112 protein-coding genes and 1 pseudogene (1 of these 113 only partly in view) are annotated in these 109,869 nt (G+C 70.3%); 45 read left to right on the forward strand and 68 right to left on the reverse strand.

Annotated elements, in window-relative coordinates:
• Positions 1-702 (forward strand): septum formation family protein (locus Q0D75_RS00980; protein WP_291048320.1); only part of this gene is annotated, 702 nt, incomplete at its 5' end.
• A 45-nt stretch (positions 703-747) separates the two neighbouring features.
• Here the strand turns inward: Q0D75_RS00980 and Q0D75_RS00985 are convergent.
• The 4 genes from Q0D75_RS00985 to Q0D75_RS01000 form a co-directional block, all read right to left on the reverse strand.
• On the reverse strand, positions 748-1,623 hold the full coding sequence (locus Q0D75_RS00985; protein ID WP_291048323.1) for an ABC transporter permease subunit: 876 nt from the start codon (positions 1,621-1,623) through the stop codon (positions 748-750).
• Positions 1,610-2,683, reverse strand: a complete 1,074-nt coding sequence (locus tag Q0D75_RS00990) for an ATP-binding cassette domain-containing protein (RefSeq protein ID WP_291048651.1) — start codon at positions 2,681-2,683, stop codon at positions 1,610-1,612. The genes Q0D75_RS00985 and Q0D75_RS00990 overlap by 14 nt, the downstream gene beginning before the upstream one ends.
• Before the next feature lie 107 nt (positions 2,684-2,790).
• Entirely contained in the window at positions 2,791-3,951 is a 1,161-nt protein-coding gene (locus Q0D75_RS00995; protein ID WP_291048325.1) for a DUF2092 domain-containing protein, read from the reverse strand.
• A gap of 83 nt (positions 3,952-4,034) precedes the next feature.
• Positions 4,035-4,445 (reverse strand): PPOX class F420-dependent oxidoreductase, encoded by a 411-nt coding sequence (locus Q0D75_RS01000; protein ID WP_291048328.1) that lies wholly within the window; start codon positions 4,443-4,445, stop codon positions 4,035-4,037.
• 159 nt (positions 4,446-4,604) lie between these two features.
• Between Q0D75_RS01000 and purL the strand changes: the two genes are divergently transcribed.
• Complete coding sequence (gene purL, locus Q0D75_RS01005; RefSeq protein ID WP_291048331.1) at positions 4,605-6,899, forward strand: phosphoribosylformylglycinamidine synthase subunit PurL; 2,295 nt, start codon at positions 4,605-4,607, stop codon at positions 6,897-6,899.
• Between the two features lie 33 nt (positions 6,900-6,932).
• Here purL and Q0D75_RS01010 read toward each other — a convergent pair whose 3' ends face one another.
• From Q0D75_RS01010 to Q0D75_RS01025, 4 genes are all read right to left on the reverse strand, one after another.
• A complete protein-coding gene (locus Q0D75_RS01010) occupies positions 6,933-7,268 on the reverse strand; it encodes a chorismate mutase (RefSeq protein ID WP_291048333.1) in 336 nt (111 codons plus the stop codon).
• Between the two features lie 9 nt (positions 7,269-7,277).
• The gene (locus tag Q0D75_RS01015; RefSeq protein WP_291048336.1) at positions 7,278-8,249 is read right to left on the reverse strand and encodes a DMT family transporter; all 972 of its coding nucleotides are present in this window, start codon (positions 8,247-8,249) and stop codon (positions 7,278-7,280) included.
• A gap of 88 nt (positions 8,250-8,337) precedes the next feature.
• Positions 8,338-8,757 carry an organic hydroperoxide resistance protein gene (locus Q0D75_RS01020; protein WP_291048338.1) on the reverse strand — a complete coding sequence of 140 codons (420 nt, stop codon included), beginning with the start codon at positions 8,755-8,757 and terminating at the stop codon, positions 8,338-8,340.
• A 74-nt stretch (positions 8,758-8,831) separates the two neighbouring features.
• Positions 8,832-9,473 carry a GNAT family protein gene (locus tag Q0D75_RS01025; RefSeq protein ID WP_291048341.1) on the reverse strand — a complete coding sequence of 214 codons (642 nt, stop codon included), beginning with the start codon at positions 9,471-9,473 and terminating at the stop codon, positions 8,832-8,834.
• A gap of 108 nt (positions 9,474-9,581) precedes the next feature.
• On the opposite strand from Q0D75_RS01025, the gene Q0D75_RS01030 reads away from it, so the two are divergent.
• Positions 9,582-10,190: a maleylpyruvate isomerase family mycothiol-dependent enzyme gene (locus Q0D75_RS01030; protein ID WP_291048344.1), complete on the forward strand. Its 609-nt coding sequence runs from the start codon at positions 9,582-9,584 to the stop codon at positions 10,188-10,190.
• Between the two features lie 79 nt (positions 10,191-10,269).
• Here Q0D75_RS01030 and Q0D75_RS01035 read toward each other — a convergent pair whose 3' ends face one another.
• Entirely contained in the window at positions 10,270-10,830 is a 561-nt protein-coding gene (locus Q0D75_RS01035) for a MarR family winged helix-turn-helix transcriptional regulator (RefSeq protein ID WP_291048346.1), read from the reverse strand.
• 82 nt (positions 10,831-10,912) lie between these two features.
• Between Q0D75_RS01035 and Q0D75_RS01040 the strand changes: the two genes are divergently transcribed.
• Positions 10,913-12,061 carry an FUSC family protein gene (locus Q0D75_RS01040; RefSeq protein WP_291048349.1) on the forward strand — a complete coding sequence of 383 codons (1,149 nt, stop codon included), beginning with the start codon at positions 10,913-10,915 and terminating at the stop codon, positions 12,059-12,061.
• A 67-nt stretch (positions 12,062-12,128) separates the two neighbouring features.
• Here Q0D75_RS01040 and Q0D75_RS01045 read toward each other — a convergent pair whose 3' ends face one another.
• The 10 genes from Q0D75_RS01045 to Q0D75_RS01090 all read right to left on the reverse strand — a co-directional run bounded on the left by Q0D75_RS01045 (position 12,129) and on the right by Q0D75_RS01090 (position 23,271).
• The gene (locus tag Q0D75_RS01045; protein WP_291048351.1) at positions 12,129-13,013 is read right to left on the reverse strand and encodes a LamG-like jellyroll fold domain-containing protein; all 885 of its coding nucleotides are present in this window, start codon (positions 13,011-13,013) and stop codon (positions 12,129-12,131) included.
• Positions 13,014-13,090: 77 nt separating this feature from the next.
• On the reverse strand, positions 13,091-14,320 hold the full coding sequence (gene manD / locus Q0D75_RS01050; protein ID WP_291048353.1) for a D-mannonate dehydratase ManD: 1,230 nt from the start codon (positions 14,318-14,320) through the stop codon (positions 13,091-13,093).
• A gap of 55 nt (positions 14,321-14,375) precedes the next feature.
• Positions 14,376-15,722, reverse strand: coding sequence for a mannitol dehydrogenase family protein (locus Q0D75_RS01055; protein WP_291048355.1), 1,347 nt, complete (start codon positions 15,720-15,722; stop codon positions 14,376-14,378).
• Complete coding sequence (locus Q0D75_RS01060; protein WP_291048357.1) at positions 15,710-16,747, reverse strand: dihydrodipicolinate synthase family protein; 1,038 nt, start codon at positions 16,745-16,747, stop codon at positions 15,710-15,712. Before Q0D75_RS01060 ends, Q0D75_RS01055 begins: the two co-directional genes overlap by 13 nt.
• Entirely contained in the window at positions 16,747-17,802 is a 1,056-nt protein-coding gene (locus tag Q0D75_RS01065) for an NAD-dependent epimerase/dehydratase family protein (RefSeq protein WP_291048359.1), read from the reverse strand. Before Q0D75_RS01065 ends, Q0D75_RS01060 begins: the two co-directional genes overlap by 1 nt.
• Positions 17,803-17,896: 94 nt before the next feature.
• Entirely contained in the window at positions 17,897-18,889 is a 993-nt protein-coding gene (locus tag Q0D75_RS01070) for a LacI family DNA-binding transcriptional regulator (RefSeq protein WP_291048362.1), read from the reverse strand.
• Positions 18,886-20,112, reverse strand: a complete 1,227-nt coding sequence (locus Q0D75_RS01075) for a Gfo/Idh/MocA family oxidoreductase (protein ID WP_291048365.1) — start codon at positions 20,110-20,112, stop codon at positions 18,886-18,888. The genes Q0D75_RS01070 and Q0D75_RS01075 overlap by 4 nt, the downstream gene beginning before the upstream one ends.
• A gap of 11 nt (positions 20,113-20,123) precedes the next feature.
• Positions 20,124-21,047 (reverse strand): carbohydrate ABC transporter permease, encoded by a 924-nt coding sequence (locus tag Q0D75_RS01080; RefSeq protein WP_291048368.1) that lies wholly within the window; start codon positions 21,045-21,047, stop codon positions 20,124-20,126.
• Positions 21,044-21,976, reverse strand: coding sequence for a sugar ABC transporter permease (locus tag Q0D75_RS01085; protein WP_291048371.1), 933 nt, complete (start codon positions 21,974-21,976; stop codon positions 21,044-21,046). Before Q0D75_RS01085 ends, Q0D75_RS01080 begins: the two co-directional genes overlap by 4 nt.
• The gene (locus Q0D75_RS01090) at positions 21,973-23,271 is read right to left on the reverse strand and encodes a sugar ABC transporter substrate-binding protein (RefSeq protein ID WP_291048374.1); all 1,299 of its coding nucleotides are present in this window, start codon (positions 23,269-23,271) and stop codon (positions 21,973-21,975) included. The genes Q0D75_RS01085 and Q0D75_RS01090 overlap by 4 nt, the downstream gene beginning before the upstream one ends.
• A gap of 86 nt (positions 23,272-23,357) precedes the next feature.
• Here Q0D75_RS01090 and Q0D75_RS01095 point away from each other — a divergent pair, with 86 nt between their 5' ends.
• On the forward strand, positions 23,358-24,935 hold the full coding sequence (locus Q0D75_RS01095) for a glycoside hydrolase family 3 N-terminal domain-containing protein (protein WP_291048377.1): 1,578 nt from the start codon (positions 23,358-23,360) through the stop codon (positions 24,933-24,935).
• Here Q0D75_RS01095 and Q0D75_RS01100 read toward each other — a convergent pair.
• A complete protein-coding gene (locus tag Q0D75_RS01100) occupies positions 24,907-25,749 on the reverse strand; it encodes a hypothetical protein (RefSeq protein WP_291048379.1) in 843 nt (280 codons plus the stop codon). The genes Q0D75_RS01095 and Q0D75_RS01100 overlap by 29 nt on opposite strands.
• 78 nt (positions 25,750-25,827) lie before the next feature.
• On the opposite strand from Q0D75_RS01100, the gene Q0D75_RS01105 reads away from it, so the two are divergent.
• The 5 genes from Q0D75_RS01105 to Q0D75_RS01125 are packed head-to-tail and all read left to right on the forward strand — an operon-like array spanning position 25,828 to position 30,435.
• The gene (locus Q0D75_RS01105) at positions 25,828-26,577 is read left to right on the forward strand and encodes a 6-phosphogluconolactonase (RefSeq protein ID WP_291048382.1); all 750 of its coding nucleotides are present in this window, start codon (positions 25,828-25,830) and stop codon (positions 26,575-26,577) included.
• The gene (locus tag Q0D75_RS01110; protein WP_291048385.1) at positions 26,574-27,341 is read left to right on the forward strand and encodes an SIS domain-containing protein; all 768 of its coding nucleotides are present in this window, start codon (positions 26,574-26,576) and stop codon (positions 27,339-27,341) included. The genes Q0D75_RS01105 and Q0D75_RS01110 overlap by 4 nt, the downstream gene beginning before the upstream one ends.
• Complete coding sequence (locus Q0D75_RS01115; protein WP_291048388.1) at positions 27,338-28,486, forward strand: amidohydrolase family protein; 1,149 nt, start codon at positions 27,338-27,340, stop codon at positions 28,484-28,486. Before Q0D75_RS01110 ends, Q0D75_RS01115 begins: the two co-directional genes overlap by 4 nt.
• Before the next feature lies 1 nt (position 28,487).
• The gene (locus Q0D75_RS01120) at positions 28,488-29,840 is read left to right on the forward strand and encodes an L-serine ammonia-lyase (RefSeq protein ID WP_291048391.1); all 1,353 of its coding nucleotides are present in this window, start codon (positions 28,488-28,490) and stop codon (positions 29,838-29,840) included.
• Positions 29,824-30,435 (forward strand): gluconokinase, GntK/IdnK-type, encoded by a 612-nt coding sequence (locus Q0D75_RS01125; protein WP_291048393.1) that lies wholly within the window; start codon positions 29,824-29,826, stop codon positions 30,433-30,435. The genes Q0D75_RS01120 and Q0D75_RS01125 overlap by 17 nt, the downstream gene beginning before the upstream one ends.
• Before the next feature lie 127 nt (positions 30,436-30,562).
• Here Q0D75_RS01125 and Q0D75_RS01130 read toward each other — a convergent pair whose 3' ends face one another.
• Positions 30,563-31,849 carry an adenylosuccinate synthase gene (locus Q0D75_RS01130; RefSeq protein ID WP_291048396.1) on the reverse strand — a complete coding sequence of 429 codons (1,287 nt, stop codon included), beginning with the start codon at positions 31,847-31,849 and terminating at the stop codon, positions 30,563-30,565.
• Between the two features lie 168 nt (positions 31,850-32,017).
• Here Q0D75_RS01130 and Q0D75_RS01135 point away from each other — a divergent pair, with 168 nt between their 5' ends.
• Positions 32,018-32,293 (forward strand): thioredoxin domain-containing protein, encoded by a 276-nt coding sequence (locus tag Q0D75_RS01135; protein ID WP_291048398.1) that lies wholly within the window; start codon positions 32,018-32,020, stop codon positions 32,291-32,293.
• A gap of 14 nt (positions 32,294-32,307) precedes the next feature.
• On the opposite strand, the gene Q0D75_RS01140 is transcribed toward Q0D75_RS01135, so the two are convergent.
• Positions 32,308-33,264, reverse strand: coding sequence for a virginiamycin B lyase (locus Q0D75_RS01140; RefSeq protein WP_291048399.1), 957 nt, complete (start codon positions 33,262-33,264; stop codon positions 32,308-32,310).
• Between the two features lie 285 nt (positions 33,265-33,549).
• On the opposite strand from Q0D75_RS01140, the gene Q0D75_RS01145 reads away from it, so the two are divergent.
• Positions 33,550-34,626, forward strand: a complete 1,077-nt coding sequence (locus Q0D75_RS01145; RefSeq protein ID WP_291048401.1) for an alkene reductase — start codon at positions 33,550-33,552, stop codon at positions 34,624-34,626.
• A gap of 167 nt (positions 34,627-34,793) precedes the next feature.
• Here Q0D75_RS01145 and Q0D75_RS01150 read toward each other — a convergent pair whose 3' ends face one another.
• The 3 genes from Q0D75_RS01150 to Q0D75_RS01160 are packed head-to-tail and all read right to left on the reverse strand — an operon-like array spanning position 34,794 to position 36,990.
• On the reverse strand, positions 34,794-35,168 hold the full coding sequence (locus Q0D75_RS01150) for a hypothetical protein (RefSeq protein ID WP_291048403.1): 375 nt from the start codon (positions 35,166-35,168) through the stop codon (positions 34,794-34,796).
• 38 nt (positions 35,169-35,206) lie between these two features.
• Positions 35,207-36,208, reverse strand: coding sequence for a 3-hydroxyacyl-CoA dehydrogenase (locus tag Q0D75_RS01155; protein ID WP_291048404.1), 1,002 nt, complete (start codon positions 36,206-36,208; stop codon positions 35,207-35,209).
• A complete protein-coding gene (locus tag Q0D75_RS01160) occupies positions 36,205-36,990 on the reverse strand; it encodes an SDR family oxidoreductase (protein WP_291048406.1) in 786 nt (261 codons plus the stop codon). The genes Q0D75_RS01155 and Q0D75_RS01160 overlap by 4 nt, the downstream gene beginning before the upstream one ends.
• A 128-nt stretch (positions 36,991-37,118) precedes the next feature.
• Here Q0D75_RS01160 and Q0D75_RS01165 point away from each other — a divergent pair, with 128 nt between their 5' ends.
• A complete protein-coding gene (locus Q0D75_RS01165; RefSeq protein WP_291048409.1) occupies positions 37,119-37,445 on the forward strand; it encodes an L-rhamnose mutarotase in 327 nt (108 codons plus the stop codon).
• Positions 37,446-37,451: 6 nt separating this feature from the next.
• Here Q0D75_RS01165 and Q0D75_RS01170 read toward each other — a convergent pair whose 3' ends face one another.
• Complete coding sequence (locus tag Q0D75_RS01170; RefSeq protein ID WP_291048411.1) at positions 37,452-37,607, reverse strand: hypothetical protein; 156 nt, start codon at positions 37,605-37,607, stop codon at positions 37,452-37,454.
• On the opposite strand from Q0D75_RS01170, the pseudogene Q0D75_RS01175 reads away from it, so the two are divergent.
• The 9 genes and pseudogenes from Q0D75_RS01175 to mnhG all read left to right on the forward strand — a co-directional run.
• Positions 37,530-38,006: pseudogene (locus tag Q0D75_RS01175) on the forward strand (SDR family oxidoreductase); the annotation flags it as partial. The gene Q0D75_RS01170 and the pseudogene Q0D75_RS01175 overlap by 78 nt on opposite strands.
• Positions 38,006-38,881, forward strand: coding sequence for an amidohydrolase family protein (locus Q0D75_RS01180; RefSeq protein ID WP_291048413.1), 876 nt, complete (start codon positions 38,006-38,008; stop codon positions 38,879-38,881). The pseudogene Q0D75_RS01175 and the gene Q0D75_RS01180, both read left to right, overlap by 1 nt.
• A complete protein-coding gene (locus tag Q0D75_RS01185; protein ID WP_291048415.1) occupies positions 38,878-39,903 on the forward strand; it encodes an aldo/keto reductase in 1,026 nt (341 codons plus the stop codon). Before Q0D75_RS01180 ends, Q0D75_RS01185 begins: the two co-directional genes overlap by 4 nt.
• A 201-nt stretch (positions 39,904-40,104) precedes the next feature.
• Positions 40,105-43,260 carry a Na+/H+ antiporter subunit A gene (locus tag Q0D75_RS01190; RefSeq protein WP_291048417.1) on the forward strand — a complete coding sequence of 1,052 codons (3,156 nt, stop codon included), beginning with the start codon at positions 40,105-40,107 and terminating at the stop codon, positions 43,258-43,260.
• Positions 43,257-43,787 (forward strand): NADH-quinone oxidoreductase subunit K, encoded by a 531-nt coding sequence (locus Q0D75_RS01195; protein WP_291048420.1) that lies wholly within the window; start codon positions 43,257-43,259, stop codon positions 43,785-43,787. Before Q0D75_RS01190 ends, Q0D75_RS01195 begins: the two co-directional genes overlap by 4 nt.
• Positions 43,787-45,418 (forward strand): Na+/H+ antiporter subunit D, encoded by a 1,632-nt coding sequence (locus Q0D75_RS01200; RefSeq protein WP_291048654.1) that lies wholly within the window; start codon positions 43,787-43,789, stop codon positions 45,416-45,418. The genes Q0D75_RS01195 and Q0D75_RS01200 overlap by 1 nt, the downstream gene beginning before the upstream one ends.
• An 11-nt stretch (positions 45,419-45,429) precedes the next feature.
• A complete protein-coding gene (locus Q0D75_RS01205; protein WP_291048423.1) occupies positions 45,430-46,017 on the forward strand; it encodes a Na+/H+ antiporter subunit E in 588 nt (195 codons plus the stop codon).
• Positions 46,014-46,277 carry a monovalent cation/H+ antiporter complex subunit F gene (locus Q0D75_RS01210; protein ID WP_291048425.1) on the forward strand — a complete coding sequence of 88 codons (264 nt, stop codon included), beginning with the start codon at positions 46,014-46,016 and terminating at the stop codon, positions 46,275-46,277. The genes Q0D75_RS01205 and Q0D75_RS01210 overlap by 4 nt, the downstream gene beginning before the upstream one ends.
• Positions 46,274-46,666 (forward strand): monovalent cation/H(+) antiporter subunit G, encoded by a 393-nt coding sequence (gene mnhG / locus Q0D75_RS01215; RefSeq protein ID WP_291048428.1) that lies wholly within the window; start codon positions 46,274-46,276, stop codon positions 46,664-46,666. The genes Q0D75_RS01210 and mnhG overlap by 4 nt, the downstream gene beginning before the upstream one ends.
• Positions 46,667-47,198: 532 nt before the next feature.
• On the opposite strand, the gene Q0D75_RS01220 is transcribed toward mnhG, so the two are convergent.
• Complete coding sequence (locus tag Q0D75_RS01220; RefSeq protein WP_291048430.1) at positions 47,199-47,978, reverse strand: class I SAM-dependent methyltransferase; 780 nt, start codon at positions 47,976-47,978, stop codon at positions 47,199-47,201.
• Between the two features lie 91 nt (positions 47,979-48,069).
• On the opposite strand from Q0D75_RS01220, the gene Q0D75_RS01225 reads away from it, so the two are divergent.
• Positions 48,070-48,813: a DUF429 domain-containing protein gene (locus Q0D75_RS01225; RefSeq protein WP_291048432.1), complete on the forward strand. Its 744-nt coding sequence runs from the start codon at positions 48,070-48,072 to the stop codon at positions 48,811-48,813.
• Between the two features lie 86 nt (positions 48,814-48,899).
• On the opposite strand, the gene Q0D75_RS01230 is transcribed toward Q0D75_RS01225, so the two are convergent.
• From Q0D75_RS01230 to Q0D75_RS01280, 11 genes are all read right to left on the reverse strand, one after another.
• Positions 48,900-50,201, reverse strand: a complete 1,302-nt coding sequence (locus Q0D75_RS01230) for a helix-turn-helix transcriptional regulator (RefSeq protein ID WP_291048434.1) — start codon at positions 50,199-50,201, stop codon at positions 48,900-48,902.
• Between the two features lie 157 nt (positions 50,202-50,358).
• Positions 50,359-51,870 carry an aldehyde dehydrogenase (NADP(+)) gene (locus tag Q0D75_RS01235; RefSeq protein ID WP_291048436.1) on the reverse strand — a complete coding sequence of 504 codons (1,512 nt, stop codon included), beginning with the start codon at positions 51,868-51,870 and terminating at the stop codon, positions 50,359-50,361.
• A gap of 51 nt (positions 51,871-51,921) precedes the next feature.
• A complete protein-coding gene (locus Q0D75_RS01240; protein ID WP_291048438.1) occupies positions 51,922-53,010 on the reverse strand; it encodes a LacI family DNA-binding transcriptional regulator in 1,089 nt (362 codons plus the stop codon).
• A complete protein-coding gene (locus Q0D75_RS01245; RefSeq protein WP_291048440.1) occupies positions 53,007-54,209 on the reverse strand; it encodes a fumarylacetoacetate hydrolase family protein in 1,203 nt (400 codons plus the stop codon). Before Q0D75_RS01245 ends, Q0D75_RS01240 begins: the two co-directional genes overlap by 4 nt.
• Positions 54,210-54,250: 41 nt before the next feature.
• Positions 54,251-55,054 (reverse strand): enoyl-CoA hydratase/isomerase family protein, encoded by an 804-nt coding sequence (locus Q0D75_RS01250; RefSeq protein ID WP_291048442.1) that lies wholly within the window; start codon positions 55,052-55,054, stop codon positions 54,251-54,253.
• 1 nt (position 55,055) lies between these two features.
• Positions 55,056-56,225, reverse strand: a complete 1,170-nt coding sequence (locus Q0D75_RS01255; protein ID WP_291048445.1) for an extracellular solute-binding protein — start codon at positions 56,223-56,225, stop codon at positions 55,056-55,058.
• Complete coding sequence (locus Q0D75_RS01260) at positions 56,222-57,484, reverse strand: CoA transferase (protein ID WP_291048448.1); 1,263 nt, start codon at positions 57,482-57,484, stop codon at positions 56,222-56,224. The genes Q0D75_RS01255 and Q0D75_RS01260 overlap by 4 nt, the downstream gene beginning before the upstream one ends.
• A gap of 110 nt (positions 57,485-57,594) precedes the next feature.
• Positions 57,595-58,722: an aldose 1-epimerase family protein gene (locus Q0D75_RS01265; RefSeq protein WP_291048450.1), complete on the reverse strand. Its 1,128-nt coding sequence runs from the start codon at positions 58,720-58,722 to the stop codon at positions 57,595-57,597.
• A gap of 28 nt (positions 58,723-58,750) precedes the next feature.
• Positions 58,751-59,494: an SDR family oxidoreductase gene (locus tag Q0D75_RS01270; RefSeq protein ID WP_291048453.1), complete on the reverse strand. Its 744-nt coding sequence runs from the start codon at positions 59,492-59,494 to the stop codon at positions 58,751-58,753.
• Positions 59,495-59,543: 49 nt separating this feature from the next.
• Entirely contained in the window at positions 59,544-60,458 is a 915-nt protein-coding gene (locus tag Q0D75_RS01275) for a sugar phosphate isomerase/epimerase (protein WP_291048456.1), read from the reverse strand.
• Between the two features lie 105 nt (positions 60,459-60,563).
• A complete protein-coding gene (locus Q0D75_RS01280) occupies positions 60,564-61,670 on the reverse strand; it encodes a Gfo/Idh/MocA family oxidoreductase (protein ID WP_291048459.1) in 1,107 nt (368 codons plus the stop codon).
• Positions 61,671-61,807: 137 nt separating this feature from the next.
• On the opposite strand from Q0D75_RS01280, the gene Q0D75_RS01285 reads away from it, so the two are divergent.
• From Q0D75_RS01285 to Q0D75_RS01305, 5 genes are all read left to right on the forward strand, one after another.
• Positions 61,808-62,941 carry a sugar-binding protein gene (locus tag Q0D75_RS01285; protein ID WP_291048461.1) on the forward strand — a complete coding sequence of 378 codons (1,134 nt, stop codon included), beginning with the start codon at positions 61,808-61,810 and terminating at the stop codon, positions 62,939-62,941.
• 188 nt (positions 62,942-63,129) lie between these two features.
• The gene (locus Q0D75_RS01290) at positions 63,130-64,218 is read left to right on the forward strand and encodes a substrate-binding domain-containing protein (protein WP_291048464.1); all 1,089 of its coding nucleotides are present in this window, start codon (positions 63,130-63,132) and stop codon (positions 64,216-64,218) included.
• 96 nt (positions 64,219-64,314) lie between these two features.
• Positions 64,315-65,934, forward strand: a complete 1,620-nt coding sequence (locus tag Q0D75_RS01295; protein WP_291048467.1) for a sugar ABC transporter ATP-binding protein — start codon at positions 64,315-64,317, stop codon at positions 65,932-65,934.
• Positions 65,931-66,941 (forward strand): ABC transporter permease, encoded by a 1,011-nt coding sequence (locus tag Q0D75_RS01300; RefSeq protein ID WP_291048469.1) that lies wholly within the window; start codon positions 65,931-65,933, stop codon positions 66,939-66,941. The genes Q0D75_RS01295 and Q0D75_RS01300 overlap by 4 nt, the downstream gene beginning before the upstream one ends.
• Positions 66,938-68,050: an ABC transporter permease gene (locus Q0D75_RS01305; RefSeq protein WP_291048472.1), complete on the forward strand. Its 1,113-nt coding sequence runs from the start codon at positions 66,938-66,940 to the stop codon at positions 68,048-68,050. Before Q0D75_RS01300 ends, Q0D75_RS01305 begins: the two co-directional genes overlap by 4 nt.
• Before the next feature lie 99 nt (positions 68,051-68,149).
• Here the strand turns inward: Q0D75_RS01305 and adhP are convergent, their stop codons facing one another.
• Positions 68,150-69,160: an alcohol dehydrogenase AdhP gene (gene adhP, locus Q0D75_RS01310; RefSeq protein ID WP_291048474.1), complete on the reverse strand. Its 1,011-nt coding sequence runs from the start codon at positions 69,158-69,160 to the stop codon at positions 68,150-68,152.
• Between the two features lie 288 nt (positions 69,161-69,448).
• Here adhP and Q0D75_RS01315 point away from each other — a divergent pair, with 288 nt between their 5' ends.
• Both Q0D75_RS01315 and Q0D75_RS01320 read left to right on the forward strand, forming a co-directional pair.
• Positions 69,449-70,585, forward strand: a complete 1,137-nt coding sequence (locus Q0D75_RS01315) for a polymer-forming cytoskeletal protein (RefSeq protein ID WP_291048476.1) — start codon at positions 69,449-69,451, stop codon at positions 70,583-70,585.
• 55 nt (positions 70,586-70,640) lie between these two features.
• Entirely contained in the window at positions 70,641-71,066 is a 426-nt protein-coding gene (locus tag Q0D75_RS01320; RefSeq protein WP_291048478.1) for a hypothetical protein, read from the forward strand.
• Positions 71,067-71,498: 432 nt separating this feature from the next.
• Here the strand turns inward: Q0D75_RS01320 and Q0D75_RS01325 are convergent, their stop codons facing one another.
• Positions 71,499-71,699: a hypothetical protein gene (locus tag Q0D75_RS01325; RefSeq protein ID WP_291048481.1), complete on the reverse strand. Its 201-nt coding sequence runs from the start codon at positions 71,697-71,699 to the stop codon at positions 71,499-71,501.
• A 149-nt stretch (positions 71,700-71,848) separates the two neighbouring features.
• Between Q0D75_RS01325 and Q0D75_RS01330 the strand changes: the two genes are divergently transcribed.
• From Q0D75_RS01330 to Q0D75_RS01340, 3 genes are read left to right on the forward strand one after another with little or no spacing between them, the layout of a single operon-like run.
• The gene (locus Q0D75_RS01330; protein WP_291048657.1) at positions 71,849-72,760 is read left to right on the forward strand and encodes a universal stress protein; all 912 of its coding nucleotides are present in this window, start codon (positions 71,849-71,851) and stop codon (positions 72,758-72,760) included.
• A gap of 15 nt (positions 72,761-72,775) precedes the next feature.
• Positions 72,776-72,886, forward strand: coding sequence for a DUF805 domain-containing protein (locus Q0D75_RS01335; RefSeq protein WP_291048660.1), 111 nt, complete (start codon positions 72,776-72,778; stop codon positions 72,884-72,886).
• A gap of 60 nt (positions 72,887-72,946) precedes the next feature.
• On the forward strand, positions 72,947-73,342 hold the full coding sequence (locus tag Q0D75_RS01340) for a DUF1345 domain-containing protein (protein ID WP_291048483.1): 396 nt from the start codon (positions 72,947-72,949) through the stop codon (positions 73,340-73,342).
• A gap of 131 nt (positions 73,343-73,473) precedes the next feature.
• Here Q0D75_RS01340 and Q0D75_RS01345 read toward each other — a convergent pair whose 3' ends face one another.
• Together Q0D75_RS01345 and Q0D75_RS01350 are read right to left on the reverse strand one after the other, a co-directional pair.
• Positions 73,474-73,941, reverse strand: a complete 468-nt coding sequence (locus Q0D75_RS01345) for a DUF2269 family protein (protein ID WP_291048485.1) — start codon at positions 73,939-73,941, stop codon at positions 73,474-73,476.
• A 157-nt stretch (positions 73,942-74,098) separates the two neighbouring features.
• A complete protein-coding gene (locus Q0D75_RS01350; RefSeq protein WP_291048487.1) occupies positions 74,099-74,782 on the reverse strand; it encodes a BON domain-containing protein in 684 nt (227 codons plus the stop codon).
• Positions 74,783-74,897: 115 nt separating this feature from the next.
• On the opposite strand from Q0D75_RS01350, the gene Q0D75_RS01355 reads away from it, so the two are divergent.
• The gene (locus Q0D75_RS01355) at positions 74,898-76,799 is read left to right on the forward strand and encodes a heavy metal translocating P-type ATPase (protein WP_291048488.1); all 1,902 of its coding nucleotides are present in this window, start codon (positions 74,898-74,900) and stop codon (positions 76,797-76,799) included.
• Here Q0D75_RS01355 and Q0D75_RS01360 read toward each other — a convergent pair.
• The 8 genes from Q0D75_RS01360 to Q0D75_RS01395 all read right to left on the reverse strand — a co-directional run bounded on the left by Q0D75_RS01360 (position 76,756) and on the right by Q0D75_RS01395 (position 81,519).
• Complete coding sequence (locus tag Q0D75_RS01360; protein WP_291048489.1) at positions 76,756-77,445, reverse strand: BON domain-containing protein; 690 nt, start codon at positions 77,443-77,445, stop codon at positions 76,756-76,758. The genes Q0D75_RS01355 and Q0D75_RS01360 overlap by 44 nt on opposite strands.
• Positions 77,442-78,134, reverse strand: coding sequence for a BON domain-containing protein (locus Q0D75_RS01365; RefSeq protein ID WP_291048491.1), 693 nt, complete (start codon positions 78,132-78,134; stop codon positions 77,442-77,444). The genes Q0D75_RS01360 and Q0D75_RS01365 overlap by 4 nt, the downstream gene beginning before the upstream one ends.
• Complete coding sequence (locus Q0D75_RS01370) at positions 78,134-78,589, reverse strand: pyridoxamine 5'-phosphate oxidase family protein (RefSeq protein WP_291048493.1); 456 nt, start codon at positions 78,587-78,589, stop codon at positions 78,134-78,136. Before Q0D75_RS01370 ends, Q0D75_RS01365 begins: the two co-directional genes overlap by 1 nt.
• Positions 78,586-79,068, reverse strand: a complete 483-nt coding sequence (locus tag Q0D75_RS01375; RefSeq protein ID WP_291048495.1) for a BON domain-containing protein — start codon at positions 79,066-79,068, stop codon at positions 78,586-78,588. Before Q0D75_RS01375 ends, Q0D75_RS01370 begins: the two co-directional genes overlap by 4 nt.
• A 20-nt stretch (positions 79,069-79,088) precedes the next feature.
• Complete coding sequence (locus Q0D75_RS01380) at positions 79,089-79,511, reverse strand: pyridoxamine 5'-phosphate oxidase family protein (protein WP_291048497.1); 423 nt, start codon at positions 79,509-79,511, stop codon at positions 79,089-79,091.
• A gap of 156 nt (positions 79,512-79,667) precedes the next feature.
• Positions 79,668-80,249 (reverse strand): flavodoxin domain-containing protein, encoded by a 582-nt coding sequence (locus Q0D75_RS01385; RefSeq protein ID WP_291048499.1) that lies wholly within the window; start codon positions 80,247-80,249, stop codon positions 79,668-79,670.
• The gene (locus Q0D75_RS01390; RefSeq protein WP_291048501.1) at positions 80,246-80,794 is read right to left on the reverse strand and encodes a hypothetical protein; all 549 of its coding nucleotides are present in this window, start codon (positions 80,792-80,794) and stop codon (positions 80,246-80,248) included. Before Q0D75_RS01390 ends, Q0D75_RS01385 begins: the two co-directional genes overlap by 4 nt.
• A 38-nt stretch (positions 80,795-80,832) precedes the next feature.
• Entirely contained in the window at positions 80,833-81,519 is a 687-nt protein-coding gene (locus Q0D75_RS01395) for a BON domain-containing protein (RefSeq protein WP_291048503.1), read from the reverse strand.
• Positions 81,520-81,687: 168 nt separating this feature from the next.
• Between Q0D75_RS01395 and Q0D75_RS01400 the strand changes: the two genes are divergently transcribed.
• Together Q0D75_RS01400 and Q0D75_RS01405 are read left to right on the forward strand one after the other, a co-directional pair.
• A complete protein-coding gene (locus Q0D75_RS01400) occupies positions 81,688-82,587 on the forward strand; it encodes a universal stress protein (RefSeq protein WP_291048505.1) in 900 nt (299 codons plus the stop codon).
• Positions 82,584-83,045, forward strand: a complete 462-nt coding sequence (locus tag Q0D75_RS01405; protein ID WP_291048507.1) for a hypothetical protein — start codon at positions 82,584-82,586, stop codon at positions 83,043-83,045. The genes Q0D75_RS01400 and Q0D75_RS01405 overlap by 4 nt, the downstream gene beginning before the upstream one ends.
• On the opposite strand, the gene Q0D75_RS01410 is transcribed toward Q0D75_RS01405, so the two are convergent.
• Both Q0D75_RS01410 and Q0D75_RS01415 read right to left on the reverse strand, forming a co-directional pair.
• Positions 83,042-83,677, reverse strand: coding sequence for a response regulator transcription factor (locus Q0D75_RS01410; RefSeq protein ID WP_291048509.1), 636 nt, complete (start codon positions 83,675-83,677; stop codon positions 83,042-83,044). The genes Q0D75_RS01405 and Q0D75_RS01410 overlap by 4 nt on opposite strands.
• Positions 83,674-85,650, reverse strand: coding sequence for a GAF domain-containing protein (locus Q0D75_RS01415; protein ID WP_291048510.1), 1,977 nt, complete (start codon positions 85,648-85,650; stop codon positions 83,674-83,676). The genes Q0D75_RS01410 and Q0D75_RS01415 overlap by 4 nt, the downstream gene beginning before the upstream one ends.
• Here Q0D75_RS01415 and Q0D75_RS01420 point away from each other — a divergent pair.
• On the forward strand, positions 85,619-85,978 hold the full coding sequence (locus Q0D75_RS01420; RefSeq protein ID WP_366513393.1) for a DUF1003 domain-containing protein: 360 nt from the start codon (positions 85,619-85,621) through the stop codon (positions 85,976-85,978). The genes Q0D75_RS01415 and Q0D75_RS01420 overlap by 32 nt on opposite strands.
• A gap of 13 nt (positions 85,979-85,991) precedes the next feature.
• On the opposite strand, the gene Q0D75_RS01425 is transcribed toward Q0D75_RS01420, so the two are convergent.
• Both Q0D75_RS01425 and Q0D75_RS01430 read right to left on the reverse strand, forming a co-directional pair.
• Complete coding sequence (locus Q0D75_RS01425) at positions 85,992-86,519, reverse strand: universal stress protein (RefSeq protein WP_291048514.1); 528 nt, start codon at positions 86,517-86,519, stop codon at positions 85,992-85,994.
• Positions 86,520-86,629: 110 nt separating this feature from the next.
• Positions 86,630-89,683, reverse strand: coding sequence for a DUF2207 domain-containing protein (locus Q0D75_RS01430; protein ID WP_291048516.1), 3,054 nt, complete (start codon positions 89,681-89,683; stop codon positions 86,630-86,632).
• A gap of 115 nt (positions 89,684-89,798) precedes the next feature.
• On the opposite strand from Q0D75_RS01430, the gene Q0D75_RS01435 reads away from it, so the two are divergent.
• Positions 89,799-90,509 carry an SDR family oxidoreductase gene (locus tag Q0D75_RS01435; RefSeq protein WP_291048519.1) on the forward strand — a complete coding sequence of 237 codons (711 nt, stop codon included), beginning with the start codon at positions 89,799-89,801 and terminating at the stop codon, positions 90,507-90,509.
• 185 nt (positions 90,510-90,694) lie between these two features.
• On the opposite strand, the gene Q0D75_RS01440 is transcribed toward Q0D75_RS01435, so the two are convergent.
• Both Q0D75_RS01440 and Q0D75_RS01445 read right to left on the reverse strand, forming a co-directional pair.
• Positions 90,695-90,958 carry a GlsB/YeaQ/YmgE family stress response membrane protein gene (locus Q0D75_RS01440; protein ID WP_291048522.1) on the reverse strand — a complete coding sequence of 88 codons (264 nt, stop codon included), beginning with the start codon at positions 90,956-90,958 and terminating at the stop codon, positions 90,695-90,697.
• Positions 90,959-91,104: 146 nt separating this feature from the next.
• Positions 91,105-91,278: a CsbD family protein gene (locus Q0D75_RS01445; RefSeq protein ID WP_291048524.1), complete on the reverse strand. Its 174-nt coding sequence runs from the start codon at positions 91,276-91,278 to the stop codon at positions 91,105-91,107.
• Between the two features lie 176 nt (positions 91,279-91,454).
• On the opposite strand from Q0D75_RS01445, the gene Q0D75_RS01450 reads away from it, so the two are divergent.
• From Q0D75_RS01450 to Q0D75_RS01460, 3 genes are read left to right on the forward strand one after another with little or no spacing between them, the layout of a single operon-like run.
• A complete protein-coding gene (locus Q0D75_RS01450; RefSeq protein WP_291048526.1) occupies positions 91,455-92,114 on the forward strand; it encodes a TetR/AcrR family transcriptional regulator in 660 nt (219 codons plus the stop codon).
• Positions 92,111-92,755: a hypothetical protein gene (locus Q0D75_RS01455; RefSeq protein WP_291048528.1), complete on the forward strand. Its 645-nt coding sequence runs from the start codon at positions 92,111-92,113 to the stop codon at positions 92,753-92,755. The genes Q0D75_RS01450 and Q0D75_RS01455 overlap by 4 nt, the downstream gene beginning before the upstream one ends.
• Positions 92,752-94,647 carry a YhgE/Pip domain-containing protein gene (locus Q0D75_RS01460; RefSeq protein WP_291048530.1) on the forward strand — a complete coding sequence of 632 codons (1,896 nt, stop codon included), beginning with the start codon at positions 92,752-92,754 and terminating at the stop codon, positions 94,645-94,647. The genes Q0D75_RS01455 and Q0D75_RS01460 overlap by 4 nt, the downstream gene beginning before the upstream one ends.
• A gap of 47 nt (positions 94,648-94,694) precedes the next feature.
• On the opposite strand, the gene Q0D75_RS01465 is transcribed toward Q0D75_RS01460, so the two are convergent.
• Positions 94,695-96,299, reverse strand: coding sequence for a molybdopterin-dependent oxidoreductase (locus Q0D75_RS01465; RefSeq protein ID WP_291048533.1), 1,605 nt, complete (start codon positions 96,297-96,299; stop codon positions 94,695-94,697).
• Between the two features lie 265 nt (positions 96,300-96,564).
• Positions 96,565-96,969 carry a DUF3054 domain-containing protein gene (locus Q0D75_RS01470; RefSeq protein WP_291048536.1) on the reverse strand — a complete coding sequence of 135 codons (405 nt, stop codon included), beginning with the start codon at positions 96,967-96,969 and terminating at the stop codon, positions 96,565-96,567.
• Between the two features lie 101 nt (positions 96,970-97,070).
• Between Q0D75_RS01470 and Q0D75_RS01475 the strand changes: the two genes are divergently transcribed.
• Positions 97,071-97,982, forward strand: coding sequence for an EamA family transporter (locus Q0D75_RS01475; protein WP_291048539.1), 912 nt, complete (start codon positions 97,071-97,073; stop codon positions 97,980-97,982).
• Between the two features lie 8 nt (positions 97,983-97,990).
• Here Q0D75_RS01475 and Q0D75_RS01480 read toward each other — a convergent pair whose 3' ends face one another.
• From Q0D75_RS01480 to Q0D75_RS01500, 5 genes are all read right to left on the reverse strand, one after another.
• Complete coding sequence (locus Q0D75_RS01480) at positions 97,991-99,535, reverse strand: alpha-amylase family glycosyl hydrolase (RefSeq protein WP_291048541.1); 1,545 nt, start codon at positions 99,533-99,535, stop codon at positions 97,991-97,993.
• A gap of 23 nt (positions 99,536-99,558) precedes the next feature.
• Positions 99,559-100,467 carry a carbohydrate ABC transporter permease gene (locus Q0D75_RS01485; protein WP_291048542.1) on the reverse strand — a complete coding sequence of 303 codons (909 nt, stop codon included), beginning with the start codon at positions 100,465-100,467 and terminating at the stop codon, positions 99,559-99,561.
• Positions 100,464-101,486 carry a sugar ABC transporter permease gene (locus tag Q0D75_RS01490; protein WP_291048544.1) on the reverse strand — a complete coding sequence of 341 codons (1,023 nt, stop codon included), beginning with the start codon at positions 101,484-101,486 and terminating at the stop codon, positions 100,464-100,466. Before Q0D75_RS01490 ends, Q0D75_RS01485 begins: the two co-directional genes overlap by 4 nt.
• Before the next feature lie 109 nt (positions 101,487-101,595).
• Positions 101,596-102,912, reverse strand: coding sequence for an ABC transporter substrate-binding protein (locus Q0D75_RS01495; protein ID WP_291048547.1), 1,317 nt, complete (start codon positions 102,910-102,912; stop codon positions 101,596-101,598).
• Entirely contained in the window at positions 102,909-103,934 is a 1,026-nt protein-coding gene (locus Q0D75_RS01500) for a LacI family DNA-binding transcriptional regulator (RefSeq protein WP_291048549.1), read from the reverse strand. The genes Q0D75_RS01495 and Q0D75_RS01500 overlap by 4 nt, the downstream gene beginning before the upstream one ends.
• 145 nt (positions 103,935-104,079) lie before the next feature.
• Between Q0D75_RS01500 and Q0D75_RS01505 the strand changes: the two genes are divergently transcribed.
• Positions 104,080-104,634, forward strand: coding sequence for a gluconokinase (locus Q0D75_RS01505; protein WP_291048552.1), 555 nt, complete (start codon positions 104,080-104,082; stop codon positions 104,632-104,634).
• Here the strand turns inward: Q0D75_RS01505 and Q0D75_RS01510 are convergent.
• Entirely contained in the window at positions 104,619-105,515 is an 897-nt protein-coding gene (locus tag Q0D75_RS01510) for an SDR family oxidoreductase (protein ID WP_291048555.1), read from the reverse strand. The two genes, Q0D75_RS01505 and Q0D75_RS01510, sit on opposite strands and share 16 nt — an antisense overlap.
• A gap of 101 nt (positions 105,516-105,616) precedes the next feature.
• Here Q0D75_RS01510 and Q0D75_RS01515 point away from each other — a divergent pair, with 101 nt between their 5' ends.
• Positions 105,617-106,186, forward strand: a complete 570-nt coding sequence (locus Q0D75_RS01515; protein WP_291048558.1) for a TetR family transcriptional regulator — start codon at positions 105,617-105,619, stop codon at positions 106,184-106,186.
• 55 nt (positions 106,187-106,241) lie between these two features.
• On the opposite strand, the gene Q0D75_RS01520 is transcribed toward Q0D75_RS01515, so the two are convergent.
• Both Q0D75_RS01520 and Q0D75_RS01525 read right to left on the reverse strand, forming a co-directional pair.
• Positions 106,242-106,829: a TrmH family RNA methyltransferase gene (locus Q0D75_RS01520; RefSeq protein ID WP_291048663.1), complete on the reverse strand. Its 588-nt coding sequence runs from the start codon at positions 106,827-106,829 to the stop codon at positions 106,242-106,244.
• A 119-nt stretch (positions 106,830-106,948) separates the two neighbouring features.
• The gene (locus Q0D75_RS01525; RefSeq protein WP_291048560.1) at positions 106,949-107,554 is read right to left on the reverse strand and encodes a TetR/AcrR family transcriptional regulator; all 606 of its coding nucleotides are present in this window, start codon (positions 107,552-107,554) and stop codon (positions 106,949-106,951) included.
• A gap of 90 nt (positions 107,555-107,644) precedes the next feature.
• On the opposite strand from Q0D75_RS01525, the gene Q0D75_RS01530 reads away from it, so the two are divergent.
• The gene (locus Q0D75_RS01530; RefSeq protein ID WP_291048561.1) at positions 107,645-108,700 is read left to right on the forward strand and encodes a hypothetical protein; all 1,056 of its coding nucleotides are present in this window, start codon (positions 107,645-107,647) and stop codon (positions 108,698-108,700) included.
• A gap of 25 nt (positions 108,701-108,725) precedes the next feature.
• Here Q0D75_RS01530 and Q0D75_RS01535 read toward each other — a convergent pair whose 3' ends face one another.
• Together Q0D75_RS01535 and Q0D75_RS01540 are read right to left on the reverse strand one after the other, a co-directional pair.
• Positions 108,726-109,784 (reverse strand): magnesium and cobalt transport protein CorA, encoded by a 1,059-nt coding sequence (locus Q0D75_RS01535; RefSeq protein WP_291048563.1) that lies wholly within the window; start codon positions 109,782-109,784, stop codon positions 108,726-108,728.
• 61 nt (positions 109,785-109,845) lie between these two features.
• Positions 109,846-109,869, reverse strand: the final stretch of a protein-coding gene (locus tag Q0D75_RS01540; RefSeq protein ID WP_291048565.1) for an Nramp family divalent metal transporter. 1,437 nt of this gene lie beyond the right edge of the window; 24 of the gene's 1,461 nt are visible here — the last part of the coding sequence; its start codon lies beyond the right edge, outside the window; its stop codon occupies positions 109,846-109,848.

A 109,869-nucleotide genomic window follows, 5' to 3' on the forward strand; every position in this document is an offset into this window, starting at 1 on the left:
CCCGGCGCCGACTTCCCCGGCCGCACCCTGGGCATCATCGGCCTCATCCTCGCCTTCGTGGCGACCATCGTAGGCATCATCGTCTCGGCGATCGCGCTCAGCCAGTCCCGAGCGGCAGGACTGCGCAACACCCCCGCGCTGATCGGCGTGATCGCCGGATCGGCCCTCACGGCCGTCGGCCTGGTGATCGGCCTGGTGGCCGTCATCCTGGGCATCACCGGCGGGCTTACCGCGATCGGCCTGGCAGCGGGTGCAGGATCCGGCACCTCGCAGGGTCCCGTCGACCCCGAGCCCGTACCGGGAGATCCGCTGCCCGGTGCCGAGGGCACCCCCACCGACGTGTTCGACCTGCGGATCGGCGACTGCTTCCAGGAGGTCGGCGAAGGCGACGATCCGCTCTTCGAGGTCGACGTGGTCGACTGCGCCGAGCCGCACTACTACGAGGTCTTCGACGAGGCCACGCTGCCCGACACCGCCGACAGCGCCTACCCGGGCGACGACAAGATGCAGGTCGCGGCCGATGCCGCCTGCTACGACGGCTTCGCCGACTTCGTGGGGATCGAGTACGAGGAGTCGTTCCTCGACTACTGGTACCTCTCGCCCACCGAGAGCTCGTGGGAGTCGGGCGACCGCTCCGTGCTGTGCTCGGTGTTCGACCCCGACCACGTCACGACGGGCACGCTGGAGGGCTCGGCCGAGTAGCGCTCGCCCAGGCTGCTCGGATCGCCCGGCCTCGTCCGCGTCGCGTCAGGACAGGATGTCCTTCGTCGAGAACCGCGCGTACGCCAGCGCCCCGAACACGGCCACGTAGGCCAGCTGCAGCAGCGCGTTCTCACCGAACGACGACCACTCGATCGGCTGCCGCAGCAGGTCGGCGAAGTCGAGCCAGTGGTAGCTGAAGAGCCACGGATGCAGCCACTCGGTCTGCGAGAGCTGCCCGAGCACCTGCGCCACGATCGAGAGCACCACGGTGGCGGCCATGGCCCCGACCGGCGCATCCGTCAGTGTCGAGATGAACAGTCCGATCGCGCTCAGGCCGAGCAGCCCCACGGTCACGTAGACGGCGATCAGCAGCGAGCGGCCGAGCGACTCGGCCACGCTCACGGTGTCGCCCGAGAGCAGGGTCACCGGCCCCACGGGGAACAGCGCGACGCCGATCAGGATGCCGGCCAGCGACACCGTCACGGTCGCGGCCAGGCAGAACACGGCTGCGGCGGCGAACTTCACCAGCAGCAGGCGGATGCGCCCCACCGGCGCCACGAGCAGGTAGCGCAATGTGCTCGCACTCGCCTCGCCCGCGATCGAGTCGCCGGCCACCACGCCCACCGTGAGCGGCAGGAACAGCGGGATCGACACCACCAGCGCGGTCATGGCCACGAACAGGCCGTTCTGCGTGATGCGGTCGAGGAAGGCGGGCCCGCGCCCGTCGCCCCCGTCGGTGAGACGGATGGCGACGGCGATCAGGATGGGCACCGCCGCGAGCGCGCCCAGCATCGCCCAGGTGCGCCGCCGCCGGAACAGCAGCCCGAGTTCGGAGAGGAAGAAGCCGAAGCCGACCGAGCGCCGAGCCCGCCGCTGCTCGAGGTCGCCCTGGGCGCGCGGTGTGGTCTCACTGAGCGACATCGAAACCCTCCCCCGTCAGCGACACGAAGAGGTCTTCGAGCGAGGGCTGCTCCACGGTGAATCCGCGGACGGGGACTCCGGCGGCCACCAGTGAGGCCACCACCTGCTCGGGAGCAATCCCCTGCGCGAGCTCGGCCTCCAGCACAGTGTCGCCACCTTCGTTCGGTCGCATTTTTGTGTCCATCCCCGCCTCTTCAGGCACATTTTTGCGACCGATCGCGGGGGCTGTGCCCCCTGCGTCACCTGTGCCCGATGTGGGGGCGAGCGGATCGGGGCGGAGGCCGAGCGTGCGCAGCACCTCGGCCGCCGGCGCGAGCGCGGCGGCGGTGGTTCGCACGGTCAGACGGGGCGGGCCGGATGCGGCGCGCAGCTCGTCGAGGCGCCCTTGGGCGACGAGACGGCCCGCGCTCATCACGGCGGCGTGCGTGCACATCTGCTCGATCTCGGCGAGCAGATGGCTGCTCACGAAGACCGTGGCGCCGTCGGCCGCGAGCGAACGGATGAGGCTGCGCACCTCGCGCGTGCCCTGCGGGTCGAGGCCGTTGGTGGGTTCGTCGAGCACGATCAGCTCGCGCGGGGCGAGCAGCGCGTTCGCGATGCCGAGCCGCTGCTTCATGCCGAGCGAATAGGCGCGCACGGGCTTGCGGGCGGCATGGCTGAGACCGACGCGGGCGAGGGCCCGCTCGACGCGCGCCCGCCGGGTGGCCGAGGGGGCGAAGCCGTCGGCGGCATCCAGTCGGCGCAGGTTGGCGGTTCCGGAGAGGAAGGGGTGGAAGCCGGGGCCCTCGATGAGGGCGCCCACGCGCGGCAGCACCGACCCGAGCGAGCGTGGCATCGATTCGCCCAGCACCGCGATGTCGCCGGAGGTCGCGGTGGCGAGGCCGAGGAGCATCCGGATCGTGGTGGTCTTGCCCGATCCGTTGGGCCCGAGGAAGCCGAACACCGCACCGTGGGGCACGGCCAGGTCGATGCCGTCGACCACGGTCTGCCGCCCGAAGCGCTTGGTCAGCCCCCGTGTGCGGATGGCGAAGTCACCGGTGGCGAACGGATCGCCGTCCATGTCGCTGCCGGCCCGTGCGTCGAAGTCGCGGCCCGGCTCCTCGCCGGGTGCGTCGCTCCCCTCAGCGCGGGGAACCGACGGGGCCTCGGTGCCCGCCGCGGAACCGGTCACTGCCCGGCTGCCGCCGACTGCAGCGCCTCGGCCGGCACGGCGCCGGCCAGCACGCGGCCGTCGTCGGTGAGCAGCACCGACACGAGCGCGGTCTGCAGCACCTGGCCGCCGTCGACCGGCGTGAGCAGCTGCGCGATCAGCGGCGACGACGTGAGGTCGGCCGAGTCGGCTCCCACGGGGAGCGCGACGATCGTGTTCCAGCCCTCGCCGGTCACGACGGGTTCCGGATGCGCATCCGCGCCCTGGGGGGCCGCGGCGTGGTCGCCCGAGCCGTCTCCGGCATCCGTCGGCAGTGCCTTCTCGGTCACCGCGGCGCCCTCGGGCGGGGTGAAGTCGAACAGGTCGGCCGATGGCGTGTCGAGCGAGAGCGAGCTGAAAGCGACGGAGAAGGCCGGCGTGGACGCCCCGCGGGCGAGCACCTCGACGCTCAACGGCAGGCCGGTCTCGGAGTCGACGGCGATCGAGACCGAGCCGACGAGGGTTTCGGATCCGCGCGGAGTCAGCACGAGGTCGTAGGCGCTGCGGCCTGCCACCTCGGTGTCTGCGCCGAGCGAGACGTCGGTGGAGGGGTCGACCGCGTCGAGGAAGCCCTGGGCGAGTTCGGCCGGTGTCTGCACGGTGCCGGATGCCTCGGGGGCGCCCGCGCCGTCGCCGTCGCCGGAGCCGGCGTCGGCCGGGATGCTCGAGTGCACCACGGTGTTGTCGCTGGAGTCGTAGAGCCACAGCTCGGAGCCGTTGCGGATGGCGTCGCGCTCGGCCAGCTGGTCGAGCACCTGCACGCGGGCCTTCGTGGGCCCGTCGGCATAGACGCGGGCGGAGTGGCTGCCGGTGAGCAGCTCGAGAGCGGCCGACACGGTGGAGTCGGTGCTCGCGTCGCCCGATCCGGAGCCGTCCGATGAGCCACCGGATGCACCGGACGACGAGCCGCCCGGCACCGAGGAGAGGTCGGGCAGCCCGAGGTCGGCCGTCTGCTCGACGGTGCCCGAGAAGGTCTGCACGTCGGCCTGAGCGGCCAGCTCGAGAACCTGCTGCGCGGTCTTCTCGGGGAGGTCTGCGGATGCTCCGGCCGCGAACGCGCCGCCGGTCACCACCACGGCCACCACGGCGGGCACCGCCACTGCCGGAACCCATCGCTGCCACTTCGCCGTCGCTGCCATGCCGATCACATCTCCTGCTCGTGCGGGCCCGCTCGATGCGGCTCGCGTGCTGTGGCGGCGACGATACGCCGCGAAGCCGGGAGTCAGCTTCGGATGCGCAGGATGACCCGTGTCTTCTGGCCGCGGGCGACCAGGCGCTCGATGAAGAGGAAGATGCGGTATTCGGCCCGGTACTTGCGGGCGAACACCTCGCCGGCGGCGGCCACCTCGGCCGGGTCGTCGTGGATGGTGGCGACGGCCTCGACCGGCGGCACCGACTCGTCGACCTTGCCCGAGCGGCTGCAGGGGCGAAGCTCTACCCGTCCGCTGTTGCGCAGGCGCTTGACCTTGCCGCTGCCGGCGGGCGTCGTGACGAGCAGTTCGTCGCCCTCGCGCGCGATCCAGACCGGCGTCGACACCGCCTCGCCCGTGCGGCGGAACGTACTGAGCGAGACGAAGCGCTCGTCGCCGAGGGCGAGCAGGGCGCCGGATGCGGGCGCAGCGGATGAGGTCATGCGCGCGAGCCTACGCCCCCATGCCTCCGCAGAATCCCTCCACAATCGCGGCTCTCTCCACAGGTCGCCGTCGCGGGCCGCCGCCGAGCGCCGGGCCGGTAGAATCGAGGCGCATCCCTCCCCTGCACAACACCCCGCAACTCAAGGAGTCCTGGCCGCGTGAGCAATGCCGATACCGTCTCGAACGCCCTCGCGACCCCCGAGCGGGAGCAGCCCTACGAAGCGCTGGGCCTGAAGGCCGACGAATACGCGAAGATCCGCGAGATCCTGGGCCGCCGCCCCACCAGCGGCGAGCTGGCCATGTACTCGGTGATGTGGAGCGAGCACTGCTCGTACAAGTCGTCGAAGATCTACCTGCGCCAGTTCGGCCAGAAGGTCAGCCCCGCTATGCAGAAGAACCTCATGGTGGGCATGGGTGAGAACGCCGGCGTGGTCGACGTGGGCGAGGGCTGGGCCGTCACCTTCAAGGTCGAGTCGCACAACCACCCCTCGTACATCGAGCCGTTCCAGGGCGCCGCGACCGGCGTGGGCGGCATCGTGCGCGACATCATCTCGATGGGCGCCCGCCCCGTGGCCGTCATGGACCAGCTGCGCTTCGGCGCCATCGACAACCCCGACACCGCGCGCGTGGTGCACGGTGTCACGAGCGGCATCTCCTTCTACGGCAACTGCCTGGGCCTTCCGAACATCGGCGGCGAGACCTACTTCGACAAGGTGTACCAGGGCAACCCGCTGGTCAACGCGCTCTCGGTGGGCGTGCTCCGCCACGAAGACCTGCACCTGGCCAACGCCCGGGGCGTGGGCAACAAGGTCGTGCTGTTCGGGGCCCGCACCGGCGGCGACGGCATCGGCGGGGCATCCATCCTCGCCTCCGACACCTTCTCGGCCGGTGGGCCCACCAAGCGCCCCGCCGTGCAGGTGGGCGACCCCTTCGCCGAGAAAGTGCTGATCGAGTGCTGCCTCGAGCTCTTCCGCGGCGAACTGGTCGAGGGCATCCAAGACCTCGGCGCCGCCGGCATCTCCTGCGCTACCTCCGAGCTCGCCTCCAACGGCGACGGCGGCATGTTCATCGAGCTCGAGAAGGTGCTGCTGCGCGATCCCTCGCTCACCGCCGAAGAGATCCTGATGAGCGAGAGCCAGGAGCGGATGATGGCGGTCGTCACGCCCGAGAAGCTCGAGGGCTTCCTCGCGGTCACCGCGAAGTGGGACGTCGAGACCAGCGTGCTCGGCGAGGTCACCGACACCGGCCGTCTCGTCATCAACTGGCACGGCGAGGAGATCGTCAACGTCGAGCCGCGCACGGTCGCGGTCGACGGGCCGGTCTACGAGCGCCCCGTGGCCTACCCCGCGTGGATCGACGCCCTGCAGGCCGACTCCGCCGCGCGCCTGCCGCGCGCGACGTCGGGCGAGGAGCTCCGTGAGCAGTTCCTGCGCCTGCTCGGCTCGCCGAACATGGCGTCGAAGGAGTGGATCACCAACCAGTACGACCGCTACGTGCTCGGCAACACGGCACTCTCGTTCCCCGACGACGGCGGCATGATCCGCGTCGACGAGGAGTCGGGTCTCGGCTTCGCCCTGGCCTCCGACGCCAACGGTCGCTACTGCCAGCTCGACCCCTACCGTGGTGCGCAGCTCGCGCTGGCCGAGGCCTACCGCAACGTCGCCGTCACGGGCGCGACGCCCGTCGCGGTCTCCGACTGCCTCAACTTCGGCTCCCCCGAGAACCCCGAGGTGATGTGGCAGTTCTCGCAGGCCGTCGAGGGCCTGGCCGACGGATGCCTCGAACTCGAGATCCCCGTCACCGGCGGCAACGTCTCCTTCTACAACCAGACCGGCTCGCAGCCGATCCACCCCACGCCGGTCGTCGCCGTGCTCGGCGTGATCGACGACGTGGCCCGCCGCATCCCGTCCGGCTGGCAGGACGAGGGCGACAACCTCTACCTGCTCGGCACCACCCGCGCCGAGCTCGACGGATCGGCCTGGGCCGGCGTCATCCACGACCACCTCGGCGGCCGCCCGCCGCAGGTGTCGCTCGCCGACGAGGAGAACCTGGCGGGCCTGCTGCGCGCCGGCGCCGTCGAGGCGCTGATCGACTCGGCACACGACCTCTCCGACGGCGGACTCGGCCAGGCACTGGCCGAGTCGGTGCTGCGGTTCGGCATCGGCGCCCGGGTGTGGCTCGACGAGATCATCGAGCGCGACGGGGTGTCGGCATCCGACGCCCTGTTCAGCGAGTCGACCGCCCGCGTGCTGGTGGCCGTGCCGCGTGAAGACGACGTGAAGTTCAAGGGCCTGTGTGCGGGCCGCGGCTACCCCGTGCTGCGCATCGGCGTCACCGACGCCGAGAGCGACACCCTCGAGGTGCAGGGCCTGTTCTCCGTCTCGCTCGCCGAACTCGGCGGCGCCCACCGAGCCACCCTCCCCGCAGCCTTCGGTCCGGTCGTCGGCGGCTGACCCGCCTCCCCCCGCGGGGCGTGAGCGAAGGGCTCAGGAGGGGTCGGCGGCGGCGATCTTCTCGTGGTGGTGGATGACCTCGGCCACGATGAAGTTGAGGAACTTCTCGGCGAAGGCCGGGTCGAGGTGCGACTCCTCGGCGAGACCGCGCAGGCGCTTGATCTGGCGGGCCTCACGCTCGAGGTCGGCGGGCGGCAGGCCGAACTCGGCCTTTAGGCGCCCCACGCCCTGCGTGAACTTGAACCGCTCGGCGAGCAGGTGGATGAGGGCCGCATCGATGTTGTCGATCGACTCGCGGATGCTCTCCAACCGCGCGTAGACATCCGCGTCGCCGTCGTAGCCGCCGTTCGGGTGCACCTGAGAATCCATACGAGAACTCTAGCCAGCTTCGCCGGAGCCCTCACGCGCCGAGGCCGTGGCGGCCGCGCGGGGACGCGAGGGCAGGTGCAGCCGCCCCTGCGCCAGCAGGATGCCGAGGAACACCAGTAGCGCACCGAGCGGTGCGTTCCAGCTCAGCGTCTCGCCGAGCAGCACGATGCCGAGGAACACCCCCACCACAGGAGTGACGTAGGTGACCGTCGAGGTGGCCGTCGGACCCCAGGCGTTCAGGATGTTCATGTACCAGAGGTAGGCCACTCCGGTGCCGAGCACCCCGAGCAGCACCAGGCTGAGCACGATCGGCAGGTTCAGCGTGATCGGCCCCAGCGCCACCACGGGCGTGAGCACGAGGAGGATGAGCGCGCCCATCCCCACCTGGAGGAATGCCGCCGTCAGCCCCGAGACCGGATGCCGGCTCGACACGAAACGCCGGATGTAGCCGAAGGTGAAGCCGTAGCAGACAGCGGCCCCCAGGCAGGCGAGCTGCCCCGCGAGTTCGAGCGCGAGATCGCCGTGCGCCGCCTGGTTCGTGGCGAACGACCACGGCCCGATGATCACGACCACACCGACAATGCCGGCAACCACGCCGAACACCCGCGAACGGTTGAGCTTCTCGACCCGGAACGCCAGGGTCACCATCAGCGCTGTGGTGATGGGCGTGACCGCGTTGTAGATGCTGGCCAGGCCCGACGAGACGTATTGCTCCGCCCAGGCGAACAGCAAGTAGGGGGCGGCGCATCCGGTGAGGCCGATCACCACGAAATGCAGGTAGACGGCCGGCGTGCGCGGCATGCGGGTTCGCGTGACCAGGATGAGCACACCGAGCGTGAGCCCGCCGAGCACGAGCCGAGTCCACGCGACCTGCCCGAACGAGATGCCCTCGAGGGCGACCTTCATGAAGAGGAAGCTCGCTCCCCACAGCAGTCCGAGCGCGGAGAACTGGAGGACTACGGAGAGGCGGTTCGGTGTCACTCAGCGAGGCTACCGCGTGGGTGCGACACCGCACCCACGCGAGCATCCATGCATCCGGAATTGGCTCTCCCGGATGCCAGAACGGCAGTTATTCGACGACGTTGACCGTGACCTCGATGTTGCCGCGGGTCGCGTTGGAGTACGGGCAGATCGTGTGCGCCTTGTCGGCGACGGCCTTGGCCTCGTCGGGGCTCACGTTCGGCACGTAGACATCGAGCTCCACGGCCAGGCCGAAGCCGCCCTCGCCGTTGCTGCCGATGGAGACGCTGGCCGAGACGGCGGCGTCTTTCGTGTCGAGCTTCAGCTCGCGCCCGGCGGCGTGCACCGCGCCGAGGAAGCAGGCCGAGTAGCCGGCGGCGAAGAGCTGCTCGGGGTTGGTGCCCTCGCCCGATCCGCCCATCTCCTGGGGCGGGCGGGTGTCGAAGTCGAGGCGGTCGTCTTCGCTGCGCACGTGGCCGTCGCGGCCTCCACCGGAGGCGTGGGCGATTGCGGTGTAGATAGCTTCCATACTGCTAGTTGACCACCACGAGCGCCGACGGCCAAACGCGTATCGGGCGCGCCGCGCATCCGTTCAGCACTTGTTCAGCGGTTGCTCAGAACGACGGGTCGCCCGCCGCCCTGGGCCCGCACCCGCTCGAGCAGACCCTCGCGCACGGCGGGCCAGTCGTCGACGATCACCGAGAAGACGGCCGAGTCACGCCAGGATCCGTCGGCCCGCAGCACATCGCGGCGCACGATGCCCTCGAAGGTGGCCCCGAGCTTGGCGATGGCCGCCCGCGAACGCTCGTTGCGCACGTCGGCCTGGATCTTGACCCGCCCGATCCCGTGGTCGAACGCCTCGCCCAGGATGAGCAGCTTCGCCTCGGGGTTGACCACCGTTCCCCACACCCGGGGGTCGTACGCCGTCCAGCCGAGGTGAGCGGCCTCGCGCGCGAGCTCGAAGTCGCCGAGCGTCGAGGTGCCCACCAGCACGCTGTCGTCGGGACCGCCCTTCAGACGGATGCCGTAGGGGTTGCCGGACTCCCAGGCGTAGTAGTCCTCGGCCCAGTCGGCGAAGCCGGCCTCGCTGCCGCGGTACCCCTTCGGGCCGCCCCCGTACCCGCCGGCGAAGACCTCCGGATGCCCGATCGCCCGGTACAGCTCGGGCAGGTGCGCCCGGGTGAGCGGCTCGAGGCGGATGGACCCGCCCTCCAGGACGGCGGGAGCGGGGCGCTGGGCGGTCATGCACCGATTCTGCCACCCGCCTCCGTCACGGGCGCCGCACCCGCGCTGCGGTCGCGTCTACTACCGCCATGGACGCCCACCACCCTCGGGCTGTGCCACGATGAACCCATGAGCAGCGCAGCCATGTTCTTCCACTCCGCCTCGGCCTTCCACGACCTCGTGACGCGGATCCCCGCCGCGAGCTGGGACGAGCCGGCCCTCGGTGAATGGACTCTCCGCTCGCTCGTGGGCCACACCACCCGGGCCATCCTCACCGTCGAGAGCTACCTCGCGCTGGACGACCCCGGCTTTCCCAACGTGGCGAACGCCGAGGCCTACTACGCCCGGGTCTACCGCGACCTGACCGACCCGGCGTCGGTCGCCGCCCGCGGGGTCGAGGCCGGCATCTGGCTGGGCGCCGATCCGGCCCAGGCCGTGGCCGACGCGCTCGCCCGCGCGATGGCGCTGGTGGACACCGCGGGCCCCGAGCGCATCGTCTCGATCGGCGGGCTCGGCATCGAGCTCGGCGAATATCTGCGCACCCGCGTGTTCGAGCTCGTGGTGCACTCGATCGACATCGCGGATGCCGCCGGCGTGCCCCACGGCCAGCCGGCCGACGCGGTGGCCGCCACCCTGCACCTCGCTGCCGGCGTCGCCGCGGCGCGAGGCGACGGCGAGGCACTGCTGCGCAGCCTCACCGGCCGCGCGACCATGCCCGAGGGCTACTCCGTGGTCTGACTGGCCCCGGGCACACCCAGGTCGCTCGATCGCGTGCAAGATGCGTGGTTTGCACGCGATCGAGCGACCCGGCACGTGCTTACGGCGCCACCGCCGTGCCCAGAGAGGCAGGCGCCGGACCCGACGGGGCAGACTCGATGCTCGCGAGCGCGGCGCGCAGGGCGTGCACGACGGCCGCGCGTTCGCCGGCGGGCACTCCGGCCAGGAGGGTGCGCTCGAGTTCGAGCAGGCGGGGGAAGACGCGGTCGATGAGGTCTTCACCCGCGGGCGTGAGGGCGATCAGGGCGCCGCGGCCGTCGGCCGGGTTCGGCGCCCGGCCGACGAGCCGGCGCTCCTCGAGACCGCGGAGTCGTTTCGTGACGGCGGGGCCCGAGGCCAGCGACACCGTGCGCAGCGTGCCGGGCGACTGCGGAGCATCCGCTCTCCGCAGGGCCGAGAGGATGTCGAACTCGCCGCGGGTGAGCCCGAAGCCGGCCAGGAACTCGTCGCCCCGGCGGGTCAGCAGTGCGGCGGCGCGCAGGATGCGGCCGACCATGTCGATCACCTCGGTGTCGAGGTGCGGCGCCAGCCGCTGCCAGTCCGCGCGGATGGCGTCGACGTCGTCGAGGGACGGCGCGAGACCCTCGGATGCTGTTCCCATGAACCCAGAGTACGATAGTTCACGAGTAAACTAGTTCTGTTCCCGGTCGACGGCGCCCGCACCCCGACCACAGAGAGACCTCTTGAGCACCGCATCCATTCCCCTCACCACTGGAACCCGTTCTCCGCGCACGCACGCACCGGCTGGGGCCGGGCTGCGCGGCACGCTGCCGCATCCGCGACGCCTGATCGAGTTCGGACCGCACGAGGGTGCCCACCGGGTCGCGCTGCGTGCCGGCATCGCGATGGCTGTGCCACTCGGGCTGCTCTTCGCCGCGGGCCGGCTCGACCTCTCGCTCTACGCCGTGTTCGGTGCCTTCACGGTGCTCTACGGTCGCTCGCACAGCCACGTGCCCCGGCTGCGGATGCAGGCCACCGCCGCCGTGGCGCTCGTGGCCGCCGTGGTGGCCGGCACCGCGATCTGCACGCTGCCCGGCCGGGAGTGGATCGTCGTCCCGGCCGTGGCCGTGGTGGCGGTCGGCACGACGTTCCTCTCCGACGCGCTCGCCTGGCATCCGCCCGGATCGCTGTTCTTCGTGTTCGCCCTCGCCGCCTGCGCCTCGGTGCCGGCGACGGCCGCGGCCATCCCGCTCGCCCTGGTTCTGGCCTCAGCGAGCGCCGCCTTCGGCATGCTGGTGTCGGTGGTGGGGCTCGCCCGGCCGGCGGCACGCCGGGTCGCGCCCACCTCGTGGCGGGTGTCGTTCGCGGAGGCCGCTGCACGCCTCGGCTCCGGACTCGGGCGGCGGATGCTGCTAGTGGGCGTCGCCGTGCTGGTCGCCGGAATCGTGCCGACCGTCTCGGGCCTCGGCCATCCGTATTGGGCGATGGTGGCCGCGGTCGCGGCCCTCGGAGCCGCCGACACCGCGGGTCACCTGCTGCGGGCCGGCCACCGCGTTCTCGGCACCGTGCTGGGAGTCGCCTTGGCCGCGGTGCTGCTGGCCGTGGCGGGCGGCGCTCCGGTGCTGCTGGTGGCGCTGGTCGTGCTGCTGCAGATGGCCGCGGAGCTGTTCGTGCTGCGCAACTACGGGCTCACGGTGGTGTTCGTCACGCCGCTCGCGCTGATCATGGCGCAGCTCGCGCATCCGGTCGACGAGTGGGGCATGCTGCGCGACCGCACCGTCGAGACGCTGCTGGGCGCCGCGGTGGCGGTCGCCGCGAGCCTCGCCGCCACCGCGCTCGCCGCCCGCCGCCGCCGCGTGACGACGGAGCTTCGGCCCACCTGCGGATCCTGACTCCGTCGAAACGGTGCCGCCGGCCGAAACTCCGTCGTTGCTCTCGCCCCCTGGGTTCGGTGGCGCCTCAGTCGTCCATCGCGGCGGTGTGCGCGGCGATCTGTGCGGCGGTGAGCTCGGAGTCCCACACGGCGATCTTGCCGATCGCACCGTCGAACCAGGAGCCGAAGTCACGCGTGCCGGCCCGGAATGGCGCCGATCCCCGCTCCGGCACGATGACCTGACCCCGGATGCTCAAGTCGTCCTGATCGCGCAGCACCCCATCGCGGTAGACCTTCGTGTACCCGTTCGGGTACGCCGTGCTCTTCGCATTCGCATTGATCACGAGCACGTAGTGGATCCACTGGCCCGGCTCGATCGCGTCTTGGAAGTAGGAGCCCGCCCCGAGCCCTCCGGAGGTGTTGAACGAGTAGCCGGAGATGCGGTTGGGGCGCGTCTCGGTGTTGTCGAGCGAGTACATCCGCGAGACGTACTCGTGCTGCCCGGCCTCGCCCTTGCCCATCCAGTGCACGTACCCCGAGCCTTCGTCGTTCGGGAACTGCAGCACGTCGGGGCGCATCCAGGCCTCGATGGTGATCACCCCGGCGGTGGCAGGGCTCAGCGCGTCGGCGTCCGGCGCCTCGAAGTACTGGGTCGCGCCGTCGAAGTCGACCGCGACATCGCCGTTGGGCAGGGTGGTCGCGGTGGGTGAGCCCGTGTAGGCGCCGTCGACGCCGGCCGAGCCGAGATCGGCCTCGGCTCCGCTCCCGGCGCCGCTCATCGTCCAGTAGACCGCCGGATCGTCGGCGAGCACGGCGGTGTCGTAGCCGGAGAGCGTGGTGGTACCGGCGACGGCAGCCGGCTCGGCGGCCGCAGCGGGCAGCGCGGGAGCCAGGCAGGTCAGGGCGAGGCCGAGAGCCAGGGCCAGCAGGGGGGCCGGCCTGCGGGTGCGGGTGAGGGTCGTGTGCTTCATGATCGTTCCTTTCGTGTACTGCGTCGAATCGAGCGGGATGGAGCCGATGGAGCGTGTCGAGGGTGGAACCGTGATGATCACCAGTCGTGCATGGTGCCGTCGGGCAGGCGGTTGAAGGGCAGGTAGGCCCGCTGATACGGGAACTCGGCCGCCGCCTGCTCGTCGACGTCGACACCGAGCCCGGGGCGATCCGAGGGATGCAGGTAGCCGTCGACGAAGGTCATGCCCTGGTCGAAGACCCGATTGGTGCGGTCGCTGTGCAGCATGTATTCCTGGATGCCGAAGTTGTGGATGCTGAGACCCACGTGCACCTGCGCGGCGAATCCGATCGGCGAGACATCCGTCGGTCCGTGGAAGCCGGACTTGATCTGGTACTGCGCCGCGAAGTCCATCACCTTGCGCAGCGGCGAGACACCGCCGAAGTGGGTCGAGGCGGCGCGCACGTAGTCGATCAGCTGATTGCTGATGAGGTGCTGGAAGTCCCACACCGTGTTGAACACCTCGCCGATGGCGAGCGGGGTGATGGTGTTGCGGCGAACCACCTCCAGCGCCTGAGGATTCTCGGCCGGGGTGCAGTCCTCGAGCCAGAACAGGTCGTAGGGCTCGAGCGACCGGCCGAGCCGCGAGGCCTGCAGGGGTGTCATCCGGTGGTGCCCGTCGTGCAGCAGGGGCAGCTCCGCACCGAACTCGTTGCGCACCGCCTCGAAGACGGTCGGCAGGTGGCGCAGGTAGGCGCCGGTGTCCCAGTCCTCCTCGGTCGGCAGAGGCCCCCGGCCTGCCGGCTCGTAGTCGTAGCGCTCGCCGCTCGCCTGGGCCTGGGCGGCCACTCCGTAGACGGCATTCACGCCGGGGATGGCGGTCTGGATGCGCACCGAGCGGTGACCCTCGGCCAGGGTGGCGCGCACGGAGTCGAACAGTTCGGGCAGATCGCGACCGGAGGCGTGGCCGTAGGTGTGCAGCCCCACCCGGCTCGCTCCGCCCAGCAGCTGGTAGAGGGGAAGCCCGGCGACCTTGGCCTTGATGTCCCAGAGGGCCATGTCGACGGCGGCGATGGCGGCCATCGTGACCGGCCCCCGTCGCCAATACGCACTCCGGTACAGGAACTGCCAGGTGTCTTCGATGGCGTGGGCGTCGCGACCGATCAGCAGGGGCACCACGTGCTCGGCGAGATAGGTGCTCACGGCGAGCTCGCGCCCGTTCAGGGTGCCGTCGCCCCAGCCGACCACCCCGTCGTCGGTGGTGATCTTCAGCGTGACGAAGTTGCGGCTCGGACTGGTGACGATGACGTCGGCGGCAGCGATGCGCATGGTTCCTCCTGGTGATGCGGTCGGTCTGATCTGGTCGATCTGGTCGGTGGTTCGGTCAGCGGAGCGGATGCCCCGGCGGCTGTTCCGGCAGGGTGCGGCGGATCTCTTCCACGAGATCGAGGACGCCGTCGTCGTCCGCCCACGGCCGGTGCAGCTCGGCGATCCCGTCGCGCAGCTGCGGGCTGCCCGTGAGGTGCGCCGCCACCGCCCGCAGGGCCGCGCGACCGCTCCGGCCGGCTGCTCGCTCGGCGAGAACGGTGGGGACGATGCGGATGCGCAGCTTCTCCCCGCTGCCTTGGGCGATCTGCGCCAGCCGATGATCGATCCCGGGCTCGGCGAAACGCTCGGCCAGCTGCGCCCGGTAGCCCTCCACGGAGCCGGCCTCTGCCGGGACCAGGCGGGCCGCCTCGTCCCATAGGGCTTCGACCCGTCTCCGCAGCTCCGGATCGGCGAATGCCGCGCGAACGGTCTCGTGCCCGCGCAGCCTCCCCTCGAGCGCCAGCAGGGTATGCGCGGCGTTCAGCAGCAGCAGCTTGCGCGTCTCGAACGGCACCACGTCGTCCACGACGAGCGCCCCGGCCCGCTCCCAGGCGGGCCGTTCAGCGGCGAAGGAATCCTCGAGCACCCACTCGCGGTGCCGCTCGGTCAGCACCGCCGCGTCGTCGGCGACACCGGTCAGGTGCTCCGCGAGCTCCCGGACACGGGCGTCGGGTCGGGGAGTGATCCGGTCGACGGCGGTCGACGGGAATGCGATCTCCCGCTCGATCCAGCCCGCCAGGGACTCATCGACCTCTCCGGCCAGCCCCAGGACGGCCGCTCGTGTCGCGGCACCGTTGCCCGCGAGGTTGTCGCAGGAGACGACCGTGAGCGGGCCCGTCGAGGCGCGCCGCACGGCGAGCGCGTCGACGATCCGGCCCGGCGCGGTCGCCAGGCCGCCTGCACACTCTCCTCGCAGCGCTGCGATGTCGGAGCGCACCTCGTCGTCGCGGAGGTCGAGCCTGCCATCGGCGCCGAGGCGGTATCCGCGCTCGGTGATCGTCAGGGTCAGCACGCTGACCCGCGGATCGGCCACGGCCGACCGGAATGCGCCACGGTCCTGACCCGAGCGCACCGAGGAGAGCTGCTCGATCAGCTGGGCACCCGGACGGGCGCCCGCCTCCAGGAGCGTGTACACGCCGTCCTGCCGTTCGAGCGCGGCCTCCACCGGGGAGCGGCCGGTGAACGCGGCGATGCCCCATCGGCGTTCGGGATCCACCTCGGCCGTGAACGCAGCCTGGTGAGCTCGATGGAAAGCTCCGAGCCCCAGGTGCACGATGCCGGTCGCCGGCGCCGGAGCACTGCGCTCCGGCCGGAGGCGGTGCTGGGCGCCGGATGCCACGCCGGTGACGCTCAGGCGAGCCATCGGTCACGGTTCTCGGCCACGAAGTGCTGATCGAGCAGATCGGGGAACCCGGTCAAGACCTCGGCGATGAGTTCGGACTGCCCGGGAGAGACCCGCTCCTGCGACGAGAGGCAGGTCGAGCTCTGCAGCAGTCCCTGCTGACGGAGCACCTCGTTCACCCCCGCCACGCACCCGGCGAAGCCGCCGAGCACGTCGAAGACGGCCGCGTTGACCTCCACGAGGTCGCTCGCGCTCGCGAGCGTAGAGAGCGACACCGATCCGGCGTCCGCCTCCGCGACCGCCCTCGCGCGCAGCCGGGCGGCCGCTCGCGCCCCCACCGCCCACTGGCCGAGCAGCCCGCCACGGATCCGCACCTCACGCTGCTGCCCACCCACGGTGACGCGCGTGGGCGTCACGAGGTCGTGCACGATCGCGTCGTCGTTACCGGTGAGCAACGCCACCTCGTTCCACCGATCGTGCTCCGCGAGCGCCCGGGCGACATCGTTGGTGCGGTAGCGGTCGAAGGGGGCCGCCTTGACGGCGACGGTCGAGGGCTGGTCCAGCAGCGACGCCCAATACGAGCGGCCCAGTCGCATCCCGCCGACGTCGTCCTGCAGGTAGAAGCCGATGGTCGGCAGCACCTCGCCGACCGCGGCGGCGCGCTCCAGGAGGGACTGCTCGGTCCGCTCGGTCATGCCCCAGGGGCACAGCAGCACGGCGTCGTAACCGAGCCCGGCCGCCAGCTCCGCCTCCTCGACCGCCTGCCGCACGTCTCCGACGAGACCGGCCACGAGCACCGCATCCCAGTCCGCCCGGTCAGCGCTCTCGGCGGCTCCGGCCCAGACGGTGCCGAGCAGGCCGCGGTCCTCGTGCACGTCGAACTGCGTCGTGTGCACGCCGACGGCCACGCCGTCCACGCCCGACTCGGCGTAGTACCGGGTGAGTGCGGTCTGAGCACGCTCGTCGAACCGGCCGTCGGCATCGAGGGCGAGCGGATGCGCCGGGATGCTGACCCCGGCCTGCAGGCGCCCCTGGAGCGTGCCCATCAGTACGCCCCCGCCCGCTGCTGGAACTTGGTGGCCTTGCCGAGCTGACGGTTGCCCGAGCCGACCCAGTCGGCCACCCAGCCGATCAGCGTGCGCAGCGCCACGGTCGGATACCCGTAGAGCTCGAAGCACTCGCTCGCGTCGATCAGCAGCGCATCCGGGGCCTCCTCACCCCGGAACACCACCTCGCGGCCCATCCGCTCGGCCAGGAGGCCGGCGATCGTGCGCACCGGAACCGTCTCGGGCCCGGTGGCGTTGAGGATGCGGGCGGGCGAGGAGGCGAGCTCGATGCTGCGCAGTGCCCACGAGCTGATGTCGCCCTGCCAGGCCACGTTCACCGCCGGCATCGTGACGTCGACCGGATCGCCCGCGGCGATGGTGGCCGCGATGTCGGCGATCACGCCGTAGCGCAGCTCGCAGGCGTAGTTGAGCCGGAAGATCGTCGTCGGCGTGCCCCATTCGGCGGCCGCATAGCCGAAGAGGCGCTCCCGGCCGAGGCACGACTGGGCGTACTCGCCCACGGGCTCGGTCGCATCCGTCTCGCTCGACCCGCCGCCGGCCAGCGGACGGAGACCGTAGACGTTGCCGGTGGAGTACACCATCGAGGGAACTCCGCGGTAGCGATCGGCGACCAGGGCGGGGATCGCGGCGTTCGACCACCAGGTGCGGTGCTCGGCTCCCACGGTGCCGAACTTCATCGCGGCCAGGTAGTACAGGCCCGCCGCCTCCGGCAGCGCCGCGTAGACGGAGGGATCGGCCAGATCGGCCGAGACGGTGCGGATGCCGTCGGCCTCCAGCAGGCGGCGGTTCTCGGCGTCGCTCCACCGGGAGACCGCGATCACCTCGGCGGACGAGCCCTCCGCGTCGAGGGCGGCGCGGGCCATCCGGGCCATCGTCGGCCCGATCTTGCCTCCCGCACCGAGCAGCAGGACATCGCCGCCGAGCGCGGTGAGGGCGGAGCCCACGCCCGCACCGGGCCGGGCGAGCAGGGCGTCGAGCTCGGCCTCGGAGGACGGGGCGGGCGCGGCGTGGGCGGGAGGTGGTGCGGGGGTCATGGTAGGACTCCTTCTGGATTGATACGAGGCGGTGCAAACGTTTGCACGACCAGATCGACGGATGCGCCCGCCGCAGCGGTCGGTCAGCGCCGGGTCAGCGGGGCGCCGGCCCTGTGGATCCGCGGTACACGGCCGTGGCCCGAATGGCGATGGAGACCTCGCGGTCCTGTTCGCCGTCGGGGTCGAGCAGCCGTTCCATCGCGAGCCGGCCGACCCGGTCGCTGTGGCCGGCGACCGTGGTCAGCCCGGGCTGCACCAACTCGGCCAGCACGTCGTCGTGACCGACCACGGAGATGTCGTCGGGCACCCGTCGACCCTGGCGCCGGAGCCCTTCGATGAGACCCGAGGCGAGCACGTCGTCGAAGGCGAACACCGCGGTCGCCTCGCTCCGCACCACCGCGTCCGCTGCCGCGATGCCGTCCGGATAGGTGGCCACCGTGTCCGGCAGCACGACGAGCTCCGATCCCGCCGCCGCGGACCGCTCGGTGAGCGCCTTCAGGCGCTGACGGTTGGCCCACGAGCCCGACGGGCCGGGCAGGTAGGCGAGCCGGTGGTGGCCGAGTCCGCTCAGGCGCTCGACGATCTCTCCGAGGGCCGGCTCGGAGTCCGTCACCACCGAAGGCACGCCCTTGACCACCCGGTTGATCAAGACGACCGGGATGAGTTCGGCGACCTCGCGGATGTGCGCGGAGCTCATCCGCGGCGCGCAGAGGATGAGCCCGCGCGACTGCCGCGCGAGCTGATCCGCCACCTGGCGCTCGATCTCGGCGCTGTCGTCGGTGTCGGCGACGAGCACACCGACGCCCGAGCTCCGGGAGCGGCCCTGCGCGGCTTTCAGGAGAGTGGTCATGTAGGGGTTGGTGATGTCGGGCACGATCAGCCCGACGTTCGCGGCGACGCCCGTGATCAGCGCCCGGGCCATCAGGTTCGGCGAGAACCGCAGCCGGGAGGCGACCTCCCGCACGTGCTGCACCGTGGCGGGCGAGAGCCGCTCGGGATTGGTGAACACCCGCGAGACGGTCGAGATCGACACCCCGGCCGCGAGAGCCACGTCTTTCAGCTTCGTCGGTGCGGTGCGATCCGTCATGGCGACACCTCCCCCGCGATCGTTGCCACGCTGTCATCGTAGGGCCGCGCCATCCTGCCGCTCCATTCTCCGAGCCCTGGACGTCGTCGCGCGTCGCCCGGGGCGAGTCCTGCTCCGGCCAGGAGGCCGCCGTCTTCGGCGGCCCGCTCGATCGCCTCGGTGATCCCCGGCAGCGTGACCAGGCGTTCGCCGTCGCGGTGGATCACGACGGCGTCGGCGGCGAGCGCCACCGGTTCGCCGGCCGTGTCCACGACGGCCGAGACCAGGCGCACGAAGGGCTCGGCGGCCGAGGCGTCAAGAAGCGGATCGGCCGGCCCGTGCGGATCGAGCACGGCCGCCCTCAGGGCGGAGCGGTGCGCACGCGGGGGGAGCTCGACCGTGTCGCCGCCCTCGAGCGAGACCGTCGCCGCCAGATCGCGCAGGCGCACCCTCAGCCGGCCTCGCTCGCCGACCAGCAGGAGCGCCGGCTCGACGACCCGGTCGGCCGCGGTGGTGCCGATCATCGTGACCTCCGGCCCCACCAGCGACCGGGCCCGAACGGCCGCGAGATCGTCGCTCTGGATCGGGCGTACCGAGGCGAGTTGCGCCTCGAGGGAGTCCAGCGCCCATCCCGGACAGATGCTCGAGGCCACCGCCAGAGCGGCGTGAACCACGTGGGCGAGCGGATTGAAGAGTGCTCCGTCGAAGACGGGCCGCCCGTCGAGTTCGCGACGGCCCGCCCAGCGCGCCCGGGTGTAATAGGAGTCGGGGCGTTGCAGCGCCCCGAAGCCCGTGACCCGCTGGATCGGGCCGAGCGGATGCGATGACAGCGCATCCGTGACGGTGGAGACCACCCCCGGCGTCTGCTGGAAGCCGACCTCGAATCGGCGACCCGAGGCGCGCGCGACGAGGCGGTGGAGATCGGCGATGAGCGGAACCGGCGGCTTCTCGAGGTAGACCGAGCATCCGGCGGACAGCGTCTGCTCGGCCAGCGCGGCATGCGTGTGCGGCGGTGTCGCGATCACGACGGTCGTCGGGTGTCGACTCTCCAGCGCCTCGGCCAGATCGCCGCCCAGGTACGGCCTCGCGCCGCTTTCCGATACGAGCTCGGCGAGTCCGGCCGGCAGAGCGATGTCGACCACGGCGCTGAGGTCGATCGCTCCGGCACGGTGCAGGTCGAGCAGGTCGTCGAGGTGCCGCCGTCCGTAGCCGGAGGCGCCCACGAGTGCGACAGCCGGTCTCATCCCTCGAGAACTCATCCTTTGAGGGCTCCCTCGGCGAGACCCGTGAAGACCTGTTTCTGCAGCAGGAAGTACACCAGCAGCGGCGGGATCATCACGATCAGGGCGGCCGCGCTGATCACCCGCTGATCGGCCGAGAAGGCGCCGGCGAGGAACTGCACGCCCACGTTCACGGGATAGTTCGCCGGGTCGCTCAGGATCACGAGCGGCCACAGGAACTGATCCCAGCTGTCCAGGAAGCCCAGCACCGCCACCACGGCGATCGAGCCCCGCACCGAGGGCAGCATGATCGACCAGAAGGTGCGCACGGCTCCGGCGCCGTCCATCGTGGCCGCCTCCTCGATCTCGTCGGGGATCGCCAGGAAGGCCTGTCTCATCACGAGGATCGAGACGATCGAGACCGCCTGCGGCAGCACCACCCCGAGCAGGGTGTCCTGCAGCCCGAGGCCCCGGGTCACCAGCAGCGTCGAGATCAGGATGACCTCGAAGGGCAGCGCCGCCGTGGCCAGCAGCACGCCGATGTAGAGGGCACGGCCCCGGAACGGGATCCGCGCCAGTGCATAGCCGGTGAGGGTGGCCAGCAGCAGATTGAACGTCACCCCCAGAAGCGCGATCGCTCCCGAGTTGAGCAGGTACCGCCCGAGCGGCACCGCGGTGAACGCCGTGACGAAGTTCTCCAGCGTCGGATCGGAGGGGACGAGGCTGCCGGGGAAGCCGACCGTGGCTTCGCCCGCGCCCTTCAGCGCGGTTCCGAGCTGCCAGAGCAGCGGACCGAGCACGACGGCCACGGCGATGATCATCAGCACCCAGCGGATCGTGCGCTCGAGGGGACCGATCGCGCCCCGCCGGCGACTGCGGCGGCGTGGTTTCGGCACCGGCGTGGGAGTCGTGGGAGCGGAAGAGACGGATGGCGCGGTGCGTGCGGCGGTGGTCGTCATCGCAGACGTCCTTTCCGGGTGGCGGCCCAGGAGATCGAGGCGAACACCAGCACGACCACGAACAGCACCAGGCTGATCGCCGAGGCGTAGCCCGCCTGCGTTCCGGGAGACACACCCTTGGTGAAGAGATAGAGCACGATCGTGGTCGACGATGTGCCGGGGCCGCCGCCGGTGAGCACGTAGGGCTCGGTGAAGGCGCGGAGGGCAGCGATCGCCGCGAGGCCGGCGACCAGGCCGATGGTGCCGCGGATCTGCGGGATGGTGACGCTGATCGTGCGGCGCAGCCAGTTGGCCCCGTCGAGTTCGGCCGCTTCGTCGAGCTCGCGGGACACGTTCTGCAGGGCCGCCAGGAGGATCAGGGTGTAGAGGCCGCAGCCCTTCCAGACCGTCACGAGCACCGAGCTGATCAGGGCGAGGTGCGAACTGGTGAGGAACGGGATCGGCTCCGAGATCAGGTGCAGTCCCGAGAGGATCTGGTTCACCAGTCCGTTCGAGCTCAGCACGTACTGGAACATCAGTGCAACGACCGCCATCGGCATCACCAAGGGCGAGAACAAGATGGGGCGCACGATCCCGGCCCCGCGCATCTTCGTGTTGATCAGGATGGCCAGGCCGAGCGAGATGCCCACCAGCAGGGGCGTCGCGAGCACGATGTAGAGCCCCGTGTGCGCGGTCGCATCCCAGAACGCCGCCGACGCGAAGATGGTCGCGAAGTTCGCCAGACCCGTGAACACGCCCCCGCCGACCGTGCTGGCGTTGGTGAACGCGAGCACGAAGGTGTTGCCGAGCGGCAGGAAGAGGAAGGTCAGCTGAATGGCGAGCACGGGCCCGATGAAGAGCACGGGAACCCACCAGCGGTGGCGCCGGAGCGGGGCGCGGCGTGACGGCCGCCCCGCGCTCCGGCGGACCGTGCCCGCGGTGGCCGTCACTGGACCCGGCTCTGCAGCAGTTCGGTGAGCTGCGTCTGGGCGGCGGCGAGGGCGTCCTTCACCGGAGTCTCACCGGTGATCGCGGTCTGCACCGACGACCAGAGCGTGTTGGCGTACTCGGCGTCGACCGCCGGGGGCTTGGCCATGGTGCCGCCGTCGAAGAGGCTGGCCGCGACGATCCCGCGCGCCTGGGTGGCGGCGTCGGTGGGCTCGGCGCTGAAGAACGGATCCTGCAGCGATTCAGCAGTGCTGGGGAACACCGAGGACTGCTCCGCGAGCGCGAGCTGGTTCTCCGGGCTGGTCAGGAACTCGGCGAAGGCCACGGCGGTGGCGGCGTTCTTCGAGGTCTGCGGCACGGCGAGACCGTGGGCCACCACCCAGGTCGTGCTCTCCTGAGCGCCCAGCGGCTGGTCGATGGTGATGGCGTCGAAGACCTGGGGCGCGTTCTGCTGGATGATCTTCAGGCGCGAGGGGCCGGTCTCCAGATACGCGGTCTCACCCTGTGAGAAGGTGTCGATCTCGGTGCGCTGGGCAGCGGTGACCGAGTCGGCGGGGATGCCGCCGTCGGTGTAGAGATCGGCGAGGTTCTGCAAGAACTCCTCGGCCTCCGGGGTGTCGACGATCGCCTCGGTGGAGTCGTCGTTCACGAGCGGCACGCCCAGGCTCAGCAGGTAGTTGGGGAAGCCGATCGAGGTGGGCTGGAAGCCGGCCTTGCCGGTCTTCTCCGCGATCTCCTTCGAGACCTCGAGGAGTTCGGTGTAGCTGGTGGGTGCCGCCGGGGAGCCCGCCTGCTGCACGAGCGCGGAGTTGGACATCAGCACCGGCGAGTTGAGGTACCACGGCAGCGCGGCGACGGCGGTGGCGCCGTAATCGAACGACTCCCAGGCCGAAGCGACATACCGGTCTTGGAGATCGGCGGCCTGCACCGACATGTCCAGCACGCGGCTGTCGCGGCCGAGCGGGGCGAGGGTCGCCGCGTCGAGATCCATCACGTCGGGCAGTGTTCCGGCGGCGGAGTCGGCACTGACCTTGCGGGCCGCCTGGTCGCTCGGGATGTCCGTCCACTTCACCGTGGTTCCGGGGTTCTCCGACTCGAACTGGTCGATGGCCGCGTTGATGTACTCGTCGAAGGTCGGCGAGAGCTGCATGGTCTGGAAGGTGATGGTGCCTTCGACGGCGCCCGAGACATCCGCTTCGGCGCCGGTTCCTGAGCCGAGGCCACAGCCGCTCAACGCCACCGCCACTGCGGCGGCCGTCGCGGCGGCGAGGCTGATTGTTCTGGTCTTGCGTTGCATGGGCACTCCTGGTCGGGAAGGGTGACGAGATGGTTCCGAACGATGTGGCGCTAACGCTTTGTGCAAACGTTTGATAAAAAGTAGCCATGCATCTTCACTCCCGTCAAGCTCCTGTTCCGAAACTTCTCGAAGCCGAAACGCCGGACCTGCCCCTACGGCGCCGGATCGCCGCCTGCATCCTGGTGATGCCGGGCGTCGGCCCGGACGGACTGCCCGACGCCGACACCCTGGCCGCGGTCCGCGCCGGGGTGGGGGCATTGCACAGCGTCGTCGACATGCGGGCGAGCGCCGCCGCACGCTACCACGCCGCCATCCGCGCCGAGGCGGAGGGAGCGGGCGTCCCTTCGCCGCTGATCAGTGGAAACCTCGAATCCGGCATCGGCTACAGCCTCGGCCGCACCGGTACCGACCTGCCGTATCCGCGCGGGATCGCACTCGCCGACGACCCCGGGCTCGCCTACCGGGCGGCACTGCTCGCCGCCCGCGAAGCCCGCGCGGTGGGCTACGACTGGACCTTCAGCCCCACCGTCGACGTGCGCACCACCGACGACGACCCCATCCTCGGCGTGCGAGCGTTCGGCGTGGGCACGGAGTCGACCGGCGACCTGGGTGCCGCCCAGGTGCGCGGCTTCCGCGACGGCGGGATGATCGCCTGCGCGAAGCACTTCCCGGGGCATGGCGACAGTGCCGTCGACAGCCACCTCGGCCTGCCCGTGATCGATCGCGATCGCGCCTCCCTCGAGGACGTGCACCTGCCGCCGTTCGCCGCGGCCATCGCGGCGGGCGTGCAGACGATCATGGTGGGGCACGTGGTGCTGCCGGCGCTCGGGGTCGAACAACCGGCGAGCCTCTCGGCCGTGGTGAACCGCGAATGGCTGCGGAACCGTCTGGGCTTCGAGGGTGTGATCATCTCCGACTCGCTGCGGATGGCGGCGATCAGCGCGCGATGGACCCCGGCCGAGGCCGCCGTGCTCGCCCTGGCGGCCGGCGCCGACGTGGCGAACTCCAAGTGCGAGGCGGGACGGCTCTCCGAGCTGGTGGACGCCGTGGCCGGCGCGGTGGCCGAGGGACGCATCTCCGAGGCCGAGCTTAGCCGGTCGGCCGAGCGGATGGCCGCGCTGCGCGACGACCTCGCCCACGACCGCTCGCATCCCGGGCAGACACCGCTGCCGACGCCCGGATCGCTGGATCGCGCGCTGACGTGGCACGACCCGGCTCGGCCCGGCACCGTCGATGTCGCCGGCGGGATCGACTCGGCCGGGGAACTGCTCGTGATCGGGGACTCCCCCTTGGCCGCGCGACTCGCCGAAGCGGCCGTCGCGCGAGGCGTGACCGTCGGGCACGACCAGCGCGAGGCCTCGGCGGAACGGGTCGCCGAGCTCGCCTCGACAGACGGCGACCGGATGCTCGTGCCGGTGCTCCTGCCCGGCACGAGCGTGTCCCCGGGCGAACGACGCCGGATCTCCGCCGTGATCGCGGAGGCGGCATCCGGACCCTCCACGGCGACGGTGATCGTGAACGGGATGATGGCCGCATCGGGGCTCGCCTCACCGGGAGTGGCCGTCATCGTGGCCCCGGCTGTGGACGCCTTCGGCATCTGCAGCGAGGCCGCGGTCGAGGCGGTGCTGGATCACCTCACGGGAGCCGGAGGAGCTCGCCGGTGATGCGCTCCAGGAGCGCCACCGGATCGACCAGACGTCGGCGCCACGCCTCGTCGTGCCGGGGAGCGGCGCACTCGGCGAGGAACCGGTCGATCGAGCGCTCCAGGTAGTCGGGGGCTGGTGCGAGCGCAACGGATCGGTCACCGATCGCCACAGCGAAGCCGTCGGGCCCTGCGGGTTCGGTGAACCGCAGCTGCACCCGCTCGCCCACCTGCGCCAAGACCTCCCCTCGAACGGGGCCGCGCCACACCTCGAGCGGCACGGTCTCCGCGAGCGCCCCCGGTCGCAGCTCCTGGAGGATCTGGGCGTGATGGCTGCCGTAGAAGGCCAACCCTCCCCAGGGCGATGCGGGATCAGCGGGCCCACTGACGCGCAGGAGCGGCGCGGGCCCGGCGCCCGGATCCCCGGCCTCGAGCACGGAGGCGAGGGCGGGCGCCGTGCGATAGCCCGAGTCGGCGAGCAGCGCCACGCCGCATCGCCGCGCCCGCTCGGCCAGCTGCTCGGCGGCATCCCGCGTCAGGGCGAGCGGCTTGTCGACGAGCACCGGCAGGCCCGCGTCCAGCAACGGGAGCACTCGCGCAGGGCGCTCCCCCGCGGCCCGGCCGAACTCCAGCACCGCATCGGCGAGACCGATCAGGTCTTCGGGCCGCTCGACCACCGAGACGTCCGGGTGCAGCACGCTCCGCAGCTCGCTCGAAGGCGTCCTCCCCTCGGCCGCGATCGCCGTGAGGCGATGGCAGGCCGGGTCGAGCGTCGCGATGTGCCGCGCGATCCGAACGGGTCGCGAGCTGTCCAGACCGGCGAGGGCGATTCTCATGAGAGCTCCTTGCGTTGTGCAAACGTTTGACATTATCGTGCACTGATACGCCTTGATCCATTCTGGAGGTTCTCCACCGTGCCCACCACGACCGAATACGCGCCGAGCGTTCAGACCCACCCGAACCGAGCGGTGCTCGGCGAGAAGGCCGCCGCCGAGGCGGCCGCGATTCTTCGTGAACGCCTCGCCGCACCCGGGACGGCGCGGATCATGCTCGCCGCCGCCCCTAGCCAGGAGGCGACCCTGCGCGCGCTCTCCGAAGCCGAGGGCATCGACTGGAACCGGGTGCACGCTTTCCACATGGACGACTACCTCGGCCTGTCCGCTGATGCCCCGCAGGGCTTCGGCAACTGGCTCGAGCGCCACTTCGTGGCGAACACCCCCGGTCTCGGCTTCGAACGGATGCGTCCCGACGGTGACCCCGAGAGCGAGGCCGAGCGCTATGCCGCGGCGATGGGAGACGAGCCTTTCGATCTGGTGCTGCTGGGTCTCGGCGTGAACGGCCACCTGGCCTTCAACGATCCGCCTGCGGACTTCGACGATCCCCGCGCAGTGCGCGTCGTCGAGCTCGACCCGGTCAGCCGCCAGCAGCAGGTCGATGAAGGGCACTTCCCCGACTTCGGCTCGGTGCCGCCCCGGGCGCTCTCGGTCACCATCCCGCGGTTGCTCGACACCCATGTCGTGATCGCCTCGGTTCCGGGTGCGCAGAAGCGGCAGGCCGTGATCGACTCGCTCGAGCAGCCGATCGGTGGCGAGCATCCCGGAACGGCTCTGCGCCGGCATCCTCGCGTGCACCTCCACGTCGACCTCGAATCGGCTCCGGTGTGACCCCGAGTTCCCTGGGCGCCGGCTACGCGGGTGCCGTCGCCGACCTGCACGGCGCGATCCTGGCCACCAATGCGGCGGCCGTGGCCGGCGCGGCGTCGGCGGTGGCCGGCCGCCTGGCCGAGGATCGGCTGGTTTTCGTCGCCGGCCCCGGGGCGCACTCGCAGCTGGCCGTGCAGGAGGTGTTCTGCCGACCCGGCCTTCCGGCCGGTCTCGTGCCGGTCATCGACCGGGCGACCCTGCTGACCGAAGGCGCCTTCCGGTCAACGGCGCAGGAGCGCACGCCGGGGCGGGCGGAGCAGATCCTGGCCCCGTACGAGATCACGCGCGACGATGTCGTGCTGCTCGTGAACGCCTCGGGGGTGAATGCGACCGTGATCGACCTCGCTCGCGCGCTCCGGAGCCGCGGGGCCGTCGTGATCGGCTACTCCTCGGTGCGCTGCGAGCAGGCGATCCCGGATGGGCATCCCGCGCGCTCGGAGCCGGGGGTCGCGCTCTCGCTCCTGGCCGACATCCACATCGACACGCTCGTGCCGCCCGGGGACACGGTCGCGGTCGCCGGTGTGGGAGAGGTACCTCTCGCCACGACCGCCAACGCGTTCGCCCTCACCTGGACACTGCTCGAAGCGGGGGCGATCCTCGACGCGGGAGAGCACGACGCCACCTCGGCCGCGGCATCACGGTGGGCATCGAGCTACCGCCCGGGTGGCGATGCCCGCAACGCCGAACTCGCCGTCCGCTATCGTGACCGGGTGGAGGCCCTGTGAGCAGCGCGACGAGATCCCTCGAGGGCCGCTCCGCCGAGGCGCCGGAGATCGTGCGCGTCGAGATCGCCGACGGCCTGATCACCGCGGTCTCGCGCCGTCCCTCCCACGACCGGTCGCTCCCGGTGCTCGCACCCGGCCTCGTCGACACGCAGGTCAACGGCTACGCCGGTCTCGATGTCAACAGTGACGACGTGACGCCGTCGACCCTCGCCGCCCTGACGGACCGCCTGCGCGCGGTCGGGGTCACCACCTGGGTCCCCACCGTCATCACCGGGCCGGAGGAGCGCATCCTGCACGCCCTCGACTGCATCCGGCGTGCGCGCGCCGCCGATCCGGGGGTGCGCGACGCCATCCCCTGCGCGCACGTCGAGGGCCCGTTCATCTCGCCGGACGACGGGGCTCGCGGGGTGCACGATCTCGAGTGGATCCGGCCGCTGGACGCCGAAGAGGTCGAGCGCTGGCGCCGGGCCGGGCCGGTCGGCATCGTCACCGTCTCACCGCACGCCGACCACGCCGGAGAGCAGGTCGCGCGCATCGCCGGAGCCGGGATCGCCGTCTCGATCGGCCACACCTCGGCCGACCACGCCCACATCCTGGCCGCCGTGGACGCCGGCGCCCGGCTCGCGACGCACCTGGGGAACGGCATCCCGACCATGCTGCCCCGGCACCCCAACGCGATCTGGTCGCTGCTGGCGGACGAGCGGATCACGGCCGGACTGATCGCCGACGGTCATCATCTCCCGGCCGAGACGCTCGTGGCCATGATCCGGGCCAAGGGCGATCACGGCGTCTTCCTGGTGTCGGACCTCACCGCGATCGGAGGGCTCTCCGCCGGGGCGCACACCACCCCGGTGGGCGGCCGGGTCGTGCTGAGCGACGACCTGCGGCTCTCCCACGCCGGGAGCGACCTGCTCGCCGGCGCCGCCGCCACCCTCACCGACGGCGTACGGCGACTGGCGGGCCTTCCCGCGATCGGACTCGGGACGGCACTCCGGCTGGCCTCGGAGAATCCCGCCAGGATCGTTCCGGGCGGTCGACCCGCACTGGGCCGCCTGGAGCCCGGAGCGCCGGCCGACCTGGTGCTCCTGGGCGGCGACGAGCTGCGAGTCGACGACGTGTTCGTCGGCGGCGTACCGGTCGCCTGAGATGGCCGGCGTCTACGTCTCCGCTCTGGAGATGTTCTCGATCGGCATCGGCCCCTCGAGCTCCCACACGGTGGGCCCGATGCGGGCCGGGGCGGACTTCGCCCGTGAGCTCGACGCCCTGACCGCCGCCTCTCCCGAAGCGCGACCCGATCGCATCCGGTGCCGGCTGCACGGGTCGCTCGCGGCGACGGGCATCGGCCACGGGACCCCGGATGCGGTCATCGCCGGACTGCGCGGGTTCGCGCCCGAGAGCTGCGATCCCGCCGACGTGCACGGCCAGTGGGCCCGCCTCGCGGCCGGCGGATCCGTCGCCGCCGCCGGGGTGCAGCTCGTGCGCGACGACTTCGACTTCGAGCCGTTCGCGCGCCAGCACGGGCATCCGAACGCCCTCACGCTGCTCGCCTGGCAGGGCGAGGATCTGCTGTGCTCGATCACGTATCTCTCGGTCGGCGGCGGTTTCATCGAGCGGGCGGGCGGCCTCCCCCAGCCGGCCGCGGCGACGCGGGCGGTCTCCTGCTACCACACCGCGCGCGAGCTGCTCGAGGAGTGCGGCGGCGACCGCAGCATCGCCGACCTGGCCCTCGCCGACGAGGTCGCGCTGCACGGTCGCGACCGGGCCATCGCCGGCCTGGACGCCATCTGGTCCGCCATGCGGTCGTGCATCGACAGCGGGATGTCCGCCACGGGTGTGCTGCCCGGCGGCCTGGGCGTGCGCCGGCGCGCCCAGGCGATGGCCACTCAGGTGGCCGGGAACGGCCCGGCGGCGCACGCCGACGATCAGCTCACGCTCTACGCGCTGGCCGTGAACGAGGAGAACGCCGCCGGTGGACGCGTCGTCACCGCCCCCACGAACGGGGCCGCCGGTGTTCTCCCCGCCGTCCTGAACCACCACGTGGTCAGCACGGGCGCCTCGATGGCCGAGGTGCGGGCCTTTCTGCTCACGGCAGCGGCGATCGGTTCGATCGTGAAGGCCAATGCCTCCATCTCGGGCGCCGAGGCCGGCTGCCAGGGCGAGGTCGGATCGGCCTGCGCGATGGCGGCGGCCGCGCTCTGCGCCGTACGCGGCGGCTCGGTGGCGCAGGTCGAGAACGCCGCCGAGATCGCGATGGAGCATCACCTCGGCCTCACCTGCGACCCCGTCGGCGGCCTCGTGCAGATCCCGTGCATCGAGCGGAACGCCGTGGCGGCGTCGACCGCCCAGACCGCCGCGCGCATCGCCCTGCTGGGCGACGGCACGCACGTGGTGAGCCTGGACACGGTCATCGAGACCATGCGGCAGACCGGGCAGGACATGTCCTCCCGGTACAAGGAGACCTCGGAGGGAGGGCTGGCGATCAATGTCGTCGAGTGCTGACCGACCGGTGCGGGGAGCGGAACCGGCCACCCCGGCCCCTCCCGGGCGTCGCGCGGCGGAGCTGGTCGTCGTGGGCGGCGTCTCCGGATCGGGCAAGTCGACCGTGGGCGCCCTCCTGGCCGAGCGGTTGGCGGTGCCGTTCCTCGATGCCGACTCGCTGCATCCGGAGGTCAACGTGGCGAAGATGGCCTCCGGGATCGCCCTTACCGATGCCGACCGGGAGCCCTGGCTGGTGCGGATCGGCGAGGAGCTCGGCCGGCGCCGCGACACCGGGCTCGTCGTGGCCTGCTCGGCGCTGAGGCGGAGCTACCGCGACACGATCCGCTCTACAGCCCCTTCGGCACTGTTCATCGCGCTCACCGGATCGCGCGAGCTGATCGCGGCGCGGATGCTCGCCCGCCGGGACCATTTCATGCCGGCATCGCTCCTGGACTCGCAGCTGGCCGCGTTCGAAGCACTCGACCCCGGCGAAGCGGGTGCCACACTCGAGGTCGCGGCCTCCGCCGACGAGGTCGCCGCGGCCGCATTCCGCGCCATCCGCCCGGGGTCGATGCACCCGGGTGCCCGCTCCGTTCGGAGAACTCCCGCCTCCTGACGGGGGTGCACCGAAGCGGGCGAGGAACGGATGGAGTTCTCGGCGCCGGAGCCGAACGGATGGATGCACAGCCCGCTTCTAGCGGATCACTCCATCCGTTCGGCGGCGGGGGAGACCGCCGCCCGCGCTACTGCAGCAGGTCGTGGCGGGTGACGATGGCGTCGCGGCCGGGGCCGACGCCGATGGCCGAGATGCGCGAGCCGCTCATCTCTTCCAGAGCCAGCACGTAGCGCTGGGCCGCGAGGGGCAGCTCGTCGAAGGCTCGCACACCGGTGATGTCTTCGCTCCAGCCCTCGAACTCCTCGTAGATGGGCACGGCGTGGTGGAAGTCGGTCTGCGAGACCGGCACCTCGTCGACCCGCACGCCGTCGACGTCGTAGGCGACACAGACCGGGATGCCCTCGAGACCGGTGAGCACGTCGAGCTTGGTGAGCACGAAGTCGGTCACGCCGTTGATGCGCGCGGTGTAGCGGGCGATCGGCGCGTCGTACCAGCCGGTGCGGCGCGGGCGGCCCGTGGTGGTGCCGAACTCGAAACCCTTCGAGCGCAGGAACTCGCCCGACTCGTCGTCCAGCTCGGTGGGGAACGGGCCGGCGCCGACACGGGTCGTGTAGGCCTTCACGACGGCGATCACGCGGTCGATGCGGTTCGGCGCGACACCCGACCCGGTGGCCGCTCCGCCCGAGGTGGCGTTCGAGGAGGTGACGAAGGGGTAGGTGCCGTGGTCGACGTCGAGCATGGTGGCCTGGCCGCCCTCGAAGAGCACGGTCTTGCCGTCGCGGAGCGCGCGGTCGAGCACCAGCGAGGTGTCGGCCACCATCGGGCGCAGGCGCTCGGTGTACGACAGCAGGTCGTCGACGACCTCGTCGACCGCGATGGCCCGGCGGTTGTACACCTTCACCAGGATGTGGTTCTTCAGGTCGAGCGCGCCCTCGACCTTCTGGCGCAGGATGCCCTCGTCGAACAGGTCTTGCACCCGGATGCCGACGCGGTTGATCTTGTCGGCGTAGGCCGGGCCGATTCCCCGCCCGGTGGTGCCGATCTGGCGCTTGCCGAGGAAGCGCTCGGTCACCTTGTCCATCGTGCGGTGGTAGGCCGTGATGACGTGTGCGTTGGCGGAGACGAGCAGGCGCGAGACATCCACCCCGCGCGAACCGAGTGCCTCGAGCTCGTGGAAGAGCACCTCGACGTCGACGACGACGCCGTTGGCGATGACCGGGGTGACGCCCGGGGTGAGGATGCCCGAGGGCAGCAGGTGCAGGGCGTACTTCTTGTCGCCCACCACCACGGTGTGGCCGGCGTTGTTGCCGCCGTTGAACTTGACGACGTAGTCGACACGGCTGCCGAGCAGGTCGGTGGCCTTGCCCTTGCCCTCGTCGCCCCACTGGGCTCCGATCAAGACGATCGCTGGCATGTGGATTCCCTCCGGGTTCGGAAACAGACTGTTCCGAAGTCGCAGTCGATGTCAGTGCCCGACGGACGGTGCCGGTTGACAGTCGATTCTATCGTGGGGTGGCTCGGAGCATCCGGGGGACCGCCGGGGCTGTGGAATCTTCCGGCCGAAAGCGGGGTTGTGCAGAACATGCCCGAACTCACCGTCACCCTCTGGAGCTCGAGCTTCTGCGGCGCCTGCACGAGCACCAGGCAGACCCTCGACGCGATCGCCCCCCTGCTCGGCGAGCGCGTCGCCTGGCGTGAGATCAACGTGGCGGATGCCCCCGACGAGGCCGAGCGTCTGGAGATCGCGGCGACTCCCACCGTGCTCGTGACGGACGCCTCCGGCGCCGAACGCTTCCGCGCCGCCGGAGTCCCCACCACCGCCCAGGTGCTCACGGCCCTCGCCGCCGCCCTCCCCTGAGCCGGGCGCGTTCGCTAGACGCGCGGGGTGACGGCCAGCAGCGCGCCCGACTCCATCGCCACCCACACGGTGCCGTCGGGGGCCACCGCGAGACCGTGCGGCTCGGAGTGCACGTCGGAGAGGTCGAGAACCTCGATGGAGCCCGACGGCGTGATGTGGCCGAGCTGGTTCGCGCCCCAGAGCGTGAACCAGAAGCCGCCGGCCTCGCGCGGGTCGGGCACGATGGCGTGCGGCTTCGCCTCCGACCAGGGCAACGGATGCTCGGTGAACCGGCCGTTGCGGTCGACGCGCGCGACCTTGCCGGCCAGGATCTCGACGAACCACGCCGATCCGTCGGGCGCCGTGGTGATGCCCACGGGCCCGGCGTGCGGGGTGGGGACGTCGAACAGCACCGGGGCGGAGTCGCCGCCCCGCACGTAGCCGATCGCGTTCGCCTGGTTGGCCGTGAACCAGAGGCTGTCGCCGGCCGAGGCGATCATCGACACGAAGCCCTCGTCGGTTCCGGAGCCGAACTCCGTCACGGCGCCGAGGATGTCGATGCGGCCGAGGGCGTCCTGCCCGAGCTCGGTGAACCAGACCGTTCCGTCATGCTGCACGGTGATGCCGTACGGCTCGGCGCCCTCGGTGGGGGCGGCGACCTCGAGCTTCACGGATGCTTCGCCCGCGGCATCCGGGCCCAGCAGCAGCACCCGACCTCCGGTGGTGTCGGTCACCCACACCGAGGTCTCGTCGGCGACGGCGAGCTGCGAGGGCTGCGCCCGGGAGTGGTGCGTGTGCTGAGAGGAGCCGGCGTCGACCGCCCCGAGCTCGAGCCGCTGCAGCGTGCCGCCCGCCGGCGGCAGCCGCAGCACGGCGCCGGCGTGCACGAGCGTGCACCACACCGCGCCGTCGGGCGTGACGGCCACGGCGTACGGACCCTCGGCGGCCTCGGCGACGGGATGCACGGCCACGGTTCCGAGGGGGATGCTCATGTGCCGAGCCTACCCACGGCCCGCTCGGCCGTGACGGAGCCGGCTGCGACGGCGACGAGGTGCGGTTCGCCCCGGCGAGCCTCAGGCGAAGCTCCGCCATAGTGCACGAGCTCGGGCCGGAACTCGCTGGAGTGGACCGCACCACCCCACCGGAACCCCGGAATCTGCTGAGTGCCGGAATCCGTGAGCGCGTGCGGGAGTTCGCTTGGGGGTGGCACGCGCGCACCGACGCGCAGCCTGCACCACCGCCCCACCCGAACGACCGAACGACCAGACAGGACCTCCGTGAAGCTCTTCACCCCCCTCGCCGCCGGCGCCCTCGACCTGCCCAACCGCCTCGTGATGGCGCCGATGACCCGGCTGCGCGCCGACGAGCAGGGTGTTCCCGGCGCGCTGATCGCCGAGCACTACGCCCAGCGGGCCAGCCTCGGCCTGATCGTGAGCGAGGGCGTGTTCCCGAGTGCCGAGTCGAAGGCCTACGCCGGCCAGCCCGGCATCGCCACCGACGAGCAGGCGGCCGGCTGGCGCACGGTGGCCGACGCCGTTCATGCCGCGGGCGGGCGCATCGTGATGCAGCTGATGAACGGCGGCCGGGTCACCCACACCGGAATCACCGGCACCGAGCGGATCGTCGCCCCCAGCGCCATCGCGATCGACGGCGAGACCCGCCTGCCCAACGGCGAGAAGGCCCCGTACGGCGTGCCGCACGCGCTCACCACCGAGGAGCTGGCGACCGTGCGCGACGAGTTCGTGGCCGCCGCCCGCCGTGCCGTCGACGCCGGCTTCGACGGGGTCGAGCTGCACTCCGCCAACGGCTACCTGCTGCACGAGTTCCTCTCGCCCGCGTCGAACCAGCGGACGGATGCCTACGGCGGCTCCCCCGAGGCCCGCGCGGCGTTCGGCATCGAGGTGGCGCGCGCCGTGGCCGCCGAGGTCGGGGCCGACCGGGTGGGCATCCGCATCTCGCCGAGCCACAATATCCAGGACGTGCTCGAGACGGATGCCGACGACGTGCGCGCCACCTACGGCGCCCTGCTCGACGGGCTCGCGCCGCTCGGACTCGCCTACCTCAGCATCCTGCACGCCGACCCGGCCGGCGACCTGGTGCAGGAGCTGCGCTCGCGCTTCGGCGGCGTGGTGATCGTCAACTCGGGCTTCGGCGACGTGACCACGCGCGAGCAGGCGCTGGCGCTGGTGGAGGACGACGTGGCGGATGCCGTGGCCGTGGGCCGCCCGGCGATCGCGAACCCCGACCTGGCCGAGCGCTGGCACGGCGGCCACCACGAGAACACCCCCGACCAGGCCACCATCTACGCGAGCGGCGCCGAGGGCTACACCGACTACCCGCGCCTCACCGCCTAGGCACCCGCGCGCTCCCTTCCCCGACGCTCGCGGCTAGCGCGCAGTAACGACGGAGTGTGGGGCCGGATGCCGGCAACGACGGATGCTGGGCCCGAATCAGGCCGCAGACTCCGTCGTTGCCGCGGGAGCGCCGCAGGCGCGGCGCAGGCGCGGCGCGGCGCGCGGGATCAGCCGGCGGGGCCGAGGAGCACCGCGAACAGGGCCACGGCGCCGCCGACGATGAAGAGCATCGTGCCCAGCTGCATGGTGCGGCTCTTGTTGCGGCTCGCCGTGGGCACGTCGACCTCGAGGATCGGGCAGCCCGACCAGCCGATCAGCCCGACGCTGAGCGCGACCAGGAAGGCGCCGATCCACCACAGCGGTTGCAGATCGCCCGGCAGCTGAGCCGGGCGCCAGCCGGAGGCCAGCAGCATGCCCGTCGTGAGCGCGGCGGAGCCGGCGGCCACCGCGAACCAGGCGGTGCCCGTCCACATGATGCGCTGCACGTTCTTCTCGGGCGTCATGAGATCGTGCAGGACTATCGGAGTCGTTTCTCGAGTCACTCCTCTATTGTGGACCCTCATTTGTGGACCCGTGTCAACTACCCGGTTTCCCGGGCCCGTTTGGCCCGCGCCAGCTCCACCAGCTGCCGGTCGCGCCAGGCCCGTTTCGCGTCGAGTTCGGCGCGCGGCCACGTCTGCTCCCGTTGCGCCAGCAGCCCGCCGTCGAGCACTCGCTGCCAGTCGACCGTCTCGGTCTGGGCCGCGCCGAGCCGCTGGTAGAGCTCCTCGTAGCGCTCGACGTACTGCGCGATGCCCTCGGGCGCGTTGAGGTCGATCGTGCCGAACACGCCCAGCACCGACCAGCGCGGGGCGAGTGCCCCGATCACGGCGTTGTCGACGTCTTGCGCGCTCACCGCGCCGGACGCCACCAGCCGGAACGCCTCGTGCAGCACGGCCGCCTGCAGCCGGTTCACCACGAAGCCGTCGAGCTCCTCGCGCAGCTCGATCGGCTCCATCCCGGCGCTCTCCAGGATCGCCCGTGCCCGCCCGATGGCCTCGGCCGAGGTCCACGGCGCCGGCACGAGCTCCACGGCCGTGTGCAGATGCGGCGGGTTGAACGGATGCGCCACGAGGGTGCGTTCGCGCCCCGGCACCTCGGCCGTGAACAGCGACGGCATCAGCGCGGAGGTCGACGAGGCCAGGATGGCGTCGGCCGGCGCGTGCTCGGCGATCCGCGCGAACACCTCGGCCTTGATCGAGGCCACCTCGGGCACACACTCCTGCACGTAGTCGGCCTCGCGAACGGCCGCGGCGAGGTCACCCGAGGTGCTCACGCGCTCGATCGCGTCGAGCGCGTCGAGATCGGCGAGCAAGGTGCGGACGACTCCGTCGACCCGGTCGAGAGCAGCCTCGTCGAGGTCGAACAGCACCACGTCGTGGCCGGCCCGGGCGAACAGGGCGGCCCAGGCGCAGCCGATCAGCCCGGCGCCGATCACGGTGACCTTCACGTGCAGCGCTCCCGCGCCCGAAGGCGATCCGGAATCCGTCGCCACGACCGCGCCTGCACCCGCCTGCGCGCCCGAAGGCGATCCGGCGCTCACAGGTACTCCACGTTCCCGCAGAGGCTGATCGCCTGTCCCGAGATGTTCCGCCCCGCCGACGAGGCGAGGTACGCCACCAGCAGCGCGACCTCCTCCTCGCTCACCATCGTGTGCAGCGAGGTCTTGTCCAGCAGCTTGTCGAGCGCCTCCTCCGGCGTGATGCCGAGAGCGGATGCCCGTGCCGCGGTGGTGCGGCTGAAGCGCTCGCTGTCGACGAAGCCGGGCAGCACCGCGTTCACCCGGATGCCGTCGGGGCCGAGTTCGCGGGCGAGGGACTGCGTGAGCCCGTCCATCCCGAACTTCGAGGCGTTGTAGGCGGCGCGGAGGGCGTAGCCGAGGCGGCCGGCCACCGAGGAGATGTTCACGATCGAGCCGCGCGAGGCGGTCAACGCCGGCACGGCGGCCTGGGAGCACAGGAATGCGCCGGTGAGGTTGATCGCGAGCGTCGACTCCCACTCGCCGAACTCGATGTCGACGAGCTTCGCCGTGGGCCCGGCGATGCCGGCGTTGTTCACGAGCAGGTCGAGGCCGCCGAGCGCCTCCTCGGTCTCGGCCAGGAGCCGGGAGACCTGCGCGGGGTTGCTGACGTCGCAGACGGATCCGGTGCGCCCGGGCACGGCGGCCAGGTGCGCCTCGAGCCGCTCGACGTTCGTGCCGCAGACGTGCACCCGGGCGCCGAAGCCCTCGAGGGCCGTGACGATCGCGAGGCCGATGCCCGAGGTGCCGCCGGTGACCAGCACCCGCAGTCCGGGGTCGGGCGTGAGGGAGAAGGTGCCGCTCATCGGGCACCGCCTGCGAGGAAGGAGGGCTGCATGGGAGAACTGCTTTCTGTCGACGGCGACGGGGAGGGAACCCGGCCGCTCGGCCATAGGGTGGAGGGGATCTGGCGGCTCATCGAGGAGGACGAGGCATGGCACTCAGGATCGGTTCGAGAATCGGCCTGCGGCCCGAGAAGCGCGAGGAGTACCTGGCGCTGCACCGGGAGGTCTGGCCCGAGGTGCTCGCGAAGCTCACCGAGGTGGGCATCCGCAACTACACGATCTTCCTGCAGGGCGACGAGCTGTTCAGCTACTACGAGTTCGTCGGCGACGACCACGCCGCCGCGCAGGCCGCGCTGGCGGCCGACCCGCGCACCCAGGACTGGTGGCGGCTCACCGACCCCTGCCAGCAGCGCCTGCCGGGCACCCCCGAGGGTGCCCAGTGGCAGGAGCTGACCGAGGTCTTCCATCTGGAGTGACCCGCCTCAGGATGCCGCGGCGGCGGCCTCGGTGACGCCCGCCCAGTAGCTGCCGAACGGGTACGCGAACTCCTCCAGCGTCTCGACGACGAGGAGTGGCTGCGGGTTCTGAACATCAACGTGGTCGGATCGGCCCGCACCGTGCGGCACGCGATGCCGCACCTGCGCGAGTCACCGCACGGTGCCGTGGTGTTCACCACGTCGATCGCGGCCTGGGCCGGCATCCCGCAGCGCGTGCTGTACTCGGCCTCGAAGGGCGCGATCCAGGCCATGACGCTGGCGATCGCAGCCGACAGCCTCGAATTCGGCGTGCGCGTGAACGCCGTCGCGCCCGGCACCGCCGACACCCCGTGGGTGGGGCGTCTGCTCGACTCGGCCACGGATCCGGATGCCGAGCGCGCCGCGCTGGAAGGCCGCCAGCCCTCGGGGCGGCTGGTGCAGCCCTCCGAGGTGGCCGAGGCGGTGGCGTACCTGGCCTCGCCGAGCTCGGGCAGCACCAACGGCGTCGTGCTGGCCGTCGACGGCGGAATGTACTCGCTGCGGCCCCGGCCGCGCGGCTGATGTCCGGCACAGTACCGGCGTCCAGCCGGCCGTGGATGATCGACGCGCACCAGCACTTCTGGGATCCTCGGGTGCGGGCGTATCCGTGGATGGACGAGTCGGTCGCCGCGATCGACCGGCCGATCGGGCCCTCCGACCTCCGGGAGGCGATCGCCGGTACTCCCGTCGCCGGCTCCGTCGTGGTGCAGGCCCTGCACGACCTCGGCGAATCGTTCGAGCTGCTCGAGATCACCGCGCGCGAAGACGTCGTGCTCGGCGCCGTGGTGTGGGTCGACCTGGCCGCTCCGGATGTCGCCGACCGCCTCGCCGAGCTGCGAGAACACCCGGGGCACCTGGCCGGCATCCGGCACCAGGTGCACGACGAGCCGGATGCGGACTGGCTGCGCCGGCCGGAGGTGATCCGGGGCCTGAAAGCGGTTCAGGATGCCGGACTCGCCTTCGACCTGCTGATCCGGCACCGCGAGAGCGCGGCCGCCCTCGCCCTGGCCGAAGAGCTGCCCGGCCTGACGCTCGTGCTCGACCACGCCGGCAAGCCCGCCATCGCCTCGGACGAGTGGGACGACTGGCGGCAGTGGTTCGGCCGGCTGGCCGCCCTGCCGAACGTGAACTGCAAGCTCTCGGGGCTGGTGACCGAGGCATCCTGGACCGGCTGGCGCGAGCAGGGCCTCGAGCGCTACGGCCAGCACGTGCTCGACGCCTTCGGTGCCGAGCGCACCCTGTTCGGCTCGGACTGGCCGGTGAGCCTGCTGGCCGCGCGCTACGACGAGGTCGTCGACCTCGCCTGGCGGAGCGCATCGTCACTCTCCGACGCCGAACGCACCGCCGTGTTCGCCGGAAACGCCCGCCGTATCTACGCCTTGGAGGAGACCTCGTGACCGATCAGACTGCTGCCGCCGCATCCGGTGCCGGCACGACCGCGGCACCTCTCGCCGCCCGCCGCCCGTTCGGACGAGGCGGCCTCACCGTCGGGCCGCTCGGCTTCGGCGCGGCGCCCATCGCCAACCTCGGCCGCACCGTCAGCGAGGAGGATGCCCGGGCCGCGGTCGAGACCGCCTGGGAGGCGGGCGTGCGGTACTACGACACCGCCCCGCACTACGGCGTCGGACTCGCCGAGGAGCGCCTCGGCCGGGTGCTCGCCGGGAAACCGCGCGACGAGTTCGTGCTCTCCACCAAGGTGGGGCGGGTGCTCGAGCTGAACCCGGGTGGGCCGCGGCACGACGACGAGGGCTTCGACGTGCTCTCGCCGCTCGTGCGCCGCCTCGACTACAGCCGCGACGGGGTGCTGCGCTCGATCGAGGACAGCCTCACCCGCCTCGGTCTCGACCGCATCGACGTGGTGTTCGTGCACGACCCGGACGACTTCGAGAGCGAGGCGCTGGAGGGCGCGTTCCCGGCGCTGGAGGAACTGCGCTCGCAGGGCGTGATCACCTCGTACGGCGCCGGCATGAACCAGTCGGAGATGCTGTCGCGATTCGTGCGCGAGACCGACCTGGACATCGTGATGTGCGCCGGCCGGTACTCGCTGCTCGAGCAGGGAGCGCTCGCCGATCTGCTGCCCGAGGCCGAGCGCCGTGGGGTCTCGGTGGTGGCGGCCGCGGTGTTCAACTCGGGGCTGCTGGCCCGCGCGCGCCCCGCGGCGACCGCGACCTACAACTACGCGCCCGCGCCGGCCGCACTGCTCGAGCGCGCCAACCGTATCGCCGACGTGTGCGAGTCGTTCGGCGTCACCCTGCCGGCGGCCGCCCTGCAGTACCCGCTGCGGCATCCGGCCGTTCCCACGGTCTGCGTCGGCGCGCGCGACGCCGCGCAAATGGCGCGCAACGCCGCCCTCTTCGACACCCCCGTGCCCGAGTCCCTCTGGGCCGCGCTCCAGGACGCCGGCCTCCTCTCCTCCTGACCGCATCCGCGCATCCGAAACGAAGGAGTTTTTGCCGACGCGCCGAGCGCCCGGTGCTCCCGGCCCGCGTGTCCGGCAAGAACTCCTTCGTTTTGGATGGCGCCTCCGCCTCTGCAGCCTGAGAGTCGGAGTCCGGGGCAGGGCACCCCTCGGCCCGGGTAGAATGGAATTCCTGCCCTCTCCCCGACATGAGGAGTCCGCGTGATCCTGGTCCTGCTGCTGTTCGCAGGGCTTGCAGCGCTCACGCCCGCTCTCACCCGGGTGCTCTCGACGAGGGTCTTCTACGTCATCGCGGCGCTTCCGGCGGCCGCTTTCGCGTACACGCTCACCCAGACGAGCGCCGTGCTCGCGGGCGAGACCGTCACCCAGTACGTGCCGTGGATCCCCCAGCTCGGCATCGCGTTCTCGTTCCGGGTCGACACGCTCAGCTGGCTGCTCGCCCTCGTCGTCACCGGCGTCGGCGCCCTCGTGCTGATCGACTGCGCCCGCTACTTCAGCCCACGTGAACCGCAGCTCGGCCGCTTCGCCGCCTTGCTGCTCGCCTTCGCCGGCACGATGTACGGCCTGGTCACCGCCGACGACATCTACATCATGTTCATGTTCTGGGAGATCACGAGCGTGCTCTCCTACCTGCTGATCGGCCACTACACCGAGCGCAAGGAGAGCCGCGGCGCCGCCCTGCAGGCACTGCTCGTCACCACCTTCGGCGGGCTGGCCATGCTCGTCGGCATCGTCCTGCTCACGGGGGACGCCGGCACCACGAGCATCGCGCAGCTGGTGGCCGACCCTCCCCCCGGCAGCGCCCTGGTCACCACGGCGATCATGCTCATCCTGGTGGGCGCGCTGTCGAAGTCGGCGCTCGTGCCCTTCCACTTCTGGCTGCCGGCCGCGATGGCCGCCCCCACCCCGGTGAGCGCCTACCTGCACGCCGCCGCGATGGTGAAGGCCGGCATCTACCTGATCGCCCGCCTCGCGCCCGGGTTCGCCGACACCCCGGGCTGGACCCCCGTGCTCGTCACGCTCGGCGTCTGGACGATGCTCGTGGGCGCCTGGCGCTCGCTCCGTCAGAACGACCTCAAGCTGCTGCTGGCCTACGGAACCGTGAGCCAGCTCGGTTTCCTCACCGTCGTCGTGGGCTTCGGAACGCGGGATGCGGCTCTCGCGGGTGCGGCCCTGCTGCTCGCCCACGCCCTGTTCAAGGCCACGCTCTTCCTCGTCGTCGGCATCGTCGACCACGACGAGGGCACCCGTGACCTGAGGGAGATCTCCGGGCTCGGCCGGCGCCGGCCCGTGCTGGCCGCCGTCGCCCTGATCGCGGTGGCGAGCATGGCCGGCATCCCGCCGCTGCTCGGCTTCGTGTCGAAGGAGGCTGTGCTGAGCGCGTTCCTCTCGGCCGGTTCCGGTGCCGACGGCACCGATCTGCAGCTGTGGGGCTGGATCGCGCTGATCGGCGTGGCCCTCGGATCGCTGCTCACCGTCGCCTACAGCGCCCGCTTCTTCTGGGGCGCGTTCCTCACCAAGAAGGGTGAGGCCCACGCCGCGGATGCCGCCCGCCGCGCCGCCGCAGAGGCCGACGGCCACGCGCACGCGCCGTCCCGCGGCATCCTGATCGCCCCCATCGTGCTCACCCTCGCCACGATCGCCGGCGGCCTGTTCGCCGCCCAGCTCAGCCCGGCGCTGGAGACCTACGCCGACACCATCCCGCACGACTTCGCCTACGTGGCGGGAGCATCCGGAGCCGAGGCCGGTCACGGCACCTACCACCTCGCGCTCTGGCACGGCTTCGAGCCGGCCCTCGGCATCTCGGCCCTCGTGATCGCCGGAGGCCTCGCCCTGTTCGCCCTGCGCAAGCCCTTCGCCCGCCTGCAGAAGAAGGTGCCGCCGCTGGTCGACGCCGCCCGCAGCTACTGGTCGATCGTGCACGCCGTCGACCGCGCCGCCGCCCGCGTGACCCTGTTCGCCCAGAAGGGCGGTCTGCCGCAGTACCTCGGCACGATCCTGATCGTGTTCGTGATCTGCCTGGGCCTCGCCACCGCCTTCAACCGCAGCTGGCCGAGCGAGATCGTGCTCTTCGACTACCCGGTGCAGCCGTTCGTGGCCGCCGCCATGGCCGTGGCCGCCATCATGGCCGCGCGCGCCACGCACCGGCTCGCCGCCGTGCTGCTGGTGGGCGTCACCGGTTTCGGGATGGTCGTGCTGTTCGCCTTCCACGGGGCGCCCGATCTGGCCCTCACCCAGGCGCTGGTCGAGACCGTCACGATCGTGGTGTTCGTGCTGGTGCTGCGCCGGCTGCCGCCGAAGATCGCCCAGCACAACAAGCCGGTGCGCCGCGGGCGTCGCATCCTGATCGGCACGGCCGTGGGTGTGACCATGGGCCTCGTGGGCTTCATCGCCCTCGGCGCCCGGCAGGCCGGCAGCCTCGGCGACGAGCTCGCCCGGCTCTCGGTGGAGGAGGGCCACGGCCAGAACATCGTGAACGTGATGCTGGTCGACATCCGCGCCTGGGACACCATGAACGAGCTCAGCGTGCTGATCGTGGTGGCCACCGGCGTCGCGAGCCTGATCTTCATCACCGGGCGCAACTTCACCATCCCGCGCCTGCGCGAATCGCGCGGCCGGCGGCAGGGCTCGCAGCGCGCGGAACTGGTCGACGATCCGCACACCACCGACGAGGCTCCGGATGACCGGCAGCACTCGTGGCTGCTGGGCGGCCGCACGCTGGCGCCCGAGAACCGCTCCCTGGTGCTCGAGGTGCTGGTGCGCCTGATCTTCCACCCCGCCATCGTGGTGTCGATCTTCCTGCTCTTTGCAGGGCACAACCTGCCGGGCGGCGGCTTCGCGGCCGGCATCCTGGCGGGCCTCGCGCTGATCGCGCGCTACCTCGCCGGTGGCCGCTACGAACTCGGCGAGACGCTGCCGATCGGGCCGGGGGTGCTGCTCGGCGCCGGCATGCTGCTGGCCACCGGCACCGCGGTGGGCTCGCTCTTCCTGGGCGCGGACGTGCTGACCAGTGCCTACTTCTCGGCAGAGGTGCCCCTGCTCGGGTACGTCTCCTTCGGCACCTCGACCATCTTCGACATCGGCGTGTACCTCGTGGTGATCGGCGTGGTGCTCGACATCCTGCGCGCCCTCGGCGGCGAGGTCGACCGGCAGCAGGCGGAGGACGACGTGGACGCCTCGCCCGATGACCACTCGGTTACTGCCGACGAGGCCGACACCCGGGGCCGGGTCGCCGGTCGCGACACCAACGGCGCCGAACGCGGCACCCGAGGCGCCCGCGCCGCCGAGGCCCGCACGCAGACCGCTTCCCGCACCCCCTCCGACACGGAGCCCGACCCGATCGGAGGCACCGCATGAGCGCCTCCCTCACCCTCGTCGTGCTGATGGCCGTGATGTACGGCACCGGCGTCTACGTGATGCTCGAGAAGAGCCTCACGCGCATCCTGATCGGCTTCCTGTTGGTGGGCAACGCCACCAACCTGCTGATCTTCATGATGTCGGGGCGCTCGGGCAGTTCGCCGCTCGTGGGCGCCGACGGCGTGGCCGCGGAGGACATGGTCGATCCGCTGCCCCAGGTGCTGATGCTCACCGCGATCGTGATCAACTTCGGCATCACGGCCTTCATCCTCGCCCTGATCTACCGCTCCTGGTGGCTGTCGAACCTCGGCGACGAGGGCGACGACGTGCTCGCCGACGAAGACGATCAGGATGCGCTCGAGCAGGACGAGGCCGAGATCTTCCACGCCTCGCTCGACGACGACGACCTCGCCGTGCGGCACGTGCTCGAGGAGGGCGCGGAGTCGGACGACGATGACGACGACGATCCGGATCGGCCGCCCACCACCGAAGAACCCAGCGAGCAGGAGAGGGACGTGATGCGATGATGAACGCCCTCGTGCCCCTGCTCGTGATCGTGCCGCTGGTCGGTGCCGCCATCACGCTCATCCTCGGCCGCTACCCGCGCCTGCAGATCGCCATCTCGGTCAGTGCGCTCACGCTGGTGACCGTCTGCGCCGCCGTGCTGCTGGCCGTGGTCGACCAGACCAGCGAGCCGATCGTGGTGAAGGTCGGCGGCTGGGAACCGCCGTTCGGCATCGTGCTGGTGGTCGACCGGCTGTCGGCGATCATGGTGGTGGTCTCGGCGCTGATGCTGCTCGGCGTGCTCATCTTCGCGGTGGGCCAGGGCATCGCCGACCGCGACCGCGACACCCCGGTCTCGATCTTCCATCCGACCTACCTGATCCTCGCCGCGGGCCTGTTCGACGCCTTCATCGCGGGCGACCTCTTCAACATGTACGTGGGCTTCGAGATGCTGCTCGCGGCCAGCTACGTGCTGCTGACCCTCGGCGGCACCGGATCGCGCATCCGCGCCGGAACCACCTACGTGGTCGTCAGCCTGGTGTCGTCGCTGCTGTTCCTGGGGGCGATCGCGCTGATCTACGGCGCGACCGGCACGGTCACCATGGCGCTGCTCAGCGACCGCATCCGGGAACTGCCGCTGGACGTGCAGGTCATCCTGTGCGCCGCGCTGCTGATCGGGTTCGCGGTGAAGGCGGCCGTCTTCCCGCTCTCGTTCTGGCTGCCGGACTCGTATCCCACCGCGCCCGCCCCGGTCACCGCGGTCTTCGCGGGGTTGCTCACGAAGGTGGGCGTCTACGCCATCATCCGCACCGACAAGCTGCTGTTCTTCGACGTGCCGCTGCTGATACCCCTGCTCATCGTCGGCGGGCTGACGATGCTGATCGGCATCCTTGGCGCCCTGGCCCAAGCCGACGTGAAGCGGCTGCTCTCGTTCACCCTGGTGAGCCACATCGGCTACATGATCTTCGGGGTGGCGATCGGCACCGAGCTCGCCACGGGCGCCACGATCTACTACATCGTGCACCACATCATGGTTCAGACGGCGCTGTTCCTGGTGGTGGGGCTGATCGAGCGGGTGGGGCACTCGACCTCCATCACGAAGCTCGGCGGGCTGCTGAAGGCTTCGCCCTTCGTGGCGATCCTGTTCTTCATCGGGGCGCTCAACCTCGGTGGCATCCCGCCGTTCTCGGGCTTCCTCGGCAAGATCGGCCTGTTCGAGGCCGGTGCGGCGGCACCCGGTCCGCTCGTCTACGTGATGATCGGCGCCGGAGCCGTCACCTCGCTGCTCACCCTGTACGCGCTCATGCGGGTGTGGAACATGGCGTTCTGGCGGCCGGCGAAAGACGTCGAGGGCTACCAGTCGCGGCTGCTGACGTCGCTGCAGGAGAGCCCGGATGCCGTGGTCGGCACCGCGACCGGCGTGCGTGCCGCGAAGGGCACCGTCCTCGGATCCTCGAAGCTGATGGTGGCGGCCACCACCGGACTGGTGGCGCTGACACTGTGCCTCACGGTGTTCGCGGGGCCGCTGTTCGATCTGGCGCAGCGGGCGGCCGGCAACGTGGCGACACCCGAGAACTACGTCGACTCGGTCTTCCCCGACGGGGTGCCCGGGTCGAACGGCACCGACTCCGGCTCCCCGGGAGGCAACCCGTGAAGGCGCGGATCGTGAGCGGCCTCGTGCCCTTCCTCGGCCTGGTGCTGCTCTGGATGCTGCTCTGGGGGCAGTTCACCTGGCTCGCGCTGGTGACCGGAGTGCTGCTGGCCCTGCTCGTCTCGGCCGTGTTCTACCTCCCGGCGGTGCGGCTCAGCGGACGGTTCAATCCGTGGCGGGCGCTGGTGTTCTTCCTGCGGCTGGTGTGGGACATCGTGCGCGCCTCGCTGCAGATCGCGTGGCTCGCCGTGGGCCCGGGCTACCGGCCGTCGAACGCGATCATCGCGGTGCCGCTGCGCACCCGCTCCGACCTCGTGATGACGTTCACGGCCGAGGCGGTCTCGCTCGTACCGGGGTCGATCGTGCTCGACATCGACCGGGAGTCGGCCACGCTGTATCTGCACGCGCTGAACGTGCACTCGGTGTCGGAGGTGCCGGCGCTCAAGCGCGAGGTTCTGGCCACGGAGCGGCGCCTGATCCTGGCCGCGGGTTCGGCCGACGATCTCGCGCGGCTGCGCGAGGCCGAGGCCGGCTCGGGACCGAGCTCATCGACCGGTGCCGCATCCGGAACTCCGTCGACGCGGGAAGGAGGCGCCTCGTGATCGTCGTCGTCATCATCGCCGGCCTGCTGATGGCCGTCGGCGCCATCGGGGCCATCTGGCGCATCATCCGCGGGCCGTCGGCTCTCGACCGCATCATCGCCTCGGATGTGCTGGTCGCCACGGCGATGATCGCGATCGGCGCGGAGATGGCCATCAACGGCCACACCGACAACCTGCCCGTGATGCTCGGTCTCGCGCTGTTCGGCATCGTGGGCTCGGTCAGCGTGGCGCGCTTCATCTCCTCGAGGGACGACACATGACCCCGGCCGACCTCTTCTCCTTCGACATCGACGGCGTGCCGGGCATCGGCATCCGGGACATCGTGACGGCCGTGCTCGTGCTGCTCGCGGCCCTGATGTGCTTCGCGGCGGGTGTCGGCCTGCTGCGCTTCCCCGACGTGCTCTCCCGGCTGCACGCGGCCACCAAGCCGCAGATCCTCGGCCTGATCGCGATCGTGGCGGATGTGGCGGTCACCAACCCCTCCCTCGGCACCATCACGCTCGCGGTCGCCATCGTGTTCTTCCAGGCGCTCACGGCCCCCGCCTCGGCGCACATGGCCGGTCGCGCGGCCTACCGCACCGACCACTTCCGCCGCGACCTCCTCGTCATCGACGAGTTCACCCCCCGCGACCCCCGCTCCGACATGTAACACAAACCGTACATTCTCCGAATGTCGCATTCGCGTTACATTCCCCATCACGTACGCCCTGCGTTACATCCAGCCAGTACACGACCGGCGTGATTCGAGGGAGACGATGCGTGCGCGGATGACGGACGACGTCGGGCGAATCGCCCGCCCGCGCCGCCAGGACGAAAAGCGATCGCAATTCGGGGTCGCCGAGGCAGCCGGCGTCACTCGCTGATGGTGGGTGCGCTTCGAGCAGGGCCGAAGCGACGTGCCCCTTCGGAACGTGATGACTGTGCTGGCCGTCTTGAAGCTCGATCTGGCACTCGAAGCGCACGGACAGCACCCGCAGCCCAGCGCTGATCGCATCGCGATGCCGATGATAGAGAGGGAGGCTCGGTCGGCGGGGCCCACTGGCCTCGACCGATCCGGATCACGAGCTGGTGGAGGTGCTGAGCCGAGCTAAGGCGTTCACTCCAGCGAGGTTCGGGGCCAGTACCCCTCCCGGGGGCGGCAGTCGGCCTCAGGGTCGCTGGAGTGAACTCGGCCGGTGGCCTCAGCGGCGGGTGATCACGAGCAGGTGGTCGGAGCGGGTGCCGGTCTCGCCGTCGGGGCCCTCCAGCTGCTGGTCGGCGTACTCGACGGTGGCGATCCAGGTGGCGTCGGCGGGCAGCTCGAGCGCCTCGAGGGTCTGCGCGGCGGTCGGCAGCACCACGTCCGAAGGCGGGCCGGCGAAGGGCGGGAAGGTGGCGTGCGAGAGCAGCACCAGGCGGCCGCCGGGCGCGACGGCGGCCCAGGCGCGGCGCAGGATCTGCTCGCGGTCCAGCCGCACCATCGAGTGGAAGAAGGATGCGGTGACCAGGTCGTAGGTGCCGGTCGGGAAGTCCTCGTTGAGGTCGTGCTGCTCGAAATGCACGGATGCGCCGGCCGGGAGTTCGCCCGTGCGGAACGCCTCCTCGGCGAGCGCGCGGCATCCGTCGACCGCCACCTGCGAGACATCCACCCCCGTGGCATCCCAGCCACGGTGGGCGAGCCAGAGCGCGTCGGCGCCGAGCCCGCACCCGAGGTCGAGTGCCCGGGGCCGCGGACCGTCACCGAGTCCGGTGGACGGCGCATCCGGGAGCGCGTGCGCCAGCAGGGCGTTCACCTTGCCGCTCCAGCGCGGGCCGGCGCGGTAGAACTCGTTCCAGGTGTCGGCCACGTCGGCATCCCGATCCACCGGCGGCCGCCCGCCGGCCCCGTGCTGGTGCCCCTGCTCGTGGTGGGCGTGCGAGGTTTCTTGCGCGTGCGTGTTCTCGCGGTCGGGGTGGGTGGTCTCGGCGTCGTGTTCGGTCACAGCCCCACTGTGCCGCACAGTCGCCTCATCAGCACAATCCCGTGCCGAATCGGCACACGCCCTTCCCCCGAGGCCGGGCTAGCCTGGTGGGATGCTCACCGCCGGAGTCGACCTCGCCGCCGAGAGCAAGGGCACGGCCCTCGCCGTTCTCGACTGGAGCAGCGCCGGGGCGACCCTGACGCAGCTGCACCTCGGCGTCGACGACGGCCGGATCGTCGAAACGGCCGGCTCCGTCGCCAAGCTCGGCATCGACTGCGCCCTGGGCTGGCCGGACGGCTTCGTCGACTTCGTCGTGGCGCACTCCGACCCCGCCTCCGAAGCCCGCTTCGACGGCGGCCTCGACTGGCGTCGCACCCTCGCTTACCGCGAGACCGACCGCCGCGTGCGCGAGGTCACTGGGCGCTGGCCGCTCAGCGTCTCCACCGACCGGCTGGGCCTCACCGCGATGCGCTGCGCCGGCCTGCTCGGCCGACTCCGCGATCGAGGGCTGGATGCCGATCGCTCGGGCTCCGGGCTCGTCGCCGAGGTCTACCCCGGCGCCACCCTGCGGCTCTGGGGCTTCGACACGACCGGCTACCGAACCGGCGCGGAGAGCCGGGGCCTGCTGCTCGAGCGCCTCACGGCGGCTGCCCCGTGGCTCGACCTGCGAGGGCGGGAGGCCCTCATGGTCTCCTCGGGCGACGCCTTCGACGCCGTAGTCGCAGCGCTCGGCGCCCGTGCCGCCGCCCTCGGGCTCGCGGATGCGCCGGGCCCCGCCGACCTGGAGCGCGCCCGCCGGGAGGGCTGGGTCGCCCTCCCCACGGTGCCCCTGACGGCGCTCGACCCGCGCACCTAAGCCGCCCGCGCGGCGGTTCCCGGCGAATCGGCCCGGCCCGGCCCGCCGCGGCGCGACTCGGTGCGGTGCGGTGCGGTGCGGTGCGGCTAGGAGAGCAGGCCGGGGACGCGCGTCGCGGCGTCGATGGCGTCGGAGCGGCTGCTCACGCCGAGCTTGCGGAAGAGTGCGCTGGCCTGCGACTTCACGGTGTTCTTCGTGACGTGCTCGAGCACCGCGATCTCGTCGTTGGTGCGGCCGTCGACGATGTGCCGAAGCACCACCTTCTCGCGCCCCGTGAGCCGGGGGCGGGCGCGGGACGGCATCGATGTCACCGGGGCGTTCAGCAGGTCGAGCGTCGGATGCGCGAGCGACACCCCGGCGAGCGCAGCCAGGCGGGTGCGCTCCTCGGGGGTGGCCCGCAGGAACGGCGCCAGGTGGCCGTCGGGTTCGGCGAGGTCGAAGGCCGAGCGGAACAGCTCCCCGGCGATCTCGTCGTTGCCGAGGTCGAGGTTCGCGATCGCGGCCACGAGCGCCATGTTGATGGTGGTGCCGATGAGTCCGCGGCCGCCGTCGATGTACGAGGAGGCGAGCGAGGACGCCCGGCGCGGATCGCCGTCGCGCAGCCGCGTCCAGGCCAGGGCCGAGGCGATCAGCTCACCGCCGAGTTCGTCGGTGGAGCCGTGCGCGGTCTCGAACACGGTGCGGGCGCCGTCGACGTCGCCGACGGCCAGATACAGGTAGGCACGGGCCGCGCAGGTGAGCCAGGCGTTCATACCGCTGCTCCAGGTACGCGGGAAGTGCGCCCGCACCGAGGAGTTCAGCCGGGCGAGGCCGGCCTGCGGGGAGCCCTTCGCGACGGCCTGGAGGCCTTCGGCGAAACTGTGGATCGCCCACGACGGCGCCGACTCGAGGAACTCCCCGTCGGCGAGCGCCGACTCCACCGCCGCCTCGTCGGCCCGGGCGAGACCCACCAGCGCCTGCGCCAGCCGGGTCGACGTCGCCGGCTCGCTCTCCCCGCTGATCCGCAGGCTCTCCACGATCCACTCGTCGGCGTTGCGCAGGTCGCCGCCGAAGGCGTGCACGATGCCCGCCGAACCCGCTGCGGACGCCGCGATCGTGCGCTGACCGTACAGCACGGCCTCGGCGTGCGTGCGCTCGTAGCCGCGCAGCGACTCCACCGAGCGCCCGGCCAGAGCGAGCGTGAGCGCCCATTCCAGACGGAGCGGCACGAGGCTCGGCCGCAGCGGCTCGAGGGCGGCATCCGGAACGTCGTGCAGCAGGTCGTGGCACTCCCGCACGTCGGACAGCGCCTCCGCGTAGCGGCCGGCCGACCGGGACAGCACCGACTCCGCCGTGAGACGCTCCAGGGCAGACCCCAGCCCGGGAATCACATCGGCCAGATCGGTCACACCCCTGACGCTACCGGCAAGGCGCGCCGTACGCTCAGGGCTCACAGCGTGCGTGCGGGCCCTCGACAGCGAACGCTCGACGACTGTCGAGAAGTCACTCAGCCGTCGAGCGGTGCAGCGGTCGGCGGCTGAGTGCCTTCCCGGCGCACGATCGGGCTCAGCCCGCCAGCACGAGCACCCCGTCGATGCGACGGGGGATGGCCGTGTACTGATCGCGGAGTTCTTCGGGCAGCGCCGACTGCGGCGCGTTCTGCCAGGCCAGCGGGCGCAGGAAGCGGCGCACGGCGGTGACGCCCACCGAGGTGTGCTGCGAGTTGGTGGAGGGCCAGGGCCCGCCGTGCTGCTGTGCCCAGGTGACCCGCACGCCCGTGGGGTAGCCGTTGAACACGATCCGCCCGGCGCTCGCCTCCAGCGAGGGCGCGAGCTCGGCGATGACGTCGGTCTCCTCGTCTTGTACGTGCAGCGTGGCCGTGAGCGAGCGCGGGATGCGGCCGAAGGCCTCCGCCACCTGCTCGAGCGAGTCGTAGCGCGCCACCACGATCAGCGGGCCGAAGCATTCCTCGGCGAGCTCCGCACCGAGGTTCGCGGCCGACGTCTCCAACAGGGTGGGCGACACCGAGAACCCGGCGCCGGCATCCGGAACCGCCGTTCCCTGCGCCACCTCCACGGCCCCGGCCGCCTTCAGCCGCTCCTCGATGTCGCCGAACGAGCCCTGGATGCGGTCGTTCAGCAGCACCTGCGGCGCCGCGCCCGCGGTGAGCCCGGCGAGCGCGTCGACGATGGCCTGACCGGATGCCCCGGCCGGCACGAAGGCGATGCCGGGCTTCGTGCAGAGCTGGCCCGCCGAGCCGGTGTAGGAGGTGAACAGGCCCTCCGCGATGGCGCCGCCCCGGGCGTCCGCCGCCCCCGGCGACACCACGAGCGGGTTGATGCTGGAGAGCTCGCCGAAGAACGGGATGGGCTCCTCGCGGGTGTCGATCGCCTTCTGCAAGGCCTCGGCCGCACCGAGCGAGCCGGTGAAGCCGGCCGCCTTGATGGCGGGGTGCTTGACGAGTTCCACTCCGGCGGCCTGGCCGTAGACGATGCCGAAGGTGCCGCGGGGCGCGCCCACGGCCTCGGCCGCCGACTGCAGCACCTCGAACGAGCGCTTGGAGGTGAGCAGGTGCGATCCGTGCGCCTTCACGATCACGGGCGAGCCGGCCGCGATCGCCGAGGCGACGTCGCCGCCGAGCACCGAGAAGGCGAAGGGGAAGTTGCTCGAGCCGAACACGGCGACCGGGCCGATCGACACCAGCATGCGACGCACATCCGGGCCCGGACCGAGCGGTGTGTCGCCCGCGTGGTCGATCGCGGCCTCGACGAAGCCGCCCTCGCGCACCGCCTCGGCGAACAGCCGGAACTGGAAGGCGCTGCGGCCCGATTCGCCCGTGAGGCGGGCGACACCGAGTCCGGTTTCGGCGTCGGCGGTGGCCACGAGCTCGTCGCGGGCGGCTTCGACGGCATCCGCCATGGCGTCGAGCAACTGGGCGCGGAACTCACGGCCGCGGCTCTGCAGCTCGTGCGCTGCGGTGGCGGCCCGGCCGGCGAGGGCGTCGACGCCCGCGGGCGTGGTGGGCTCGATCGTGGTGGCAGCGCTAACACCCGTGCGCGGATCGGTGGTCTTCAACATTGTGCGTCCTTTGGGAGTGGGGCTTCGAGGGGGTGAGAGAAGAAGGGGAGGTCAGGCGCTCTCGCGCGCCACGACCGAGAAGCCGAGATCCACCTCGGCGGTCTCGGCGGAGGTGTGGTTCATCCGGGCCAGCAGCAGCTCGCCGGCGACGGTGCCGATCTGGCGGTTGGGCACCGCGACCGTGGTGAGGGTCGGCACCAGGTGCCGGCCGATCTCGAAGTCGCCGAAGCCGGTGATCGCCAGGTCGTCGGGCACCCGGATGCCGCGGCGCGTGCACTCGAGCAGCGCACCGGCCGCGAACACGTCGCTGGCGAACATCAGCACGTCGGTCTCGGGGTGCAGCTTCAGCGTCTCGTCGAGCAGGCGCCGGCCGGTCTCGTAGTCGACGGTCGAGGTGCCGGAGTCGACCACGCGCACGGTCTCGCCGGGGAACAGCTCGGGCACGGCCTCCTCGAAGCTCGCGCGACGGGCGGCGGCACGGAAGTCGCCGCGCTGCAGCGATCCGGCGAACGTCGGATGCCGGTACCCGCGCTCGTGGGCAAACTCCACGATCGCGCGGATCGCGTCGCGGTTCGAGAAGCCGACCAGGCTGTCGATCGGGTCGTCGGTGAGATCCCAGGCCTCGATCACGGGCACCTTCGACTCGCGCAGAAGGTGCGTGGTGTTGGCCGAGTGCTCGGTGCCGACGATGAAGATGCCGTCGGGGCGCCGGCCGAGGAAGGCCCGCACGAGCTCCTCCTCGTGAGCGGGGCGGTAACTGGTGGAGCCGATGAACAGCTGGTAGCCCGCGGGGGCGAGGATCTCTTCCAGGCCGTGCAGAGCATCCGCGAACACCGAGGCCGAGATGGCGGGGATGATGGCGGCCACCGTCATGCTGCGGTTGGAGGCGAGGTTCGAGGCGGCGAGGTTCGGCACGTACCCGGTCTCGGCGATCGAGGCGCGCACACGCTCGAGTGTGAACTCGGAGACGAGGTCGGGGGTGCGGATGCTGCGCGAGACGGTCTGCGGCGAGACCTGCGCGTGCCGGGCGACGTCGTCGAGCGTGACGGTGTTGGTGGAGCGGCGCGACTGGCGCGCACCCGGGGCCTCGACCGCGGGCGCGATCAGCGACTCGGCGACCGCCACCCCGTCGCTGCTCACAAGAGCTGCCGCCTGGCGAGGTTCGCCATCAGCGCGCCGATCCCGAACTGCCACGGTTCGCACCTCTCGCTCTGCTCGACCTGATTGACCAGACTACCCAGTCGGGCGGAGGAGATCCGCACGATGTCGCCGGTCTTGTGGGTGAAGCCGCGTTCGGGCTCGTCGCGGTCGACGATCGGCGCGAACATCGTGCCGAGCATCAGCACCGCGCCGTCCGGATACTGGTGGTGCGAGCCGAGCAGCTGCCCGACGAGCTCGAGCGGATCGCGGCTGATCTGCGCCATCTCCGAGCTGCCGTCGAGGCGGAAGCCGTCGTCGCCGGTGATCTCGAGGGTCACGGTCATGCTGCGCACGGCGTCGAGGTCGAACCCGTCGTCGAAGAGACGGATGAGGGGGCCGAGCGCGCAGGAGGCGTTGTTGTCCTTGGCCTTGGGCAGCAGCAGCGCCGAACGGCCCTCGACGTCGCGCAGGTTCACGTCGTTGCCGAGGGTCGCGCCCACGATCCGCCCGGCGGAGTCGACGATCAGCGCCACCTCGGGCTCGGGGTTGTTCCACTGCGAGGTGCTGAGCACGCCCACCTGAACAGCGGTGCCCATGGCCGAGAGGCTCGGGCCCTTGGTGAAGATCTCGGCGTCGGGGCCGATGCCCACCTCGAGGTACTGGCTCCACAGGCCCTCCCCCACGAGGTACTCCTTGAGCGCGATGGCGGCCTCGGATCCGGGGCGCACCTCGCGCAGATCGGTGCCGATCTCGGCCAGGATGCTCTCCCGCATCCGGGCGGCGGCCTCGGCGTCGCCACGCACCCGCTCCTCGATCACGCGCTCGATCATCGAGACGGCGAAGGTGACGCCGGCGGCCTTCAGCACCTGGAGGTCGACGGGGGCGAGCAGCCACGGCTGCGACCGGTCGCGGGTGGCCGTAGTCGTATTGGCGTAGATCTCGTCGAAGCCGCCGAGCCGTGCGCCGTCGCGGGCGGCCTCGCGGGCGGCGACGGCCGGCTGCGCCTGCTCGGTGAGCGCGCTCACGGTGGCGAACCGGTGGCTCAGGTCGAACACGCCCTCGTTGGTCACGAGCACGGGCGAGGGTCCGTGCGCCTCGGGCAGCCACACCCGCCCCACGAGCGTGCCCGCGTATCCGTCGCCCGGCAGCGCCTCGGTGGCGGTGCCCGCCCAGGGAGTGGTGGGGGTGGTGCTGGTCATCGGGACTCCTACGGTCGGTGGGGGTGCGGGCGGAAGTGAGGCTAGCGGCGGTGGAAGACGCCCGCGCGCTTCTCGGCGAAGGCGGCTCGGCCCTCGGCAGCGTCGTCGGTGGCGAAGGTCACCGTCTGCAGGTCGCGCTCGTAGGCGATCGCCGCATCCTGGGGGAGGTTGAACGCGGCACGGAGGTTGGCCTTGGCCGTCTCCGCCGCGATCGGCGGCCGGGCGGCGATGGTGCGGCCGAGCTCCTGCGCCCGGGCCACGAGGCCCTCGGGTTCGACGAGTTCGGAGACGAGGCTCCAGCCGAGCGCGGTCTGCGCGCTGATCGGGTCGCCGGTCATGATCATCAGCGCCGCGTTGCTCGCCCCGATCGAGTGGGCGAGGAAGGTGCTCATGCCGCCGCCGCCGATCCAGCCGAGCTTGATCTCGGGCGCCGCGAAGCTCGCGGTCGTCGAGGCGAGGCGGATGTCGCAGATCATCGCGGTCTCGAGCCCGCCGCCGAAGGCGTAGCCGTTCACCGCGGCGATCAGCGGCTTGCGCAGCTCCCGCAGGGCGTCGCAGTAGTCGACACGATTGCGGAAGTCCCACGGCGTCGCGTACTTGTCGAGCGAGCGGATGTCGGAGCCCGCGCAGAACGCCCGCTCGCCCGCGCCGGTCAGAACCACAGCGCGCACGTCGTCGCTGTCATTGGCCCATTCCGCGGCCTCGACCAGCGCATCCGACATCTCCTGCGTGACGGAGTTGAGCTTCTGCGGCCGGTTGAGCGTGATGGTGAGCACGCGCTCGTCGAGCTCGAGCAGGATGTCGCCGGTGGCGAGCACGGGCAGTGGGGCGGATTCGCTGGTCATCTCAGACCCTTTCGGCGGTGCTGCGGGTGGGGACGGAGGCATCGGCGGCGGCGTGGCCGTCGATGGGTGCGGCCGCGAAGGCCTCGTTCAGGCGGCGGATGCCCGGCTCGATGCCGAGCTCACCGGTCACGATCTCGCGCACGATCGCCGAGGCCGCGGTCTGGAACGGGATGTAGCCCGCGAAGCGCGGCCGCACCCAGGAGTCGTCGAGGGTGGCGAGCGTCGAGCGGTAGAAGTCCGCGCTGTCGCGGTTCACCTCGGCGTCGAGCCAGGCCGCGCGGTTCGAGGGCTGCCCGGCGTGCTGCGGGATGAAACCGCGCTGCGTCTGCGGATCCATCAGGTGACGGATGTGCGCCACGAGTTCGGGAGTCACCTCGGTGTGTGCGCTCACGGCGAGGCCGGTGCCGCCGATGGTCGACCCGTGACGGCCGCCGGGCACCGCCACCGGGGCATCCGCGAATCGTATGCTCGGCGAGGAATACGTGACGTACCCGTAGACGAGCGGGCAGTAGGCGATGTCGCCGGCGGTGCTCATGCGCTCGAGCAGCCCGATGGGGTTGAGCCCGGAGGTACCTTCCGGCACGCGCTCTCCGATCCCCCGCATGACCTCGAGCGCGCGCGCGGCGGTCTCGTCGGTGACGATCGGGCCGTCGGCCGGATGCTGGGCGGGGGCTTCGCCGAAGGCGACACAGAGCGAGGCGAAGGTGAGGAAGGCGTGGGGGCCGGCCAGGGAGAGGGCCACGGGGGCCGAGCGGGCGAGGTCGGCGACCTCGGCCCAGGTGGCGGGCGGTGTCCCGAGCAGGCGGGAGTCGTGCACGGCCACCTGAGCGGCGGCGTCGAGCGGCACCGCCCACTGGTAACCGTCGACGGAGTAGGAGTCGAACGAGGGGCCGACCGCCTGGTGCGACCAGCGCTCGATGTCGGCCGCGCCGACCACGGCATCCAGCGGTTGCAGCGAGCCGTGCTCGAGCGCCTCGCCGAGGTGCGGGTGGTCGAGCACGATCAGCTCGTAGTTCTGCGCCAGGTCGTCGATGGGGTGCGACTCGAAGCCCTCGAGCGGATGCGCGCTCCACTCCAGGTCGAGATCGCCGGCCTCCCGGGCCTCGGCCGCGGCCGCCTCGAGCGCGTCGCGGCCACGCGGGTGGTCCCAGGTGATGCCGCGCAGAGTCATGCGGGTTCTCGCACCGAAGCGGGCTCCGAGGCGGGCTCCGCCGACTCCGACGCCAGCACGCCGGCGGCCAGCAGCGAGTCGATGCGCGCCGCGTCCAGCCCCAGCTCGGCCACGATCTCGCGCGTGTGCTGGCCGGTCAGCGGCGCCCCGCGGTCGATACGCGCGGGCGTCTCCGAGAGCTTGTACGGGAATCCGGGGGTCTTCACGAGCCCCTCGGTGGGGTGCTCGTACTCGATGAAGGTGCCGTTGTGCGCGATCTGCTCGTCGTCGACGAGGTCTTGGTAGTCGTACACGGGACCTGCCCAGATGCCGGCCGCCGAGAAGGCCTCGAGCCAGTGCTCCGACGACTCGGTGGCGAGCCGCGCCGCGGTGCGCGAGAAGATCTCGTCGCGATGCGTCCAGCTGTCGGTCTCGGTGTCGAGCCCGGCGAAGAACGGATCGCCGATCACCTCGCCGAGCGCGTGCAGCTCGGGCATCGCAAGCGCGATGTAGCCGTCGGCCGTGGCGAAGGCGCCGTACGGGGCACGGATGTAGACATGCGCGTGCGGTTCGGCGCTGCGCTTCTGCGCCACCCCGCCGACGGTGAACACCGAGAGCTCCTGCATCTGCAGCGTGGTGATGGCATCGAGCATGTTCACCGACACGAGCTGCCCCTGGCCGGTGCGCTCCCGGTGGAAAAGCGCGGCGAGCACGCCCTCGAAGGCGGTGGAGGCCGTGATGGCGTCGACCAGGTACTGCCCGGCCGGGGTAGGCGGATGCCCCGCGCTGCCGGCCGAGAGCATGGCGCCGCTCATCGCCTGCAGCAGCAGGTCTTGCCCCGGACGGTTGCGGTAGGGGCCGTCTTCGCCGTAGCCCGAGATCGACACGTAGACGATCGACGGGTTGATCGCCTTCAGCGTCTCGTAGTCGACGCCGAGCCGGGCGGCGACGCCGGGCCGGTAGTTCTGCAGGAAGACGTCGGCCGTCTTCACGAGCTCGTACAGGATCTCCTTGCCGTCGGGCGACTTGAGGTCGACCCCGATGGAGCGCTTGTTGCGGTTCAGCGAGAGGAACGAGACGTTGATGCGATTGCCCGTGGCGCCGCCCGCCGCCGCGTGCCGCTGCCACTCGCCGGTGGTCGGCTCGACCTTGATCACGTCGGCCCCGAGGTCGCCGAGACGCTGCGCGGCGAAGGGACCGGCCATGGCGATCGAGCAGTCGAGCACCCGGATGCCGGAGAGCACTTCGGGAGCCGAGTCTGCGGCGGTGGATTCAGTCATGGTGGGTTCCTCGCGCTTCGTGGGCTGCGCATCCGCCCGTGGACTCCACGGCGTATGGCAGCGCTAACATCATGGTATCAGGGCCGTCCTGGATCGGCATCGCAGCATCCCTATTCGGGCTGACCGGCGATGGAGCGGATGGCGTCGCGCACCGCATCGACCTCGGCAGGGCCCTCGAGCACCCGGATGACCGTCGAGTACTCGCGGCGCTCGCCGTGCTCGAGGAAGGTCATCGAGCCGTCGTCGCGAGCCGCACCGTCGCCGCCCACGTGGTGGGTCGAGGGCTCCAGGCCCACGGCGTACTGGCCGGCGCGCAGGTTCTGCCACTCGAAGAAGTGCGGCATGCCCGCCGCGGTCCAGCTCACCTCGACGCCCCGGGCGCCGTCGGCGGCCAGCAGCGCCACGTGGTGACGGCCGTCCGCATCCGGCACCAGTTCGTGCTCGAACACCTGCTCGACGAAGCCCGTGATCGGTGCCGGCAGAATGCGGTACGAGACGCCCTGCTCGGCCGCCGAGTCGGAGGCCCAGAGCGTCTTGGCGATCGGCGCCACGAACTCGGTGCCCTCGTCGACGAAGGGCCAGCCGATGTTCAGGTGGTAGAGGAACATGTGCGGCGTCGGCTCGAAGCCGAGGTTGTCGACAACGTCGTGCAGGCGGATCTCGCGCCCGTCGAAGTCGAGCTCGATCGTGCGGGTGAGCCGCAGGTGCTCGCCGAAGGAGGTGGCCTGGATCACCTCGCCGACCACCCGCAACACCGGAGTGCCCGACGGGTCGGCGGCCGGCACCTCGCGCGCCTCGAGCAGCTTCGCCGGGATGGCGGTCAGCCGGCCGTGCAAGCCGTGCGTCACCGACTGCTTGGGCGGGTAGCCGTAGCGCGTGGCGTCGACCTCGCCGCCGAAGAGCGTGTGGTCGAGGCCGCCGCTGACCAGCAACCCGTCGAGAGCACGGAGCCACGAGAGCCCGCCCTCGTCGCTGTGCTCGTGCAGGCCCGGGTGCCGGAAGCCGTTGCCCGAGCGCCAGCCGAACGGCACGCCGCGCAGCGAGGCGGAGCCGAGGTCGAAGGCCCGGTCGACGAGCACTTCGAGTTCGAGACCGGCCGCGGTGCGCAGCTGCAGGGCGCGAACACCCCTCTCCACTCCGTCGTCGAGCACGACCGAGCGGATGCCCGCCACAGCCGACAGGTCGCCGGTGCGCCGTTCGAGGTCGAGCCGCGAGAGCTCGGTGCCGAAGATGTTCACAGGGCCATCCCTCTTTCGTGTGTTGCCGTCATTTCATGACCCAGCCGCCGTCGACGTTGATGGTCTGACCCGTCACGAACGACGAGTCGGGGCCCACCAGGAACGACACGACCGCGGCGAGCTCGGCATCCGTGCCCCGGCGCTTGATGGCCTGGTGCTCGATGACGTGCGCCGAGTACTCGGCGGCGTCGCCCTGGATCTCCTCGGCCTTCGTGGGGAAGGCGCCAGGAGCCACCGCGTTCACGCGCACCCCGAACTCGCCGAGCTCGCGGGCAAGGGCACGGGTGAGCGCCACCGCGGCGCCCTTGGTGGAGACGTAGCTGGCCAGGTTCGACCAGCCGCCGTTCCAGGTGATCGAGCCGACGTTGACGATCGCCCCGGAGCGGCGCGCGACCATGCCGCGCGCCGCCACCTGGGCCGCGTAGAAGTAGCCCCGCTGGTTCACGGTGACGACGTCGTCGTACTCCGAGAGGGGGATCTCGAGGAACGGCGTGCTCGGGTAGATCGCGGCGTTGTTCACGAGCGCCTCGACCGGGCCGAACTCCGCCTCCGTGGTGCTGATCGCCGCCTCGATGGCCGAGGCGTCGCGCAGGTCGACCTCGAGCATCCGTGCGCCGGCCCCGGCGGCCTCCACCAACGCCACCGTCTCGGCGAGCTCGACGCTCGGCCGCCCCAGCGCCCCGATGGCGAACCCGTCGGCCGCCAGCCGCAGGGCGGTCGCCCGCCCGAGCGCCCCGCCGGCCCCCGTGATCACCGCTACTTTGTCGTGCACCACTGAATTCTCCGTTCGATCCTTGCCTGGAATGCCGTTCCCCGATGCCTCAGATCGTGTACTTCTTGAGGATATCCGTGACGAACTGCTTGGCCCGGGGGATGTCGCTCTCGTCGAGGTGCTCGATGATCAGCGGCGCGTTCGGGCTCTGCTCGGAGAGGCGCTGCAGGTACAGCTCGTAGTCGAGCGAGCCGAGACCCGCAGCCGGCAGCTCGATCTCGCCGACACCGCGGAAGGTGTGCGAGGCCAGCGCGTCGTCGTCGCCGATGTCGGCGTGCTTCTCGCTCTTGTCGTCGCCCGCGCGCTTGACGTCTTTGGCGTGGGCCACTCGCACGCGGTCGCCGAGGGTGTCGAAGACCTCGTTGAGCACGAGCGCCTGGTCGTCGATGTTGGTGGCGTCGAAGTAGTTCGTCGGGTCCATCAGCAGCTCGAGGCCGGGGGTGCGGATGTCGTTGAACACGCGCACGGTCTCGCGCACCGAGCCGATGACGTTGTTCACGTAGGTCTCGAGCAGGAAGGTGGCGCCGTGGTCGTAGGCCTCCTGGGCCAGCTCGGCGAGCACGGTGCGCACCTGGTCGTAGGCGTCTTCGGAGCGGTTGTGCGGGTCGTGGTCCCACTCGCTCTCGGGGTTGAAGGTGCCCGACTCGGAGATGACGTACTTGCTGCCGAAGTTGCGGGCGTTGCGGATGATCTCCTTGAGGTACGCCACGTTGGCGGCGCGGTGCTCGGGGTCGGGGTGCACGATGTTGGTGTAACCCGAGATGGCCGAGATCGGCAGGTCGTGGTCGCGGAAGGTGTCGCTGACCAGCTTCGCCTTCTCCTTGGTGATCTGGCCCGCGCTCAGGTCGAGATCTTTGAAGTGCAGGTCGAGCTGCACCGTGTTGAAGCCCTGCGCGCGGATCTTCTCGGCGGTAGTTTTGAGGTCGTAGGGGTAGTAGGCGGTGAAGATGCCCAGCTGGATCATGGCGTCATTGCTCCTTGTGTGATTCCGGTGGTGGGGTTGTGCGAAGTAGGGGTACGGATGCTCGTGCGAGGCGGGTGGGCCCCGCCGGGTTCGGAGTGGTCGGGTCTAGAGGGGGAACTCGTCGAGCCGAACCGGGCGCTTCTCGGCGATCGAGCGGTAGCCCGCCTCGATCAGCGCCATGGTCTTGACGTTGTCGGCGACCGAGAGCTCGGGCGCGGTGGCGGTGTCGACCGCGTACTGCACCTGCTCCATCACGCCGATGAACGCGTGCGGGAACCAGTGTGTGTCCCAGCTCGGCTGCACCCACTGGCCGCCGGTGGTGAGCTTGGAGGCGTAGCGGATGGTGGAGGGTTCGCCGGTGGGCCAGCCGATGGTGCCGTTGGCCACGCCCGCGGTGCCCTCGACGCGCCACTTGATGAAGAAGTCGTCGTCGTAGCCCTCCTCGCAGGGGCCGCCCCAGACATCCTCGACGCTGAGCGCCAGGACGTTCCCCGGGAAGCGCAGCGTGGAGACGACGATGCCGTCTTCGTGCTCGAACGTGGTGCGCGGGTCTTCGCGCACCACCGTGGTGATCTCGCTCGGGTCGCCGAAGAGGTACCGCAGCGCATCCAGGTGGTGCACGCTCATGTTCGCAAGGGTCAGCCGGTCGTAGCCCTCGAGGAAGCCCTGCCAGTGCGGCACGGCGTGCATGTCGATCTGCGCGAACACGGGGTCACCCAGGGCGCCGGCGTCGAGCAGCTGCTTGAGCACCCGGATCGACTGGTCGAAGCGCATGTTCTGGTTGACCGAGAGGATCTTCCCTGCCGCAGCGGCCTCGTCGCGCAGCGCGATCGCTTCGTCGAGGTCGAGCGCGAGCGGCTTCTGGGCCAGCACCGCCTTGATGTGCGGCTGGGCCAGCGCGGCACGGATGAGCGCCGGTTGCAGGTCGGGCGGATACGCGATGTCGAGGATCTCGATGGCGGGATCGGCGATCAGCTGCTCGGGCGTCTCGTGCACGGTCGCGATGTCGTAGCGATCGGCCACCGCCTGAGCGTTGGCTTTGGTGCGGGAGGCGATGGCCACGACCGGGAACCCGGCCAGCTGGTACGCGGCGAGGTGCTGGTCGGCCATGATGGCGCCGGCGCCGATGCAGCCGATGCGGTGGCTGCGGCTGCGGATGTCGACATCCGGGGCGAGAGCATCCGGCGCGAGGGCATCGGGTGTGAGGGTCACATCATCTCCTTATCGCGTCGTTGCGACGGTTCGATCACACTAACGAAGTGTGTGTGATAGCGCTACTGGCAGCGCTGCCATTGCCACGGTAGTGTCGCTCCTGCGTTTCGTCAACAGTTCGTTTCAAAGGAGAAATCATGCGATCACCCCACGGCCGCCGCATCCGCAAGGCCCTCGCTCTCACGGCCGGGGCCACGCTCCTGGCGTCGCTGGCCGCCTGCAGCACGGGTGGCGCGGGAAGCACCGATGCCGCCGGAGACGCGGCCGGCGGCGACTGCAACGTGGGCATCTCGATGCCCACCCGCTCGCTCGAACGCTGGATCAACGACGGCGAGGGCCTGCAGAAGCTGCTGCAGGATCAGGGCTGCACCACCGACCTGCAGTACGCCGACAACAAGACCGACCAGCAGATCTCGCAGCTGCAGAACCAGATCGCGGGCGGCGCGAAGATCCTCGTCATCACCGCCATCGACGGCGAGACGCTCGGCCCGGTGCTCGCCGAGGCCCAGAAGCAGGACGTGACGGTGATCGCCTACGACCGCCTGATCAACAACAGCGACGCCGTCGACTACCACACGGGCTTCGACAACGAGAAGGTCGGCGAGCTGCAGGCGACCTACATCGTCGACAGCCTAGGGCTCGAAGACGGCAAGGGGCCGTTCACCTTCGAACCCTTCGCCGGCAGCCCCGACGACAACAACGCCCGCTACTTCTTCTCGGGGGCGTGGGACGTGCTGCTGCCCTACGTCGCGAACGGCCAGCTGGTCGTGCCCTCGGGCAAGGCGCCGGCCTCGAACGACGACTGGGCTTCGATCGGCATCCTGGGCTGGGGTTCGGATGACGCCCAGGCTGAGATGGAGAACCGCCTGTCGTCGTTCTACACCGGCGGCGAGAAGGTCGACGTGGTGCTCTCGCCCAACGACAGCCTCGCGCTCGGCATCGAGGCCGCCCTCAAGGGCGCCGGTTACTCGGCGGGCGAGGGCTGGCCGATCGTGACGGGCCAGGATGCCGACAAGGCGAACGTGAAGGCCATCCTGAGCGGCGAGCAGGCGATGACGGCCTGGAAGGACACCCGGGTGCTGCGCGAGCGCACCGCCGAGATGATCGCCTCGATCGTGGCCGGCACCGAGGTGGAGACCACCACCGAGTTCGACAACGGCGCCACCACGGTGAAGTCGTACCAGCTCGACCCCGAGGTCGTGGTGAAGGACGACGTGCAGTCCAAGCTCGTCGACTCCGGCTTCGTGAGCGCCGCCGACGTCGGCCTGTAGGCGGGCGAGGCGTCCGGTCACGCCTCGGGAACGATCTGTCGCGAATCTGGCAGCGCTACTGGTAGCGCTGCCATTTTTGCGCTAGTGTCCCGAATCACACCCGTTGCGCACTACCTGTCCCTTGCACCGTTGCACGACCGGACACGCAGGCGCCGACATCGTGACCCACCGATTTCAAGGGAGAAATCATGCAAGGAACACAGCACACCCGTCGCCTCGTCAAGGCATCGGCCGTTCTGGCCGGCGCCTCGGCACTCGCCCTGCTCGCCGGCTGCACCAGCGCTCCGGCCGAGAACGGCGGAGCCGGCTCCACCGACGCCGGCGGTGACGGCAAGTTCGTGATCGGCTTCGAGCAGCCCCTCGGCGGACAGGCCTGGCGCGAGATGGGCCTGGCCTCGCTGCAGGCCCTGGCCAACAGCCCGGAGTACAAGGACAAGGTCGAGCTCAAGATCGTCCGCACCAACGACAACGACGCCGCCCAGCAGAACGCGGCCATGCAGAACCTCATCGCCGACGGCGTCGACCTCATCCTCTTCGACCCGGCCTCCTCCTCCGGCGCCGACGCCGCCATCACCCAGGCTGCGGCCCAGGGCATCCCGGTCATCGCCAACGGCGGCCCCTACGACAACCCCGACGTCTACGTGGTCTCCACCGACTGGGGCAGCGCCGGCACCATCGGCGCCGACTGGCTGCTGAAGAGCCTCGGCACCGACAAGAACATCGCCGTGCTCGAAGGCCTGGCCGGCGTGCCGCTGAACGAGGGCACGATGCCCGGCGTGATCGAGACGCTCGAGGGCGGCGGCGCCACGGTCGTCGCGCAAGACACCAACGGCTGGAACGAGGCCACCGCCCAGGAGGCGATGAGCACCATCCTGCGATCGAACCCGGATGTCGGCGGCGTCTACTCCTTCCTCACCGGCGGTCAGGGCATCCCCGAGGCCTTCAAGGCCGCCGGGCTCCCCTTCGTTCCGGTGGTCGGTGGATCCGGCTACAACGGCGAGGCCTGCACGCTCGAGAAGTACGCCCCCGAGGGCCTGACCGGCGACATGGTGTTCGGCCAGCCCGCCATCTACGCCAAGGGCCTCGAGCAGGCCGTCGCACTCCTGGAGGGCGAGAAGATCGAGCAGGAGCAGTACTTCCCGCCGCTGGAGATCACCGAGGAGAACGCGGGCGACTACTGCCTCGACGACAAGCCGGCCAACTTCCAGCTCGGCTACGACTTCCCGGGGCTCGACCTGACCCTCGACCAGGTCATGGAGTACTACTCGGGCTCGTAGTCCCGCCTCCGGCACGGGTGCTGCGGATCGCCTCGCGGCCGCGGCACCCGTGCCTTCCCTCCCGCTTTCTCGACCTCCCCTCGAAACGGAGCATCCGTGTCCGACCCCACCGCGCCCGGCCCCGCGCCTGCCACCACCGCGGCGCCCCTGCTGGCCGCCACCGACCTGGTGAAGAGCTACGGCCCCGTCAAGGCCGTGCAGGGCGTCACCTTCCACTGCAACCCGGGTGAAGTGCTCGCCCTGGTGGGCGAGAACGGCGCCGGCAAGAGCACCGTCGCCAAGATGCTGGCGGGAGCCGTGACCCCCACCTCCGGCAGCATCACCGTGGCGGGCGAACCGCTCGCCTCGGGCAGCGTGAAGCAGTCGCGCCTCTCCGGCGTGCGCTGCGCCTTTCAAGAGCTCGCCCTGGTGCCCGACTGGACCGTGGCCGAGAACCTCTCCCTCCCCGACGGCGCGCCCCTTCGCGGCTTCTCGCAGAAGAAGTCGGTGGCCAAGGCCAAGCAGCTGCTGGAAGCACTGCACCTGCCGCAGATCGACCCGCGCGCGGCCGTCGACACCCTCTCTCTCGCCGACCGGCAGCTGGTCGAGATCGCCCGCGCCCTGGCCGGCGACCCGAAGCTGCTCATCCTCGATGAGGCCTCCTCCGCCCTCACGCCGCCCGGTGTCGCCTGGCTGTTCGCGCGCATCCGCGAGCTCACCGCCCGCGGCGGCAGCGTGATCTACGTCTCGCACCGCCTCGGCGAGATCGCCGAGATCGCCGACCGCGGCACCGTGCTCCGCGACGGCAAGGTCGCCGGCGAGTTCGTGCGCGGCGGCTGGACCGACGACGAACTCATCTCGATGATGGCCGGCCGCGAGGCCGAGCGTTTCTTCCCCTCTCCCCCGCCTAGAACGACGGATGCTGTGGCGCTGTCGGTCGAGAACCTGCGGGCCGAAGGCCTGCACGGCATCGACCTCTCGCTCGGCGCCGGCGAGATCCTCGGCATCGGCGGTCTGCAGGGCCACGGCCAGGCCGAGCTGCTGCGCGCCCTGTTCGGCGCGAGCCCGGCGCAGGCCGACTCGTGGACCGTGGGCGGGCGCCGCATCCGCCGCACCACCCCGGTGCGCGCGGTCGCCAACGGCCTCGGCTACGTTCCCGAAGACCGCAAGCGCGAGGGCCTCGCCCTCGAGATGAGCGTCGGCGAGAACCTGCTGGCACCCTGGTACCGGGCCTACCAGCTCGGCGGGCGACCCCGTCTCTCCCGGGAACGCGGCTGGATCGACGGCATCCTGAACGCCCTGTCGGTTCGTACCCGCGGGCCGAACGAGCTGGCCGGGTCGCTCTCCGGCGGCAACCAGCAGAAGCTCGTGTTCGGGCGCTGGATGAACCGCGACCGCACGGTCATCCTGCTGCACGACCCCACCCGCGGCATCGATGTGCGGGCGAAGCAGGAGCTCTACGGCGCGATCGTCGACCTCGCGAAGCAGGGCGTCGGCATCCTCTGGTTCTCGACCGAGGTCGAAGAGCTCGTGCACGTGTGCCACCGCGTGGTGGTGCTCTACCAGGGGCAGGTGGCCGACGAGCTGATCGACCACCGGCTCACCGCCGACAACGTGGTGGGCGCCGCGGTGGGTGCCACCGGCAGTCTGGCCGCGCAGACCGCGGCCGCGGCATCCGGGGCCCCCATCTCCTCACCCCCGAACTCGAACGTCGCACAGGAAGGGCTCGTCCGATGAGCGCCATCTCCCCCGCCCCCTCGTTCGCCACGCGGTGGTGGAACGGCACCGGCGTGGTGCGGTTGCGCCGCGAGGGCGCCGTGGCCCCGATCGGCGCCTTCGTGGTGTTCTTCGTGGTCTACGTGATCATCAACCCGGCGCTGCTCACGCGGTTCCAGCTGCAGACCGCGGCGAACCTCGTGGTGCCGCTCGCGCTGGTGGCGCTCGGCCAGCTGATCATCGTGCTGGTGGGCGGCATCGACATCTCCATCGGCGCCATCATGAGCCTGTGCAACGTGGTGTTCGCGGTGCAGCTGGAGACGATGCCGGTGCCGGTCGCCATCCTGCTCTCGATGGGGGTGGGCCTCGCGTGCGGCCTGTTCAACGGGCTGCTCGTGGCCTACGGCGGATTGCCGGCCATCGCGGTGACGCTGGCCAGCGCCTTCATCTTCGGTTCGCTCGCCCGTGAGGTGCTCGACCGGCCGGGCGGCGGGGTCACGAAGGAGATCTACCTGGCGACCAGCGGCGAGCTGCTGCCGTTCGTGCCCGTGGCGCTGGTGTGGCTGGCCGTCGTGGCGGTGCTGCTCTGGCTGCTGCTGCAGCGCACGGCGCTCGGCCGGCACATCTACGGCGTCGGCTCGAACATGGAGAGCGTGCGGGCCGCGGGCCTGAACGCACGGCTCACCAAGCTGCTGGCCTTCGGGCTGGCCGGCGTCATCACCTCGTTCGGAGCGATGATGCTCGCCGCCTCGACGGTCACCGGGGATCCCCGATCGGGCGACCCGTACCTGCTGTCCTCGATCGCGGCCGTGGCTCTGGCCGGCGCGGCCTTCACCGGCGGGCGCGGCTCGATCATCGGCACCATCCTGGCCGCCTGCACCCTGGGCCTGATCGGCAACCTGCTGTTCTTCGCCGGCGTCAACTCCTACTGGCAGTACGTCATCAGCGCACTCATCATCGTGGCGGTCGTGGGCATCCCGGTCGTCTGGAAACGGATCGCCTTCGCAGCGAGAGGGGCACGCTCATGACCACGCCCGGAACATCCTCCGTCACCGGCACTCCCGAGACCGTGGGCACGCCCGCGTCGACCGGGCCGCTCGGCACCGCGCCGGGTCTGGACACCGGCGGGCCGGCCGACGGATCGGCTTCGCCCTCACCCGACTCCTCGTCGCCCGAGTCGCCCCGCGGCTCGCACGCCTCGTTCCTGTCGCGGGTGCCGCGCGCCGTCTGGCCGCTCGTGGCCTTCGTGGTGCTGTTCGCGGTGGGCGGCTTGATCCGGCCGAACCTCGTGACGATCGACTCGCTGATCGGCACGGCGACCTTCGCGATCATCCTCTCGATCGCCTCGTACGGGCAGACGATCGCGGTGATCCAGGCGGGCATCGACCTGTCGGTGCCGAACACGATCGGCTTCTCGGCGCTGGCCTTCTTGACGCTCGTGGGGCCGCTCGGCCCGGTCGGCGCCTTCGTGGCCGCCCTGGCCGCCGGTGCCCTGATCGGCTTCTTCAACGGGGCCGTGATCGCGAAGCTCGGGCTCACGCCGATCGTCACGACGATCGCCATGAACGGGTTGTTGTTCGGCGTCATCCTGCTCGCGTTCAACTTCTCGGAGCTGACGGTGACGCCCGACTTCGTGATCGCGATCACCTCGGCGAAGATCTCGCTGCTCGGAATCACGATGCCCGCGGTGCTGCCGCTCGGTCTCGCGCTGATGCTCGTGCTGCAGTTGGTGCTCTCGTTCACCGGCTGGGGACGCTCGCTGTTCGTAGTGGGCGCCGCAGCCGAGACGGCTCGCCTCGCAGGGCTGCCGGTCGACCGCATCCGCATCACCGGCTACATGCTGAGTGGTGTGCTGGCGGCCTTCGCCGGCATCGTGATCGTGGGCTACTACCAGCAGGCCTCGGCCACCATGGGCGCAAGCTACCTGCTCGCCTCGGTAGCCGCGGTCGTGGTCGGTGGCGCGTCGATCTTCGGCGGCCGAGGCTCGGTCGTCGGCACCGTCGGCGGCGCGCTCGTGCTCGGCCAGGTGTCGACGCTCGTGACCGTGCTCAACCTCGGCGCGAACATCCAGCAGCTCATCTACGGAGCGATCATCCTGATCGTCATCTCCCTGTACGGCCGCCGCCGCGCCGCGTAGCCCGCGCAGCCCACCCCCGAATCCCGCTACAGCGGCGGTCAGCATCCCACGCCTGTGACGAGATCACGATGCGAGCTGTCTCGTATCGTTCGGAGGATTTCAATACTCGAAGACGAGGCGAGCGAGGATTTTGCCGGAGAGCACCTCCGAGATGGCGTCGTTGACCTGATCCAGGGTCCTGCCTTCCGCGATGATCTTGGTGCGTCCCGCAGCGTGGAGGGCGAAGACCTCGGCGAGGTCCTGACGGGTGCCCACGATGGAGCCGATGATCGAGATTCCTTTGAGGACGGTTTCGAAGATGGAGATGCTCATCTGCTGTTCAGCGGGAAGGGCGACGCAGATCAGCCGGCCCCCGCGATTCAGTGACGCGAACGCCTGCTCGAATACCCGCGGGGAGGCCGCGAGGACGACGGCGACGTCTGCTCCACCGACGGCCTTGATCGCGTCGACCGGGTCGACCTCGGCAGCGTTGACGAGGTGGTCGGCACCGAGGTCGCGGGCGAGGTCGAGCTTGGGGTTCTCGATGTCCACGGCGATCACCGTTCCGCCCAGGATGCGGGCGTACTGAACCGCGAGATGCCCGAGGCCGCCGATGCCGAACACCGCGACACGTTCGCTCGGTACGATTCGGGCGACCTTGAGCGCTTTGTAAGTCGTCACTCCCGCGCAGGTCAAGGGTGCGGCGTCCAACGAGGTGATGCCGTCGGGCACAGGCACGACGAAGCGACCACTCGCGACGGCGTATTCGGCGAAGGCGCCGTCGATGGAATAGCCGCTGTTCTGCTGCTGTTCGCAGAGAGTCTCGCGGCCGTCGATGCAGTATCGGCATTCGCCGCACGCATAGCCGAGCCAGGGAATCGCGACGCGCTCCCCGATCGTACGGTCGGTGACTCCGTCACCGAGCTGCTCGATGATTCCGACGCCCTCGTGGCCGGGCACGAAGGGGATGGTGGGCTTCACGGGCCAGTCGCCGTGAGCGGCGTGGATATCGGTGTGACACAGCCCGCAGGTCTCCAGGCGCACCAACACCTGTCCGGGGCCGGGGGAAGGGACCTCCCGCTGACTGATCTCGAGCGGTGCGGTGAACGAGGTGACGACAGCGGCTTTCATGGGAGTCTTCCTTCGAATGGGCGCGGTGTGAGGATCTGGACGGGTGGCGACGGGCCGTCAGACAGGACGATTCCAGTACCACGCTCACGTCTTCGGGTCCTTAGTCCTTCGGGATGCCGCGTGCCGTCCTTGTTCATATCGAAGGGACTTCCGTGAGACGCCCACGTTCTTCCGCGGGGCCCTCGCGAATCGGCCACCGGTCGTGTCTTGGGACTTACGTCCTCTCCGAGGTCCATGCGGCGACCCAGACTGTGGCCACGCCCACCACCTGTCTCGAGAGGTACGCCCATGCGTCTTGCACGTGTCCCCCGCTGGATTCTCGGCACCAGCCTTGCGATCGGTGTCGTCGCCGTCTCCCTCGCAGCCGGGGCGAGTACGGCAGGAGCGGCTTCACCCGCGGGTGCGCTGTCCGCTGCCGGCAGCACCGAGGGACCTCAGTTCTACACGGGAGCGGTCGTCGATGTCACCGGCACCGTCAACGGCGATGTGTATGCGGCCGGACAGAGTGTGACCATCAGCGGTGACATCACCGGTGATGTGATCGCGGCAGCCCAGACCATCACGATCACCGGAACGGTCGACGGCGACGTGCGGCTCGCCGCTCAGAACGTCACGGTCAGCGGCGAAGTCACCCGAAGCGGCACCATCTTCGCTGCAGACATCGCCATCACGCCCTCGGGCGCCTTCGGTGACGACGTCGTCGGAAGCGCCGCCACGGCCACCGTCTCAGGTGACATCGGCCGCGACCTGCTGCTCAGTGTGGACCGACTCACCATCAGTGGTGCAGTTGGTGGCGATGTGTCGTACACCAGCGACAACGAGGCCCTGATCGATGAGGGTGCCGTCACCGGCACCGTCGAGCGCATCGAACCGCCCCGAACACCAGAACCATCCCCCTGGGCCGTCATCGGCGGCTGGTTCCTCGGACTGCTCTACGCACTCGTGGCCCTCAGCCTCATCACCCTCCTCGCTGGACTCCTTCTCCCCCGCTGGCTTCACCAGGTCACAGATCACCTGATCCCGTCGCCGTGGAAGGCCCTTCTGGTCGGGTTCATCGCTTCGATGACCGTTCCCGTCGCACTGTTGTTCCTGCTGGTGACAGTCGTCGGTGCGCCCCTGGCCCTGGCCGGCATCCTGATCTGGTCGGTGCTCACCCTCGCGAGCTTCGCTTACGGCGCGTACTACCTGGGCAGGGTCGTCCTGCGAGGCCATGGACAGCCTCTCGTGAAATCCCTGGTGGGCGGTGCGATCTTGATCGTCGCCCTGCACATCCCCTGGCTGAACATCCTCGTATGGCTGGCGATGGTGTTCTTCGGCCTCGGCGCTCAGCTGCTCGAGTTCCACCGACAGCGCCCCTGGAGCACCAAGACCCGCGAAGCCATCGGCGCACCAGTGGCGACCCGCCCTCCGGTTGCCACCTTATGACGAGGCTCCCATACAAGCCGCATCAATCCACCTCAACCAGGACAAGAGGTCCACTGTGAATTCGACTGCTCCGGCGACCACGCGGTTTGCTCGCGGCGCGCTTCTCGTCGTCACGATCTTCAACGCACTCTCGGCCCTCACCGGCGGTGCTGCCATCCTCACTGGCTGGCTGCGGATGCCGCAATCCTTGCTCGAGAGCAGTCCCTTCGATTCCTTCTTCTGGCCCGGGATCATTCTGGTGATCATCGTCGGCGGCACTCAGACGGTCGCCGCAGTGCTGCTTCTCCGGCGCTCGGGATCGTCACTGGCCTGGGCTGCCGTCGCGGGTTTCGGCATGACTATCTGGATCTTCGTCGAGACAGGCATCATCGCCGGGCTCTCCTGGCTCCAGGTGCTTTACTTCGCGACCGGAACGATCCAACTTGTTCTCGTCCTCGCACAGTTGGGCGTCGTGAAGCGGATCGTCACCGCGCGGGCGTAAGAACTCCGCTAGCGAGCTGATTCCCCCATTGTCGGGCTCTGCTTCGCTGCCCGGGTTCGAGACGATGGTTCTCCATGACGTAGAAGCTCATCGGTTCGGCAACCAGGTCGAGATGGGCGCTGTGCAGGATCCGCGCGATGTTGTGACCGGCAGATCCGATGAGAAGCCGGGGTCCGCGGATGCGTGTGTCGAAGACCGCCAGGCAGGTTCCAGCGGGGATGGACACTGAGCTGAGCCACTCCCGCATCCCGATCGAGTCGCTCTCACCGCGGTCCAGTTGCACGCCAGCGAACGTATCGAGGGCAATGAGTGCCGCCTGCGTGCGGCTTTCGATAGTGCTGAGCCGGTGGTTGTGAGTAGGAGCTCCAAGCACAAGGAGATCGACTTGCGGTAGTCCGCGCGCGTCGATGTCTTGATCAGGTTTCGACCTGTCTACACGCCGAGCAGAAACAGTACGTGGTAGACGACGTATGCCGGCCACACGACAGCTTGCAGCAGGCCGAGAATGACCGCCCAGAACGAGCCGTCCGAGGTGGAGATGAAGTATACCGCGGCTCCGATGTAGGCGAGAAGGAACACGAATCCCCAAGGCCCGTCCCGCACGACCACGCCCGCTCGTTCACGACTACCCATGATGCTCGCTCCTTCTGCCAGTGGTTCCCGGAGTGTCATTCGACCGCAGCGTTGTCGCCTGGCAAGGGTCCAAGGTCCATCGGAATGGACCTTGGACCCTAACGTGGCCAGTGCGGCGAGGGATGCTGATGCCAACCTTGGAGGAACACATGACAACGAGAACAGTGGTCGCCTGGGACGACTCAGTGGAGAGTCGCACCGCGCTGGTGTGGGCAACCGAACGCGCACGCCTTGCGGCGGCAGGGCAGGAACTCGTGCTGGTACGGGTGATCGACGAGATCAGCCTCATCCCCGGCACGACCATTGCTGCGGAAGAGTTCGATGCTGCGTCGACCGCTGTGGCCGAGGAAGCGGCCCGGATCGCCCGCGAGCTGCCGGCCGCCCGAGTGTCCAGCCAGGTGGTGATCGGTGATACGCTCGACACGTTGCGGCGGTACACCGATCCGACGACCCTGCTCGTGGTCGGCACCGAGGCGCGCACCCACCCGCACTTCCGGTTCACCTGGTCGATCGGCGCCCGACTCGCGGCCACCGCTCTGGGCCCGGTCGCGATCATCCCCCGTCACGTCACCGGTACCCGCTCGGGCATCGTCGTCGGCGTCGACGGATCAGAGACCTCAACCCGCGCCGCACTGTTCGCCGCGGAAGAGGCGTCACTGCAGTCGGTGCCGCTGCATATCATCCATGTCTGGCTGGTGCCACCGGTCTGGCAGGCGGACTACGTCTACGACGACTTCACCCTGGACATGCTGGGTGAAGAACACGAGGCGATCGTGCACGATGCGGCGGCAGCGGTGAGGCGCGCCCGCCCGGGTCTGGTGGTGAAGGCCGAAGCAGTGCGCGGCTCGACCGTACGCGCCCTGCTCGACGCGTCACCCCTACCGCAGCTGGTGGTCGTGGGCTGCCGCAGCCGAAGCGCGGTGAACCGGTTCGTGCTCGGCTCTGCAAGTCACGAACTGATCCTGAACCTCGACGTGCCGGTCGTGATCGTCAGCGACCGGGTACGCGAATCGGCCGACGCCGTCGCGTCGGATCGCACCCAGGAACTGATCGGCGGATGATCGATCGCCGTCCTCATCCCGACTCTCGCCGTCACCGTGAGACGGCTGCGAGACGCCAACCGGTCGTGGGCCGAGTTGTTCTGGTTGTTGCTGCCGATCGTAGGGCTGATCGTGCTGATCATCTGACCCCACACGCCCACGACGAAGCAGCCTTCGAGATCGCACCGAGCAGGGGTCTGAACCACCATGATCTCCCCGAACCACCTCACCACGAGACGCGGCACGTGGTCGTGGTTGCTCGCGCCCGCGCTGGGCTGGATCGGCGCCGCAGGAACCTTCGTCATCTGGGTATGGATATCCGTTCTGCGTCTTGGTCCCGCCGACACGGCCACCCACGCCACTCGCGAGGACCCGACCCAGCCCGTCGCACAGGTACTGGTCACCCTGGCCAGCGTCGCCAGCATCGGTTCGATTGTGCTCCTGCTCGCCGAATCGCGATCAGCGACTGGTGCCCGCAGTTTCACCACGCTGACGAGCATGGCGCTGCGACGTGAGGCGCTCCGGCACGCCCTGCTGTCATTCCTGTTCGGTGTCGTCGTGCTGGCATCCGCCGTGAATTTGGTCTCGAGCCTCGCCCGCTGACTGTCATCCTCAATTTCTTCGTCAGGTGCGGGAGCTTCTTCGTCAGGTGCGCGAGTGTACTGCGTCGAGGATCGGCAGTCGACCGCGCACCAGCATCGCCGCTGCCGCCTCGAGGGTGAACCAGCGCGGAATCAGGGCTTCCACACCATCAGGATCACAACCACGACGAGCAGCACGGCGACCGCGCCCGAGCCGGCAGTGATCGCCGAACGGCCGGCAACGGCGACCGTACCAGCCGATCCACCGTCACTGGTGGCAGCGGTACTGGCGTCGCCGTCCTTCGCCGCTCGTCTCAACGCGGGCACCACCACGAGGAGACTGACCGCGACCGCGATCAGGTAGAGCACGATGGAGGCCAGCACCCATGGCGTCGTGATCGACAGGTCGTACTTCGGGTCGGCCAGGCCGACGAGAGCGAAGCCGAGCAGGAAGACGATCAGCGACAGATAGCTGAAGACGGCCGTCGACCGGGCGAGGGTCGCGACCTGGTGGCCGTTGCCCGACCGTGCCGCTCTCAGGGCCGACATGGGGAGGATGGCCATGGGGCCGACGATGAAGACGGCGCCGACCACGTGCAGAATCGAGATGAGTGTTTCCATGCCTCGAACGTACTGAGCCCGATACGCCGTCGATGGGACCAAGGACCATCGCCCGCTCCTCTGCTGCCGCCAGAGTCGGGGCATGGTACCGGTTCCCCGGTCACATCTACTGGTCGAGTCTGCCTGTCCGATTAGGCAGTCGCACCTCAGCCGGCGGTCACTGCAGGTCTGGGATGACGCGGATGTCGTTGTGGACGTCCCTGACCGCGGGATGCTTCCACACGGCCTGTTCGGCGTCATGCTTCTGCTGAGCAGTGGAGACGATCCCGCCGAGGCGCACCACTCCCCCCTCGACGTGCACGCTGAGCTGGGAGACATCGAGAGAGCCCTGTCGGCGGAGCGCTTCGAGCAGCTGCTCCTGAAAGTCGGCCGGGTAGGGGCGAGCCTGCAGCGTGATCCGGTTCTCGACCGCGTGGACGTGTGCGAGGGTGCTGACGAGCTTCTCGGCGGCCCGGCGCTGGTAGTTGTACTCGACGTTGCCGGTCAGGATGACGCGGCCGTCGGTGACCTCGGCCCTGACGGTCTCGTAGGGCTGCTCGTTGAGCCAGGTCAGCAGCGAGGTGATGCGTTTGGCGACCTCGACGTCGCTGAACCGAACCCCGGGCTCCCCGGCGACGAGGATCTCGTCGACGACGCTGACGACCCCCGCGACCTTCTGCGCCGCCTTCACCGCGATGTACCGCTCGGAGAGCGTGTCGACCTCTCCCCCGAGGACGACAACTCCATCTGAGACGGCGACGCCGGCCCGCGCCTCCTCGAGGTTCGGGGTGTACTCGAGTTCGGCCATCACCGCCTGCTGGACGGTGCGGTCGGTGTCATGGGCGGGAGTCGTGACTGTCATGGTGTCCTCCGGATCGTGACTGCGGCTTCTTGTGCACGCTACGGACCTGCAGCGCCGCGGGAAGGGACTAAAGACATCTGCTCCACCGGCAGGCGGCGCGATGGTGGTTCAGGGAATGGTTCATCAGACGGAGGCACGCGATGACGACACGGATGAATGGCGCCGCACCGTGAGGCGACTGCGGTATCCGCTCGTCGCCGCGACCGTCGCAATCGGAGCAGCGGCGGGCATCCTGGTTCTCACCGGACTTCCCATCGTCGGTCAGGGCCTGGTCGCGGTGTACGCGTTGGGTATCGCCGGCCTCGAGCTGGTGCGGATGATCCGCCGGCTCCGGCAGGGAGTGATCGGTGTGGATGTGCTCGCGGTGATCGCGATCGTGTCGACCGTGCTCGTGGGTGAGTTCGTGGCGGCGCTGATCATCGTGCTGATGCTCACCGGAGGCGAGGCGCTGGAGGATTTCGCGCAATCACGTGCCGAGCGCGAGCTGAAGGCGCTGCTGGATCGGGCGCCCCGGATCGCGCATCGTGTCACCTCCATGGGCGCGGCCCAGACCATCGTCGACGTCTCGATCGACGATGTCGGCGCGGGTGACCTGCTGCTGCTGCGCCCCTCGGAGATCGTCCCGGTCGATGGGGTGCTGGCCGACGGGACGGTGCCGAGTGACTTCGATGAGTCGTCGCTGACGGGCGAGAGTCTCCCGGTGGAACACCGCGGTGGTGACCTGGTGCTGAGTGGGGCCGTCAACGGGTCGAGTGCGGTTCAGATGGTCGCAACGCAGGATGCCGCGCACAGCCAGTATCAGAGCATCGTGATGCTCGTGACCGAGGCCGCTGCGCATCCGGCCCCGGTGGTGCGGCTGGCAGATCGATTCGCGCTGCCTTTCACGGGCATTGCGCTGCTGATCGGCGTCATCGCCTGGGTGCTGTCGGGAGACCCGGTGCGTTTCGCCGAGGTGCTGGTACTGGCGACCCCGTGTCCGCTCATCATCGCGGCACCGATCGCGTTCATGGCGGGGATGAGCCGTAGCGCGAAAGCCGGGGTGATCGTGAAGGGCGGCGCCGTGCTCGAACGGCTCGCGCGTATCCGCACTGTCGTGTTCGACAAGACCGGAACCCTCACCGAGGGGCGGCCGACCGTCACCAGGGTTCGACGAGAACGGGGCTTCGGCGAGGATCGCATCCTCCAGCTGGCCGCGTCGGCGGAGGAATACTCGAGCCACGTGCTCGCCGGTTCGATCATCGCTCTCGCCCGCGAGAGAGGGTTGGACCTGCTGCCGGCCGACCGCGCGCAAGAGGTCGCCACCGCGGGGGTGATGGCCGTGATCGGTGGCGATGCCGTGCGGGTCGGAAAGCTGGCTTTCATCCAAGAGCGGGCGCCGACGGCTCTCGCTCCCACCCTGGAAGCCGGCGAGCTGGCGATCTACGTGTCGGTGGACGACCGTTTCGCCGGGGTGATCATCGCACGCGACCGGTTGCGGCCGAACGCGCGGGAGGCGATCATCGAGCTCCAACGCCATGGCGCCCGCAGGATCGTCATGCTCACCGGCGACGCCCACGCGACGGCATCGTCGATCGCCGAACTGGCCGGCATCACGGACGTGCGGGCGGGCTGCCTGCCCGCCGACAAGGTCACGGCCGTGGCCGGCATGACCGATCGGCCCGTCTTGATGGTGGGCGACGGCGTCAACGATGCCCCGGTGCTCGCCGCCGCCGACGTCGGCATCGCCATGGGTGCGCGCGGTGCGACCGCGGCGAGCGACTCCGCCGATGTCGTGATCCTCGTCGATGACCTGTCGAAGACCGTGGACGCGGTCGCGATCGGTCAGGACAGTGTGCGGATCGCGCTGCAGAGCATCTGGATCGGGGTCGTGCTCAGTGTGCTGCTGATGATCGTCGCTTCGTTCGGTCTGATCCCGGCCGCGGTCGGCGCCGGTATCCAGGAGGCGGTGGACCTCGTCTGCATCCTGAACGCGCTCAGGGCGCTTCGTGGGCGCGGTGGCCGATCTCGAGCTCGTTGACGACCGCGACGACATGGGGTTCGTTCCAGGCGATGTGCTCCGCGTGACGCTTGGCCTGGTTCGACGGCACGAAGCCGGCGAGGGTGACGGCCCCGTCTGCGACGGCGACGTCGATCGGGCAACCATGAGTGAGCGCGCTGCGGCTCAGGGCCGTGCGGATGTGCTCGCGGATGCGCCGGGACGGCTCGCGCGGAGTGAGCGTGATGCGGTTGTCGATCCAGCGCACCCCGCGCATGCGCCGGATGCTGCTCTCGGCGACCCGGCGCTGGAAGTCCCAGTGCACCTCCCCGGTGAGGATCACGTTGCCCTCATGCACCACCACGCTGATGGCACCATCAGGCACGGACGCGTTCCAGGCCAGACGCTGCACGATCGCTTCGGCCAGCACGGTGTCGGTCGGCGTGTGGTGCAGCGCCCGGATCTGGAGATCGCTGGCGACAGCTTGCACACCGGTCACCCCGAGGGCGGCGGCGGTGGCGGCGCTGAGCTGCTCGAGGGTGGAGACGTCGCCGCTGAGGGTGACGACCCGGCCGCCGACGCTCACGCCGATCTGGGTCGACCACAGACCCGGTATCGAAGCGAGCTCGTCCTCGACCATCTGCTGGATCGCGGTATCGGTGGGCACCTTCCCCTGTACGTAGGTCATGGTTTCACCTCCGTGGCGTGAGTGTGGATGAGGAGGTCGTCATGCACCTGCGTGATGTGGGGTGAGCGCCAGGCGGCGAGCTCGGCCTGATGCTTGGCGTCGTAGCTGCGCACCTCCCCGGTGAGGGTGACGGTGGTGCCGTCGACGTCGATGTGGATGGCCTCGGCGTCGGTCAGCGCATTGCGTTCGAGAGCGTCGGTGATGCGCTTTCGGGTGTCGGCGGCTGAGGCGCGCGGGGCGAGGGTGATGCGGTTGTCCACCCAGCGCACGCCCTTGAGGGCGGCGACCTCGCGCTCGGCGCCCTGCCGGGTGATGTCCCAGCTGACCTGGCCGGTGAGGGTGACGCCGCCGTCATGTACCTCGGCGTCGATCTCGCCGGTGGGGATGCGCGAGGACCAGCTGAGGGCCCGGGCGACCGCGGCGGCGATCTCGGTGTCGGTGGGGGTGTCGTGGGAGCCGCGCACGGTGATCTCGTTGGCGACGGCCTGCACGCCACGCATCCGCAGCACCGTCTTGGCGGCGGTGTGCCGGTGCCAGTAGTACGGCACCTCACCGGTGAGCGTGACGGCGCCGTTCGTGACGGCCACACCGATGGCCGGCGCATCCACACCGGGTGTCCAGCGAAGCTCGTCCTCGACGAGCTGCTTGAGCTGCGCGTCGGTGAGCCCGACCGCCTCGGTGATGGTCATCAGTGGTCCGTCCTGGTGCGGCGATCCGGATCGGCGGTGAAGCGCACGCCGGTGAGCGCTCGGGGAGTGATGACGAAGTAGTTCCACTTGGTCGAGCGAGTGAAGGTGTGCAGTGCACCGACTCCGGACGCTTCGATCTCCGCGTCGACATCGAGGCGTCGGGCGGTGCCGCGCAGCACGACGCTCCACCGCTGCCGGTTCTCGGTGCCGTCGGTCTCGAACGCCACTCCGGACCTCTCGGTGAGACTGACGATCTTCGTTCCGGGGGCGCTCCTGAAGTAGAGGAGGTGGTCGTTCACGAGGTGATTGATGGGGAAGATGTCGGCGCCGGCGTCGTCGGTGACAGCGAGACGGCCGAAGGTGGATGCGGCCAGCAGACGCCAGCACTCGTCCTGATCGAGCGTCTCGACCACGTCGGCGGCGTCGATCTCGTGGGGGCGGGTCGTCCAGCTCATAGGTGGCTCCTGAGGATTCGAAGGTTGTTACGGAGGGCGTGGACGGCGGGATGCCGCAGGATGATCCGGCCGGCGAGGGCTCGCTGCTCGGGCGAGGGGACCGTCCCGTCCAGGTGCACCGTGGCTCCGATGGTCGATACGTAGATCCGTGTCGGATCGATGACCTCGTCGGATCGCACTGCCTCGAGAAGCTGCTCGCGCAGATCCTCGGGGTAGGGGTCCGTGGGAACCTGGATGCGGTTGTCGACCGAGACGACGTGGGCGAGGCCGAGCATGCGTCGTTCGATGATGCGACGCTGGTGCCCGTGCTGCAGCGTCCCCTCCAGCACGACACGGCCGTCGGGGTCGACGAGGATTCGGATGTCGTCGGCGGGGCTTCTGAGCAGCCAGGACAGGATGCCCTCGGCTCCGCGGCGGATCTCGACGTCTACTGCGTGACCGCCGGCCTGCGTGGGGGCGATCCGGTCGATGAGAGTCATGGGGTCTCCAGCCTGGGGACTTAGTAGCGGTCGGGTTCGGGTCCGCGCTGGAAGGCGCGGCCGCTGAGCGTGGCGGGGCGGATGCGCACCCACCGGTACTTGAGCGTGGGAAGGAACGGGACGAGCGGCAGCGCGTCGGCCGTGTCGATCTCGCTCTGCTGCTGCAGTTCCTCGGCGGGGCCCTTCACCACGACGCTGTAGGCGGCACGGTCGTCGACGTGGTCGATCTCGAACACCACGTCAGGGTGGATGGTCAACTCCAGCAGTTTCGTGCCCGGGGCGGTGCGGAGGTAGAGAACGCCGTCGGAGACGACGTAGTTCACCGGGAACACGTCGATCTCTCCACCCGCGTTCACGACGAGGCGCCCGAGCGTATTCTCGCTCAGCCGCTGCCAGCACTCCTGCTCGCTCAGTACCTGCACGGCGTCGATGGTGTCGCCCATTGCTGTTCCCTTCCCTCGTGGGTTCTAGTCAACGGGCGGGTGCGTCTTCTCCAGTGGTCTTTGGTCCCACGCGCCACGAGTCTGCTGTTCGGCGAACCGGAATCACGCGGCGATCGTCCCCGAACGCGGGGAGGTCTTCGAGCAGCGATAGTCGGGTCATCGTTCTCCGAGCCGGCTCTCTTGATGCAGATCGAGCTGGCCGGCGAGATGGGCGCCCCAGTCGGCGGCGTCGGTCAGTTGCCCGTCGATCAGGCGGTGCGTGCTGTCGATGAGGAAGTCTCGTGGGGGCAGGAGGGGCAGGTAGCCCATGGCGCGCATCTCGCGGTCGATGCGGCGGGCAGCCGAACCGGTGAACAGCCGGGGTGCTTTCCCGCTCCGTGTGGAGAAGGAGGCGAAGCTTTGCTGTCTCGACGCTCGCGGGAGCGCCCGCAACAGTTCCCGCAGACCGCGTGTGACGTCGGGGCAGTCGAACACCAATACTCCGTCGCTGCGTTCGGCGACCTTCTTGGCTTCGGCTCGCGTCGTCTCTGAGCTGAGCCCGAACGCGTGGGTGGGTCCTCCGGCGACGATCACGTCGGCCTGCGCCAGGTCGGCGGGTCCTGCGTCGACGCTGTTCATGATCGTGACGTCGGCGACCGGGCGGAGCCGGCCGGCGATTGTCTCGGCGACGTGTCGGGTGGCCCCGAACATGGACTCGTAGAGAACGATGACTCGGGTGCGTGCAGCCGTCTCGTTCATGATGGCACCTGCTGAGGCGGTGTGAGGGCGGCGTCGAACCAGACCAGCGCGCGGCGCATCGACCGGTCCACGTCATCCCATGTCAGTGGCGCGTCGAGGGTCGGAGTGCACTCCAGCACGCGCGCCCCGGTGCGCTCGATCTCCGATTCGCCCGCGCTGACGATTCCGGGTAGTGCGCAGGTGGCGATCGCTTTGACCTCGTGGTGGTCAGCTGCAGGAATGGCGGCCGTCGCGGCCTCACCGATCGCGAACACGCAGATTCCGGTCTGGCCGCGCCGGTCGGAGTCCGTCAGCACGGCCGCGAAACGCTCCACCAGGAGCGCGGGGAGCTCCTGTGTTCTGACTGTCGTCTCCTCGGGGGTGAGGAGATCGACCGAGAGGGTACTGAATCCGTGTTCATGGGCTGTGGCGCAGAGGAGCTCGTCGTTTCGGCCGAACCGCGAGTACGCGGTCGGGTAGGCGATGACGACGAGGCCCTTCGCATCCGGTTCCGTCTGCAGTCGTCCCTCAATGACACCGACGTCACCGGGGTAGACGAGGTCCACTCCCTCACCAGGCCAGTGGCGGTCGGGCGATGTCGTGATCATCGCACGCCCCGGGCATCGATGTCGATCTGGTTGTCGACGTGCTGCACGTGAGGTGAGTTCCAGGCCGCGCGTTCGGCTTCGCGCCGTTCCTCGTAGGAACGCACGGTGCCGGTGAGGCGAACCGTGGTGTCGCTGACGGCGACGGTGATGTTGCGGGCGTCGATGAGGGCATCCCTGCGGAGGGCGTTTCGGATCCGTTCTCCGGCATCGACGGCAGAGACGCGGCGGGTCAGGACGATCCGGTTGTCGACCAGCCGCACGAACTCCACGTTCTGCACAGCCTTGCGGGCAGCTCGGCGCTGGTACTCCCACTCCACGGTGCCCGTGAGAATCACGGCGCCGTCGTGGACGGTCGCGGTCACGGCTCCGCTGGGCAGGGTGGTGGTCCAGGCCAGGACGTCGTTGACGCGGCGGGCAATCTCCTCGTCGCTCGCGGATGCTTCGACGGTGCCGTGCACGGTGAGTTCGTTCGCCACGGTGCGCACCCCCTCGACCCGGAGTGCGGCCTTCTCGGCGGCGATCTTCTCGGGGAGCGACGCGACCTCACCTGCCAGGGTGACGACGCCGCCGATGACAGCGACTCCGATGGTCGCGGGGTGCACCCCTGGTGTCCAGTCGAGTTCGTCGATGACGGACTGCTGGAGTCCTCGGTCGGTGGGCGTGAGAACAGGTGAGGTGGACATGTCCCGATCCTGTTCCGGCGACTTCGACCCGGGAGTGACCAAGGTCCATCCGATCTCTGCGGTAGGACGGTGGTCCGTGGGACCTTGGTCCGTTCTCCCCCTGCGGTGGGGTAGCACTCTGAAGGTCATTCACCAGTGCACGCGGGCCACCCCGAGAGGAACACGCTCATGACCGATCGCACCATCGTCGCCGTGGACAACGGCACGGCCGGAGACGCTGCCCTCGAGTGGGCGATCGGTCGGGCTCACTGGGTCAAGGATCCCGTTCTGCTCGTGCACGTCGTCGAGCAGACCACGCTGGTTCCCGGCAAGACCCTCGGACCTGACCGGTTCGAACGCGCCCGAACACTCCTCGGAACGGCAGCCGGCCGAGTGCGCGAGGCCGTGCACGGGGTAGATGTCCGAACCAAAGTGCTCACGGGAGATGTTGTACCGGCGCTGATCGCACTGACCGGTCCGGATGCGCTGCTCGTCGTAGGCGAGACCACCCGAGGCTCCGTGCACGCCGCCGTGGGCTGGTCCGCGGGTGTGCGCGTCGCCACGCACGCGGCCGGGCCGGTCGCGGTGATCCCGATCGACGTGCGCGAGCAGCGCCGCGGAATCGTCGTCGGTGTCGACGACACCGACGAATGCTTGGACGTCGCCGAGATCGCCGCCGCCGAAGCTCTCGCCACCGGTCAGGCCCTGCACGTCGTCCATGCCTGGATGGCGCCGAACATCTGGCTCGACACCGCGCCTCTCGATGAGGAGTTCGTCGCATTCCTCGCCGAGCCCCATCAGCAGCTCCTCGACGACGTCGTCGGCGTCCTCCGCGGCCGCCATCCCTCGCTCGACGTCACCGGGCACGCGGTGCACGGCACCCCGGCGCACTGCATCCTCGGTGCCGACCCCTTGCCCGCACTCGTCGTGGTCGGCACCCGCGCACGGTCGATGTTCCGACGCCTGTTCCTCGGCTCGGTCAGCCGCGATCTCCTGCTCAACCTCGACGTGCCCGCCATCATCGTGCCGACCGCGATGGCGACGCCGAGGCGTGCGTCGGCGTCCGAGGAACGGACGGCCGTGTCATGATCCCCTCGCGATGGAACCGGGCTCTGACGGGCCTGCTGCTCGGCTTCGTGGGCATCACCGCGATCGCGGGAGGAGCCGCACTCGTCGTCGGCGAGATCAGTGGCGATCAGAGCGGCCTGCTCGTTCCGGCCCCGTCGTATCTCGAGGGCAGCCCGTTCTCCTCGTATCTCGTGCCTGGCCTGCTGCTGGCCGTGGTGGTCGGCGGTGCACAGCTCACTGCTCTGGCCGTGCTCGTGCGGCGCCCCGCGTTGGCTCCGGCCGTGACCGCGATGGCGGCGTACACGATTCTGATCTGGATCTTCGTGCAGATGATCATCATCCCGTTCAGCCCGCTGCAGCTCGTCTACTTCCTTGCCGGCCTCGCCGAGATCGGCCTGGTCGTCAGCGCCTCCGGAATCCTGAGAGCGGAGGATCGACCCGTCGTCGACCGTTCTCCGGCGGACGTCGGCTCGACCTAGAGTTCGTCACGGTGCTCAGAACCGAGAACCGCCGCCTGGGTGCGGCGTTCGAGTCCGAGCTTGCGCAGCATGTTCGAGGCGTAGTTCTTCACCGTCTTCTCCTTGAGCCCGAGCCGCTCCCCGATCTGCCGGTTGGTCAGCCCGTCGGTGATCAGTCCGAGGATCTGCCGTTCTCGGATGTTGAGGGAGCCGAACCGTGGATCGTCCCGCGACTCCGACCGCACCCGCTCCGAGACCTTCCGCGACGCCGCGGCGTGCAGGAGCGAACGGCCCGCGGCGACCGCGGTGACGGCGTCGACCAGGCTCGGTCCCCGCACATCCTTCAGCAGGTAGCCCGAGGCGCCGGCGACGACCGCGGCGACGACCGCGTCGTCGTCGTCGTAGGCGGTGAGGATGATGCAGCGGATGCCGTCCGACCGCGACCGCAGCTCGCGGCAGAGGTCGATGCCGTTTCCGTCGGGCAGTCGCATGTCGAGCAGGGCGACATCGGGTTGGGTCGCGCTGATCCGGGCTAGGCCCTGAGCGACCGTTCCCGCCTCGGCCACGACCTCGATGCCGGGAGTGGCCTCGAGAAGGTCGGCGACTCCTCGCCGCACGATCTCATGGTCATCGACCAGCGCCACCCGAATCATTGTGACTCGCTCTCGTCGTCAGCAAGCGGGACATGCCATCGGATGCGGGTGCCGTTCGCCGACGAGGTGACATCCATCGCCCCGTTCAGCGACGCGGCTCGGGCAGTCAGGTTCGCCAGTCCGCTGCGGTGCGGATCAGGAGGTATTCCGATTCCATCGTCATTCACGTCGACACGGATGTCCGTGGCATCGACCGTGAGGGTCACCTCCACATCGGCGGCACCGGAGTGCTTCACGACGTTGCTCAGAAGCTCGCGCACGACGGCGGTCACCTCGTCGGCGAGGGCACCGGTGACGAAGAGGTCGACCGGGCCCGCGAAGCTCACGTTGACGGGGCTGGGCAGCGCCTTGGAGGCATCGGCGGAGATGTCGAGCACCCGGTGCCGCACGGTCGCCAGCTTGCTGTCCGCCGGCGGGGTGAGAGCGAAGACGATTTTCCGGATCTGCGCGATGACCCGGTCGATCCTTGTCACGGCCTCGTCGAGACGTGTGCGATCGCTTCCGGCGAGGGTCGGGGCGAGGCTCTGCAGCTCCAGACCGGTGCCGAAGAGGTCTTGGATGACGTGATCGTGCAGATCGCGTGCGATGCGTCCGCGGTCCTCGAGAACGACCACGCGCTGCTGGTCTGCGCGGGCGCGAGCCAGCGCGAGGGCCACGCTGATGCGCTCGCCCAGGTCGATGCCGACCTCGAGATCGGTCGGGGTGAAGCCGGGTTGGCCGGGCGCGCGGGCGGTGACGAGTACCCCCCAGACCGTCGTGCCGTCGGTCAGTGCGATGTAGATCGCCGGGCCGGTCGCCTCGCCCCGGGTGATGGCGAACGGGTCGGCATCCCGCGCGGCACCCGTGTGCACGGGGGGCGCGATGACCGAAGCTCCGGAGGTGAGCACGTCGGTGGCGAGCGTGATCGCCGCGGGGATGTCGGCGCCGGCCAGAGCGTCGGAGCCCTCGCCTCGCGCAGCGGCGACATGGACGGTCCCGGGGTGATGGCCGGGCACGAGGATCGTCAGGAGTTGTGAGTCGGATCGACCGATCAGTTCATCGGCGAGGGTCGCGTAGGCCCGGTCGATGTCGGTGTCGGCTAGCGCGACCGCGATTTCGGCCGAGGAGGTCATCCACCGTTCTCTGGTGCGCGCTTCGACGAGGACGCGGGCATGGTCGATGGCGGATGCGGCGGTCGCTGCGAGGGCGCGGACGAGTTGCTCGTCCTCGTCGGAGAAGCCACCCCGGCGCGGATTGGTGAGGTAGAGGTTGCCGTATACCGCGCCCCGTACCCGGATCGGCACGCCGAGGAAGCCGTCCATCTGCGGATGGCCGGCCGGAAGACCAGACGAGCGCGGGTCAGACCGGATGTGCTCGAGCCGTATCGACTGAGGGGTGGCGATCACCGCGCCGAGCAGACCGTGCCCCTCCGGCAGGTGCCCGATCCGGTCCACGGCATCCTCATCCATGCCGACGTGGATGAAGGCTTCCAGTCCGTGCCCGTCCGGCGCGATGACGCCGAGGGCGCCGTATTCGGCGTCGACAAGTTCGACGGCGGCTTCGACGATACGTCGCAGGACGATACTCAGGTCGATGTCCTCGACGACCGCCTGTGTCGCCCGGAGCAGTGCGCGGAGCCGCCCTTGTGACTGCTTGACCTCGTTGGCGCGGGCGATGAGCTCCTCGATGGAGCGGTCCAGTTCGGAGCGGGGAAGATCGGGGAATGAGATCGGATCCGTCACAGGGCCTCCTGCAGCCTCAGCGCGAAAGTACCACGCCGGGGCCCCCACTACTACGGCCCGCGGCATTCGGTGGTCAGTCACCGATGGACCAAAGCCCCATCGACGCCGCGTGGGAGACGCAAGAGTCGACAGTATGAAACGACCGCTGACCAACTGGCACACCCGTGCGCGCGAGAATCTGACCGCGGGCGAACGCGCCGCCGACCGCCTGCGGAACGGGATGGGCAGCTGGCCCTTCGTCACCGTCTTCATCGCCCTGATGCTGATCTGGTTCGTGCTGAACTCCCTCGACAGCGCGTGGGACCCGTACCCCTTCATCCTGCTGAACCTGTTCCTCAGCATGCTGGCCGGCCTGCAGGGCGCCATCCTGCTCATCGCGGCGAAAAGGCAGGACACGATCGCTGCCGCGCTGGCCCAGCACGACTTCGAGACCAACGTGGCCGCCAAGCAGGAGATCGAGGAGCTGATGGCGATCAACCGCACCCAGCTCGCTCTGCTGGCCGAGCTGAGCTCCGGCCGCACACCGCGCGACCCGGCCGGACTGCCGCCGTTTCCCGCGCCGGTGTCGGCTGGTCGGTGACGTCACAGCGCCCTCATCGGCTCGCCTCTTCGCTCTTCTTCGCGGCGGCCCGATCGGTCTTCACCCCGGCATGGGGATGCACGATCAGCACTGGGCAGTGCGCGTGTGCCGCGATCTCCGCACTCACCGAGCCGAGCAGCAGCCCGGCGAAGCCTCCATGGCCCCGACTCCCCGTCACGATCAGATCGGCGGTGTCGCTCTCGTCGATCAGCACGCGTGCGGCTGATCCCTCGGCGATGGACAGGTGCACACGTTCGGGCTTGCTCTCGCCGAAGACGGCGTCGGCGACATCGTGCACGGTCCGTGCCGCGTCCCGGTCGGGGTACCAGTCCGGCGGAACCATCGTGTATCGCGAGATGGGGTAGGTCCAGACGCACACCACGTCGAGCTGCGCGTCGAAGGCTTCGGCGATGCTTTCCGCCTTGCGCAGCGCGGCGATGGATGATTCGGAACCGTCGACGCCGACCACGACGCGAGAGAACTCCCCGAAATCCGGCTGAACGCTTTCAGGGTGAGAGAGTGTGACAGGTGATTCGCTCATGTGACTAGACTCCCCACGGCCGAACCGGAGGGCGTGGACCAAAGTCCATCCGCAGAGCCGCGACGCCCGGATCGGGGGCGAATCGAAGAGCAGCGACCATCGTCCTCGCTCTACGGCCGCCGCCGCGCCGCCTGAGCCCTCGTCGCCCTCGTGAAGACGAGGGAGAGGGTGGCGGCCAGGGCCGCCGCCACGGCCGAGAGGCCGAGCGGGGCGAACGAGGGTTCGTCGGCGGGCATGTCGATGGTCATCCAGAAGAAGAGGATGACGGCGGCGAGCGCGGTGGCCGGCGCGAGCCAGCGCACGAGGTCGCGGAACGCGCCTTTCGCGAAGACGCGTGGAATGCGGCGTAGGCCTGCCACGGCTCCGGCGAGGCCCAGCAGCACCGCCACACCCGCGAGGGTCAGCACCGAGGCGATCGGGACCGCGGCGCTCAGCCGCGCGGCCTGCAGCGCGCCGTCGTCGGGGCCGACGAAGGTGCCCGCCGGGAAGTCGAGGCTCGCGCCGAGGTCGTCGACCGTGAGCTCGAAGGGGTAGCCCGAGTCGCCGTCCTCCTTCAGGTCGAGGGCGTAGGTCGTGAACCCGTCATCCGTGGATTCCGACTCCTCGGAGACGATGGTCGCGCCGGGGCTCGGCTCGTACTCCCCGAAGGGGATGACCGAGGGCGCCCACTCGCGCGGGTGCTCGGAGGAGTCGGTGTCGAGCGTGATCCAGCCGCCGGCCGTCTGTTCGGCGGCGAGCGCGTCGGGCACCCGCAGCTCGATGGTGAGCGGTGAGGGCGCGGGATCGTCGCCCCAGGCCGAGTCGTTCTCCCACCCCTCCAGCAACGCCGCCCAGCGCATCCGGTCCACCACGTCGCCGAAGGCGCCCTCGGCCGCCACCACGGGCGACGCCAGCGAGTACTCGATCCGCACGTCGTGCGAGCCCTTGAGCACGCGCGGCAGCTGCGTCGTCATGAGGAGAGTGTCGGCATCCGGAGCCGTCGTGTACGGCACGTCGTCACCGTCGATCGTCACCGCGCTCACCGCGAGACCCAGCGGCTGCCCGTCGAGGCTGTTGCGCCACTGCTGCGCGAACTGCGGAACCTGCGAACCCTCCTCCTCGGCGTCGAAGGAGACGGTGAGGGTCTCGGTCACGTCGAGGCGGCCACGCCCTTCGTCGTCGCGCGAGAGCACGGCCACGGCGTCGAAGGCCTGCACCTTCGTGTACAGGGTGCCCGAGATGTCGCCCCAGTACGACTGGTAGTCGACCGAGCGCTGGAAGGGGTTCGGCAGGGTCGCCACCGCCACGATCGCACCGGCCACCACCAGCAGCGAGAGCAGCCGGATCAGGATGCGCGGGATCGTCAGGAACGACGGCGTGCGCCACGAGCGCGAAGCGCCCACCTCGCCGAGCTCGCCCTCGATCAGGCTCACCACCCGCCGGCCGGCCTCACGCGGCGGCGCGAGCAGCACCGCGTAGGGCAGCAGGCGGTCGCCCGAACGGGCGCGCTCGAGCAGGCGCGTGCGCTCGGCGTAGACGTCGATGCCGCGCAGGTGCTGCTTGAGCAGCGCGCCCCGGCGGGTGAGCGGCCGCGCCGAGAGGGCTATCGCGATGATCACGATCGAGATCGCGCTCGACAGCAGCACGAACGCCACCGGCCACCACACCACCGACAGCTTCGCCTGGAACGACAACTGCCGCACCAGACCCCACTGCACGATCGTGAGGGCGAGCGGAGCGGCGATGAAGAAGTCGCGCACGAAGCCGCGCGGGATGCGCCGCAGTCCCTCCTGCAGCTGCCGGCGACGCTCGGGCGCCGTCGCGGCCCGCGTGAGTGCCCGGGGCAGGTCGCCGATCCGGCCGGCGCGCTGCGCGACCTTCGCCGCCGCGATCAGCCTTCCGCGTCGTTTCTCGCGACTCTTGCCGCCGCCACCACCGCCCTTCTGGGCGTCTTCGAGCGCGGCGGCGAGCTCGGCGGTGCGCTCCCGGCGCAGCACCTGGGCCGCGAGTCGTGCCGATACGCCCTTCGGGGGGTCGTACTGCGCCACGAACCACGGGCGGCCGCGCGCGTCGCCCCAGGCCACGGCCCGGGCGGCGAGGGCGAACAGCAGCGTGAGCAGCAGGAGCGCGAGCGGGGCCAGCGGCCCGAAGGTCTGCACCCAGTAGAGGGGTGTCGGCTCGGGCATCACGAAGGTGCCCTGCTCGAACGACATCGTGAAGCCGGCGTTGGCGTGCGGCGGGATGTTCTGCTCGTTCGTGAAGCGGTAGGAGACGTCATCCGGCGACCCGGTGACCGCCACCGGTTCGGGATCGAGCCACTCGCCCGTGCCGATGATGAGCCAGGCGAGGCTGCCGCGGGGCTGGCGGACGAGCTGGTCGTCGACGTCCTTCGGGATCGTGACCGTGACGTCGAGACCGGCGAGACCCTGCGGCCACGACGGGCCGAACACGTCCCAGCGCAGCAGGTCGACCTCGCGGCCGGTCGCCTCGTCGGTGGACGGGAAGGCGAGGTCGTGCAGGGTGTACCGCAGCACGATGTCGTGGTCGCCCTGGAGGGCGGTGCCGCCGTCCGCGCCGTCCGCGTTCATCGTCAGCAGCAGCTGCTCGGCGTCCTCCGAGCGGCTCACCTCGATCGGCTCGCCGTCGAACGTCGCCTCGATGCCGGAGGGGTTCAGCGCGTGCCCCTGGTAGTTGGTGGCGATGGCCCGCTGGATGCCCGACTCGTCGTCGCCCTCCGGGAACAGGGCCGTGATCTTCTCCTCGACCTGCACGTCCATCCGCCCCTCGGCAGTGCGCTCGACGCGGTAGTCGACCGTGAACTGGCGGGCGATCCAGGTGTCGGAGACGCTCGAGGTGGAGTCGGTGATGTCGTCGAGCGTGAGCGGCTTGTTGATCACGGGGCCGATCAGCAGCACCACACCGGCCAGGGCCACCAACCCCCAGAAGGCACGCAGTCCGAAGCGCAGGCCGGGCCCACCGTGCGAACGCAGCCAGGCCTCGAGCCCGAGCAGCCAGCGCGAGAGCAGCACCCAGAGCGCGGTGTGCTGCGGCCCCGGGTCGGGGATGCGATCCTCGGGCGGCGTCTGCGGGTCCGGCATCTCTTCCGGCTCGTCCTGCTCGTCAGGCCCGTCCAGCTCGTCAGGGTCCTCCGGCCCCGCCGGGTCTCTCGGGTCGACAGGTGTCACGCATCGAGTCTGCCCCATCACGGGACACTCCGCCCCCGGTCACGGCCGCGTGCGCGACACTTGCTACCAGCGACAGAGCGCGTCCGCGACGAAGCGGACGGCGGAGGGGTGGATCATGGCCGAGCGTCTTCTGGTGACAGGCGGAGCATCCGGGATCGGGCGGGCGATCGCCGAGCACGGCGCCGAGCAGGGCTGGGACGTCGTGGTGATCGACCAGCACGCCTCCGCAGTGGGGCGCGCCATCACGGCCGACCTCGCCGACACCGCCGACACCGCCCGCGCCCTCGCCGAGGCGCTCGAGGGCGGCCCGATCACGCGGCTCGTGAACAACGTGGGCGCGGTCTTCCCCGCCTCCCTGCAGGAGCAGACGCTCACGCAGCTCGACCAATCGCACGCGCTCAACCTGCGCTGCGCGGTGCAGTGCGCGCAGGCGGTCGTGGGCGGGATGACGGATGCGGGGTTCGGGCGCATCGTGAACATGTCCAGCCGCGCGGCTCTCGGCAAGGAACTCCGCACCGCCTACGCGGCCGCGAAGGCCGGCCTGATTGGGCTCACGCGGGTCTGGGCGCTGGAGCTCGCCCCCGCCGGCATCACCGTGAACGCGATCGGCCCGGGCCCGATCGCCACCGAGCTCTTTCTTCGGGCCAACCCCGCCGACTCCCCCCGCACGAGGGCGATCGTCGACTCGGTGCCGGTCGGCCGCCTCGGCGAGCCCGCCGACATCGCGAACGCCGCCGGGTTCTTCCTCGACGCCCGCTCGGGCTTCGTCACCGGCCAGACCCTCTACGTCTGCGGCGGCCTCACGGTCGGCACGAACCCGCTCTGAGACGGTTCACCCCAGCGACTCTCAACGAGACCTGGTGCATAGTGGCGACGCTTGCTCTGAAACTCGCTGGAGTGAACCGACAGGGATACCTCGTCAAGCGGAGCGCGGAACAAGGCCGTGAACAAGCACGGAGATGCAGAACGGGGCGCCCGGATGATCCGGACGCCCCGTTCTGCATGTGACGGTCAGGCCTTGCGGCGACCCACGATGAGGCCGTAGATCAGCAGCACGAGGATGGATCCACCGATGGCGAGCAGCCAGGTCTGGATCGAGAAGAAGTCCTGCAACGGAGCGTTGAACAGGATGCCGCCGAGGAACCCGCCGAGCAGCGCTCCGACGACGCCGAGCAGCAGCGTGATGAACCAGCCGCCGCCCTGCTTGCCGGGGAGGATGAGTTTGGCGATGGCGCCGGCGATCAGGCCGAGCAGGAGGAATCCGAAGAAGCCCATGAGTGCGTGTCTCTTTTCGTGAAGGGGGATGGTGCGGGCAGAAGTGTGGCCGCCACCGTGGGGTGACGGCCACACGACGCTGATGCCCGGCAGGTGAGTGCGAGCGGTCGACGCTCGATGTCGGTGCGGGCGATTGGCGCCCGGTGTCAGTGCTTGAAGGCGTCCTTGACGTTCTCGCCGGCGCTCTTGACGTCGGACTTGGCCTGGTCGGCCTTGCCCTCGGCGACGAGCTCGTCGTTGTCGGTGACCTTGCCGACGGCCTCCTTGGCCTTACCGGCGAGGTCCTCGGCGGCGTTCTTGATCTTGTCTGCTGCGCTCATGATGAGCTCCTTCCGTGGTGATGATCTCTGTCTTACCTCGATCGGGGTGTTCGGGCCAGGTCTGCGGGTCGCTGTGCCATCGAGGTGCTTATGCATGTGAGACGGGGTGAGTCGGTGATTCGTCACACATTCGTATTAAGTTGCACGGTGGTGTGCAAGTTAGTACGATGGGGTGCGTGACCACAGCCCTTCGAACCGCGCGCCCGGCGCGCAAAGACGCCCTCGAGAACCGGGAGGCCATCCTCGCTGCGGCGGGCGTGGTGTTCCGCGCCGATCCGGAGGCGTCGCTGGATGCCGTGGCCACGCAGGCGGGCTTGTCCCGCCGCTCGATCTACGGCCACTTCGCCTCGCGCGACGAGCTGCTGGCCGAACTGCTGGTGCGCGGCGGAGCCCGCATCTCGGCGGCGCTGGCCGGCGTGCACGACCCCGATCCGCGCATCCATCTCGCCCTCGTGGGCGCCGCCCTCTGGACCGAGGTGCAGCAGGTGCGCGTGCTCGCCCAGCTGGCCATCCACGGCCCGCTGGAGAAGACGGTGGCGGATGCGCTCGCCCCGGTGCGCGCTTCGGTGCGCCACGCGGTCGCCGGCGGCATCGCGGCCGGCTTCTTCCGCGCCGACGTGCCCGAGCCGAGCCTCGCCCGCCTGATCGAGGATGCCGCCATCGCGGTGCTCGACGAGGCCGTGCGCTCCGAGCTCTCCGAAGCCGAGGGCCGCCGCCTGGTGATGGCCGTGGGCCTCTCCGTGGCCGGTCTCTCCTGGCAGGACGCCGCCGCCGTCATCGACGCCCTCCCCGCCGATCCGCCCCAGCGCCCCACGAACGACAAGGACCCCCGATGAGAATCGTCGCCACGAACATCGCCAAGGGCCACGACGGCATCCCGCTCCCCGACACCACCGTCTCGTACGAGACAGGCCGGGTCACCGTCGTCGAGGCCGAGGTGGGCGACCGCCCGGTCGTGCTGGCCCTCATCCTGAGCGGCCGGATGCGCCCCGACGCCGGCACCATCACCCTCGACGGCGCCGACGACCCCACCCTCCTCCGCGAGCGCGTCGCGCTCGTCGACGCCCCCGAGGTGAGCGCCCCCGCCGCCGACCTCCCCCTCACCACGGTCATCCGCGAAGAGCTGCTCTACGCCGGCCGCTCCACCTCCCGCGCCACCATCGCCCAGACCCTCGCCGACGCCGGCGCCACCGCCTACGCCAAGGCCCGCATCGACGACGTCCCGCCGACCATCCGCCTCCGCCTCCTCGCCGAGCTCGCCTCGTTCCGCCGCGGTGTCGAGGCCCTCGTCATCACCTCCCCCGACCGCCACGGCGGCGACCCCCGAGACTGGCTCGCGGTCGCCACCGACCTAGCCGCCCGCGACTTCGCCGTGGCCGTGGTCTGCGGTGCCCCCTCCGCCGAGATCGTCCGCCCCCTCCTGCCCGAAATCACCCCCGCCGACACCGAAGACACCCCTGAGGAGCCCTCGAAGTGAAGATCCTCACCCTGGTACGAACCGAGCTCAAACGCCTCACCGCCACCAGCATGGCCAAACTGGCCCTGGTAGCCCTGATGCTCGTCCCCGTGCTCTACGCCGGCCTCTACCTCTGGGCCAACAACGACCCCTACGGCAACCTCAAAGACGTGCCGGTCGCGCTCGTGGTCGAAGACACCGGAAGCACCCTCGACGGCAAGCCCGTCAACTACGGCCAGGACGTGCAGGAGCAGCTGCTGAAAGACGCCTCGGTCGGCTGGCACGTCGTCACAGCGGCCGAGGCCGAGGAAGGAGTGCGCGACGGCGAGTTCGACTTCATCCTGAGCCTCGGTGCCGACTTCTCGAAGGCGCTCACCTCGGCCAGCGGAAACGCGCCTCAACAGGCGGTCGTCACCCTCACCACGAACGACACGAACAGCTTCCTCGCCACCACGATCGCCGGCCAGGTGGCCGAGAAGGTGCGCGCCTCCATCACCGAGCGCGTGGGCAAGGAGGCCGCGCTGCAGCTGCTCGACGGCTTCGCCACCGTGCGCTCGAACCTCACCGACGCGGTGGACGGGGCCGGGCAGCTGGCCGACGGATCCTCCTCCGCGGCATCCGGAGCCCTGCAACTCGCCGAAGGGGCGGGCTCCGCGAACGTCGGCGCCCTGCAGCTGAACGACGGCCTGCAGCAGCTCGCCGCCGGCTCGGCCGACCTCCCCGCGCAGACCGCGCAGCTGAACGACGGCGCGCAGCAGATCGCGGCCGGCAACGCCCAGCTGTCGACGAAGGCGAACGAGGTCGCGACGGCCGTTCAGGATGCCGCCAGCCAGGTTCCGGCGGCCCGCGCCGACATCGTGGCGCTGCTGGACGACTCCACGCTGACGCCCGAGCAGAAGGCGGCCGTGCTGGCCGAGCTCGACAAGGTCGGCACCGCCATCGACCAGGGCAACACCACCGTGCAGCAGACCAACGCGCAGATCGCGCAGCTCGCCGCCGGCAGCGCACAGCTCGCGGCGGGCACCCAGCAGCTGGCGGATGCGGCGCCGGCGCTCTCGAACGGCATCGCGAGTGCGGCATCCGGATCGTCCGCGCTCTCCTCGGGCCTGACCCAGCTGGCGGAGGGATCACTCTCGCTCACCGACGGAGTCAACCAGCTCGCATCCGGAACCACGACCCTGCGCGACGGCCTCTCATCAGGCCTCGAGGAGGTGCCCGACCAGACCGCCGACCAGCGCGAGGCCGCGGCCACCACCATCTCCGACCCGGTCGAGCTCGACACCAGCGCGGTCACCAAGGCCAGCAACTACGGCGCGGGCATGGCCCCGTTCTTCATCAGCCTCGCGGCCTGGATCGGCATCTACGCACTGTTCCTGATCGTGAAGCCGCTCTCCCGCCGCGCTGTCACGGCGCTGAAGAAGCCGGCGCTCGTGACGACGGCCGGCTGGGTGACGCCCGCGATCCTGGGCGGAATCCAGATGGCGGCCGTGTTCGGCATCATCACACTGGCGCTCGGCTACGAGGTGCAGCACGGCTGGTGGATGATCGGGTTCATGGTGCTCACCTCGGCCACGTTCGCGTCGATCATCCTGGCGCTGAACATCCTGCTGGGCAGCGTGGGGCAGTTCTTGGGGCTGGTGCTGATGGTGCTGCAACTCGTGACCGCGGGAGGCACGTTCCCGTGGCAGACGCTGCCCGGGCCGCTGCAGGTGCTGCACCAGGTGCTGCCGATGAGTCACGCGGTCGACGGCATCCGGCAGCTGATGTACGGCGGCAACCTCTCCCTGGCGGGGGCGGATGCGGGTGCCCTCGTCTTCTGGCTGATCGGCGCCCTGCTCGTCAGCTACCTGGGTGCCCGCCGCCTCACCCGCCACCGCACCCTGCGCGACCTGCGCCCCTCCCTCATCGGCTGAGCCTCTCAGCGGAAGAGATGGCTAAGGCGCGGATCGTGCCGAGAATCTCAGGAGACGGTGACCGCTCGGCGGGCCCAGCCCGTGGCGCCGTCGGGGGCGGGGGGCGCCTGGTCGGAGGTCTGGGTGTAGCCGCTGGCGTCGGTGGCGCGCACCTCGAGGGTGTGCTGGCCCGGAGCAGCGTCCCAGTCGAGCACCCACTGCACCCAGGTGTCGACGCCGGCGGTGTCGGCGAGGCGGGCGGGCATCCACTCGCCCTCGTCGACGCGCACCTCGACCTTCTCGATCCCGGTGTGCGGCGACCAGGCCACACCGGCCACGGGCACGGTTCCGGATGCGACGGAGGCGCCCTGCCTCGGCACGTCGATGCGCGACTCGGTCTTGATGGGCCCGAGCGCCGACCAGCCGCGCGGGGTCCAGTAGCCCTCGTCGGCCGCGAACGTGGTGACCTTCAGCTCGGACACCCACTTCGTGGCCGAGACGTAGCCGTACAGCCCGGCCACCACCATCCGCACCGGGAAGCCGTGCTCCACGGGCAGCGGCTCGCCGTTCATGCCGACGGCCAGGATCGCGACGCGATCCGCATCCTGCAGCGTGTCGAGCGGGGTTCCGGCCGTGAAGCCGTCGACGCTCGTCGAGAGCACCATGTCGGCGCCGGCCAGCGGCTTCGCGCGCGCCAGCAGCTCGCGGATGGGGTAGCCCAGCCAGAGCGCGTTGCCGATGAGGTCGCCGCCGACCTCGTTCGAGACGCAGCTGAGGGTGACGAGGTGCTCTTCGAGGGGCAGTGCGAGCAGGTCGTCGAACGTGATCTCGATCTCGTTCTCGACCTGGCCGGTGATCGTCAGCGTCCAGCTCGCGCTGTCGACCTGCGGCACCTGGAGGGCGGTGTCGATGCGGTAGAAGTCGGGGTTCGGCACGATGTAGGGGGTGAGGCCGTCCAGGCCGAGGTCGGCGCCGGACGGGACGGCGGGGACCGGCGTGGTCGCAGCCGGCAGCAGGATCGCGTCGCGGGCGGCGCTCACCGCTCCGGCGGCGGCGTTCATGGAGCGCGCGATCAGACCGGCGAACGCCGAACCCACGCCGAACGCGCCGGCCGCCACGAGGAAGCGGCGGCGATCGAGCCCGATCTGGGTCGACATCGGTGCCGGATTCGCGGGGCTGCCCTCCGCATCCTGCTGCCAGGTGCGCAGTCTCGCGCGCAGCATCCGGAGCACCAGAACGCCCGCGACCATGCCGAGCACGGTCGGCAGCGCCGAGAAGCCGCTCGCCCCGCTACGGGTGGTGACGGCGAGCACGGCGATACCGGAGACCAGCACGAGAAGAACGGTTCCGACAGGCGGGCGCCTCAGCTCCAGGATGCCGGCCAGGGCGGCGAGGGCGAGCACCAGGATGCCGAGAAGCACGAGCAGGGCCACTTTGTCGCCGGTGCCGAACAGGCTGATGACCAGGTCTTTCACGCCGGGAGGCGCGAGGTCGATCACGAACGAGCCGACGGCGAAGAGGGGGCTGGACTCCGACCCGACGAACACCGCCAGGACCTCGGCCACCGCGAGCACCACCACCGCGGCGACTACGCCGGAAACGGCCGCCCACACGGTGAGGGGCGCGGATCGCGTGGTGACGGGCCGCGTCTGCGTATCCGGGCTGCCGCTCATCCGCACATCCTAGGTTCGTGCGCTGAGCGGTCGCCGTGCGTTCCAGCGCGCCGCCCCCTCCCGCGACCTGACACAAGATGTGGCAAGTCGCCCGCAAAAGCGGCGACTTCTGCCAAGTCGCCGAGGTTGTGGCGGGCGCGGGCGCACCTCCGGCCCCGCGACATGACACAAGATGTGGCAAGTGGGCGCAAAAAGTGGCGACTTCTGCCAAGTCGCGGTGGGGAGCGGAGGAACTCGGTCGGGCTGGGCGCTGGATCGACCCGCGTCAGCGGGGAGACGTGCGCGGGCGGGCACGGAGGCGGCGCACGAGCAGAGCGAGGGCGCGCCAGCCGACGAGGAACACACCGAGCACGATCGCGGTGACGATCACGAAGCTCAGCTGCACGCCCTGGCCACTGATCAGGCGGAGCACCATTCCCAGCACCACGGATGCGCCCCAGATCACGACACCGGGCGGGGCGAGACGCAGCGGCGCCCGCCAGGCCCGCGCGAGCAGCCAGCCGACGGCGGCACCCGCGAGGAACGGCCAGGCCGTGGTGAGGAAGCCGAGCAGCGCCGAGTCCTCGTCGTGACTGCGCCGCCCGATGGCGACGAAGACGAGTACGAGCACCACGTCGACGACTGCAGCGAGCGCGATAGTGCGCGTAGGGGTCGGCGTGATCTGGTCCACCGCCCGAGTCTAAGCGCGCACGACGGGGGTGTAGCGCAGCCACATCGTGGGTGAAGCAACGCCCGCTTGTGCAGGGGGAGGCGGGGCGCGAGGGTGGGGACATGCCCCTCCGCGACCGCCTCCTCGCAGCCCTGGTCGCCGTGCTGTGGGGCGTGAACTTCGTGGCCATCCACTTCTCGCTCGAGCAGTATCCACCGTTCTTCCTGGTGGGACTGCGGTTCCTTCTGCTCGCCATCCCGACCGTGCTGTTGGTGAAGTGGCCCGGGGTGAAGGTGCGCTGGCTGCTCGGGTACGGACTGGGGTTCGGCATCCTGCAGTTCGCCTTCCTCTACGCGGGTATGGAGGCCGGGATGCCGCCCGGGCTCGCCTCGCTGGTGCTCCAGGCATCCGCTCCGTTCACCGTGGTGATCGCCGCCGTGTGGCTGCGCGAGAAGCTCACGCTGGTGCAGGGCATCGGCATCGCGGTGGCGGTGGCCGGGCTCGGCATCATCGCGGCGGAGCGGGCCGGGGTGTCGGCACTGCTGCCGGTCGTGCTGACCCTCTGCGGCGCACTCGGCTGGGCGTTCGGCAACGTGTGCAGCCGGCAGGCGAACCCGGTGAGCCCGCTGCGGATGACCATGTGGATGTCGGTGGTGCCGCCGATCCCGATGATCGCGCTCGCCCTCGTGGTGGAGGGACCCGAAAGGATCGGCGAGTCGCTCGCCACCAGCTTCACGCCCGAGGCGCTGCCCGCGGTGCTGGGCCTGGCGTACACGGTGCTGATCGGCACCGTGGTGGGCTCCGGCATCTGGACCACGCTGATGAAGCGCAACCCCTCCAGCCGCGTGGCCCCGTTCTCCATGCTCGTGCCGGTCGCCGGCTTCACCGCGGCCTGGCTCGCGCTCGGCGAGGTGCCGAACGTCGGCGACCTCGTCGGGGGCGCCGTGGTGATCACCGGCGTGCTCGTGGCGACGCTGGGCGTGCGGAAGCGAACCCCGACCCGCCCCGTGAAGGAGCCGAGCACCGTCGCCTGATCGACCGGTCAGCGAACCCAGGCGGCTGCGGAGGCGGGCAGCATCCCGTCGACGAGCGGTTCCGACGACAGCAGCACCTCGCCCGGCGGCAGTGGCACGGCGGCCTCCCCCATGGCGACCACGATCCGCACCCCGCGGCCGCGCTCGGCGATCAGCCGGGAGTCCCCGTCCACACCCCACCGCACCCCGTCGCCGGAGCCGAACGCGCCGTCGGCGGCGAGCGCCGCACGCAGCGCCGTCGCCTCGCGGAAGAGCCTCAGATCCGACCCGGGCGTCTCCTCCTGCACCTGGATCGAGTAACGCCCCCAGCCCTCGGGCACCGGGAGCCACGGCCGGCCGGCCCCCGACGGCGAGAAGCCGTGCGTGCCGGTGGCACTCGACACCCACGGCAGCGGGATGCGCGCTCCGTCACGGCTGACGCCGCCGTGCTGCCACATCGGATCGGCGCGCTCGGCGACCGGCACGTCGACCTCGGGTAGCCCCAGCTCCTGCCCCTGATACACGTAGACGGCTCCCGGCAGGCCCAGCAGCGCCACGAGCGCCGCGCGGGCGCGCCGTCGACCCAGCGCCCCTCCGCCGAAGCGCGTCGCGGTGCGCACGATGTCGTGGTTCTCCAGCGCCCAGCTCGGCGCCGATCCCGTGCTCTGCCGCACCTCTTCGAGGTGACCGCCGACCGACACCCAGGTCGCGGCATCCCAGTCCAGCTTCGCGAACGCGAACGCGAACGTCTGGTGCAGCTCGTCGGGGCGGGTGTACCGGGCCGAGCGGATCGGCTCGAGGTTCACCTCACCCACGAGCAGCCTGCCGGGCGAGTACGAGTCGGCCACCCGGCGCCAATGGCGGTAGACCTCGTGCACGGCATCCTGGTCCATCGCCAGCGGGTTCGAGCGCAGTCCGTCGATCACGGTCGGCACGGTGGGCGAGTCGGGCAGACCCTCCGCCTTGAACAGGCCGTGCGCCACATCCACCCGGATGCCGTCGACCCCGCGGTCGAACCAGAACCGGATGACGCGCTCGAAGTACGCCGCGACGGCCGGGTTCTCCCAGTTCCAGTCGGGCTGGCCGGGCGAGAACAGGTGCAGGTACCACTCGGTGTCGGTCGCCGAATCGGGGGCGGCGCGGTGCCAGGCGGGCCCGCCGAACACACTGATCCAGTTGTTCGGCGGCTCGCTCTGATCGGCACCCCGACCCGGCCGGAACACGAACATGTCCCGCTCAGGCGATCCGGGACCGGCTGCCAGAGCCGCCTCGTAGAGCGGATTGTCGGTCGAGGTGTGGTTCGGCACGATGTCGACGAGGATGCGCAGGCCGTTCTCGTGCGCCGATGCCAGCAGCTCGTCGAAGTCGGCGAGCGTGCCGAAGAGCGGATCGACGTCGCAGTAGTCGCTGATGTCGTAGCCCTGATCGACCTGCGGCGAGCGCTGGAACGGCGTCAGCCAGAGACCGTCGACGCCGAGAGACGCGAGGTAGGGCATCCGTTCGATGATGCCCCGCAGGTCGCCCACTCCGTCGCCGTCGGCATCGGCGAACGACCGTGGGTAGACCTCGTACACGACCGCGTCATCCCACCACCCGCTCACTTGGTGGCGCCCGAGGTGAGGCCGTCGACGATGCGACGCTGGAAGATGAGCACGACGATCATCAGAGGGATCGTCACCACGACACCGGCGGCCATCTGCGCGCCGAAGGGCGCCTGGAAGTCGCTGGCGCCGGTGAACTTCGAGATCGCCACGGTCGCGGTCTGGATGGCCGGGTCGTTGGCCATCGACAGCGCGATGATGAACTCGTTCCAGCTGTGGATGAACGTGAGGATGGCGGTCGTGAACACGCCGGGCGCGGCCAGCGGCAGCAGGATCTTCGTGAACGCCTGCCACTTGGTGCAACCGTCGATCATCGCGGCCTGCTCGAGGTCGTGCGGCAGTTGCTTCATGAAGGTGGTGAGATTCCACACCGCGAGCGGGATGGCGAACGACAGGCTCGGCACGATCATGGCCTGGTAGGTGTTGATCCAGCCGATGTCGGTGAACAGACGCAGCAGCGGCACCACCACGGCGATGCCCGGGAACATCGAGGTGGCGATGATGACCGCGAGGATGCCGGACTTGAACCGGAACTTCAGCCGGGCGATGGCGTAGGCCGCGAAGATCCCCAGCACGAGGGCGAGGATCGTCGTGGTGCCGGCCACGATCAGGCTGTTCAGCAGCGAGCGGCCGAAGTCGTTCGAGGAGTCGAACACCTGCGCGTAGCTCTCCAGCGACCACGTGGTGGGCAGCAGCGAGGTGTCGAAGATGTCGTTGGTGGTGCGGAAGCTCGACACGAGCATCCAGTAGAAGGGCGCGAGGCAGTACACCGCCACGATGGCGATGCCCACCCAGCGGGTGATCGCGCCGCCGACACCGCGCGTGCGCTTGCGCGGGCTGCGCGCATCCGCGCCGGTGCGGGCGCCGCTGGTGGCGATCAGGTCTCGTTCGGTGAGCGCGGTCATCGTCCGGCCTCCTTCGCGGCTCGTGCGGCCTGTTTGCGGGCGGCCTTCTCGGCTTGCTTGTCGGCGTCGCCGACCACATCGGCCCCGAGCACGCGGATGAACACGAACGCGATCAGCGCCACGTACACGAGCAGGATGATGGCGAACGCGGATGCGGTGCCGTATTGCAGCTGGTTGGACTCGTCCCAGGCGAGGATCGAGAGCGTCTCGACCGAGCTCTTGCGCGGCCCGATCAGCACGAACGGCAGGTCGAACATGCGCAGCGCGTCGAGCAGCCGGAAGAGCACGGCCACGAGCAGCGCCGGCCGCACGAGCGGCAGGGTGATCGAGACGAACTGCTTCCAGGCGTTGGCGCCGTCGAGCTTCGCGGCCTCGTAGACCTCCTCGGGGATCAGCTGCATGCCCGCGAGCACGAGCAGGCCGATGAACGGGGCGGTCTTCCACACCTCGGCGATGATCACCGCGACCTGGGCGGCGAAGCCCTCGGCGGTCCACAGCACCTGCGTGTTCAGCAGGTCGTTCGCGATGCCGTTGGACTGGAAGATCCAGCGCCAGAGCAGACCGGAGACGGCGGTGGGGATGGCCCAGGGGATGAGGATGGCGGCGCGCAAGAAGGCGCGGCCCTTGAAGGCGCGGTTCATCGCCACGGCGAAGGCGACACCGATCACGGTCTCGAGCGCGACCGTCACGAAGGTGAAGAACGTCGTGTTCCAGAGCGCGTTGTAGAACCGGCCGGATTCGGCGCCGGCGAAGATGTCGGCGTAGTTGCCGAGCCCGACGAAGCTCTCGCCCTCCACCACGAAGCCGTCGGCATCCAGCCCCGACTCGGCGCTGAACAGCGATTGGTACACCGCCGAGAGCAGCGGATAGACGATCACCAGCACGAGCACGATGAACGTGGGCGAGAGCAGCAGGGTGGCCATGCCTCCCTCGCGGGGCGCGCGGTCTTCCTTACGGCGCGCTCGGGCGCGGGGCGCCGGCGACGGCGGCGTGGCCGGCGGTGCGATCGTGGAGGTCATCTCAGGGCTTTCTGGTTCGTCGGGCGCGACGAGCGCGGACGCCGTCGTGGGGCGGACTCGAGGAGGGGGCGCGGACCGGCCGAGGAGACGGCCGGTCCGCGGAGCGGGACTAGCCCGCGGTGATCTCGGTGAGCTTCGTTTGCAGGTCGGCCAACGCGGCATCCGGAGTCTTGTCGCCCGTGAGAGCGGCGTAGATCTCATCCTGGATGGCCGCCGTGGTGGCGCCGTAGGCGACCACCTTCGGGCGCGGCTGGGCGTTGTCGAGCGAGGTCAGCAGCGTCGGCAGGTAGGGGTAGCTGGCCGTCACGGTCTGGTCTTCGAAGAACTCGGGGAAGACGGGCGCGCGCGAGCTCAGGGCGAGGCGCTCCTGCTCCTGCTCCCGGCTGGTGAAGAACGCGATGAACTCCAGAGCGGTCGCCTTGTTCTCGGCGTAGCTGGAGATGGCGATGTTGCGGCCGCCGAGGGTGGAGACACCGGGGCCGTCCTCACCCGGGATGGCGCTCACGCCGAAGTTCCCGGAGACGCTGGAGGAGCCATCCGTCGCCGACAGCGACTTGTAGATGTAGGGCCAGTTGCGCAGGAAGACGAGCTTGCCCTCCTGGAACGCCTGACGGCCCTGCTCCTCCTGGAAGGTGATCGCGTCGCGCGGGATCATGCCCGACTCGAAGCCGTCGACCAGGAACTCCAGCGCGGTGAGCGCCTCGGGGGTGTCGACCGTGGGCTTTCCCTCGGCGTCGAACAGCGACCCGCCGGCCGAGGCCACAGCCTCGCTGAAGTTCACGGTGAGGCCCTCGTTCTTGTCGAACTGGCCGGCGTAGCAGGAGACCCCGGCCGCCTGGGGCAGCGCCAGCACGGCGTCGCACGCGGCCTGCATCTCGGCCCAGGTCTCGGGCGGCGCGGTGACGCCGGCGGCGGTGAGCAGGTCGGTGCGCGAGTAGAGCAGCGCGCCGTCGGTGTAGTACGGAGCACCGTAGAGGGTGTCGCGGTAGCTGGCGGCCTCGACGGTGGCCGGCACGAGCTCGTCGACGGGCAGCGCGTCTTCGGGCAGCGGGGTGATCCAGCGGTTGGCGGCGAACTCGCTGGTCCACACCACGTCGAGGTTCAGCACGGAGTAGGACGATCCCTCGACCTGGGCGTTCTGCACCATCTGCTGGCGCTGCTGGTCGGCATCCAGGGGCAGTTCGACCCAGGTGACCTGCTCGTCGGGGTGCTCGGCGTTCCAGGCGTCGATCGTGGCCTGCGCGGCGCCCGAGGCGTCGGGGCTGCTGACGTACTGGATGGGGCCGGTGCCCTCGAGCGTGGCCTCGGCGGCGGGCGTGCTGCCGCCCGAGCTTCCCGAGCCCGAGCAGGCGGTGAGGGTGATCGCCGCGGCGGCGGCGAACGCGAGGCCGACGACGATTCGTCGATCACGGCGTCGTTGCATCATGATTGCTCCTTGTTGTGGGGGATGGATCCGGTCGATGAGATCAGGGGCGCCGTCGAGCCGCGCACGATGAGGCGGTGCGGCAGGATGCGCGGGGTCGGGCCCGCGGCCGGCTCGCCCGCGGCGAGCAGCTTCTCGACGGCGAGCTCTCCCATCCGCTCGAGCGGCTGCGCGATGGTGCTGAGCGCGGGGTGCACGTGCATCGCCGTGCGCGTGTTGTCGAAGCCGAGCACCGAGATCTCGTCGGGCACGCGGCGGCCGAGGCGCTGCAGCTCGTTCACCACGGCGGCGCCCATCTCGTCGCTGAGCGCGAAGACGGCGGTGAGACCGCCATCCTGAGCCAGCAGCCGGGCGAGGGCGGGCGGGGCGGAGTCGTAGAGCGAGTTGCCGTGCTCGAGCACCGGGGTGAGGCCGGCCTCCGTCATGGCGCGCAGGTAGCCGCGCTTGCGGACGGTGTTCACGAGAACGGATGCGGGGTCGCCCGCGAGCAGGCCGATCCGGCGATGGCCGAGGGAGATCAGGTACCGGGTGCCGTCGTAGGCGGCGGCCTCGTCATCGATGGCGAGGCTCGGAAAGCGCTGCCCGTCGCGGATGGCCACCGACATCAGCGGGATGCCCGAGCCGAGCGCCCGGCGCATGTCGGCGGTCACGGCCGCCGAGATCAGGATCACGCCGGCGGCGCGATACGTGCGGAGCGTGCGCAGGTAGCTCGCGGCGAAGGTGGAGCTCGGGCCGGTGCGGCCGAGCATCACGGAGTAGCCGCGCAGCCGGGCCGCCGCCTCGACGCCGCTCATGATGTCGGAGGCGAGGGCGTCGGAGACCACGGGGGCGAGCACACCGATCACGGCGGTCTGCTTGGTCTTGAGGCCCCGGGCGAGGGTGTCGGGCTCGTAGTTCAGCTCATCGATGGCCTGCTCGACCCGGCGCTGCGTCTCGGCCGAGTAGCCGATGAGGCCGTTGACGACCCGGGAGACGGTGGCGGGAGAGACGCCGGCGGCCCGGGCGACATCGCGGATGGTCGTCATCGGGCCCTCCCTTGGGGTGTGTTCGCCGGCTGCAGCGCAATCGTTTACGTACGGTGCGCCTGTCGAGGCTAAATAACCTCTCGCGGGTTACGCAAACGTTTACTAAACAGCGCGGACGGCACCCGTGATGTGGTCGGATGGAGGCATGCCCGTTCGCGCCGTCTTCGTCACCGGGGTCTCCGGCTCCGGCAAATCCACCATCGGGGCGCTGCTCGCGGCGCGCCTGGAGTGGCCGTTCCTGGATGCCGACGACCTGCATCCGCTCGCCAACATCGAGAAGATGTCGGCCGGGATCGCCCTCGACGACGCCGACCGGGCACCCTGGCTCGAGGCCGTCGGGCGCGCTGCCGACCACGCGGCGGGCGAGACCGGAGCCGGGGGCGGAGCAGGAGCGAGCGCCGGCGGCGGCGTGGTGGTGGCGTGCTCGGCGCTCCGCCGCGTCTACCGCGATCTGCTGGCGGCGGAGTGCGCCGGCGCGTACTTCGTGCAGCTGCTCGGCGGGCCGGAGCTGCTGGCGCAGCGCCTGTCGGCCCGCGTCGACCACTTCATGCCGCCCGCGTTGCTCGGGTCGCAGCTCTCGGCGCTCGAGCCGCTCGGGGCCGACGAGAACGGGCTCGCGATCGGCGTCGCCTCGACCCCCGCCGAGGTGGTCGAGACGATCGCCGACGCGCTGGATGCCCCGCCTCAGACCGGGAAGTAGGCCCCGGCCGCGAAGTCCTCGAGCAGGGTCGGGCCCTCGGGCGCCCAGTCGAGCAGCTCGCGGGTGATGACGCTCGTCGAGGAGAGGTCCATCGCGAAAAATGCGCCGAGGAATCCGAAGTGCTCGACGGCATCGGCCGGGTCGATGGAGGCCACCGGCAGCCCGAGTCCGCGGCCGATCGCCTCGGCGATCGACTTCGACGAGACGCTCTGCTCCGCCACGGCGTGCAGCAGAGAACCCGCCGGGGCCTTCTCGAGCCCCAGACGGATCATCCGCGCGGCGTCGGAGCGGTGCACCGCCGCCCAACCCGTGGTGCCGTCGCCCACGTAGCCCGAGACACCTTTCTCGCGTGCCGTGGCGACCAGGTACGACACGAAGCCGTGGTCCCCGGCACCGTGCACGGTCGGCGAGAAGCGCAGACTGATCGATTTCACACCCTTCTCGATGTAATCCAGCGCGAGGTTCTCGGTTCCCCCGCGCGGCGCATCCGGACCACTGAACGGCGACCGGTCGTTCTCGGTCGACGGGCGGCCCTGGGCGAGGCCGGCCACTCCGGCGGCGAGCAGGAGCGGCCGGCCCGACCCGGCGAGGGTGTCGCCGAGAGCCTCCACCGCGGCCCTCTCGGCACGGTTGGACTCGGCCGGGTTCGACCAGTCGTGCTTGTTCGCGAGGTGTATGACCGCCTCGGCTTCCGCCGCGCCGGTGCGCAGGCTCTCGAGGTCGTCGAGGTCGCCGCGCAGAACGACGGCACCCTTGGCCTGGAGGGCGGCTGCGGCGGCGTCGGAACGGGCGAGCCCGGTGACCTCGTAGCCGTGGGCGAGCAGCTCGTCGACGGTGGCGGAGCCGATCCAGCCGGATGCTCCGGTGACGAATACGCGCATGGTGTCTCTCTTCGTTGGTAATGATGTCAGTGACCGACGTCAGTGACAGACATGACTGTACACCTGATGTCAGTCGCTGTCACCACCACTAGACTGATCACATGGTGCGATGGGAACCCGGTGCGCGCGACCGGTTGCGCTCGGCCGCGATCGAGCTCTTCACCGAGCGCGGCTTCGAGGCGGTGACGGCGGCCGAGATCGCGGAGGCGTCCGGGCTCACGGAACGCACCTTCTTCCGGCACTTCGCCGACAAGCGCGAAGTGCTGTTCGACGGCCAGAACTTCTTTCAAACCGTGTTCGTGGAGAGTGTCGCGGCGGCGCCCGCCGACGCCTCGCCGGTGCAGACGGTGGAGTTCGCGCTGCACACGGCCGCGGCATCCTTCTTCCCCGACGAACGGCGGCCCTACTCGCGGGTGCGCCAGGGCATCATCGACGCGAACGCTCCCCTGCAGGAGCGCGAGTCGCTGAAGATGGTGTGGCTGTCGCAGGGCATCGCGGAGGCCCTTCAGGCGCGCGGCGTCCCCGAGGCGCAGGCCGCGCTCGCAGCCCAGTCGGGCGTCACCGTGTTCGGCGTGGCCTTCACCCGCTGGCTCGCTCCGGGCGAGCAGCGCTCCCTCCCCGACCTGCAGCGCGAGGTCTGGGACGAGCTCCGAGGCGTGCTCACCCCCTGAGGCTCCGGCACCGCCTTAGCAAAGGCTGGAGCCAGAGGCTTTGGTATGGCGGGGGCTAAGCAAAGGGTACGTGCTGGGTGATCCAGGCGTGCATGGCGACCGCGGCTGCGGCGCTCGCGTTGATCGAGCGGGTGGAGCCGAACTGCGAGATCTCGACCACGGCATCCGCCGCCGCCAGCGCATCGGGCGAGAGGCCCGGGCCTTCCTGACCGAACAGCAGCACACAGCGCGGCGGGAACGCGAAGGTCTCGATGATCACCGAGCCGGGCACGTTGTCGATCGCGATGATCGGCAGGCCCGCCTCGTGCGCGAAGGCGACGAAGGTCGCGACGTCCGGATGGTTCGACACGTGCTGGTAACGGTCGGTCACCATGGCGCCGCGCTTGTTCCAGCGCTTGCGGCCGATGATGTGCACCGTGTCGGCGGCGAAGGCGTTGGCGCTGCGCACGATCGAGCCGATGTTCATGTCGTGCTGCCAGTTCTCGATGGCAACGTGGAAAGGATGCCGGTGCTCGTCGAGATCGGCCACGATCGCGTCCATCCGCCAGTAGCGGTAGCGGTCGATCACGTTGCGGGTGTCGCCGCGCTCGAGCAGCTCGGGGTCGTACCGCGCCGCATCCGCCCCCGACGGCAGCTCGCCCACCCACGGCCCGACGCCCCCCGCGCTCAACTCGACGCTGGCGTTCGAACCCGCGCCGGCACTCGGCTCGGGCTGGGGATTCTCGTCAGGCACCCCGCAAGGCTACCCACCCTCGGGCGGGTTCAGGATGCGGGGGCTGCGGCGAAGTCGAGGAGTTCGACCGCCGCCAGGTACTGCTCGGCGTCGAAGGCGGGAGCGATGGCGGACTGCAGGAGGTAGCCCTGGCAGATGCCGACCACCACCGGGACGATCGCGTCCGCGCGCGCGCCGGCCGCAGCATCCGTCAGCCCGGCCTGCACGAACCAGGCCCGGAAGTACGAGGCGTACAGCGATCGCAGATCGCCGATGAACTCGCCGATCACCAGCGCGAGTTCGGGTTCGCGGGCCGCGAGACCCCACACCTGCACCATCATCGCGGTGCCGCCCAGCTCGGAGGTGATGCCGGTCACGAAGGTGCGCATGACCTGCACCGGATGCGGCAGCGGGTCGAGCTCGGAGAGCCCCTCCAGGTCGCGCCCCCGGCCGCGCAGCACGTCGCCCACCACGTGGGCGATGAGCTCGTGCTTGTTGGCGTAGTGCAGGTAGATGGCGCCGGCCGAGAGCCCCGACTCGGCGATGATGTCGGCCATCGAGGTGCCTTCGAAGCCCTTGCGGGCGAAACAGCGCAACGCAGCGGCAGCGATCTGGCGCCGGCGCTCGGCGCGATGGTCGTCTGAGACTTTCGGCATGCTCCACCTCGAAAACGAATGACCGTTCTTGACAACGTTAGCGGAAACTCCCATCATAAAGAACGGTCATTCGTTTTTTATGGAGGAATCATGTCGCGCCCGCACACCAGATGGAGCCGCGTCGCGCTGATCGGAATCGGCGCCTCGCTGATCGTCGGCGTGTTCGTGCTCGCCTTCTCCTGGCCATCCGTCACATCGAGCGTTCACGCCGTGCCGCTCGTCGTCGCCGGCGAGACGGCCACAGCCGACGCGGTGGCCGACCAGCTCGGCCAGAGCACCGGCGACACCTTCGCCGTGACCCGGGTCGAGACGCGTGAGGAGGCCGAAGCCGCCATCCGCAGCCGCGACGCCTTCGGCGCGATCGACGCCTCCGGATCCGTTCCCGAGGTGCTCACCGCCTCGGCCAACGGCGTCGTCGTGAGCCAGATCTTCACGAGCCTCGCCGATCAGCTGCAGCAGGCCTTCGCCCAGCAGCTCGCCGCCCAGGGAGTGGCCGCCGACGCCGTTCCCGCCATCACGGTGACGGATGTCGTGCCGCTCGCGAGCAGCGATCCGCGCGGGGCCGGCCTCACCACGCTGTCGTTCCCGCTCGTCATCGGCGGCATGATCGGCGGTGTCGTCGTGAGCCTGCTCGTGGTCGGCGTCTGGCGCCGGCTGGCCACGGTGGTGCTCTACTCGGTCGCGGGCGCCGTGATCGTGGTGGCGATCGGACAGGCCTGGTTCGGAGTGCTGCAGGGCGAGGCGGTGCTGAACACGCTGGCGGTCGCCGCATCCGTTCTCGCCATCAGCGCACTGATCGTGGGGCTCACCTCGATCCTCGGCGCCAAGGGGATCGGCATCGGCGCCGTGCTCGCGATGCTGATCGGCAACCCGATCTCGGGCGCTTCGCAGCCGTGGGAGTTCCTGCCCGAGCCCTGGGGCGCGATCGGCCAGTTCTTCCCGCCGGGAGCGGGTGCCACGCTGATGCGCGACCTCTCCTACTTCCCGGATGCCTCGACCCTGCAGCCCTGGCTGGTGCTCGGCGGATGGATCGCGCTCGGCATCGTGCTGATGGCCGTCGGCCACTTCAGGAACCGCGCCATCCTGCCGCCGGCCGACAGCCCGGAGCCCGGGAACGGCCACGCCCCGCAGCACGCCGCCGCGTGACCCGGCTCGTCGCGAGTTCAGCCGGCTACAACCACTTGTTGCGCTTGAACACCGCGTACAGGATGAACGCCAGCAGCAGCATGGCCAGGATCGCCAGCGGGTACCCGAACAGCCAGTGCAGTTCGGGCATGTGGTCGAAGTTCATGCCGTAGATCGCGGCGATCAGCGAGGGGGCGAAGAGGATCGCGGCCCATCCGGAGATCTTCTTCACCTCCTCGCCCTGCTGGATGCTCGTCTCGGAGAGTTTGCGGGTGTCTTCGGCCAGCTCCAGGCTGGCTTCGGAGATACGCCGCATCTCGTCGTTCTGCCGCTGGGTGGCGAGCGTGGAGTGCACGGTGAGCGCGTTCTGCAGGGTCGCGCGGAAGGAATCCGCCCGCCCCACGATCTGCAGCACGTGGTCGAGCACGTCGCGCAGGCCCCGCTGCAGCTCGAGGTCGACCTTGTACTTCTCCGAGCCGCGCAGCAGCGCCTCGAGCATCGAGGTGAGCGGATGCACGGCCCGCTGGAACTCCATCACCTCGCCGAGCAGGTCGTAGATGCGCTTGGAGACGTTCGGATCGCCGCCGAACAGCTGCTGCTCGATCTCGTCGATGTCGTTCTCCAGCCCCGCGAGCACCGGACCGTATTCGTCGACCACCTCGTCGACGATCGCGTAGAGCACCGCCTCGGGGCCGAGAGCGAGCAGCTCGGAGTTGCCCTCGAGCCGGCGCCGCACGCGGGCGAGGTCGGGCGACTCGGCGTGCCGGATGGTGACCACGAACCCCGGGCCCACGAACACGTGCAGCTCGCCGAACTCCACCTCCTCCTCTTTGTCGAGGTAGCGCGCGGGGCGCAGCACGAGGAAGAGCGTGTCGCCGTAGCGCTCGAGCTTCGCGCGCTGGTGACCGGTCAGGGCGTCTTCGACGGCGAGATGGTGCAGGTCGAACTCCTGCTCGACCGAGCGGATCTCCTCGGCATCGGGTCGGTACAGGCCGATCCAGGCCATGCCGTCGTTCTCGCGCATGAGCTCGTAGGTCTCGTCCAGCGAGTCGGGGTCGTGGATGCGCCGGCCGGCCGCGTAGACCGCGTTGTCGATGATGGGCATGGGCTCAGATTATGCCGATCGGGTGAACGAGCGGTGACGCGTCGGGTGCGTGATCGTGAGGCTACGCGGCGCCGGTCACCGTGAG

Source organism: Herbiconiux sp. (genome assembly GCF_023264855.1).
GTDB lineage: Bacteria > Actinomycetota > Actinomycetes > Actinomycetales > Microbacteriaceae > Herbiconiux.

Excerpts from the sequence above, each read along its gene's own strand:
- Q0D75_RS00985 (WP_291048323.1), bottom strand. The coding sequence starts at position 1,623 with ATGTCGCTCAGTGAGACCACACCGCGCGCCCAGGGCGACCTCGAGCAG.
- Q0D75_RS00990 (WP_291048651.1), bottom strand. The coding sequence starts at position 2,683 with ATGGACGGCGATCCGTTCGCCACCGGTGACTTCGCCATCCGCACACGG.
- Q0D75_RS00995 (WP_291048325.1), bottom strand. The coding sequence starts at position 3,951 with ATGGCAGCGACGGCGAAGTGGCAGCGATGGGTTCCGGCAGTGGCGGTG.
- Q0D75_RS01000 (WP_291048328.1), bottom strand. The coding sequence starts at position 4,445 with ATGACCTCATCCGCTGCGCCCGCATCCGGCGCCCTGCTCGCCCTCGGC.
- Q0D75_RS01010 (WP_291048333.1), bottom strand. The coding sequence starts at position 7,268 with ATGGATTCTCAGGTGCACCCGAACGGCGGCTACGACGGCGACGCGGAT.
- Q0D75_RS01020 (WP_291048338.1), bottom strand. The coding sequence starts at position 8,757 with ATGGAAGCTATCTACACCGCAATCGCCCACGCCTCCGGTGGAGGCCGC.
- Q0D75_RS01025 (WP_291048341.1), bottom strand. The coding sequence starts at position 9,473 with ATGACCGCCCAGCGCCCCGCTCCCGCCGTCCTGGAGGGCGGGTCCATC.
- Q0D75_RS01030 (WP_291048344.1), top strand. The coding sequence starts at position 9,582 with ATGAGCAGCGCAGCCATGTTCTTCCACTCCGCCTCGGCCTTCCACGAC.
- Q0D75_RS01035 (WP_291048346.1), bottom strand. The coding sequence starts at position 10,830 with ATGGGAACAGCATCCGAGGGTCTCGCGCCGTCCCTCGACGACGTCGAC.
- Q0D75_RS01045 (WP_291048351.1), bottom strand. The coding sequence starts at position 13,013 with ATGAAGCACACGACCCTCACCCGCACCCGCAGGCCGGCCCCCCTGCTG.
- manD (WP_291048353.1), bottom strand. The coding sequence starts at position 14,320 with ATGCGCATCGCTGCCGCCGACGTCATCGTCACCAGTCCGAGCCGCAAC.
- Q0D75_RS01055 (WP_291048355.1), bottom strand. The coding sequence starts at position 15,722 with ATGGCTCGCCTGAGCGTCACCGGCGTGGCATCCGGCGCCCAGCACCGC.
- Q0D75_RS01060 (WP_291048357.1), bottom strand. The coding sequence starts at position 16,747 with ATGGGCACGCTCCAGGGGCGCCTGCAGGCCGGGGTCAGCATCCCGGCG.
- Q0D75_RS01065 (WP_291048359.1), bottom strand. The coding sequence starts at position 17,802 with ATGACCCCCGCACCACCTCCCGCCCACGCCGCGCCCGCCCCGTCCTCC.
- Q0D75_RS01070 (WP_291048362.1), bottom strand. The coding sequence starts at position 18,889 with ATGACGGATCGCACCGCACCGACGAAGCTGAAAGACGTGGCTCTCGCG.
- Q0D75_RS01075 (WP_291048365.1), bottom strand. The coding sequence starts at position 20,112 with ATGAGACCGGCTGTCGCACTCGTGGGCGCCTCCGGCTACGGACGGCGG.
- Q0D75_RS01080 (WP_291048368.1), bottom strand. The coding sequence starts at position 21,047 with ATGACGACCACCGCCGCACGCACCGCGCCATCCGTCTCTTCCGCTCCC.
- Q0D75_RS01090 (WP_291048374.1), bottom strand. The coding sequence starts at position 23,271 with ATGCAACGCAAGACCAGAACAATCAGCCTCGCCGCCGCGACGGCCGCC.
- Q0D75_RS01095 (WP_291048377.1), top strand. The coding sequence starts at position 23,358 with ATGCATCTTCACTCCCGTCAAGCTCCTGTTCCGAAACTTCTCGAAGCC.
- Q0D75_RS01100 (WP_291048379.1), bottom strand. The coding sequence starts at position 25,749 with ATGAGAATCGCCCTCGCCGGTCTGGACAGCTCGCGACCCGTTCGGATC.
- Q0D75_RS01120 (WP_291048391.1), top strand. The coding sequence starts at position 28,488 with ATGGCCGGCGTCTACGTCTCCGCTCTGGAGATGTTCTCGATCGGCATC.
- Q0D75_RS01125 (WP_291048393.1), top strand. The coding sequence starts at position 29,824 with ATGTCGTCGAGTGCTGACCGACCGGTGCGGGGAGCGGAACCGGCCACC.
- Q0D75_RS01130 (WP_291048396.1), bottom strand. The coding sequence starts at position 31,849 with ATGCCAGCGATCGTCTTGATCGGAGCCCAGTGGGGCGACGAGGGCAAG.
- Q0D75_RS01135 (WP_291048398.1), top strand. The coding sequence starts at position 32,018 with ATGCCCGAACTCACCGTCACCCTCTGGAGCTCGAGCTTCTGCGGCGCC.
- Q0D75_RS01140 (WP_291048399.1), bottom strand. The coding sequence starts at position 33,264 with ATGAGCATCCCCCTCGGAACCGTGGCCGTGCATCCCGTCGCCGAGGCC.
- Q0D75_RS01160 (WP_291048406.1), bottom strand. The coding sequence starts at position 36,990 with ATGAGCGGCACCTTCTCCCTCACGCCCGACCCCGGACTGCGGGTGCTG.
- Q0D75_RS01165 (WP_291048409.1), top strand. The coding sequence starts at position 37,119 with ATGGCACTCAGGATCGGTTCGAGAATCGGCCTGCGGCCCGAGAAGCGC.
- Q0D75_RS01180 (WP_291048413.1), top strand. The coding sequence starts at position 38,006 with ATGTCCGGCACAGTACCGGCGTCCAGCCGGCCGTGGATGATCGACGCG.
- Q0D75_RS01195 (WP_291048420.1), top strand. The coding sequence starts at position 43,257 with ATGAGCGCCTCCCTCACCCTCGTCGTGCTGATGGCCGTGATGTACGGC.
- Q0D75_RS01200 (WP_291048654.1), top strand. The coding sequence starts at position 43,787 with ATGAACGCCCTCGTGCCCCTGCTCGTGATCGTGCCGCTGGTCGGTGCC.
- mnhG (WP_291048428.1), top strand. The coding sequence starts at position 46,274 with ATGACCCCGGCCGACCTCTTCTCCTTCGACATCGACGGCGTGCCGGGC.
- Q0D75_RS01225 (WP_291048432.1), top strand. The coding sequence starts at position 48,070 with ATGCTCACCGCCGGAGTCGACCTCGCCGCCGAGAGCAAGGGCACGGCC.
- Q0D75_RS01235 (WP_291048436.1), bottom strand. The coding sequence starts at position 51,870 with ATGTTGAAGACCACCGATCCGCGCACGGGTGTTAGCGCTGCCACCACG.
- Q0D75_RS01245 (WP_291048440.1), bottom strand. The coding sequence starts at position 54,209 with ATGACCAGCACCACCCCCACCACTCCCTGGGCGGGCACCGCCACCGAG.
- Q0D75_RS01250 (WP_291048442.1), bottom strand. The coding sequence starts at position 55,054 with ATGACCAGCGAATCCGCCCCACTGCCCGTGCTCGCCACCGGCGACATC.
- Q0D75_RS01255 (WP_291048445.1), bottom strand. The coding sequence starts at position 56,225 with ATGACTCTGCGCGGCATCACCTGGGACCACCCGCGTGGCCGCGACGCG.
- Q0D75_RS01260 (WP_291048448.1), bottom strand. The coding sequence starts at position 57,484 with ATGACTGAATCCACCGCCGCAGACTCGGCTCCCGAAGTGCTCTCCGGC.
- Q0D75_RS01275 (WP_291048456.1), bottom strand. The coding sequence starts at position 60,458 with ATGATCCAGCTGGGCATCTTCACCGCCTACTACCCCTACGACCTCAAA.
- Q0D75_RS01285 (WP_291048461.1), top strand. The coding sequence starts at position 61,808 with ATGCGATCACCCCACGGCCGCCGCATCCGCAAGGCCCTCGCTCTCACG.
- Q0D75_RS01290 (WP_291048464.1), top strand. The coding sequence starts at position 63,130 with ATGCAAGGAACACAGCACACCCGTCGCCTCGTCAAGGCATCGGCCGTT.
- Q0D75_RS01300 (WP_291048469.1), top strand. The coding sequence starts at position 65,931 with ATGAGCGCCATCTCCCCCGCCCCCTCGTTCGCCACGCGGTGGTGGAAC.
- Q0D75_RS01305 (WP_291048472.1), top strand. The coding sequence starts at position 66,938 with ATGACCACGCCCGGAACATCCTCCGTCACCGGCACTCCCGAGACCGTG.
- adhP (WP_291048474.1), bottom strand. The coding sequence starts at position 69,160 with ATGAAAGCCGCTGTCGTCACCTCGTTCACCGCACCGCTCGAGATCAGT.
- Q0D75_RS01315 (WP_291048476.1), top strand. The coding sequence starts at position 69,449 with ATGCGTCTTGCACGTGTCCCCCGCTGGATTCTCGGCACCAGCCTTGCG.
- Q0D75_RS01325 (WP_291048481.1), bottom strand. The coding sequence starts at position 71,699 with ATGGGTAGTCGTGAACGAGCGGGCGTGGTCGTGCGGGACGGGCCTTGG.
- Q0D75_RS01330 (WP_291048657.1), top strand. The coding sequence starts at position 71,849 with ATGACAACGAGAACAGTGGTCGCCTGGGACGACTCAGTGGAGAGTCGC.
- Q0D75_RS01340 (WP_291048483.1), top strand. The coding sequence starts at position 72,947 with ATGATCTCCCCGAACCACCTCACCACGAGACGCGGCACGTGGTCGTGG.
- Q0D75_RS01345 (WP_291048485.1), bottom strand. The coding sequence starts at position 73,941 with ATGGAAACACTCATCTCGATTCTGCACGTGGTCGGCGCCGTCTTCATC.
- Q0D75_RS01350 (WP_291048487.1), bottom strand. The coding sequence starts at position 74,782 with ATGACAGTCACGACTCCCGCCCATGACACCGACCGCACCGTCCAGCAG.
- Q0D75_RS01355 (WP_291048488.1), top strand. The coding sequence starts at position 74,898 with ATGGTTCATCAGACGGAGGCACGCGATGACGACACGGATGAATGGCGC.
- Q0D75_RS01360 (WP_291048489.1), bottom strand. The coding sequence starts at position 77,445 with ATGACCTACGTACAGGGGAAGGTGCCCACCGATACCGCGATCCAGCAG.
- Q0D75_RS01365 (WP_291048491.1), bottom strand. The coding sequence starts at position 78,134 with ATGACCATCACCGAGGCGGTCGGGCTCACCGACGCGCAGCTCAAGCAG.
- Q0D75_RS01370 (WP_291048493.1), bottom strand. The coding sequence starts at position 78,589 with ATGAGCTGGACGACCCGCCCCCACGAGATCGACGCCGCCGACGTGGTC.
- Q0D75_RS01375 (WP_291048495.1), bottom strand. The coding sequence starts at position 79,068 with ATGACTCTCATCGACCGGATCGCCCCCACGCAGGCCGGCGGTCACGCA.
- Q0D75_RS01380 (WP_291048497.1), bottom strand. The coding sequence starts at position 79,511 with ATGGGCGACACCATCGACGCCGTGCAGGTACTGAGCGAGCAGGAGTGC.
- Q0D75_RS01385 (WP_291048499.1), bottom strand. The coding sequence starts at position 80,249 with ATGAACGAGACGGCTGCACGCACCCGAGTCATCGTTCTCTACGAGTCC.
- Q0D75_RS01395 (WP_291048503.1), bottom strand. The coding sequence starts at position 81,519 with ATGTCCACCTCACCTGTTCTCACGCCCACCGACCGAGGACTCCAGCAG.
- Q0D75_RS01400 (WP_291048505.1), top strand. The coding sequence starts at position 81,688 with ATGACCGATCGCACCATCGTCGCCGTGGACAACGGCACGGCCGGAGAC.
- Q0D75_RS01405 (WP_291048507.1), top strand. The coding sequence starts at position 82,584 with ATGATCCCCTCGCGATGGAACCGGGCTCTGACGGGCCTGCTGCTCGGC.
- Q0D75_RS01410 (WP_291048509.1), bottom strand. The coding sequence starts at position 83,677 with ATGATTCGGGTGGCGCTGGTCGATGACCATGAGATCGTGCGGCGAGGA.
- Q0D75_RS01420 (WP_366513393.1), top strand. The coding sequence starts at position 85,619 with ATGGGCAGCTGGCCCTTCGTCACCGTCTTCATCGCCCTGATGCTGATC.
- Q0D75_RS01415 (WP_291048510.1), bottom strand. The coding sequence starts at position 85,650 with ATGAAGACGGTGACGAAGGGCCAGCTGCCCATCCCGTTCCGCAGGCGG.
- Q0D75_RS01425 (WP_291048514.1), bottom strand. The coding sequence starts at position 86,519 with ATGAGCGAATCACCTGTCACACTCTCTCACCCTGAAAGCGTTCAGCCG.
- Q0D75_RS01435 (WP_291048519.1), top strand. The coding sequence starts at position 89,799 with ATGGCCGAGCGTCTTCTGGTGACAGGCGGAGCATCCGGGATCGGGCGG.
- Q0D75_RS01440 (WP_291048522.1), bottom strand. The coding sequence starts at position 90,958 with ATGGGCTTCTTCGGATTCCTCCTGCTCGGCCTGATCGCCGGCGCCATC.
- Q0D75_RS01445 (WP_291048524.1), bottom strand. The coding sequence starts at position 91,278 with ATGAGCGCAGCAGACAAGATCAAGAACGCCGCCGAGGACCTCGCCGGT.
- Q0D75_RS01455 (WP_291048528.1), top strand. The coding sequence starts at position 92,111 with ATGAGAATCGTCGCCACGAACATCGCCAAGGGCCACGACGGCATCCCG.
- Q0D75_RS01465 (WP_291048533.1), bottom strand. The coding sequence starts at position 96,299 with ATGAGCGGCAGCCCGGATACGCAGACGCGGCCCGTCACCACGCGATCC.
- Q0D75_RS01475 (WP_291048539.1), top strand. The coding sequence starts at position 97,071 with ATGCCCCTCCGCGACCGCCTCCTCGCAGCCCTGGTCGCCGTGCTGTGG.
- Q0D75_RS01485 (WP_291048542.1), bottom strand. The coding sequence starts at position 100,467 with ATGACCGCGCTCACCGAACGAGACCTGATCGCCACCAGCGGCGCCCGC.
- Q0D75_RS01490 (WP_291048544.1), bottom strand. The coding sequence starts at position 101,486 with ATGACCTCCACGATCGCACCGCCGGCCACGCCGCCGTCGCCGGCGCCC.
- Q0D75_RS01495 (WP_291048547.1), bottom strand. The coding sequence starts at position 102,912 with ATGATGCAACGACGCCGTGATCGACGAATCGTCGTCGGCCTCGCGTTC.
- Q0D75_RS01500 (WP_291048549.1), bottom strand. The coding sequence starts at position 103,934 with ATGACGACCATCCGCGATGTCGCCCGGGCCGCCGGCGTCTCTCCCGCC.
- Q0D75_RS01505 (WP_291048552.1), top strand. The coding sequence starts at position 104,080 with ATGCCCGTTCGCGCCGTCTTCGTCACCGGGGTCTCCGGCTCCGGCAAA.
- Q0D75_RS01510 (WP_291048555.1), bottom strand. The coding sequence starts at position 105,515 with ATGCGCGTATTCGTCACCGGAGCATCCGGCTGGATCGGCTCCGCCACC.
- Q0D75_RS01515 (WP_291048558.1), top strand. The coding sequence starts at position 105,617 with ATGGTGCGATGGGAACCCGGTGCGCGCGACCGGTTGCGCTCGGCCGCG.
- Q0D75_RS01525 (WP_291048560.1), bottom strand. The coding sequence starts at position 107,554 with ATGCCGAAAGTCTCAGACGACCATCGCGCCGAGCGCCGGCGCCAGATC.
- Q0D75_RS01530 (WP_291048561.1), top strand. The coding sequence starts at position 107,645 with ATGTCGCGCCCGCACACCAGATGGAGCCGCGTCGCGCTGATCGGAATC.
- Q0D75_RS01535 (WP_291048563.1), bottom strand. The coding sequence starts at position 109,784 with ATGCCCATCATCGACAACGCGGTCTACGCGGCCGGCCGGCGCATCCAC.